93 protein-coding genes, 1 tRNA gene and 4 pseudogenes (1 of these 98 running past the window's edge) are annotated in these 115343 nt (G+C 71.3%); 45 read left to right on the top strand and 53 right to left on the bottom strand.

All coding sequences use genetic code 11. From position 1 onward, the window contains the following. Nucleotides 1-97: 97 nt before the first annotated feature. A pseudogene (locus AB0D10_RS27275) lies at nucleotides 98-472 on the top strand (transposase); the annotation flags it as partial. A gap of 52 nt (nucleotides 473-524) precedes the next feature. Here the strand turns inward: AB0D10_RS27275 and istB are convergent. Next, the gene (gene istB / locus AB0D10_RS27280) at nucleotides 525-1295 is read right to left on the bottom strand and encodes an IS21-like element helper ATPase IstB (RefSeq protein WP_360261269.1); all 771 of its coding nucleotides are present in this window, start codon (nucleotides 1293-1295) and stop codon (nucleotides 525-527) included. Continuing rightward, nucleotides 1292-2710 (bottom strand): IS21 family transposase, encoded by a 1419-nt coding sequence (gene istA, locus AB0D10_RS27285; protein ID WP_360261271.1) that lies wholly within the window; start codon nucleotides 2708-2710, stop codon nucleotides 1292-1294. Before istA ends, istB begins: the two co-directional genes overlap by 4 nt. A gap of 141 nt (nucleotides 2711-2851) precedes the next feature. Between istA and AB0D10_RS27290 the strand changes: the two are divergent. Together AB0D10_RS27290 and AB0D10_RS27295 are read left to right on the top strand one after the other, a co-directional pair. Next, nucleotides 2852-3181: pseudogene (locus AB0D10_RS27290) on the top strand (IS701 family transposase); the annotation flags it as partial. A gap of 406 nt (nucleotides 3182-3587) precedes the next feature. Further along, nucleotides 3588-3668 (top strand): annotated as a pseudogene (locus AB0D10_RS27295) (NUDIX hydrolase); the annotation flags it as partial. Between the two features lie 415 nt (nucleotides 3669-4083). Here AB0D10_RS27295 and AB0D10_RS27300 read toward each other — a convergent pair. Next, a complete protein-coding gene (locus tag AB0D10_RS27300; RefSeq protein ID WP_360261273.1) occupies nucleotides 4084-4845 on the bottom strand; it encodes a methyltransferase domain-containing protein in 762 nt (253 codons plus the stop codon). A gap of 610 nt (nucleotides 4846-5455) precedes the next feature. Between AB0D10_RS27300 and AB0D10_RS27305 the strand changes: the two genes are divergently transcribed. Continuing rightward, entirely contained in the window at nucleotides 5456-5878 is a 423-nt protein-coding gene (locus tag AB0D10_RS27305) for a DapH/DapD/GlmU-related protein (RefSeq protein WP_317620843.1), read from the top strand. Here the strand turns inward: AB0D10_RS27305 and AB0D10_RS27310 are convergent. Genes AB0D10_RS27310 through AB0D10_RS27325 form a run of 4 tightly spaced genes read right to left on the bottom strand, consistent with a single transcriptional unit; the run spans nucleotide 5875 to nucleotide 9594 of the window. Then, a complete protein-coding gene (locus tag AB0D10_RS27310; protein ID WP_360261275.1) occupies nucleotides 5875-6600 on the bottom strand; it encodes a phytanoyl-CoA dioxygenase family protein in 726 nt (241 codons plus the stop codon). The two genes, AB0D10_RS27305 and AB0D10_RS27310, sit on opposite strands and share 4 nt — an antisense overlap. Then, entirely contained in the window at nucleotides 6597-6818 is a 222-nt protein-coding gene (locus AB0D10_RS27315; protein ID WP_188302151.1) for a hypothetical protein, read from the bottom strand. Before AB0D10_RS27315 ends, AB0D10_RS27310 begins: the two co-directional genes overlap by 4 nt. Next, complete coding sequence (locus AB0D10_RS27320; protein ID WP_360261277.1) at nucleotides 6818-8488, bottom strand: hypothetical protein; 1671 nt, start codon at nucleotides 8486-8488, stop codon at nucleotides 6818-6820. The genes AB0D10_RS27315 and AB0D10_RS27320 overlap by 1 nt, the downstream gene beginning before the upstream one ends. Beyond that, nucleotides 8485-9594 carry a glycosyltransferase family 4 protein gene (locus AB0D10_RS27325; protein WP_360261279.1) on the bottom strand — a complete coding sequence of 370 codons (1110 nt, stop codon included), beginning with the start codon at nucleotides 9592-9594 and terminating at the stop codon, nucleotides 8485-8487. Before AB0D10_RS27325 ends, AB0D10_RS27320 begins: the two co-directional genes overlap by 4 nt. A 274-nt stretch (nucleotides 9595-9868) precedes the next feature. Here AB0D10_RS27325 and argS point away from each other — a divergent pair, with 274 nt between their 5' ends. Continuing rightward, nucleotides 9869-11593, top strand: a complete 1725-nt coding sequence (gene argS, locus AB0D10_RS27330) for an arginine--tRNA ligase (RefSeq protein ID WP_360261282.1) — start codon at nucleotides 9869-9871, stop codon at nucleotides 11591-11593. Between the two features lie 17 nt (nucleotides 11594-11610). Here the strand turns inward: argS and AB0D10_RS27335 are convergent, their stop codons facing one another. From AB0D10_RS27335 to AB0D10_RS27360, 6 genes are read right to left on the bottom strand one after another with little or no spacing between them, the layout of a single operon-like run. Next, nucleotides 11611-12222, bottom strand: coding sequence for a hypothetical protein (locus AB0D10_RS27335; protein WP_360261285.1), 612 nt, complete (start codon nucleotides 12220-12222; stop codon nucleotides 11611-11613). Beyond that, nucleotides 12219-12971 carry a sulfotransferase gene (locus tag AB0D10_RS27340; protein ID WP_360261288.1) on the bottom strand — a complete coding sequence of 251 codons (753 nt, stop codon included), beginning with the start codon at nucleotides 12969-12971 and terminating at the stop codon, nucleotides 12219-12221. Before AB0D10_RS27340 ends, AB0D10_RS27335 begins: the two co-directional genes overlap by 4 nt. Nucleotides 12972-13003: 32 nt before the next feature. Further along, nucleotides 13004-13867: a histidinol-phosphatase HisJ family protein gene (locus tag AB0D10_RS27345; RefSeq protein ID WP_360261290.1), complete on the bottom strand. Its 864-nt coding sequence runs from the start codon at nucleotides 13865-13867 to the stop codon at nucleotides 13004-13006. Then, nucleotides 13843-14412, bottom strand: a complete 570-nt coding sequence (locus tag AB0D10_RS27350) for a nucleotidyltransferase domain-containing protein (protein WP_360261293.1) — start codon at nucleotides 14410-14412, stop codon at nucleotides 13843-13845. The genes AB0D10_RS27345 and AB0D10_RS27350 overlap by 25 nt, the downstream gene beginning before the upstream one ends. After that, complete coding sequence (locus AB0D10_RS27355; RefSeq protein WP_360261295.1) at nucleotides 14409-17507, bottom strand: pyridoxal-dependent decarboxylase; 3099 nt, start codon at nucleotides 17505-17507, stop codon at nucleotides 14409-14411. Before AB0D10_RS27355 ends, AB0D10_RS27350 begins: the two co-directional genes overlap by 4 nt. Then, nucleotides 17507-18361, bottom strand: coding sequence for a hypothetical protein (locus AB0D10_RS27360; protein WP_360261299.1), 855 nt, complete (start codon nucleotides 18359-18361; stop codon nucleotides 17507-17509). Before AB0D10_RS27360 ends, AB0D10_RS27355 begins: the two co-directional genes overlap by 1 nt. A gap of 490 nt (nucleotides 18362-18851) precedes the next feature. On the opposite strand from AB0D10_RS27360, the gene AB0D10_RS27365 reads away from it, so the two are divergent. The 3 genes from AB0D10_RS27365 to AB0D10_RS27375 all read left to right on the top strand — a co-directional run bounded on the left by AB0D10_RS27365 (nucleotide 18852) and on the right by AB0D10_RS27375 (nucleotide 23059). Then, nucleotides 18852-20237 carry a helix-turn-helix transcriptional regulator gene (locus tag AB0D10_RS27365; RefSeq protein ID WP_360261302.1) on the top strand — a complete coding sequence of 462 codons (1386 nt, stop codon included), beginning with the start codon at nucleotides 18852-18854 and terminating at the stop codon, nucleotides 20235-20237. After that, nucleotides 20234-21118, top strand: a complete 885-nt coding sequence (locus AB0D10_RS27370) for an aminoglycoside phosphotransferase family protein (RefSeq protein WP_360261305.1) — start codon at nucleotides 20234-20236, stop codon at nucleotides 21116-21118. Before AB0D10_RS27365 ends, AB0D10_RS27370 begins: the two co-directional genes overlap by 4 nt. 141 nt (nucleotides 21119-21259) lie before the next feature. Continuing rightward, complete coding sequence (locus AB0D10_RS27375) at nucleotides 21260-23059, top strand: prolyl oligopeptidase family serine peptidase (RefSeq protein WP_360261307.1); 1800 nt, start codon at nucleotides 21260-21262, stop codon at nucleotides 23057-23059. Here the strand turns inward: AB0D10_RS27375 and AB0D10_RS27380 are convergent. Continuing rightward, entirely contained in the window at nucleotides 23034-24374 is a 1341-nt protein-coding gene (locus tag AB0D10_RS27380) for a helix-turn-helix transcriptional regulator (RefSeq protein ID WP_360261310.1), read from the bottom strand. The genes AB0D10_RS27375 and AB0D10_RS27380 overlap by 26 nt on opposite strands. 375 nt (nucleotides 24375-24749) lie before the next feature. Here AB0D10_RS27380 and AB0D10_RS27385 point away from each other — a divergent pair, with 375 nt between their 5' ends. The 24 genes from AB0D10_RS27385 (at nucleotide 24750) to AB0D10_RS27500 (ending at nucleotide 50818) form a co-directional block, all read left to right on the top strand. Beyond that, nucleotides 24750-25661, top strand: coding sequence for an SAM-dependent methyltransferase (locus tag AB0D10_RS27385; protein ID WP_360261313.1), 912 nt, complete (start codon nucleotides 24750-24752; stop codon nucleotides 25659-25661). A gap of 67 nt (nucleotides 25662-25728) precedes the next feature. Beyond that, nucleotides 25729-26040: a hypothetical protein gene (locus AB0D10_RS27390; RefSeq protein WP_360261315.1), complete on the top strand. Its 312-nt coding sequence runs from the start codon at nucleotides 25729-25731 to the stop codon at nucleotides 26038-26040. A 382-nt stretch (nucleotides 26041-26422) separates the two neighbouring features. Then, nucleotides 26423-27331 (top strand): hypothetical protein, encoded by a 909-nt coding sequence (locus tag AB0D10_RS27395; RefSeq protein WP_360261318.1) that lies wholly within the window; start codon nucleotides 26423-26425, stop codon nucleotides 27329-27331. A gap of 55 nt (nucleotides 27332-27386) precedes the next feature. Beyond that, nucleotides 27387-28886: an amino acid permease gene (locus tag AB0D10_RS27400; protein WP_360261320.1), complete on the top strand. Its 1500-nt coding sequence runs from the start codon at nucleotides 27387-27389 to the stop codon at nucleotides 28884-28886. An 83-nt stretch (nucleotides 28887-28969) separates the two neighbouring features. Beyond that, nucleotides 28970-30358: a glutamine synthetase family protein gene (locus AB0D10_RS27405; protein ID WP_360261322.1), complete on the top strand. Its 1389-nt coding sequence runs from the start codon at nucleotides 28970-28972 to the stop codon at nucleotides 30356-30358. Between the two features lie 96 nt (nucleotides 30359-30454). Next, nucleotides 30455-31975: a Mur ligase domain-containing protein gene (locus AB0D10_RS27410; RefSeq protein ID WP_360261325.1), complete on the top strand. Its 1521-nt coding sequence runs from the start codon at nucleotides 30455-30457 to the stop codon at nucleotides 31973-31975. 32 nt (nucleotides 31976-32007) lie between these two features. After that, nucleotides 32008-32526, top strand: coding sequence for a hypothetical protein (locus AB0D10_RS27415; RefSeq protein WP_360261327.1), 519 nt, complete (start codon nucleotides 32008-32010; stop codon nucleotides 32524-32526). Nucleotides 32527-32561: 35 nt separating this feature from the next. Further along, nucleotides 32562-32768 carry a hypothetical protein gene (locus tag AB0D10_RS27420; protein WP_360261329.1) on the top strand — a complete coding sequence of 69 codons (207 nt, stop codon included), beginning with the start codon at nucleotides 32562-32564 and terminating at the stop codon, nucleotides 32766-32768. A gap of 120 nt (nucleotides 32769-32888) precedes the next feature. Next, nucleotides 32889-33368 carry a hypothetical protein gene (locus AB0D10_RS27425; protein WP_360261331.1) on the top strand — a complete coding sequence of 160 codons (480 nt, stop codon included), beginning with the start codon at nucleotides 32889-32891 and terminating at the stop codon, nucleotides 33366-33368. A 32-nt stretch (nucleotides 33369-33400) separates the two neighbouring features. Further along, nucleotides 33401-35296, top strand: coding sequence for a glycoside hydrolase family 15 protein (locus AB0D10_RS27430; protein WP_360261333.1), 1896 nt, complete (start codon nucleotides 33401-33403; stop codon nucleotides 35294-35296). A gap of 426 nt (nucleotides 35297-35722) precedes the next feature. Continuing rightward, complete coding sequence (locus tag AB0D10_RS27435) at nucleotides 35723-36163, top strand: NUDIX domain-containing protein (protein WP_360261335.1); 441 nt, start codon at nucleotides 35723-35725, stop codon at nucleotides 36161-36163. Next, nucleotides 36160-36747, top strand: coding sequence for an AAA family ATPase (locus AB0D10_RS27440; RefSeq protein WP_360261337.1), 588 nt, complete (start codon nucleotides 36160-36162; stop codon nucleotides 36745-36747). The genes AB0D10_RS27435 and AB0D10_RS27440 overlap by 4 nt, the downstream gene beginning before the upstream one ends. Nucleotides 36748-36815: 68 nt before the next feature. After that, entirely contained in the window at nucleotides 36816-37304 is a 489-nt protein-coding gene (locus AB0D10_RS27445; protein ID WP_360261339.1) for an NUDIX domain-containing protein, read from the top strand. Between the two features lie 154 nt (nucleotides 37305-37458). Further along, complete coding sequence (locus tag AB0D10_RS27450) at nucleotides 37459-39444, top strand: ABC transporter ATP-binding protein (protein WP_360261341.1); 1986 nt, start codon at nucleotides 37459-37461, stop codon at nucleotides 39442-39444. 55 nt (nucleotides 39445-39499) lie between these two features. Continuing rightward, nucleotides 39500-40129: a DUF5753 domain-containing protein gene (locus AB0D10_RS27455; RefSeq protein ID WP_360261343.1), complete on the top strand. Its 630-nt coding sequence runs from the start codon at nucleotides 39500-39502 to the stop codon at nucleotides 40127-40129. Between the two features lie 109 nt (nucleotides 40130-40238). Then, complete coding sequence (locus AB0D10_RS27460; protein WP_360261345.1) at nucleotides 40239-41123, top strand: protein phosphatase 2C domain-containing protein; 885 nt, start codon at nucleotides 40239-40241, stop codon at nucleotides 41121-41123. A gap of 37 nt (nucleotides 41124-41160) precedes the next feature. Beyond that, a complete protein-coding gene (locus AB0D10_RS27465) occupies nucleotides 41161-42117 on the top strand; it encodes an NUDIX hydrolase (protein ID WP_360261347.1) in 957 nt (318 codons plus the stop codon). A 148-nt stretch (nucleotides 42118-42265) separates the two neighbouring features. Further along, complete coding sequence (locus AB0D10_RS27470; RefSeq protein WP_360261350.1) at nucleotides 42266-43267, top strand: endonuclease/exonuclease/phosphatase family protein; 1002 nt, start codon at nucleotides 42266-42268, stop codon at nucleotides 43265-43267. A gap of 2 nt (nucleotides 43268-43269) precedes the next feature. Next, the gene (locus AB0D10_RS27475) at nucleotides 43270-43995 is read left to right on the top strand and encodes a hypothetical protein (RefSeq protein WP_360261353.1); all 726 of its coding nucleotides are present in this window, start codon (nucleotides 43270-43272) and stop codon (nucleotides 43993-43995) included. 2 nt (nucleotides 43996-43997) lie between these two features. Continuing rightward, nucleotides 43998-44648: a 2'-5' RNA ligase family protein gene (locus AB0D10_RS27480; RefSeq protein WP_360261355.1), complete on the top strand. Its 651-nt coding sequence runs from the start codon at nucleotides 43998-44000 to the stop codon at nucleotides 44646-44648. 144 nt (nucleotides 44649-44792) lie between these two features. Continuing rightward, nucleotides 44793-45611 (top strand): hypothetical protein, encoded by an 819-nt coding sequence (locus AB0D10_RS27485; protein ID WP_360261357.1) that lies wholly within the window; start codon nucleotides 44793-44795, stop codon nucleotides 45609-45611. A gap of 86 nt (nucleotides 45612-45697) precedes the next feature. Then, nucleotides 45698-48358 carry a hypothetical protein gene (locus tag AB0D10_RS27490; protein WP_360261360.1) on the top strand — a complete coding sequence of 887 codons (2661 nt, stop codon included), beginning with the start codon at nucleotides 45698-45700 and terminating at the stop codon, nucleotides 48356-48358. A 119-nt stretch (nucleotides 48359-48477) separates the two neighbouring features. Continuing rightward, nucleotides 48478-49350 carry a hypothetical protein gene (locus tag AB0D10_RS27495; RefSeq protein WP_360261362.1) on the top strand — a complete coding sequence of 291 codons (873 nt, stop codon included), beginning with the start codon at nucleotides 48478-48480 and terminating at the stop codon, nucleotides 49348-49350. A gap of 157 nt (nucleotides 49351-49507) precedes the next feature. Beyond that, nucleotides 49508-50818: a UDP-glucose/GDP-mannose dehydrogenase family protein gene (locus AB0D10_RS27500; protein ID WP_360261364.1), complete on the top strand. Its 1311-nt coding sequence runs from the start codon at nucleotides 49508-49510 to the stop codon at nucleotides 50816-50818. Between the two features lie 207 nt (nucleotides 50819-51025). On the opposite strand, the gene AB0D10_RS27505 is transcribed toward AB0D10_RS27500, so the two are convergent. From AB0D10_RS27505 to AB0D10_RS27515, 3 genes are all read right to left on the bottom strand, one after another. Continuing rightward, nucleotides 51026-52537 (bottom strand): glycosyltransferase, encoded by a 1512-nt coding sequence (locus tag AB0D10_RS27505; RefSeq protein ID WP_360261366.1) that lies wholly within the window; start codon nucleotides 52535-52537, stop codon nucleotides 51026-51028. 31 nt (nucleotides 52538-52568) lie between these two features. Continuing rightward, complete coding sequence (locus AB0D10_RS27510) at nucleotides 52569-53996, bottom strand: Gfo/Idh/MocA family oxidoreductase (RefSeq protein WP_360261368.1); 1428 nt, start codon at nucleotides 53994-53996, stop codon at nucleotides 52569-52571. Between the two features lie 75 nt (nucleotides 53997-54071). Further along, a complete protein-coding gene (locus AB0D10_RS27515; protein ID WP_360261370.1) occupies nucleotides 54072-55496 on the bottom strand; it encodes a putative PEP-binding protein in 1425 nt (474 codons plus the stop codon). A 325-nt stretch (nucleotides 55497-55821) separates the two neighbouring features. Between AB0D10_RS27515 and AB0D10_RS27520 the strand changes: the two genes are divergently transcribed. Then, nucleotides 55822-57192 carry a transcriptional regulator gene (locus AB0D10_RS27520; RefSeq protein ID WP_360261373.1) on the top strand — a complete coding sequence of 457 codons (1371 nt, stop codon included), beginning with the start codon at nucleotides 55822-55824 and terminating at the stop codon, nucleotides 57190-57192. Nucleotides 57193-57384: 192 nt separating this feature from the next. Here AB0D10_RS27520 and AB0D10_RS27525 read toward each other — a convergent pair whose 3' ends face one another. After that, on the bottom strand, nucleotides 57385-58158 hold the full coding sequence (locus AB0D10_RS27525) for a TauD/TfdA family dioxygenase (protein WP_360261375.1): 774 nt from the start codon (nucleotides 58156-58158) through the stop codon (nucleotides 57385-57387). A gap of 495 nt (nucleotides 58159-58653) precedes the next feature. Here AB0D10_RS27525 and AB0D10_RS27530 point away from each other — a divergent pair, with 495 nt between their 5' ends. Further along, nucleotides 58654-59427 (top strand): phytanoyl-CoA dioxygenase family protein, encoded by a 774-nt coding sequence (locus AB0D10_RS27530; protein WP_360261377.1) that lies wholly within the window; start codon nucleotides 58654-58656, stop codon nucleotides 59425-59427. On the opposite strand, the gene AB0D10_RS27535 is transcribed toward AB0D10_RS27530, so the two are convergent. Next, entirely contained in the window at nucleotides 59408-60214 is an 807-nt protein-coding gene (locus tag AB0D10_RS27535) for a class I SAM-dependent methyltransferase (RefSeq protein ID WP_360261380.1), read from the bottom strand. The two genes, AB0D10_RS27530 and AB0D10_RS27535, sit on opposite strands and share 20 nt — an antisense overlap. Before the next feature lie 92 nt (nucleotides 60215-60306). Then, a complete protein-coding gene (locus tag AB0D10_RS27540) occupies nucleotides 60307-61185 on the bottom strand; it encodes a hypothetical protein (RefSeq protein WP_360261382.1) in 879 nt (292 codons plus the stop codon). A 446-nt stretch (nucleotides 61186-61631) separates the two neighbouring features. Here AB0D10_RS27540 and AB0D10_RS27545 point away from each other — a divergent pair, with 446 nt between their 5' ends. Together AB0D10_RS27545 and AB0D10_RS27550 are read left to right on the top strand one after the other, a co-directional pair. Then, the gene (locus AB0D10_RS27545) at nucleotides 61632-62285 is read left to right on the top strand and encodes a helix-turn-helix transcriptional regulator (protein WP_360261384.1); all 654 of its coding nucleotides are present in this window, start codon (nucleotides 61632-61634) and stop codon (nucleotides 62283-62285) included. Between the two features lie 395 nt (nucleotides 62286-62680). Further along, the gene (locus tag AB0D10_RS27550) at nucleotides 62681-63934 is read left to right on the top strand and encodes a site-specific integrase (RefSeq protein ID WP_360261386.1); all 1254 of its coding nucleotides are present in this window, start codon (nucleotides 62681-62683) and stop codon (nucleotides 63932-63934) included. 79 nt (nucleotides 63935-64013) lie between these two features. On the opposite strand, the gene AB0D10_RS27555 is transcribed toward AB0D10_RS27550, so the two are convergent. The 9 genes from AB0D10_RS27555 to AB0D10_RS27595 form a co-directional block, all read right to left on the bottom strand. Beyond that, nucleotides 64014-64685 (bottom strand): endonuclease domain-containing protein, encoded by a 672-nt coding sequence (locus tag AB0D10_RS27555; RefSeq protein WP_360261388.1) that lies wholly within the window; start codon nucleotides 64683-64685, stop codon nucleotides 64014-64016. A gap of 281 nt (nucleotides 64686-64966) precedes the next feature. Further along, nucleotides 64967-66145, bottom strand: a complete 1179-nt coding sequence (locus AB0D10_RS27560) for a hypothetical protein (RefSeq protein WP_360261390.1) — start codon at nucleotides 66143-66145, stop codon at nucleotides 64967-64969. A gap of 525 nt (nucleotides 66146-66670) precedes the next feature. Beyond that, nucleotides 66671-66744 (bottom strand) — tRNA-Pro (locus AB0D10_RS27565). Nucleotides 66745-66889: 145 nt separating this feature from the next. Continuing rightward, nucleotides 66890-68329 carry an MFS transporter gene (locus AB0D10_RS27570; RefSeq protein WP_360261393.1) on the bottom strand — a complete coding sequence of 480 codons (1440 nt, stop codon included), beginning with the start codon at nucleotides 68327-68329 and terminating at the stop codon, nucleotides 66890-66892. A gap of 133 nt (nucleotides 68330-68462) precedes the next feature. Then, on the bottom strand, nucleotides 68463-69251 hold the full coding sequence (locus AB0D10_RS27575; protein ID WP_360261396.1) for a DUF1684 domain-containing protein: 789 nt from the start codon (nucleotides 69249-69251) through the stop codon (nucleotides 68463-68465). 268 nt (nucleotides 69252-69519) lie between these two features. Next, nucleotides 69520-70389 (bottom strand): acyl-CoA thioesterase II, encoded by an 870-nt coding sequence (locus AB0D10_RS27580; protein ID WP_360261398.1) that lies wholly within the window; start codon nucleotides 70387-70389, stop codon nucleotides 69520-69522. A gap of 223 nt (nucleotides 70390-70612) precedes the next feature. Next, nucleotides 70613-71224, bottom strand: a complete 612-nt coding sequence (locus tag AB0D10_RS27585; RefSeq protein ID WP_360261478.1) for an alpha-ketoglutarate-dependent dioxygenase AlkB — start codon at nucleotides 71222-71224, stop codon at nucleotides 70613-70615. A gap of 115 nt (nucleotides 71225-71339) precedes the next feature. After that, nucleotides 71340-71816 (bottom strand): transglycosylase family protein, encoded by a 477-nt coding sequence (locus AB0D10_RS27590; RefSeq protein ID WP_360261401.1) that lies wholly within the window; start codon nucleotides 71814-71816, stop codon nucleotides 71340-71342. A gap of 293 nt (nucleotides 71817-72109) precedes the next feature. After that, nucleotides 72110-72883, bottom strand: coding sequence for a transglycosylase family protein (locus AB0D10_RS27595; RefSeq protein ID WP_360261404.1), 774 nt, complete (start codon nucleotides 72881-72883; stop codon nucleotides 72110-72112). A gap of 591 nt (nucleotides 72884-73474) precedes the next feature. Between AB0D10_RS27595 and AB0D10_RS27600 the strand changes: the two genes are divergently transcribed. Both AB0D10_RS27600 and AB0D10_RS27605 read left to right on the top strand, forming a co-directional pair. Further along, on the top strand, nucleotides 73475-74338 hold the full coding sequence (locus AB0D10_RS27600) for a hypothetical protein (RefSeq protein WP_360261407.1): 864 nt from the start codon (nucleotides 73475-73477) through the stop codon (nucleotides 74336-74338). Between the two features lie 267 nt (nucleotides 74339-74605). Then, nucleotides 74606-75490: a hypothetical protein gene (locus tag AB0D10_RS27605; RefSeq protein ID WP_360261496.1), complete on the top strand. Its 885-nt coding sequence runs from the start codon at nucleotides 74606-74608 to the stop codon at nucleotides 75488-75490. Nucleotides 75491-75731: 241 nt separating this feature from the next. Here the strand turns inward: AB0D10_RS27605 and der are convergent, their stop codons facing one another. The 3 genes from der to AB0D10_RS27620 all read right to left on the bottom strand — a co-directional run bounded on the left by der (nucleotide 75732) and on the right by AB0D10_RS27620 (nucleotide 79677). Further along, on the bottom strand, nucleotides 75732-77186 hold the full coding sequence (gene der, locus AB0D10_RS27610; RefSeq protein ID WP_360261409.1) for a ribosome biogenesis GTPase Der: 1455 nt from the start codon (nucleotides 77184-77186) through the stop codon (nucleotides 75732-75734). 337 nt (nucleotides 77187-77523) lie between these two features. Further along, a complete protein-coding gene (gene cmk, locus AB0D10_RS27615; protein ID WP_360261411.1) occupies nucleotides 77524-78237 on the bottom strand; it encodes a (d)CMP kinase in 714 nt (237 codons plus the stop codon). 354 nt (nucleotides 78238-78591) lie between these two features. Continuing rightward, entirely contained in the window at nucleotides 78592-79677 is a 1086-nt protein-coding gene (locus AB0D10_RS27620; protein WP_360261414.1) for a prephenate dehydrogenase, read from the bottom strand. Between the two features lie 374 nt (nucleotides 79678-80051). On the opposite strand from AB0D10_RS27620, the gene AB0D10_RS27625 reads away from it, so the two are divergent. The 3 genes from AB0D10_RS27625 to AB0D10_RS27635 all read left to right on the top strand — a co-directional run bounded on the left by AB0D10_RS27625 (nucleotide 80052) and on the right by AB0D10_RS27635 (nucleotide 84437). Next, nucleotides 80052-82352: a DUF4139 domain-containing protein gene (locus tag AB0D10_RS27625; RefSeq protein ID WP_360261417.1), complete on the top strand. Its 2301-nt coding sequence runs from the start codon at nucleotides 80052-80054 to the stop codon at nucleotides 82350-82352. Nucleotides 82353-82354: 2 nt separating this feature from the next. Beyond that, on the top strand, nucleotides 82355-83917 hold the full coding sequence (locus tag AB0D10_RS27630; protein ID WP_360261420.1) for a DUF4139 domain-containing protein: 1563 nt from the start codon (nucleotides 82355-82357) through the stop codon (nucleotides 83915-83917). Between the two features lie 157 nt (nucleotides 83918-84074). After that, nucleotides 84075-84437 (top strand): DUF952 domain-containing protein, encoded by a 363-nt coding sequence (locus tag AB0D10_RS27635; protein ID WP_360261423.1) that lies wholly within the window; start codon nucleotides 84075-84077, stop codon nucleotides 84435-84437. Between the two features lie 15 nt (nucleotides 84438-84452). Here the strand turns inward: AB0D10_RS27635 and AB0D10_RS27640 are convergent, their stop codons facing one another. The 10 genes from AB0D10_RS27640 to AB0D10_RS27685 form a co-directional block, all read right to left on the bottom strand. After that, nucleotides 84453-85460: a transcriptional regulator gene (locus tag AB0D10_RS27640; RefSeq protein ID WP_360261426.1), complete on the bottom strand. Its 1008-nt coding sequence runs from the start codon at nucleotides 85458-85460 to the stop codon at nucleotides 84453-84455. Nucleotides 85461-85850: 390 nt separating this feature from the next. Beyond that, nucleotides 85851-87143, bottom strand: coding sequence for a pseudouridine synthase (locus AB0D10_RS27645; RefSeq protein WP_360261429.1), 1293 nt, complete (start codon nucleotides 87141-87143; stop codon nucleotides 85851-85853). Between the two features lie 62 nt (nucleotides 87144-87205). Further along, nucleotides 87206-87844 carry an SMC-Scp complex subunit ScpB gene (scpB, locus tag AB0D10_RS27650; protein ID WP_360261481.1) on the bottom strand — a complete coding sequence of 213 codons (639 nt, stop codon included), beginning with the start codon at nucleotides 87842-87844 and terminating at the stop codon, nucleotides 87206-87208. Nucleotides 87845-88158: 314 nt separating this feature from the next. Then, entirely contained in the window at nucleotides 88159-89106 is a 948-nt protein-coding gene (locus AB0D10_RS27655; protein ID WP_360261432.1) for a segregation/condensation protein A, read from the bottom strand. A 644-nt stretch (nucleotides 89107-89750) separates the two neighbouring features. Then, a complete protein-coding gene (locus AB0D10_RS27660) occupies nucleotides 89751-90350 on the bottom strand; it encodes a hypothetical protein (protein WP_360261435.1) in 600 nt (199 codons plus the stop codon). Continuing rightward, nucleotides 90347-91414, bottom strand: a complete 1068-nt coding sequence (locus tag AB0D10_RS27665) for a ParA family protein (RefSeq protein WP_030245868.1) — start codon at nucleotides 91412-91414, stop codon at nucleotides 90347-90349. Before AB0D10_RS27665 ends, AB0D10_RS27660 begins: the two co-directional genes overlap by 4 nt. Nucleotides 91415-91839: 425 nt before the next feature. Beyond that, complete coding sequence (ald, locus tag AB0D10_RS27670) at nucleotides 91840-92955, bottom strand: alanine dehydrogenase (protein ID WP_360261438.1); 1116 nt, start codon at nucleotides 92953-92955, stop codon at nucleotides 91840-91842. A gap of 260 nt (nucleotides 92956-93215) precedes the next feature. Further along, nucleotides 93216-95390: a tetratricopeptide repeat protein gene (locus AB0D10_RS27675; RefSeq protein ID WP_360261441.1), complete on the bottom strand. Its 2175-nt coding sequence runs from the start codon at nucleotides 95388-95390 to the stop codon at nucleotides 93216-93218. 230 nt (nucleotides 95391-95620) lie between these two features. Continuing rightward, nucleotides 95621-96268 carry an NUDIX hydrolase gene (locus AB0D10_RS27680; protein WP_360261444.1) on the bottom strand — a complete coding sequence of 216 codons (648 nt, stop codon included), beginning with the start codon at nucleotides 96266-96268 and terminating at the stop codon, nucleotides 95621-95623. A 105-nt stretch (nucleotides 96269-96373) separates the two neighbouring features. Further along, entirely contained in the window at nucleotides 96374-98011 is a 1638-nt protein-coding gene (locus AB0D10_RS27685) for a CTP synthase (protein ID WP_360261447.1), read from the bottom strand. A gap of 762 nt (nucleotides 98012-98773) precedes the next feature. On the opposite strand from AB0D10_RS27685, the gene AB0D10_RS27690 reads away from it, so the two are divergent. Further along, entirely contained in the window at nucleotides 98774-100774 is a 2001-nt protein-coding gene (locus AB0D10_RS27690) for a glycoside hydrolase family 15 protein (protein ID WP_360261449.1), read from the top strand. 46 nt (nucleotides 100775-100820) lie between these two features. On the opposite strand, the gene AB0D10_RS27695 is transcribed toward AB0D10_RS27690, so the two are convergent. From AB0D10_RS27695 to AB0D10_RS27705, 3 genes are all read right to left on the bottom strand, one after another. Next, nucleotides 100821-101999, bottom strand: a complete 1179-nt coding sequence (locus AB0D10_RS27695) for a glycosyltransferase family 4 protein (protein WP_360261452.1) — start codon at nucleotides 101997-101999, stop codon at nucleotides 100821-100823. A gap of 167 nt (nucleotides 102000-102166) precedes the next feature. Beyond that, nucleotides 102167-103900 (bottom strand): DNA repair protein RecN, encoded by a 1734-nt coding sequence (gene recN / locus AB0D10_RS27700; RefSeq protein WP_360261484.1) that lies wholly within the window; start codon nucleotides 103898-103900, stop codon nucleotides 102167-102169. A gap of 88 nt (nucleotides 103901-103988) precedes the next feature. Continuing rightward, entirely contained in the window at nucleotides 103989-104534 is a 546-nt protein-coding gene (locus tag AB0D10_RS27705; protein WP_360261487.1) for a hypothetical protein, read from the bottom strand. Between the two features lie 337 nt (nucleotides 104535-104871). Between AB0D10_RS27705 and AB0D10_RS27710 the strand changes: the two genes are divergently transcribed. Then, nucleotides 104872-106398 carry a PLP-dependent aminotransferase family protein gene (locus tag AB0D10_RS27710; protein WP_360261455.1) on the top strand — a complete coding sequence of 509 codons (1527 nt, stop codon included), beginning with the start codon at nucleotides 104872-104874 and terminating at the stop codon, nucleotides 106396-106398. Nucleotides 106399-106565: 167 nt separating this feature from the next. On the opposite strand, the gene AB0D10_RS27715 is transcribed toward AB0D10_RS27710, so the two are convergent. The 4 genes from AB0D10_RS27715 to AB0D10_RS27730 all read right to left on the bottom strand — a co-directional run bounded on the left by AB0D10_RS27715 (nucleotide 106566) and on the right by AB0D10_RS27730 (nucleotide 109546). Beyond that, on the bottom strand, nucleotides 106566-107471 hold the full coding sequence (locus AB0D10_RS27715) for an NAD kinase (protein WP_360261458.1): 906 nt from the start codon (nucleotides 107469-107471) through the stop codon (nucleotides 106566-106568). Nucleotides 107472-107562: 91 nt separating this feature from the next. Continuing rightward, nucleotides 107563-108369, bottom strand: coding sequence for a TlyA family RNA methyltransferase (locus AB0D10_RS27720; protein ID WP_360261490.1), 807 nt, complete (start codon nucleotides 108367-108369; stop codon nucleotides 107563-107565). A 36-nt stretch (nucleotides 108370-108405) separates the two neighbouring features. Then, complete coding sequence (locus AB0D10_RS27725) at nucleotides 108406-108639, bottom strand: hypothetical protein (RefSeq protein WP_360261460.1); 234 nt, start codon at nucleotides 108637-108639, stop codon at nucleotides 108406-108408. Beyond that, on the bottom strand, nucleotides 108623-109546 hold the full coding sequence (locus tag AB0D10_RS27730) for a hypothetical protein (protein ID WP_360261463.1): 924 nt from the start codon (nucleotides 109544-109546) through the stop codon (nucleotides 108623-108625). The genes AB0D10_RS27725 and AB0D10_RS27730 overlap by 17 nt, the downstream gene beginning before the upstream one ends. 179 nt (nucleotides 109547-109725) lie before the next feature. Here AB0D10_RS27730 and AB0D10_RS27735 point away from each other — a divergent pair, with 179 nt between their 5' ends. After that, nucleotides 109726-110073, top strand: a complete 348-nt coding sequence (locus AB0D10_RS27735) for an SCP2 sterol-binding domain-containing protein (protein ID WP_360261466.1) — start codon at nucleotides 109726-109728, stop codon at nucleotides 110071-110073. A 154-nt stretch (nucleotides 110074-110227) separates the two neighbouring features. Here the strand turns inward: AB0D10_RS27735 and AB0D10_RS27740 are convergent, their stop codons facing one another. Further along, complete coding sequence (locus tag AB0D10_RS27740; RefSeq protein ID WP_360261469.1) at nucleotides 110228-111265, bottom strand: HAD-IIA family hydrolase; 1038 nt, start codon at nucleotides 111263-111265, stop codon at nucleotides 110228-110230. Between the two features lie 139 nt (nucleotides 111266-111404). After that, nucleotides 111405-112022, bottom strand: coding sequence for a tetratricopeptide repeat protein (locus AB0D10_RS27745; RefSeq protein ID WP_360261472.1), 618 nt, complete (start codon nucleotides 112020-112022; stop codon nucleotides 111405-111407). Between the two features lie 92 nt (nucleotides 112023-112114). On the opposite strand from AB0D10_RS27745, the gene AB0D10_RS27750 reads away from it, so the two are divergent. Next, nucleotides 112115-113485, top strand: a complete 1371-nt coding sequence (locus tag AB0D10_RS27750) for a DUF1015 domain-containing protein (RefSeq protein WP_360261475.1) — start codon at nucleotides 112115-112117, stop codon at nucleotides 113483-113485. Between the two features lie 117 nt (nucleotides 113486-113602). Here AB0D10_RS27750 and AB0D10_RS27755 read toward each other — a convergent pair whose 3' ends face one another. Together AB0D10_RS27755 and AB0D10_RS27760 are read right to left on the bottom strand one after the other, a co-directional pair. Next, nucleotides 113603-114523 (bottom strand): tetratricopeptide repeat protein, encoded by a 921-nt coding sequence (locus AB0D10_RS27755; protein WP_360261493.1) that lies wholly within the window; start codon nucleotides 114521-114523, stop codon nucleotides 113603-113605. A 627-nt stretch (nucleotides 114524-115150) separates the two neighbouring features. Continuing rightward, nucleotides 115151-115343: pseudogene (locus AB0D10_RS27760) on the bottom strand (RNA helicase) (its annotated part continues 521 nt past the right edge of the window); the annotation flags it as partial.

Genomic DNA, 115343 nt, shown 5'->3' on the forward strand with positions numbered 1-115343 from the left:
AACTTGGCCCGTAAGGCAGTGACGAGCGGACGCACAGTCATGGTCCACCATCCCACCAACTCATGCTGAACAAGCACTAATTGAGATACAAGCCCCCGGACGGATCGAGAACAGCCAGGTCGGCGTCTTCCTCGCCTACGCCTCCAGCAAGGGAAGAGCGTTGATTGACCGTCGGCTCTACCTGCCCGAAAACACCTGGTGCCAGGACGCGGAACGACGCCGCAAAGCCGGAGTGCCCGACGACATCGTCTTCACGACCAAACCCCGCCTCGCCCTGCAGATGATCGAGCAGGCGCTGGACGCCGGAATCAGCACGTCATGGGTGACCGGCGACGAGGCCTACGGCCAGGACCCCGGCCTGCGGGCCGGCCTGGAGGCCCGTGAGATCGGCTACGTGCTGGCGATCTCCTGCGCGACCAGGGTGCGGATCAACCAGGGACGCACCGCGATCCGCACGGACCAGGTCGCCGACTGTCGGCGTACTGATCTGAGTGCTCCAGTCCGTACGGAGTTGTGTGCACCACTCAGGCGACGTCGGTTTCGCGGTCGATGGCCTGGAGGCGGTTCTTGAGGCGGTAGCTGTTGCCGTTGATCGAGATCACGTCGCAGTGGTGCAGGAGCCGGTCGAGGATGGCGGTGGCGAGAACCTCGTCGCCGAAGACCTGGCCCCACTCGCTGAAGGTCTTGTTCGAGGTCAGGATGATCGAGCCCTTCTCGTAGCGCTTGGAGATCACCTGGAAGACCAGGTTCGCCTCTGCGCGCTCCAGGGGCTGGTAGCCCACCTCGTCCACCACGAGAACGCTCGGCCGCAGGTAGGTGCGAAGCTTGCTGGTCAGGCGCCCGGTGGCCTCTGCGGTCTTCAGGTGGCGGACCATGTCGTCGAGGCTGGTGAAGTAGATCGAATAGCCGGCCCGGCAGGCGGCGACCGCGAGGGCGACAGCGAGGTGGGTCTTGCCGACCCCGGGCGGCCCCAGCAGGGCGGCGTTCGCCTTTGCCTCGACGAACGACAGCGTGGCCAGGTCCTTGACCTTGCGCGGGTCGAGTTCGGGCTGGAACGCGAAGTCGTAGTCGTCCAGGGTCTTGTGGTGCGGCAGCTTCGACAGCCGCAGGCCCTGGCGGAAGCGGCGGTCGTCGCGGACGGCGAGTTCCTCGGCGAGGACGAGGTCGAGGAACTCGAGGTAGCCCATCTTCGCCTCGTCCGCGCGCTTGGCGTACTGATTCAAGCCCTCGGCGAGGTGAGGCAGGCCGAGCTTGCCGGCCATGGTGCGGATGCGGTTGCTGACCAGCTGGCTCAACGGGCGTCCTTCGTTGGGTAGTTGGTGGTGAACGGACGGGTGCCGGTCAGCTCGTCGTAGACGGACAGCGGCCTGCGGCCGACCTCGACGCGGGCGACGGCGGCCCGGTTGAGCAGGGCCCGCAGCGGGCCGTCCTCGTCGGCCAGGGCCTGTTCGCGGCGCGGCCGGACAAGGGCGTCGCCCGTCGTGACGCGCCTGTTGTCTCCCTTGGGCAGGCCGTCCCAGTGCCGCTCGTCGACGACGCGGGCGCCGCGGCCCACCGCCCTGGAGTGGACGGCCAGCAGGGTGCTGCCAGCGGAGTCGGGGACGGTGGAGTGGAGCACGATCTGGGACTTCGTGGCCCGGATCTCGACCAGCTGGCGCGGGCGGACCTTGCGGGCGGGCACCGAGTAGAGGTTCGCGTCGAAGGCGACCAGGCAGTCCTTGCCGACGTGCCGCAGGTGCCGCTGTGCGACCACGTAGGGCGTCCGCGGCAGCGGCCGCAGGACCACGTGGTCGCGGATCGCGCGCAGGCCGATGACCTCGCCGTGGGTGCCGTGGACCCGCGCGCGCCGCAGCGGCACCCAGGCCGTGAACGCGGCGTCGAGTTCCTCGATCGAGGAGAACGCCCGGCCGGCGAGGACGTGGTCGCGCACGATGGCGACCTGCCGCTCGACCCGGCCCTTGCCCTGGGGCCGGTAGGCGGCCAGCACGTCGATGTCGAAGTCGTAGTGCCCGGCGAACGCGACCGCCTCCGGGTGGAGCGGGACCGCCTCGCCCGGTGCGACGTGCCGGCGGACCACGGTCTTGGTGCGGTCGTAGACGATGCTCATCGGCACTCCGCCGAAGTGCGCGAACGCCTGGCGGTGGCAGTCGAAGAATGTCGCCAGGTCCTGGCTGGTGGTGAAGCAGCAGAACGGGTCGCGCGAGTACGACAGGACCATGTGGAACGAGTAGACCTTCGGGATGCCGACGTGGGCGAGAATCCTGCCCTCATCGCCCCAGTCCACTTGGGCCTGGGCACCGGGCACGACCTCGAACCGGCCGTGCAGGCCAGCGAGTTCGCCCGGATTGATGCCCAATTCCTCGGCGATCCTCGGCCTCGCCTCCTGCAAGTACAGCTTGATCCGCTGGTAGTTGATGGCGATCCCGTACTCCTGGACCAGCCGCTCGTGGATCACCGTTCCCTTGAGGAGAACCTCGGACCGAAGCATTGCGTCGATCAGCGGGGCGACCTCGTCGACCGTCCGCCGCCGGGGCAGAGCACCGGCCGCCCGCTGCGGAGGCGCGGCCGGGACCTGGCCCGACAGGTACTTCGCGACCGTGCGGCGGTTCAGCCCGGTCTCCTTCGCGATCTGCCGCAGGCTCATCGCTCCGGAGTCGTACAGCGCGCGATACCGCCTCAACTCCAGCCAGCGATGCGGGTCCAACACCACGGTCAACCGCCCCTCTGCCGCTCGAACCGACGACAGCAGGCTCACGGACGACAGCCGTTCACCGCATCAACTTTGGCGCACAGTCACCCGTACGAGGTGGTGCACGTTGACTCGTACGCCGACACCGACCGTCTCCCCGACTCCGCCTGGCACCGGCAGAGCGCCGGACCGGGGGCGAAGGGGCCCCGCTACTACGACTGGGCCTGGGTGCACATCGGCACCGGCGACCACCGCCACCTGCTGATTCGCCGCAACCCCACGACCGACGAGCTCGCCTTCTACCTGTGCTGGTCTCCCCGGACCGTGCCGCTGTCCGAGCTCGTCCGCGTCGCCGGCACCCGCTGGTGCATCGAAGAATGCTTCCAGGCGGCCAAAGGCCAGGTCGGCCTGGACCACTACCAAGTCCGGAACTGGACCGCCTGGCACCGGCACGTCACCCTGGCCATGTTCGCCCTCGCGTTCCTGGCCGTCGCCGTCGACGACGCACGGCCGACCAGACCTGCGGATCCGAACCGTCCCGCCCGCAGCGGAGAGCCGGTCGACCTCACCGTCCCGGAGGTTCGCCGTTTGATCAGCGCACTGTTCAGTCCTCCGGACATGTCCCTGCGCGCGCTCTTGCACTGGTCGAACTGGCGCAGAAGCCACCAGGCTTCGGCTCGTCGCAGCCACTACCGGCGGCGACTTTCCGTCCCCTCATGCACGTAGATCGCGAAGTCGCACTGGAGTACTAGCCGCCCTCATGGAGATACTCCAGGCCGTTGACCGGGGGTACTGCCCGGAACGGAACTGCCCCTCCACCTCGCTGAGGCCGCGCACAGACTCACCGGGGTCCACCCTGTGCACTGATCACGGACGCGGTGTGGGGCTTGACGGCCGCCTGGACGACTACGACATCCACCCGAGCATGCGCCAGCAGATCGGCGACTACCTCAGCGGTCAAGACCCCTACCTGGGCTGAACCCGCGCTGTGGCGGCCACGCGCTCCTCCGTATGGGCCACGGCGGCGTCGATCTCAACCTCGGCACGCTGGGTGAAGCGCCCCACTAATCTGTTGGCTCCGCACCGGCCGGTGGTTCCCCGACCCGTTCCTCCAAGCTCATCCTCTCGCCATCCGGGGTCGCGGCTCATGTCGCAGTAGATCAAGGCCTCCACTAGCGCCTGGTCCTCGTGCGAGTGCACCCATCATTGGGGGCAGGCAATCAGCGAGTTCCCTTTCTGTGATCATGCGCGCCCAGGCGGACACCTCTCACCTATATCGCTTGGCCTGCCCGATCGTGGAGTCTCGTAGACCCGCCTGCTCGATCGTCGGAGCGGTTGCACCCCGATCAGCCGTACGGGCAGCGGATGCTTGTCGCCTTTGGGCGTGCCTCACGCTACGCCAGCCGCTTGGCAGTTACGACTACTGCCGTCTCAGCGAAGAAGAACCGTGCGCCAGCAGCCGCCTCCTGCACCGCTGCGTGCCATGCCTCGACCTCATCGACGTCTACAAGGCCCTTCCTCCGAGAGGCTGTGAGGGTCAGCGCTTGCCTTATGTTCTCAATGCGCCGGGCTGCTTGGCCGACCAGCTCAGTTGAGGACGTGACCCACGTGGCGACCCGCTCCGAGATCAGCGGCGATGCCTGAACCAGCCCGGGCAGCTTCCGGCCGATTCGTCCATCCGCATGGTCCATCCACTGCTGTTGATCATCAGTGAAGGCATGGCAGATCCGTCTGTCCAGGTCGCGGTCCACCCCCGCTACCATGATCGAGTCGAAGTCAACGTGCGCTACGACGGCGCGGCCACCAGGTTTGAGTAGCCGCCAGATCTCCGCCAGGAACGCGGGCGCGTCCGGAAGGCACTCGAGCACGTTGTACGAGACGACCGCATCAGCACAGCTATCTGGCAGAGGGACTGGCTCTCGGAGGTCTGTCACCAGGACGTCGCTTCCGCCAGCGTGATCAGCAAGCAGTTCCCGGGCTGCTTCGACACTTGCTGTAGAGCGGTCGACCCCAGTCAGATGCACTATCGGGAACCGACAGGCGAAGGCCGCCAGCGTCGGTCCCCTTCCACAGCCGAGATCGACTACTCGCCCGTGGAGTGGTGGTTCCACTGAGTCAACCAGGTGATGGTGAATTAGCCCATCCTCTTCGGACATCCCGACTTCTCCATCAATGCTGCGACCTGCGGACAACTGACCACCCTGCGCACGAGAGAACGGTGACCGGCTGCGTGAAGCCGGAAGTAGGGGCTGCTCGCCTGCCAGTGACACCACCGATGTTCTGGATGAGCGGATGGTGTTACCGGCCATGACAACTCTGGCTACTCTGACCTGCGGTGATTCATAAGGAAAGCTACATGTCCCTGCCGATTAATCAATGACGCTTGCTGTGGCCTATTCGGGTGACTTCGCAGCAGCGAGCCCGACAGTCGGTTGGCAGTCGGGCTGTGCGGCAGTAGATGACGATGGCCAGGGCTGAGACTTTGCGGTCGACGTGAAATCATTGCCCGCAAAACCGGCATGATTGACGATCGGGATGAACCGTCCAGGGGCTCAGCTGAGCTGTTCGCGCGACATGCAGAGATCTAGTCGGGCAAGGGCCACGAAGGCGCCATTCCGGGTTCGCGAGGCGCTTGCCGCTGTCACGATGCGCAAAGTCTTGCCCATCTTGGGTAACCAACCGCCCTGCGCTGGGTAGGTATTGCTGGCGAAGTGACAGCTGGTGCAGGTGGGAGGGGCTTCAATCGTGACTCCGGAGCGACTGTGGATGACGGCGATCGCATTACGCAAGCGCGGATATCGTCGACTTGCCAAGCGCGTCAAGCAGTTGAACTCGTTGATCTATCACAACTCGCTGGCCGCCGGCTGCGATGTCAGCCCTGACGTCTACCTCGGGCACCACGGGATGGGAACCGTGGTCCACGACAACGTGACCGTCGGCAGTCACGTCCGGATCTGGCAGAACGTCACGCTCGCCGTTCGCGCTCCCGCAGGGTCGCCGCACCGGATCATCATCGAGGACAACGTGGTGATCGGCGCGAACGCCGTGGTCATCACCCCTCATCTCCAGAGCGTGCGGATCGGGCGGGGCGCAAAGGTCGGTGCCGGCGCCGTAGTGACCGGTGATGTCCCCGCTGGCGCGACTGTCGTCGGAGTCCCCGCCCGAGTCATCCGCGAGGGTGCCAGCTAGATTGCCACGCCGTTGATCGTCTCAGGCGGCCGTTGCATGCCCAGCAGGATCCGCAGCGTTTCGGTGCGTCCCCAGGGCCCGGGGCCCGGCGGGTCACTCATCGGCCGCACCCACCGTTCGACGAAGCTGAGGAGGATGGCTGACCGCGGGGAGCTAGAGGCGTTGAACCCGGAGCGGTGCCACGTCGCGGCGGCCATCACAAGAAGTGTCCCCGGCTCGGCCTCGAAGATGGTTGGTTCGTGGTCGCCAACTGGACCCGCGCGGTGCGGTGCTGCGTGGGATCCGCTCAGCAGCTGCGTGGCACCGTTCGCTTCGTGGAAGGGGTCCAAGGGTAAGACACATTGGAGCCCGAGAAGTGAGCCGCTCACCATGGTGGGCATCTCGTTGTACGGGTAGTCGATGTGCCAGTCGTCGACAGGCTGGCCCGGCTGCACCATGTTGAGGCTGTAGTCGGAGAGCAGGAAGTTCTCGCCGAGCAGGTCTTTCAACGTCGTGGTGAGCAGCGCGTTGTTGAGCAGGTCGATGAACGGGTCCCCGTGCTTGAAGAGGTCCCAGACTCGGGTCGACTTCGGGTAGTGGTGGGCATGCTGACCAACTGCGAGCGCCTCGCTCAGGACTCGCAGTTCGGCGCAGGCTGCCGGACCGAGGAAGGCCGGCCAGGCCGCATGCCCGTGGGCACGGACGTCGGCAGCAAGTCGACGTGAAGGAGCGGGAGTTGTCATCGGTCAACGTGTCCTGTCGTTTGGGCTCGGAGCTCGATGATGGTGCCGAACCTGTCGTGGTGCGACAGGTCGACGAGCCTGGTGCCGGCGGAGAGCAGTTCGGTGATCTGGTCGACCAAGTTGTCGACGTCGCTGTTGGCGTGACGGACGTCGAAGGTGGAGATGAGCTCCAAGCTCGGCTCGACGTCGTCCTGGTCGCGGTTGGCATCTCGGGTCATCACAGCTCCAGTGAGTGGCGGGTGTAGCGCTCGGTCAACGACTCGGGCGGAACGAGCTCCACGGGCTGGGACTCCAGCCATCCGCTGATCCGAGTGAGGTAATCCTCGATCGCGCTTGTGCTGGGCAGAGAGGCGAGGTCAAGCAGCGCGCAGGCCGGATCGGCCGTGTCGAACAGCCGTGCCAAGGCCCTGTAGAACAGCTGCTCGCCGTCAGCGACGGCCTTGATCGAGCAACTCCCGATGACTACGGGTGTAGGCACAGATGGGGCGAGCCGCTGCCAGCGCTCAATCCACCCAGGCGCGGTCCGGCTCCGCGAGATGAGTAGTTGCACTCCTTGGTCCGCGATCATCTGGGGAGGATGCCTGGGGGCGTCACCGCCGAGCAGTACTGCCCGAGACCGCGGAGGCTTACTGGCTTCAGTATCGATCTGGGCCACGGCGGTCATGTCAGCTTCCGAGGTCTCGTCGACTATCAGCGCTCCTCGAAGGGCGCGGGGGAGGGAACCGCGCAGAGCAACTGGGCTCTGGCCGGCGCCGGGTATCAAGATGAGCATCAGGCGGCGCAGCGGAATCCCGATCCGACTCGGCTGGGCCAACGCATCGATCGCACGGATGACCGTAGCCAGCCCGCCGTGGTTGGGCGCCGGGCGCGTCGTGCGGAGGGGACGGGCCAGGGATGCTCGGATATGACTGGCGAGAACTACCGGATCAGTCGACGCAGTTGCTCCGCCGTACTGTTCGGCGATCCTCGCTGCGTGCTCGTCCAGCCCCTCCATGAAGGAGACGTCCGGCACCAGGACGAGCTGGGCCTGCCCGAGCAGGGCTTCGGACAACGCATTGTTTCCTGGCTTAATGACCGCAACGTGTGCGGCCGCGAGTAGAGCCGCGAGCTGTGGCTCGAATCGTCGAACCGTGACGTTGGGAGTCTCTTGCAGTGCTCTGCCGGCGTAGTAGGGGCCGGTGACGAAGACGAAGCGGGCCGGGCTACTCTCCTCCCGCAGCTGGGCCGCGACGTGCGCACAGGCGTGGAACAGCCGGTCCCCGTAGCCATCCGGCATCTGGTCGCCGCCGGCACCGCCGTTGACCACCACGAGACGCTCGCCCGCGGGGGCGTATCGCTGCCGCATCTGCCCGATCTCCGCAGGGCTGGGGCAGTAGCAGAGGTTGCCGACGAAGGTGAAGCGACCACTTCCTTGAACAGCCGCCACGGATTGCCCGCTGTGCCCTTCCCGTCCAAAGTCCTCGGGGCTCTGGGCAATGAGGATCGCGTCGTAGGCGCCGAACCGGCCTTGGCTGCGGAGTAGGTCGAAGGAGGTCCCGTCGAGGCGACGCATGACGAGCAGCCGCGGCCGGTGGGCGAGGGCTGGAAGTGAGAGGTAGCGAGGATCAGGGTAGGTGTCCTCGATCACCACCGCAGGGTCCAGCCGGTGAAGGAGCCGGTCCAGGACCGCGGTGTAGCTGTCCTCGGCAACGGCCGAGGACACCCGATGCAGCAGAGGGAAGTTGACGACCTCGACGGCCGTGTCGCGGAACAGGCTCAGCGAGCTCGCTTGGCTGACGATGACCGGTCGAAGTCGGCCCTCCTTGCGGATCGCCTCGGCGATCAAGATGGCGCGTCGGATGTGGCCGAACCCGATGCCGTTCTTTACGAGCAGGACTACCGTCTTCACAAATCTCCTCCTGGCGTACGGGCTGGCGCGGGGAGCCTCAGCAGCGACAACAAAGTGCCTCGGGCCCGCGCCTCGGTGTAGCCGTGGATGATGGACTGCCTGGCTGCGGTCCCGAGTCGCCGTCGCCTGCGGGCGTCGTCGGCCAAGTCGACGATCGCGCGGCCCATGCCGTGCACGTCCCCTTCGCCGACTAGCAGGCCGTTGACGCCGTCGTTGATCACTTCGGGGATGCCCTCATGCCGGGTGGCAATGACGGCGGCCTCCGCGCCCATGGCTTCGAGGATGGACACCGGCAGTCCCTCCGCGTCGCCGTCGACCGATGAGGTGACCGCGTGGTGCAGCATGATGTCGGCTCCGCGGATGAGAGCCAGGGCCTGTTCGTGCGGTAGCCGTCCATGGACGGAGACGTGGTTGGTGAGCCCGTGCGCGTCGATGAAACGTTGGACGTCGGGCATCAGGGGCCCGTCCCCAACAAGATCGAGTCTGAGTCGCGAGTCCGCACGGCAGGCATCAGCGAACGACTCCAATAGGAGAAGCGGAGCCTTCTTGGGAACCAGCCTCCCGACCGCTACGCACCGAACTTGCCGGCTGCGCGGGTGGACTGGTGTCGCCGGCCGAGTCGGGGGGATCTCGACACAACAGCGGACCACCCTTAGCCGTTCCCTTGGTAACCCAAGGTCGATCAGGCGCTCGGCCGCCCTCGCGCTCGGCACGATCAGCCCGTCTGCGGCCGCGTAGCGCAGATAGACCTCCCGCCAGTAGGAGTCGCGGAGCCTAGCGGAGAGATCGACCCCGTGTCCGCGAACCCACACCCGCACGCCGACCGAGCGCAACAAGTCGAACCACCGGTCGGCGAAGTCGAAGTACTCGACCAGCACCACCTCCACGCCGTGCTTCGCCAGGAATTCGCGAACAGCCTGCTGCCGCTTCAGGGACGGGGCGGGATCGCCCGGCAACGGGTCGAAGGTGAGGCTCGGCGCGCCCGCTGTGTCCCAAGCCGCGCGGCCGACGACGGTCTCGCCACGCGGGGGCGGGTCGCTGACGACGACGGTGTCGCTGGGCGACAGTCTCTGAACGTCCCACTGGAGGAAGGTCTCGCTGGTCACGCCGATCTCCGGCAGAAGAATGCACAGTCGCCTCGACACATCGCTCCCTATGGTTGCGGCTACTGCCTTGGACTCGTAACGCGACAGCTCTGGCCACCGGAGCCAGCCGTGCTCCTCTCCGATCAGCGGCGCGATTATCCGATCTTGATCTCGAGCGCAGCTGGCACCTCCGACGCCGGGGCTGCATGATCGTTTGGGGAGGGATGGCCTGACTACTCGTCAGAGCTGCGGCCGGGATTGGACACGTCTCTTTCGGCTCGGCTAGATTTTTGAAATGGCTAACCTGGAAGAGCTGCTGAGTCAGCGGCTCAAATCGGCGTTCGAGGCAGTGGCGGGAACTTCCGTGGACCCCCTCGTCCGACGATCCCAGCACGCGCACTTCCAGTCCGACGCCGCTCTGCCCCTCGTCCGCCAGATCGGCGGTAACCCGCGCGAGATCGCCGCTCAGGTGGTCGCAAAGGCCAAGCTCGACGACCTGTGCTCGTCCGTGGAGATCTCCGGGCCGGGTTTCATCAACCTGACCATCTCCGACGACGTCCTCGGCCAGATGCTGGCCGACACGCTCAATGACGACCGGCTGGGCGTTCCGCAGGTCGAGGGCCCCGAGACGATCACTATCGACTACTCGGCCCCGAACGCCGCCAAGGAGATGCACGTCGGGCACCTCCGCTCGACGATCATCGGTGACGCCGCCGTGCGCCTGCTCGAATGGCAGGGTCACACGGTGATCCGTCAGAACCACATCGGAGAATGGGGCACGCCGTTCGGCATGCTCGTCGAACACCTCCTGGACATCGGCGAGTCCGAGGCCGCCCACGAGCTGTCCGTAGGTGACCTCAACGGCTTCTACCGGGCCGCTCGCGCGAAGTTCGACGCCGACGAGGCTTTCAAGGACCGGGCCCGCAAGCGCGTGGTTCTTCTGCAGGGTGGGGACGAGACCACGCTGCGCCTGTGGCGCACCCTGGTCGACGAGTCGAAGAAGTACTTCCTCACCGTCTACAGCACCTTGGGTGTGCGCCTGAACGAGGATGACTTCTTCGGGGAGAGCTATTACAACGACCAGCTCCAGTCGGTTCTGGACGAGCTGGACGAGCTGGGGCTGCTCCGTGACAGTGAAGGCGCCAAGTGCGTCTTCCCCGGCGACTACCTCAACCGCAACGGCGACCCGCTGCCGATCATCGTCCAGAAGGGCGACGGCGGGTTCGGCTACGGGGCCACAGACCTCGCTACCATCCGGCACCGTCTGAGGAATCTGCACGCCACCCGGCTGCTCTACGTCGTTGGCCTGCCCCAGCACCAGCACCTCGAGATGGTCTACGAGACCGCCCGCGATGCCGGCTGGCTCGCCCCGCCGGCCCGTGCCGAGCACATCGGCCACGGCTCGATCCTCGGCAGTGACGGCAAGATGCTGCGCACCCGTGCCGGCGTCTCCGTCAAGCTCGTCGACCTCCTGGAGGAGGCGATCATCCGGGCCTCTGCCGTCATCGCGGAGAAGAACCCAGAGCTGGACGAGGAGACCCGTGCCGCCGTTGCGCGGGCTGTGGGGATCGGCGCGGTCAAGTACTCCGATCTGTCGACCGACCGTCTCAAGGACTACGTCTTCGACTACGACCGGATGCTCTCGTTCGAGGGCAACACCGCTCCCTACCTGCAGTACGCCCGGGCCCGGATCTGCTCGATCTTCCGGCGCGCCGGGGTAGAGCCCACCCGTACCATCGACACGCTGGTCATCGCGGAGCCGGCCGAGCGTGCCCTGGCACTGGAGCTGCTTGGCTTCGGCACTCTGATCTCCGAGGTCGCTGAGAACCTGGAGTTCCACCGGCTCGCGCACTACCTCTACGGATTGGCCAGCGCCTTCACGTCCTTCTACGAGAAGTGCCACGTGCTCCGCGCCGAAGGAGATGTCCGGCAGAGCCGACTGGCTCTGTGCAACCTCACCGCACGGACCCTGGCGCTCGGCCTCGAACTGCTCGGGATCGACGCCCCCAACCAGATGTGACGCAGCTGCCCCACCGACTAGCGCGATGGGGCAGGCCGCCAGTTGATCAACCCCGTCGAGGAGTGCGACCGGCACCACCGGTCGTACTCCTCGATGCTCTCCACCCCGTGGTCGAGCACCGCACGGTAGACGTCGATCGACCGGTAGGCCGCGCCCCGCTCCACCAGTGCCTCCTTGAGGCGCAGGATGGCGGCCCGCGTCACATCGTCCAAGGCCGAACGCATCGGCCCGACAAGATCGGCGGATCTGGGGCCGTCGTAGTCGCCGGCCAGCAACCACATCTGTACAGCCCATGGCACCCCCTGGTGGTGATATCGGAGTTCCCAGCCGAGCCCCGCGTCCGCCTCGCCAACAGCGTTGATGAACAGTGCTCTTCGCACGGCAGGGTCCTTGGCCCAGGCGGCGAGCAGAGCAAAGCCGGATTCGACGCGAAGGTCGCCGTAGATTTCGATGTCGATGTCCGGGACGACCAGCAGCCCGTACGCAGCCGCCCCGCACAATCTCGGCTCCCCGAATCGCTGCCACCGCTCAAGGGGCTGGAGCACATCGAGCACCTGCCGAGCTGCCTCCTGCCGGGACGCCTGCCGCTGAAGAAGCCGACAGGCGTCGCCGTCCTCGGCGAGGTTCACGCGGTGGCTGGGCCGTAGCCCAAAGCCGCGCACGCCTCACGCAGGTACTCGGGGACCTCGGAATCGGCTGGCAGATCGCGGCTCGGTTGCACCGATCCAGTCTTGATGTTCTCGGTGAAATCCCCGATGCCCCACAGCATCGGCCCGTGATCCGCGGCCCCGTAGTCCAGCATTCCCGCCTCCCAGGCCACCCCCAGATGCGCGCACACCTCTCGCGTTACCCGTTCCGGCGCGGCGGTGAGGTCCTCGTAGCGAACCGTCAGGCCAGGCAGCTCCTGCCGGGCCTTGTCCAACTCCCGCAGATACGTGGTCACCAGGTACACCGAGTCGTCAAGGTCCTTGTCGGGACGCCCCGCGATCGCGGACTGGAGGATATGCAGCGGGTGACGGAGGAGGAAGATGAAGCGCGCATCGGGCCAGCAATCGGACAGCCTGCGCCACAGCAGCAAGTTGCCCGGTGTCTTATCGACGACGATCTCCTTCCCGCTCAGAGCGAGCTCCCGGTGCAGCAGCCTGTCCCACAACAGATGCTCGATCTCCTCCTGGGGCAGGCCGGATACCCCCATGGCCAACTCGACGTACTTGCTTGTGAGTTTGACCTCCAGATCGGCCAAGTGCAGCTCGTGCGGAGCCCTGATCCGGCTATGCGTGTCCAGGATGCACCGCAGCAGCGTCGAACCGGAGCGGATCGAGCTGAGGATGAAGACCGGCGACGCGACAAGACGGCTGCATGAGAGCGCGACAGACATGGCGTCATCTCCTCGTGGTTCATGCACAGGGATCACCGGCGCCAGAAGTCGATGGGGTGCTTGCCAGGACGGAACCCGACGCTCTCCACCATCGCCGCGGCGAGGGCGAAATTCTTCCCGACCGTGGACGGCTCGTGGGAGTCGCTGCCGAACGACACCGCCTCCCCGCCTTCCTCACGCCACCAGCGGAGCACGTTGTCCGCCGGCCACGGGCCCCCGGTATTGACCTCTAGCGCCCGGCCGGAGCTGGCCAAGGCACGAAGCACAGCCCGGTACTCCTCTTGGTAGTCCGCCGAGTCGAAGGGCTTCGCTGTCTTCGGCCAGGCCCGCATGGGGTAGTCGATGTGGGCCAGGATCCCGAAGATGCTGCTGCTCTCCACCATGCGCAGGGTCTCAGCGAGATACGTGCGCATGGTCTCCATCGCCGTGTCCGCAGTGAACACGGTCGGGGCGTAGTGCAGTTGCCCGTCCACCTCCAGGGAGTGCAACGAGCCGAGAACCCTTTGGAAGTCCCGCAGTTGGACCAGCGAGCTGGTCTCGGCCGCGAACAAGTGGGGCTCACCCAGTTCGACTCCGGCCAGGATCTTCAGGTCGGGGAAGCGGGCGCGGCAGTGCTCCAGGCATTCCCAGTACCCGTCGACATCCAGCAGACCGCTGCGGGCGTGAGTGTCGATCACTCGCACTACCGGTGTCTCGGCCTGCTGGCCTGGGAAGGCCCACGCGGTGAAGTCGGCGTGGTCGGTGAAGGCAATCGCAGGTAAGCCGATCGCCAGCGCCCGCTCGCACGCCTGCTCCATCACGGCTGTGGAGGCGTCCCAGGACCATTCGGTATGCACGTGATTGTCCGCCGGCAGTAGCCGACGGTCCGGGACTATCTGCTGCTCGTTACTGTCCACTTCGTGGTCCTCTCACTGGTGGGTGAATCACTGCGAACGCCGAGGGCCCGCAGCACATCGCGGTCGGGGGCCAGTACGGTATGGCCGCTTGCCTCAGCCAAGAGCTCCTGCGCCAACCGGGTCAGATCATCCAGCTGCGGGGCTGAGCGCACGGTCAGGCGGGTGCCAAGCAGCGCCCGAAGCACTTCCACCGCGTCCGTCTCGGCCAGGTCCTCGCAGAGCGCCGCCTGCGAGCATGCCTGGCCGAGTGCACGGTGCGTTGTTGCGCTCGACAGCGCTGCCAGGCACTGCTCCACGCTGAACACCTCGATCGGATAGTTCAGATCGGGGGTGTAGCCCAGCGCCGTCTGCAGCCTGCCGAAGCCGACTCGCAGCTGCTCTCGGGTACCCGGGTCCGGCAAGTTGTCCAGCATGACAAAGCAGTCGATGTCGCTCCCAGGCCCAGCGTGCCCGGTGGCCACCGAGCCATACACGAACGCGGCCACCAGACCAGGGGCATGCTGCTCGAGGAACCGGGAGACCTGGGAGACGAGTTCGCTGCTCACTCGACGTCGCTCCATCCCGCCGGCCCGCCAGCTCGCCGACGCGTCTGCTGCGGCAGGTTGCCGCGAAGCTCAGCGAGCATCGGTTCCACCAGCGCGAGCGCTTCGGAGACCAACTTCTTCATGGCAGCGTCCAAGTCTTCGCGGGTGACCAGTGGGTTGCCCGGGCAGGCCGCCATGATCGTGTAGCTGGTGCCGGCCCCCGCTCCGATCCGGTCGTCAAGGTCCCCGAGTGCGTGCTCGTCGAAGCAGACCTCACCTGACTGGTACAGCGCAGTGTTCAGCCGCGAGGTATACGAGCTGATCACCTTGGCCGCCCGCAGCCGGCCAGCAGGGTCAAGCTCCGCCATCGCCCTACGGAAGGCTGGCGGGCAGAACACGAAGGCCAGCCGGTAGAAGTCCACATCGTTGAGCCGGACGAACAGCCCGCTGTCGTCGACTCGGCGTTCCAGATAGCGGACGATCGCCTGCCGGGACTCCACCATCGCGCCGAGCGTGCGGGTGCCGACGTGGCGTAGCAGCATCCAGGTGGCCAGGCTCTGGAAGCCGCGGGAGCCGAGGAACGGAGTGATGAGCCCGAGGTCCCAGCAGTCGTCAGCCATGACGGCGGCCTCATGACGGCTGAACTGGGTGAGCACCGCCCGGTCTCGGAAGAGGACATACGAGGACGGGTAAGGGGTGAATAGGCCCTTGTGCGGGTCCAGGGACACGGAGTCCGCGAGTTCGATCCCGGCCAGGTGCTGGCTGCGGAGCCGTTCGCTGAAGATCAGGCTGCCGCCGTGGCAGGCGTCCACGTGAAACCAGACCCCGTGTCGACGGCAGACCTCCCCCAGCGCCTCGAGGTCGTCCAAGCCGGTCGTGCGGCAGTTCCCGGCCACCCCCACGACCATGAAAGGAGTACGACCTGCCGGCGGGTCCGCCAGAAGGCGGTCCACCGCAGCCGGATCGGTGGTGAAACCCCGCTCGGTGCCCACCGACAGCACGGAGTCCCAACCCAGCCCCAGGTGGAAGGCAGCATCGCTGTGCGAGTAGTGGGCGATAGGGCCGGCCATCACCACGGAAGGCTGGGTGTCGAGCGCCCGCAGTCCCAGCTTGCGAACTTGGGGATAGGCCCGGCCTAGCGCCGCCAGCATGGCAACGTGATTGGACAAGTGGCCGCCTGTCGTCCACAGCCCGCCCACGTCCTTCACCCCGCGCAGCTCGGTCAGCGGAGAGTCCTCGTAGCCGACCAATGCCCGCAGCCACTCGATGACCTGAACCTCCACGAACGTGGCGGACGGGGCGCTGCGGTCGACCGCGATCAGGTTCTGGTTGAGCAGCGGGCTGAGGATGCTGCCGGCCAGCGCTGCCAGCGCGTTCCCCGAGTCCGGGAATGCCAGGTAGCGAGGGTGCCCTTGCCGGATGGAGTGACGGGCGATCACCTCCTCGATCTCGGCTAGAACGTGGTCGAAGCAGGATCCGGCCTCGGGGAGCGGGCCGGCGATGGTCTTCTGCAACGCAGTCGGATCGGCATGGCGTAAGAAGGGAGTCTCCGACCCGGAGCCGTGCAGAAAGTCCAACCCGACGCGGACTGCGGAGGTGAGGTCTGCCTCATGGCTGGCACGGCTAGCACTTCCGCCCACCAGGTACATGTCCAGCACCGAACGATCCACCCCGCCGACCGCAGTACCAACGGCAAGAAGCAGCTCGTCCACTAGCTGCGCGGGGTCCGTCACGAGCCGGTCGTACCAACGCACGATGCGGGACCGCTCGGCAGCAAGGTCACCAACCTCGACCGCGTCCAGGGCGTCGATCACCGCCTCGGTGCGCAGAGGTGCTCCGTCGGCCTCACCGCGGCAGTTGACCGTGATGGCTCGGCAGATGTCCGCCTCCATCGCGGCTTCGAACACCTCCAGGCACGCAACGAGCATGGCCGGATCACTGACCGACGCCAGGTGCGAGAACAGACGCGCCTCTTGAGCAGCCGGAAGGAAGTCGCCCCAGAAATGGCCCAGTTCGTGCCCATGGAGCAGTCCGCGGTCTCGAACCTTTTCGGGGCGAGCGTGGCGCCCCTCCAGCCGGAGACTTTGCCACAGCAGATCCCTCCTCTGCTGCCAGGAGACTGTCTGGACGTTGAGCAGTGCACGCTCGAAGGAGTCCGCGGCCAGCGGGTGACCGTCCTCTATCAGCGGCGCGCCACCCTCGTCCCCAGCGAACAGCTCTTCTGCCTCGACAGGATCGAGGCAATCGGCGAAGAAGATCCGGTGCCACAGCAGGCACTCGGCTGCCCGCACCGGATCGGCCGCTGCATCCACGACCTCCTCGAAGTCGATGAGCACGATCACCTCGCCGCGCAGGAACATGTTGCGCGGCGCGAAGCCCTGCCAGATCACGCCGGCGGTGAGCATCGCCTTGCGCATCGCCCGCAGCGACACCACGACACGCCCTCGTACAGCAGAACCGAGGGCGTCCGAGCGCAGCAGGTCCTCCAGGGTCTGCCCGAGGTTCGGCGTGAAGGCCCACGGGTCGGACGAGGGATCGACTCGCACCAAGGCGTAGTCGCCCTGGGCCTCGAACCGGAGGCCAGAGGGCGACGTGAACTGCCTCAACAGCCCCCCAATGCGCTCCTTGTTGCGCAGCCGAGCCTCGACGGATTCGGCCGACCAGACCAACGCCACCAGCCCGCCGGAGCTCCTGTCCGCCGACTGGACCAGGCGCGCTCGGCGCGACGGATGGATCGGGACGGCAGTCTGCGCCAGTGGCGGCTGAGAGGCCATGAATGACCCGAAGTCCGAGACCGGGGCGAGTAGATCCCGTACCGTCCGTGCAGCCGGCCCGACACCTTCGACTGTCGGCTTGTCAGACGAAGCGCTCGGCTCGAGCTGTGGCTGGAGCCCGTGGACGAGGATCACTGCCGCCCCGTGAGGGTTCCTCTCCGCAACAGCTCGCGCCGCCAGAACATCGTCTGCTGCGGCCCGAGACTCAAGCTGAGCGAGCACGATGGCGTACCGGCGTCGGAATCGCTCCGACAGCGAACTGCTCTGCGCAACCAGCTCGAACCAACTCGTCACCCTCTGCTCGTGGTCGGCCGTTTCGAGGGCGCGCGGGGTCGTGGGCATCACGCGGTCACCCTCGTATCCGATGAGGGCTGAGCCCGGAACTGCTGCTCCAGCTCGGCGAGGATCTGGGCCTTCAGCCGCGGGTCCTTGGTGTGGTACATCGAGCCGGCGACCACCTTGCGGTCGCAGTGGAAGACCTTCAGCGGCCAGCCCTCAGGGAAGGCGATCCGGCGTCCGCCGGTGGTCCCGACGTGTGACACGAGATCCTCCCAGTTGTAGCTGAGGTCATCCCTGTCGATGAACACATCGAGGTCGAACCCACCGAGCCGGGCCGCCACCGCGGTGAAGCGTTGGACGTCGTAGGCGACGAAGTGGGTCGACAGCCGGTTCACTGAGCGCACACCCGGCTCAATCTCGGCGCCTTCGTCCTTCAACGCCCAGGACCATTGGTGGTAGTCGTCAACCTTGCTCAAAGCTGGTACGTCGGGACAGCTCTCGAAGAGTCGTCGGCAGGCTGCCAGCACGTCGAAGGACGGATCGGTGCGATACATCACCACGTCGTCCTCGATCACGATCAGGTAGGGCGAGCGGAGGGCGAAGAGTTGGCGGTGCCCGTTGTTTGAGCCATCACCCGAGGCGACAAATCGATGGCGCCGGCGAACCCTCAGTTCGTCAACACCCCAGCCAGCCAAGAGCGCCGGGAGTTTGGAAGCAACCTCGGGAGAAGTACCGTCGCAGTGCAGCATGACCTCGAACGACTCCTTGGTCGAGTCGGTGAGCGCTTCAAGGCAGCGCGGCAGCGTCGTCTCCAGCAGGTCCAGGTTGCTGTGGAAGAGGAACACGATCCGGAACGTCGGATCCGTAGGTGCCAAAGCGCCGGCGGACGAAGCTGGATGGGCGGAGATGTGGGCCACGAGGTCTCTCCTACTGGCTATAGGGTCTTCCTTGCGTATGGCTGAGAAAGCGGTGAGATCGTCCGTGGAGCTCTCCTCTCTCATGGTCCAGCGATGCTGGCCGCCGCCGAACGGATGGCGACCGCGTTCCGGGACGTTCCGCAGACACCTGCGGACGTTCCGTAACCATCGGCGGTCGTGCGTCTCCGCGCGGCAATCCGTCCGTCAAGGGTGGATCTACGGAGAGTCAGATACCAGACCGCGTATGCGGACACGGAGTCTGTCCGTATGGATGCGACCTAATACGGTCTCGGTCGCCGAAGTCACGGCCCGATGCTCTGCGCGATGTACGTCGAGTTCGCGCACCGAAGCAGCCACGCGACGAGCCTGATCGCGTTGTGTACTGAGCGCGCAACAGTGTGAAACGATCTGTGCCGTTGGGTGATCTCGCGGGGTCGCGCCGACAAGCGGGAGCCATGTTGTCCACATCAGCTCGCTGAGGGGGGATCTGATGCCGCAGCGACCGAAGGATCTTCAACCATCACGCTCTGCCCGTGAACGGCTGGGGGCCGAGATCAGGCACTGGCGGGTCTTGCGAGGACTGAGCCAGGATCAACTTGGCGCCCTGGTGCACATCAGCGGTGACCTGGTCAGCAAGTTAGAGAAGGGCCAACGCACCTGCAAGGCGCGATATGCCGCGGACATGGACACGGCCCTGGAAACCGGGGGCGCTATCGCTCGGCTCTTGGAGCCGGCTCAAGCTGATGTGGACAACCGCGCCCGGGATGTGGACAACTCTCCGATCTGGAACGCGAGCACTCCCCTCGGAGCCTGGTTGGGGGGCACTCTGGAGGAGCCCCGGTCTACCTCCGACTGGAACGAGTTCAGCACCATGCTCCGACGCAACTTCCTCGCCGCAGCAAGCGCTGCCACCGGCGCACTACTCCCTCTTGCGAACGCCAGCTCGGCCACCGCGGTACCAGCGACAGTTCGCTCCGCTGATATCGACCAGATCAACACCGCGGCCACCACCTTGCGCAGCTGGGACAACCTCTATGGTGGAGCTGGTGTCGTCCGAGACACCGCACGCGCCCAAGTCCAGTGGGCCGCAAGCCTCCTGAGCGCCGACTGCCCGTCTCCACTCAGGGGCGGCCTGTTCACGGCGGTTAGCGGCCTGGCCGCCGCTGTCGGCTCCTCGGCATTTGACGCGTTCGCCCATGAGGACGCGCAGCGCTACTTCGTCTTCGCCACCCTGTGTGCCGAGGAAGCAGACAACTGGCCATCGCGTGCCGTCTCCTACAACCTGCGCTCGCGGCACGCCACGTGGCGCGGTGACCCCGATACCGGACTCACCCTCGCCGAGCTCGGGCTCATTCGCGCGGACCGTCTCTCCCCTGCTGAGCGCTCGATGCTCCACAACGCCCGTGCCCGGGCACTCGCCAAGATGGGCAAGACGCAGCAGGCACTCGCTGCGGTCGGAGAGTCTGACGATTCCTTTGCCGGGATGGTGCCAGCCAACGAGGGGCCCTGGATGGCCTATTACGACAGCGCCCAGCACCACGGCGACACAGGACACGCCCTGTTTGACCTTGCCCTCCTAGGCCGTCCCCCGCGCTCGGCGCTTATGCGCCTGCAGACCGCCGTCGACACCCACACTGCCGACTACGCGCGGTCCCGGACCTTCTCCCGTACGAAGTTGGCCTCTCTCCGGATGGCCACCGGTGACCCGGCCGAGGCTGTTGCCGATGGTCGTATCGCGCTTGCCGAAGCAGCTCAGCTCCGCTCGCTGCGAGCCAAGCACGAGCTGGATGAGCTCCGAGGTCTCGCGCAACGCCATCCCGAGCTTCCGGACGCCCGGGACCTGCGAGAGCAGATCAGTTCGATGGTGACGGCATGACCACAGTGGATCTTTCCCATGCTGTGCTGCTCAAGGCGTGCGCAGAAGCCGGACTCGCTGCCGACGGGGCCGAGCCTCTGCGCATCGGCGAGAACGCCTTGTGGAGGCTTCCGCAACAGGTCGTAGCTCGCATCGCTCGCCCCGGTCAGTGGGCCGCCGCGGTCCGTGAGCTCGCGGTCGCCCGCTGGCTGCACGACTGCGAGGTCCCTGCAGTACGGCCGCTCGAGGACTTGGCGGATCCTGTCGAGGTCTACGGCCACCCGGTCACCTTCTGGCATGAGCTGCCGGGTCACCGGGCCGGCACCGCAGCTGACATGGCTCCGCTCCTTCGGCGCCTCCACCAGCTCCCTGTCCCTGCCTTCCACCTGGGACGGCTGGACCCGTTCGTCCGCCTCGCCGCCCGGATTGGTGAGGCGACGACCCTTGATGATGAACAGCGGCGATGGCTCTGGGCCCGCCTCGTCAGTCTCCAGCGCGCGTGGGCCGACCTGCCTATTGGTAGTCCCGAGAGCGTCATCCACGGCGATGCCTGGGGCGGCAATGTTGCTGTCACAGCAACCACCTCGTATCTCCTGGACTTTGAGCGTTCCTCTCTCGGCCCGCCCGAGTGGGACCTCACCTCTACGGCCGTCGGTCACGGCACATTCGGCACCGTGTCGGACGACCAGTACGCGGCGTTCTGCGATGCCTACGGCACAGACGTGACCGCCTGGGCGGGCTACCCCGTCCTCCGCGACATCCGTGAACTTCGAGTGACCTGCTTCGCTCTCCAAGCGGCGGCACGCGACCCCGAGCGTTACCGCGACCAAGCCCACTACCGACTGGCCTGCCTCCAAGGCGACCACGGCTCGCGGCCGTGGGGATGGGCAGCCGTCGAGTAGCGGCACGAGTGTCCGACCGAGCAGGTGCCGGGTGCGGTTGAGAAGGCGCTGTGGCAAGCGGTGGACCGTGCAGAGCAGGAAGGCCGGCACGCCCGGTACCGTCGGTGATCGATAACACACCTCCAGGGTCGAGAGGATCGGATGACCGGCAAGAACAACGAACCACTCGACGCCGAATGGGTGGCCCGCAAGCACACGACATACGACGAACTCACCTCTGCGGACGGCGAACTGTGGTGGATCCAGTCGGACCCTGACCTAGGGGGAACTCGCCGCCTGATGCGCGCGAGGCCGCAGGAGAAGGCCCACCCGCAGACTCCGCCGGAACTGTCCCTGGGAGGCTGGCTGCACGCGTACGGCGGCGGGGCGTACGCCGTCACCACTGACCGTCAGTGGATCATCAGCGCTGAGGACAGCAAGATCTACGAACTGGCCGATGTCGGCGCTCCCCGCCCGATCGTTCCGGCGGATGACCGCTTCCTCTACGGCGACCTGCACCTCGCGGACGGCAACCTGCTGGCCGTGCGGGGGAACGACCACGGCGACGAGATCGTCAAGGTCGACACCGACGGCCAGAGCATGCGGGTGCTGGTGAGTTCATCGGGGTTCCTCGCAGCCCCGCGCTGCGGCAGCGGCCTACTCGCCTACCTTGAGTGGGACGGCGACCGGATGCCGTGGGACTCCACCCGGCTCCAGGTGACAGACCTTCCGGAGCACGGGCCGGCGCCCTCGCCCAAGCTTGTTGCCGGCGGGGAAGAAGAATCCGTGGTCCAGCCAGCATGGGGGCCAGACGGAATGCTGTACTTCCTCTCCGATCGCACAGGATGGTGGAATCTGTACCGCTGGGACGGCCTGCGTGTCCACGCGGTAGCTCCCATGGATGCCGACTGCGCGCCAGCGCCGTGGGAAGGCGGATACCAGTCGTTCGGCTTCCTGCCGGGAGGCGAGATCGTGCTCACGGTCTCCGACGGGTTCCGCACACGCCTGATCACCGTAGGCGGGGACGGCCACTACCGCGAACAGGAAGCTGATGTGACCTCGGTGAAGCCCTACGTCGCGGTGCTCGGCCAACAGGTAGCGCTGATTGCCTCCACACCGACCAGTACCCCGTCGATTCGGGTCTTCGACCTTGCCAGCCCGATTCCCGCCTGGCGCTGGGATTTCCCAACCCCCATGCACGAGCAGCCGCAGTACTCCTGCGCGGCTCCGACCATCCGCGAAGTACGCTCCAGCAGTACCAACATCCGCTACCTGCTGCACCGTCCACCCGTGAACGGGCCTGTGCCGCTGCTCGTCCGCGCGCACCCGGGACCAACCGACGATGTGCCGATGCGCCTCGACTGGACCGTGCAGTACTTCGTTGCTCGCGGTTTCGCCGTTGCCGACGTCGCCTACCGAGGTAGCACAGGGCAGGGGCGCCAGTTCCGGCAAGCCCTCCACGGTCACTGGGGGGAGTTCGATGTCGAAGACTGCGCGGCCGTCGCACAGCAGCTCCTGGCCGACGGCACAGCCCTCCGGGGCGCGGTGTTCATCAGCGGGGCCAGTGCGGGCGGATACACCGCGCTCCAAGCCGCCTGTCTGACCGGCCCGTTCACCGGTGCCGCAGCCACATCCGCAATCACCGACCCGAAGCGCTGGACAATCACAGCACCCCGGTTCCAGCGACCGCACGCCGCAGTCCTCGCCGGGCCGGTGGGTGCGGTGCGCGCCGAGGCCATCCGTGTCCCGGTGCTGCTGGTCCACGGAACCAGCGACGACATCGCCACAGTGGCCGACGCCCGGCGTCTTGCCGCCGAGCTGCAAGCACGTGGTGCCGATCACGAGACGCTCTTCCTTGAGGGGGGTGACCACTACCTGTCGGTGCCGGAAAGCCGCCGAGCCGTACTGGAAGCAGAGCTGCGCTTCTTCCAGAGGATCACGCCGGTAGGGGTGTTGCCGTAGCACGTTTGGCCGCGGCTGGCAGAACCTGGCGAACGAACTCGTCGAGGTCCGCGACCGCCCGCTGCTCTGCATACGGCGCGAGGTCGGTAAGCAAACGGGCAACACGGTCGACACAGCGTCCAGAGGAGGTGCGCGCGGCGTACCCGACGGCTTCGAAACCTACGGTGCAGGCTTGTTCGATGTCGCCTGACCGAAGCCAGGTTGAGGCCATCAAGGTCGCGTCAATGGCACGACGACGTACGCGATCACGCCCAACTCCGAGCAGTGCGTCAGCTACCTGGGCGCGGGCCTGCGGGGCCCTGCCGAGGTCGTGGAAGCAGTGTGCCATCTCGTCCGCAAGGTAGGCCCGGGTGAAGTACGCGATCCACGGTGGCTCGTTGCCGGACGTCGAGGTGTCTAGCAGCTTCTCGGCCTGAAGGAGCATGGCTGTCGCCTCGCGCTCGTCACCCAGCCGAGCGTGAGCGCGCGCGCCGACGGCGGCGATCGCGGCCCGGGTGGCTGCGCTCGCGGAGGTCCCTGCCCTCACGCTTGCCGCCTGGGCCCAGCGGAGCGCGACCTGAGGGTGATCGCAGTGCAGCGCCAGATGCCCGAGGTTGACCGCAACAAGGTAGGCGCCGTAGGCGTCGTCGGCCACTCCGTGGGTGAGGCCCAGCGCCTGCTTGTAGTACGTCTGCGCCCACCCTGGCCGCCCCGCGTCCACCGCCTGGTAGCCGGCCAGTTCGAGGAAGCCCGCTGCGATCCGGGCCCGCGAGCGATCGACGTCAGCGCTTGCCGCGGAGCGGGAGAGCAGCGAGCTCAGCTCCGTGTCGACGTAGGCGCGGAGTTGGGTTGCGAATTGCCCTGCGCCGTGGGCGTGATCCAACTGCCGAAACATCGCGAGCATCCCGCCCGCCACTTCAAAATCGTCCTCGGTAACCCAGAGTCGGCTGCCTTCATTGGCCGCAGCCTGCCCCGGGTCCGCTGCGACCCACTCCGCGACCACCAGCTCAGATGCCTTCGGGTCGAATCTGGCAGACGGCTCGCTCTTGCGCGCAGAGCCGAGTGATGGCGTGCGACGACGCTCTTCCTCGGCTGCCGGCCAGAGGTCAACGAGCGCACCACCGGCCTCAAGGGCCTGATCGCAGGCCGCGATGAACTGACGCGATGGGAACCGCTCGCTCGCCTCGACCCGGCGGACCAAATCGGCACTGCTATGGACTGCGGCGCCCAACTTGGCCTGACTTAACCCTCTGGCGGTCCGAAGTTCGCGCAGCGTTGCCCCGAGTTTGGCCAGCGCCGAGCCAGCCGAGACAAGCTCCCGTGCCTTGGCGGCCATCACACCCCCCGCTGCTTCCCTACTCACCCACGACCCGGCTCCACGACGAGAAGTCACATTCTGTTCCACTCACTGCCATTTGTGTAGGCGATCCGGCGTCAGCTGGTCATGTGGACGGACGACGAGTTCCCGCAGCTCGGATGCGGACACCCATCATGTCCGCATCCAGCCACTCGTACTCCGGTAATCGGCCAGCCAATCTGGAATCGCTGCCCGTCCGGCGCCGGCGCACGGAGACGCCCCAGACGTGCCCCCGACCGGGCCCGCGTGCCCGGACTCCCGACCGCCCGCTCGATACGGCATCCCCCTCCGTACCGAGCGGGCACCAACTAACAATGCGCGATGCGCGCTTGAGCCTTGACCGACTGAGGAGACATGACCACGACCCAGGACCACCGCCCGGAGTCGGACAGCGCGCCGCTCGGCGTCGGCACGTTTCCGACCCAGATGATCTCTACAACCGTCGGCGGCGATCCCGAGTCCTACTCCTCTGGTGCGCCGTCCGGTGATCTGCTGGCCGACCGGCCGCGCCCGGCCCGGCTGTACGACTACTACCTCAACGGCAAGGACAATTTCGCGGCCGATCGGGCAGCGGCTGATGCGCTGCTGAAGGTGGCACCCACGCTGCCGACCACGGCCCGCGAGAACCGGCGCTTCCTGGAGCGCGCGGTCCGATATCTCGCACGACTGGGGATCAGCCAATTCCTGGACATTGGCACCGGGATCCCCACCAGCCCCAACACCCACGAGATTGCCCAGGCCGAGGACCCGGCCTCCCGTGTCGTCTACGTCGACAACGACCCGATGGTGCTGGCCCACGCACGCGCCCTGCTCACCAGCCAGCCGGAGGGGCGGACCGCGGTTCTCAAGGCCGATCTTCGCGACCCGCAGCAGATTCTCGCCGGTGCCCGCGCAGTGCTGGACTTCCAACGGCCCATCGCTCTGATGCTGATCGCGGTCCTGCACTTCATCGAGGATTCGGACGATCCGCGCGGCCTGGTCGCCGAGCTGGTGGAGGCCCTTCCGCACGGGAGCTGCGTGATGCTGTCCCACGTCACCGGCGACTTCGACCCCGGCGCCTGGGAGAACGTCGTGGCCCTCTACCGCAAGGCCCACATCCCAGCCCAGGCCCGGTCCCGATCCGAGATCGAGGCCATCACCGCCGGCCTGCAGATCATGCCGCCCGGACTGCAGGTGGTCTCCCGGTGGCGGCCGGACGGCCCGGTCGACCCAGCGCTGACTGACGCCGCGGTCTCCTGCTATGGCGTCCTCGGCCGCAAGTCCTGATCAGAGGGCTACCCAGCTGGCCGACCGGCAGTTCATCCTCCATTCCTGCCACCTCAGCGAGGATCTGATGGCATCTCATGCAGAAAGCGCAGCCGTGGGCGGCATGGTCGCCTGCTCGCTGGTCGCGCTGCTCGTGGCGGCCTACTCGCAGCGGGTCGCGACGGTGGCACGCCGCAGGGCCTCCGAGTTGGAGAAGGCATTGGCCGCGGCGACCGCGCTGCCGCCCGCGGCGGGCGCCGACCTGGCTCAGTACCTGGTGGCGTTGGCGGCCGGAGCGGAGCCGGGCTCGCTTCAGCACCTGGTGCTGCAGTCGGCTACGGCCTTGGTGCGGAGCGCCGGCGGGTGGACGAGTTGGTCACGGATCTTGTGTCAGCCGTGATGGCAGCCGCCCGCGGTGAGGTGCCGGCGTGGAGTGCCGGGTGCGGGAGTGGGCAAACCGCTGACGGTCGTGCCGTCTGCTGTGTCCAAGCCGGCCCGCAGAGGCGTCCGGCGGCTGGAGGTGTGCGAGATGCGCGCCTGTGAGGCAGCGGGTACCGCGCGGGTGGTGTTCCATCCCGCTGATCTCGACGAGGTGCTGCGGTCGGTCGTGGAGTGTTCATCCATCCCAGACAGGAGCCGATGGACGTCCCGCTTGATCGACCGTGGGGCCTGGCCCTCCATGTATGGCATGTCTATGACTGAAAGGGTGATCCGTGATCGCCGCGTCTCCGACTCGGCCGGTGTACCACCCCGCTGGGTTCGACAGTGCGCTCCGGACTGCGGTGGACGACCTGCGGGCCGGGCGCTGGCTGTCGACGCAGCGGCTGCTGGCCGCCACGGCGCAGAACGCTGGCCTACGGACTTCTCGGACGCAGGTGCTGGCGCTGGTCGCGGCCCGGTCGACGGTGCTCACCGACTGGGCCCGCGAGGACCCGGACGATCCGGGGCTCGCCATCGTGCGGACACGGGTCATGGTCGAGCACGCCCTGGCCGCAGCCGAGGCCGGCTCGCCGGAGGCCGAGCGCTTGGAGCATGAAGCCCGCGAGTCGTGCCAGGCCGCCGCTCAGGCAGTGCGCTCGGACCCTGTTCCGTGGGTGTGCCTGATCGCCCTGGCCGCGCTGGACCGCGCCAGGCATCGGCCCGAACATCAGCAGCGCTCGTCGGACCCGATGCTTCCGGCCGGACCATGGGGGCTGCTCGATGAGGTCCTCAGGCGCGATCCGGGCAACCGAGAGGCCCACCACCGCATGCTCCGCTACTGGCACCGGGTCTACCGGCCGGCGGCGGCTGACTTCGTGAACGTCGTCATGTCGATGGCTCCGGCCGGATCACCGCTCTCGGCCCTGCCGCTGTACTTGTCGGTCGACTACTACCGCAACGAGCCGAGGCGCAACGCGGTCGTGCTCCGGCAGTGGCTCCGGGAGCCCCACTTCTCCCGTGCTCAGCGCGCGTACGAGAGCTGGTCCGTGGCGGAGCCGGGAGCGTGGCCGGTCGTCGATCTCAGCTACCTCGCCCACGCGTTGTGGGCATCGGCCCAGATGGCCGCCGCCGTCGAAGTGTTCAGCGCACTCGGTCAGTTCGCGTCCAAGGCGCCGTGGACCCATGTCGCCGACTCCCCGGAGAAGGCGGAGGCTCTGCTGCTCATCGCCCGGGAACAGGCCCTCGCTGGCCGCGCGACCGCTCTGGCCTGATTCTCGGCCGCCCCCTTTCCATCATCCGTCTTCTTCCCGCACGGAGGTTGTCCCGATGTCCCCCGCCCACGCAGCACCACCGACCGACGAGGAACGGCTCCGCCAGCTCGGCTACCAGCCCAAACTACGGCGGAGAATGGGTGAGTTCGGCAACTTCGCCAGCTCCTTCTCCGTCATCAGCATCCTGTCCGGCTGTATGACGATGCTCGCGTTCGGTCTGAACACGGGCGGGCCTGCGGTGATCTTCTGGGGCTGGATCGGCGTCGGCGGCCTGGTCATGTTCGTCGGCCTGGCGCTCGCCGAGGTGACCTCGGCCTATCCGACGTCCGGTGCGCTCTACTTCATGGCCCACCAGCTGGGCGGCCCCCGGTGGGGCTGGATGACCGGCTGGCTCAACCTGCTCGGACTGGTGGGCGGCATCTGCGGCATCGACTACGGTGCGGCCAGCTTCGTCGGCGCGTTCCTCAACATGCAGTTCGGATACTCGCCGACGCCGGGCGGCCTGTTCGGGATCTTCGCCGCGATCCTGCTGCTCCACGCGGTGCTGAACCTTCGCGGCGTGCGGCTGGTGTCGGTGCTCAACGGCGTCTCGGTGTGGTGGCACATCGGTGGTGTCGTTCTGATCGTCGGGGCGCTCGCGATCGTGCCCGCCCAGCACCGGGACCTCAGCTGGGTGGTCGGACACTTCGTCAACAACACCGGCTGGAGCAACCCGGTCTACGTGAGCGCGGTCGGCTTGCTGTTGGCCCAGTACACCTTCTCGGGCTACGACGCCAGCGCGCACATGAGCGAGGAGACCACCAGGGCATCGGTGTCGGCGCCCCGCGGGATCGTCCGCTCGATCTGGGTGAGCTGGATCGCCGGCGCCGTCCTGCTGGCCGGCATGCTGTTCGCCATCCAGGACTACTCCGGCGTCCTCAACTCGCCCACTGGCGTGCCGCCGGCGCAGATCTTCATCGACGCGCTCGGGACGACCGGGGCGAAGGTGCTCTTGGTGGTGGTGATCGTGGCGCAGTTGTTCTGCGGCAACGCGGAGACGGCGGCGGCGTCAAGGATGGTCTTCGCGTTCTCCCGGGACGGCGCGCTCCCCGGATCCGGACTCTGGTGCCGGGTGTCGGAGCGCACTGGGACGCCGGTCGCCGGGGTGTGGCTGTCGCTCGGGGCGGCGCTGGTGCTCGCACTGCCGTCGCTGTACAGCGCGACCGCGTATGGCGCGGTGACCGCCGTCAATGTGGTGGGGATGACGCCGGCGTACGCGGTGCCGATCTACCTCCGGCTGCGCAAGGGCCGCCGGTTCAAGGCGGGGCCGTGGAGCCTGGGCCGCCGGGGCCCGGCGATCGGCTGGATCGCGGTGGGCTGGGTGGCCGTGGTGAGCGTGTTGGTGTGTTTGCCGCAGTCCTCGCCGGTGACGGTCGACACCTTCAACTACGCGCCCGTGGCTTTGGCGGTGGTGCTGTTGCTGGCCTGGGGGTGGTGGCTCAAGGCAGGGCGCTCGTACTCGCCGCCGGTCCAGCAGTCGACCGAGCTGGTCGCGCTGACCGAGGAGGTCGTGTGACCAGCCGCCGAACAGCCCGACCGGACGGTGGTCGAGGAGCCGCACGCGGCCAAGGCCAGAGCGCGGATGGTACGAGGGCAGTGATGCGGGCGGCGCGCTCCGACGCGGGCGGCAATTCGACGCTGACCTCGCCGGTCGGGCCACTGCACCAGCTGGTGGACAGGCTCGGGATCGACACCGTGCTGCTGGCCGTCATCGATCCGCAGGGACGGCTCAAGGGCAAGGAGTACAACGCCCGCACACTGCTGCAGCGGTTGGACTCCGGGCCGGTCACTCCGGAGATGTGCGGATACGTGCTCGGCACGGATCTGGACATGACGCCCCTACGGGGTGGCGAGTTCTCCTGGGAGGGCGGTTTCGGGGATGTCGCGGTGCAGCCCGACTTCGACCACGCCCGGGTCCTCCCGTGGGAGCCGAACAGCGCCATCGTGCTTGCCCGGCCTCTGGATGGCGGTCGGCCGCACCCACTCTCCCCTGCCACCATCCTCGACGAGCAGCTCGACCAGCTCCAAGGCCTGGGCTACGAGGTGCGGGTCGGCATCGAGACCGAGTTCGTCCTCTACACAGGCACCGGCACCGACGCAGCGGCAGCTGGCTGGCGCGGGCTACGTCCGGTGACCTGGGACAATCGCGACTACGCCCTCGACCGGCCGGGGCCAGCGGCCAACTACTCCCGGTTGCTGCGCCAGGCCCTGGCCGGAGCCGAACTGCCCGTCGAGGCGGTCAAACTGGAAGGCGCGCCCGGCCAGATCGAGGTGACCTTCCCTTACGGCCCGGCCCGGGATGCCTGCGAGCAGCACGTGCTGTTCAAGCACGCGGCCAAGGCGGTTGCGGAGCAGCAGCAGCTAGCTGCGACGTTCATGGCGGCCCCGGCGGATGGGGTGGGTTCCGGGATGCATCTGCACCTGTCGCTGTGGGACGGCGACCGGCCCCTGCTGGTCTCCGACCAAGACGCGGGCGCTCTGTCGGCGGTGGGCGAGCACGCGGTTGCCGGGCTGCTGGATGTGCTGCACCAGACCGGTCCGATGTGGGCGCCGTACGTGAACAGCTACAAGCGCCTGCGTGGGCCATTTGCGCCGTCGAAGCTCGTGTGGGGATGGGACAACCGCTCGGCCGCAGTGCGGGTGGTCGGCCACGGGCGCAGCCTTCACCTGGAGGTCCGCCTGCCCGGCGCGGACGCCAACCCCTACCTCGCCCTGGCCGCCGCCGTCGCCGCGGTCCGCCACGGCATCACCAACGGCCTCAAGCCCGACGAGGCCATCACCGGCGACGCCGACTGTGACGAGGATCTGCGGGTGGTTTCCCGTCACCCCTGCGATGCCATCGAGAAGTTCGAGGCCGGTCGCGTGTCCAGGGAGTTGCTGGGCGAGCGGGCTGTCGCCCACCTGGCCTCACTGGCATGGCTGGAGGTCGACCACCACGCCGCCCGCGTCACCGACGCGGAGCTGGCACGCGGGTTCGCCCAGTCCTGAGCCCCGGGCCGGTCGCGGCGCCACACCCCCGGGCCCGCGACCGGTCCGGTCCAACCCCTCACAGTCCGCTTCCCTGTTGGAGATCCTCATATCCTCATGGACACCACCACCTGCCCCGACAGCCGTACCGTCACCGGCCCTCGTCCGGTCCTGCCCGAGGTACTGACGGCCGCTCATCTGGTCGATGTCGCCACCGCCGGCATGGAGGGGCTGGCCCTGTGGCTGGCCGGAGCCGGAGCCGACGTCACCGGGAGCGTTCCCGAGACCGACCGGGACAGCCCGGTCGTGGCTGCGCTGAGGGCGGCCGGCATCGAAGTGGAGGTCGGCTTCGAGCCCGAGCACGTACGCACCGACCGCACGGCGGTGGTGTGGCCGGGTGTCCCTGCCGACGCGCATCCGGAACTCGACCGCGCCCAGGATCTGCAGCTGCCGATCCTCAGCCGGGCCGTCGCGCTCAGGGCCCTGTGCGCCCAGGCCGAAGGCGGATCGGTGGCGGTGGCGGGCAGCCACAGCACCACTACCGCGGCAGCCGCCCTGGCGGCCGTGCTGGATGACGGCGCGACGGGCTGGGTGCTGAACGCCCCGGCACGAGCGGGCGGCGCCGGGCACGCCGGCAACAGCCGAATCGTGGTCGACTTCTGCCCTGACACCGCCACCCACGAGGCCGCCACGCCGGGTGCCCAGCAGCACCGCCCCTCACCTCATTTCCTCGCCCACGAGCCCAAGTTCACCGCCGCGCTGATCCTCACCATCGACGCGAACGCCCCGTACTACGAGGACAACATCGAGGGCCTCAATGCCGCCCAGCTCCTCGCCCGCCGCGCCGCCACCGTCGTCCTGCCAACCTGGGACAGCAGCGTGAAGATCCTGCGCGAGCGCCTGGGCGACCGGCCCGAACCGCGCGTGGTCACCGTCGGCCTCGACCCGGCCGACACCGTGTGGATCATGGCACCCCGTTGGACCGGCGAGGACTTCCGCGTCACCTTGCGCTACGAGGAGACGGACCACGCCTTCATTCTCCCGGTTGCCGGCCGCCACCACGCCCTGGCCGTGTGCGCCGCCATCGCCACCGCCCTGGTCATCGGCGAGGACCCGCAGGCCGTCTCCCGGCGCGCCGGCGGCTTCCGCGGGGTGGATCGTTCGCTGACCGTGCTCGGCACCCAGTCCGGCGTCACCGTCGTGGACTCCCGCGCCCGGCACCCGCGCGAGATCGCCCAGGACGTCACGGCCGCCCGGATGCTCACCGAGGGCTCGCTGATCATCGTTCTGGAACCGGACGGCATCGCCCGCACCACCGCGCACGCCGCCGAACTCGGCGCCGCCCTCGGCGATGCCGATCACGCGGTGCTGCTGCCGGTCAGCACCCCGCTGACCGAGGACGCCGTGCCCGACCCGCTGGATGCCGTCGAGCAGGCCGCCGTTCAGAAACTCGGAGCGGGCGCGGTCCACCGGGTCCGCTTCGGACCGTGCGAACCCGCCCCGGAGCAGCGGATCTTCGAGATGACCGCCGAGGGCGACCTCGTCCTGGTCGTCGGCACCGGCCAGGCCGAGCGGCTCGGGCCGAGGCTGCTGTTCCATCTCGCCGCCCCCGGCATGCCGATCCCTCAGCAGCTGTGACCCGCCCGAACCACCCCGCTGGAGACTACGCCGTGGCCATCGGCCCCCTGCCCAACCTCACTGCCTCGGAACGCCGGTTGATCGTCCTGGTCGCCGCCGGCGCCAGCCACGACCAGATTGCCGCCGACCCCGACACGAAGCTGCAACCGGACGACGTCCGCAGCGCGATCGACGCGGTCCTCGTCACGACCGGCACCCGCACCGTGCTGCACCTCGCCGCCTGGGCCACCGCCCACCGGATCGTCACCCAGTCGGTGCACCCCAGCGGGGCACTGACCATCAAGCCCCAGCTGGCCCCGCGGCTGACACAGATCCTGTGCGGCTGGGCGAGCGGGCGGAGCACGCCCGAGCTGACCGCAGACTTCGGCATCGCGCCGAGCACGATGCGCGGCTACTCCAAGAGCCTGCTCAGCCAGTTGAACGTCGACTCCCAGCCGCAGGCCGTCGTCGTCGGCGTCCTCGCCCAGCTGGTACCGCTGAACAGCATCGACCGCGCCTGGCCGGCTGAACCACTCGCCCCGGCCGCCGTGCCTCAGGCCGTGGCACCGTGAGCGGTCAACGAAGTATCAGGAGCATCGGGCTCGCCGTGCTCTGCTTCCTGATTGGCGTTCTCGTCGGCGGCTGCGCCATCTACCTGCTGGAGCACCGCGCCACCCTCGGTCAGCCGCTCTACTTGGGCACCTTCGCCGTCGTCGCCCTGTGCACTCTCAGCGTGGCCGATCGCGTAGTGGGCCACCGCGCGCCGCCTTCGAAAGACCCGGACCATCCTGGCGACCGCCGCCGGTCCGGCTGAACAGCTACCCGCAGTAACCCATGGCGGCCGTTCGGGCCAGGGCCGCACCCCTTTCGATCTCAGAGAGCAGATGATCACCCTCACCGTCCTCCACGGACCTACTCCCTCCGGCGGCGCCCGGTGAACCTTCGATACGTCGAGGCACCCGAGCCGTACGAGCCGGACGGCCGCCCGGCGGTGTTCCTCGCCGGGGCAACCGTTGGCTGCCCGGACTGGCAGACCGAAGCGGTCGACCTGTTCGCGACCACGGGCTTCGACGGCACGGTGCTCAACCCCCGGCCGTCGCGCAACCCGGCCACCGACCCCTACCTCGCGTGGCAGCCGTTCGGCTGGCAGGACCGCAACATCCGGCGCACCGACGTCGTCCTGTTCTGGAACCCGATCGGGCACGTGCGCGTGCACGACTGCTACGAGGCCGGCCTGTTCACCCCGTACGGCGGGACGGTGGTCGTCGGCTGCGACCTGGCCGACCCCGTCCAGCGGGCCAACCGCGTGCTGCTCGCGAACCTCATGCCCTGGTTGCCGGTAGCCAACACGCTCGCCCACACCGTCACCGCCGCCCTCGCCTCGCTCGCGACCCCCGCCCCCGCTCGCCGCTGACCACCCACCGTCCCACCCACGTCAGGACTCCCGTGCGCACCCCCACCACCCCTTCCCGGATCGAGGACCACGCGCTCCTCGGCAACACCGCGTCCGCCGCCCTGGTCCGCCCGGACGGTTCCATCAACTGGGCCTGCCTGCCCGGCTTCGACTCGCCGGCGGTGTTCGCCTCGCTGCTCGGCACCGCCGACCATGGCCTGTGGCGCGTCGGCCCGGCCGTCTACGACGGCGCACTGCCCCCGGCGGCCGACCGCCGCCACTACGTGGGCAACTCCCTGGTCCTGCGCCAGGAGTGGGACTGCCCCGCCGGTACGGTTGCGGTCACCGACTTCATGCCGGCGCCCACGGTCAGCGACCACGCGGAGCCCCGGATCATCCGGATCATCGAAGGCATCAGCGGCGAGGTCCGCGTCGCCAGCGTCTTCCGGCCCCGTCCCGGCTACGGCACCACCAGGCCGCACATCGAGCGGCTCTCCCGCGGAGCCCAGCGGCTGTGGGTGGTCGCCCACCCGGACTCGTACTGGCTCGATGGCCCCCAGCACACCGCCAACGGGCGGGGCGTGTGCCGGGCCGACTTCACCGTCCGCGCCGGCCAGAGCGTCGTACTCACCCTCACCTGGGTGCCCTCCCACCGCCCCGCCCCCATCCCACCCGACGCCTTCGCCGAGCTCGACGCCACCATCGAGTTCTGGGAGCAGTGGGCAGCCGGCTGCACGTATCCCGGCCCGGACCGCGAGGCCGCGGTACGCTCCGCCCTCACCCTCAAGGCACTCTGCCACCCGGGCGGCGGCGTCGTCGCCGCGCCCACCACGTCCCTGCCCGAGCGGCTCGGCGGCGAACGGAATTGGGACTACCGCTACGTCTGGCTGCGCGACAGCGCGCTGACCATCGCCGCTCTGCTGCGGCTCGGCTTCCTCGACGAGGCCCGGCAGTGGCGCAGATGGCTGGTCGACACCGTCAACCCCCAACGCCTCCAGCCGATCTACCGCGTCAACGGCGACGCCGAGCTCGACGAGGAGGTCCTGGACCACCTTCCCGGCTACGACGGCTCCCAGCCGGTGCGCATCGGCAACGGCGCTGCCGACCAGCTCCAGCTCGACGTCTACGGCGAACTCGCCGACACTCTGCTGCTCGCCGAGGACGCCGGCCTCCCCCCGTCCCCGCAGTGCGACGCCCTGCTCTTGGCGCTCGCCGAGCAGCTGGAGCAGCGCTGGCGGGAGCCTGACGAGGGCATCTGGGAAATCCGTGGCCCAGCACGGCATTTCACCCACTCCAAGGTGATGTGCTGGGTCGCCGTGGACCGGACCCTGCGGCTGCTGGAACGCCGGAGCGCCACCGACCCTGCCGTCCTCGTCCGTCTCGCCCGCCTGCGCGAGGAGATCCATACCGACGTCTGCACGCGCGGCTTCAACCCCGAGACGGGCACCTTCACCCAGTCCTACGGTGGCCGGGCCCTCGATGCCTCCCTGCTGCTCCTGTCCCTGATCGGCTTCCTGCCGCCGGACGACAAGCGCGTCGTCCGCACCGTCGAAGCCGTCCAGCGCGATCTCACCGAGCACGGGCTGGTGCTGCGCTACTCCACCCGCGAGGAAGCCGGCGGCAACGTCGACGGGCTCGCCGGCCACGAGGGTGCCTTCCTGGCCTGCTCGTTCTGGCTGGCCGAGAGTCTCGCCGTCATCGGCCGCCACGCCGAAGCCCGCGCGCTGTTCGACCGGCTGCTCGCCCTGCGCAGCGATCTCGGGCTCCTCGCCGAGGAGTACGACCCCCTCGCCCGCCGCCAGCTCGGCAACTACCCGCAGGGGTTCTCCCACTGGAGCATGGCGGACGCGGCCGTCCGCCTCGCCGACTGCCCGCAGCCTCGGCTCACGGCACTGCCCGGGCCGCGTGCCGCCGCCGACCGGGCGCTTCCCGCCGCCGTGGTGGCGTAGTGGGCGGCAGCGAGGTGCGCAACACCGTCAGCCGGTCGAAGGTGCGAATCGCCGTCCAGGCCGCCAGCAGTACGGGAACCTCGGGGGCACCCGCGACACCGAGCGCCTCCAGAAGCGGATCACCGCCCTGGGAAGCGTGAACGCCCGCCTCCCGACGAGCATGGCGCGACTGTCAGTACCCCGTGGCACACTGCCCTGTTCGAACCACAACGGCCGGACTGGTATGACGAGTTGGGGCTGTTCACCGGATCGTGTGGCATCTGCCGCGACACGCCGACGCGGCCCCGCCGGGCCGCCTACGGTGGGACACCTGCCCACGCACTCACGTACGACGAACGATCATCAGTTTGATCGCAGCATCGCCATGCCCTCAACCGGCCGCGCTCCCCGCGCCGGTTCCCTCCCGCCCCTGGAAGGAGACGCCCCGTGCCGCACACGCTGGTTGTGGGAGTCCACCTGGTCCTGATCGAGAACGGCCGGGTGCTGCTCGGACAGCGAACCAACACCACGTTCGCCGATCAGCACTGGCACGCTCCAGCCGGCCACCTCGAAGCGGAGGAGTCCGTCCTGGCCGGTATGGCCCGCGAGGCCGACGAGGAACTCGGCATCACCATCCGGGAGGAGGACCTCGACCTGGTGCACACCCTCCACCACCTTGACGCCGACGACGGTGCCGGACGCCTCCAGCTGTTCTTCGCCCCGCGCGCGTACACCGGCACGATCACCAACCGCGAGCCGGACAAGTGCGCCGCCCTCCGCTTCTGGCCGCTGGACAGGCTTCCGGATCCGATCGTCGGCTACACCGCCGACGCGCTCACGCAGATCGCCGCCGGCCGCCCGCTGTCCGTCGTCGGATGGCCGGCGTGAGCACCGCGAGCCCCCCGGCGCTCCCGGCGGCGGCCGGGACGCCCGTGGGAAGCGCGGAGACCCGCCTCGTGGTCGTTCGGGGCAACTCGGCGTCGGGCAAGTCGTCGGTGGCGGCGGGCATCCGGGACCGGTTCGGGCGGGGCTTGGCCGTGGTCGCGCAGGACAACCTCCGCCGGATCGTGCTGCGCGAGCGGGACCGGCCCGGCGGCGCGAACATCGGCCTGATCGACACCGTGGCACGGTACGCGCTGGGCGCCGGCTACCACGTCGTAATCGAAGGCATCCTGTACGCCGATCACTACGGCGAGATGCTCAGGCGCCTGGTGGGCGACCACCGCGGCGTCACCCGCTGCTACTACCTCGACATCCCGATCGCCGAGACGCTGGTCCGCCACGCCGCGAAGGCCGATCGCGAGTACCTGGCTGCCGTCACCGAGCGGGAACTGCGCGACTGGTACCGCGCGCACGACGTTCTTCCCGGCGGCATCGAGACCGTCATCGGCAGCGACAGCACCCTCCACGACACGGTCGACCGCATCATGCGCGAGACCGCGCTCTCGGAGTTGCACCCGCGCGACACCTAGAAGCAGTCGCCCGACGACCGTCGCGTCCGCGCCATTGACCCCTCCCACTTCAACCAGGAGCACCCCTGATGCACGAGACAAGCAGGCTGTCGGTCTGCGTCATCGCCCACGACCTGACGACCGACCGGATCGCCACCGTCCACTACGCCCAGCGCAGTTGGACCCCGGGCCCCGCGTGGACGATTCCCGGCGGGAAGGTCGACCCCGGGGAGGAGATCTCCGTCGCTGCCGCCCGGGAGCTGCGCGAGGAAGCCGGGCTCATCGCCCGGCCGTGCGACCTGCGCCTGGTGCACACCATCCAGGCCAAGGAGGGCTGGGACGGGCGCGGCGGGTTCGTCCTGTTCGTCTTCGCCACCAGCGACTTCGCGGGCGAGCTGGTCAACGTCGAGCCGGACAAACACCTGGAGGTGCGCTGGCACCCCGCCGCCGACGTCCTGCCCAGCCCGATGTTCCCGACCTCCAAGGCCGCGGTGGAGGCGTACCTGGCCGGCAGGCCCGCGTTCTCCACCCACGGATTCGACCCCGCCTCCGGCGGGCGGCAGCTCGTCGAGACGTGACCGGCACCGGCCAGCACCGTACCGGGCGAGTGCGCCCGGCACGGTGCCGGCCGGCTCGTCCCTGCCCGGTCCGCACCGGTCGCCCCACGGCTACGCCGAACTCTGAGGCACTGGCGCCCGACCACCGCGTTCCCCCCTCTGCGAAAGGGAGTATGTGACCAGCGAACTCGAGACCTCGACGGATCCGGTGCCGGACAGCGAGCAGCTGCTGTTCGGCGGGCCGATGCGCTATGACTACGGCTGGGCCAAGCACGAGATGGCCAGTGGCAAGGTGACGTTCTGGGCAGTGGCGCGGCAGATGCCGCACTTCCTGCGCCTGGCCAGACGGATGGCGTGGCAGGCCGACCGGGCGGCGCTGGTGACCCTGGTCGGCGCCGAGGTGCTGCGCGGCCTGGCCGCGGCCTTCGCGCTGATCGCGACCAACCACGCGCTGGCCGCGCTGCTCGCCCCCGGCCAGGTGGCCGACGTGCTGCGGGCCGCTGTGCCGGCGGTCGTGGCGGTCGCGGTGATCGCGGGCCTGTCCTCGGTGCTGTCCGCAGCCTCGGGCTGGGCTGGCGGGCGGCTGGAACCGGCGGTCTTCCGCCGGGCCACGATCGAGTTCCTGGGCATCGTCGGCCGCTCCGAGCTGGAGGCGATCGAGGACCCCGAGTTCCTCGCCGAGGTGGACAGCGCCCGCTGGGGCGCGATGTCGCTGCAGAACATCATCGGCCAGGCCACCTCCGTCCTCACCGCCACGTTCGGCCTCGTCTCCGCCGCCGGCGTCCTGTCCGTCCTCCACCCCGCCCTGCTGCCGATGCTGCTGCTGATCACTGCCCCGCGTGGCTGGGGCGCCGTCCGCACCGCGCGGCGCCACTACGCCTCCACGCGGGCGTGGCTCCAGCACTCCCGGGCCAGCACGGCGCTGGCAGACATGCTGATCCGCCCGTACTCCGCGGCCGAGCTGCGGGTGCACGCCTGCGGGCCGTTCATCCTCCATCACTACGAGCAGATGGCCCGTGCAGCCGAGCAGGAGCAGGCCCGCCTCGCCGGGGCGAGGGCGCGTACCGACCTGCTCTCCGCGACGCTGGCCGGCGCCGCCACTGTCGGTGCCTTCCTCCTCCTGGGCTCGCTCGTCATGAGCGGTGCGATCCCGCTCGCCGCCGCCGGCACGGCCGTGGTGGCCATCCGCACCGGCTCGGCGAGCATCGGCGGCCTCGTCTCCCAGATCAACCGGCTCTACGAGGAGTCGCTGTTCGTCCGCGACCTCGACCAGCTGCGCCGCGAGGGCCACCGCCGGGCGATCCCCACCGGCGGCACGCCGCTGCCCGAGCGCCCCGAAGCGATCACCGTGGAGGATGTCTCCTTCACCTACGACGGCCGCGACACTCCCGCGCTGGACAAGGTCAGCCTCACGATCCCCCGGGGCAAGGTCGTCGCCCTGGTGGGTGCCAACGGTTCGGGCAAGTCCACGCTGGCCAACATCCTGTGCGGGGTCTACCAGCCGCACCAGGGGCGGGTCCGGTGGGACGGCATCGACACCGCCACTGCCGACCGCGACCAGCTCTTCAGCAGCGTCGCCCTGCTCGCGCAGAACTTCCAGCGCTGGTCCTTCACCCTGCGCGCGAACCTGCTCCTCGGCCGCCCCGAAGTCGTCTGCGACCAGCGGCAGCTGGAGACCGCTGCCGACTACGCCGACCTCCACCCGGTGATCGAAGAGCTGCCCCGCAGCTGGGACACCCTCATCGCCAAGGGCTTCGAAGGCGGCGTCGGCCTCTCTGGTGGTCAGTGGCAGAAGGTCGCCCTCGCCCGCACTCACCTGCGTTTGACCACGCCCGACGCCCACGGCCGGCTTCCCGCTCTGGTGGTGGTCGACGAGCCGACGTCCGCGATGGACCCGGAGACCGAGGTCGAGGCGTTCGAGCAGATCCGCCAGCTCACCGCCCTCGGCGTCACCGTCGTCCTCATCACCCACCGTCTCGGCGCTACCGCCAAGGCCGACCGCATCTTCGTCCTCGACCACGGCCGCCTCATCGAACAGGGGAGTCACTCCGAGCTGATGGCCCAGGAACCGGCCACGCGCTACCGCGAGTCCTACCTCCTCCAGGCCGCCCAGTACGACCTCGGCGACCGCCTGCCCCACCAGACCACTGCCAGCGCCTGACCCGTTCGCTCGGTAGTCCCCGATCCGAGCACATCCGATCAGCAGGGAGAAGCCAGTGAGCGCACCGGACCCGTCCGAGACGCCACAGCCGTCCACCGCCACCTCGTGGGACGACCTGCTCGCCCGCGGCACCGAGCACATCCAGCGCGCCTTCCACGAACTCACCGCCGCCACCAGCGACTACGCCGGGCACAGCCCCGACCTGATCTGGGGCAACCTGCAGACTCCCGAGTACGCACAAGAGGTCCTGCGCATGGTCGCGAACCTGCACCAGCTCCCCGACGACTCCAAGGCCGGCGCAGCCGAACGCACCGCCCGCGCCCGCTACCTCGGGCAGGACGGCCGGACCTACCACGTGCTGCTCGGGGAGCAGGCTCTGATGACCGGCATCGGCGGCCCCGCGGTGATGCGCGCCCAGCTGGAGCACCTGCTGGCCGCCCTCGACACGCCGGGCCTGCGCCTCGGGATCATCCCGGCACGAGCCCGCCTGCACGTCTACCCCGGGGACGGCTTCGGCATCCACGACGGCACCCGGGTGGAGGTGGAGGGCTACCGCGGCTGCGAGACCATCACCGATCCGAAGCGCGTCGGCCTCTTCCACCGGGCGTTCAGGCTGCTTCAGGAGTCCGCCGTCTACGGGCAGGACGCCCGCGCCCTGATCACCGAGGCTATGCGCGGCTGGTGATCGCCACTTGGCTTGGCCGTTGAGGGCCTCGGCCTGCCGGCCCGCAGGCCTAACCGTGCCGCAGCACTGGCATTCGCCCGAACCTGTCCAGATCAGAGCGGAGTTCTTTATGCAGACCAATCCCGGTGCCGCTTCTCGTACGGCCATGGTGGGCGGCTCCACTGTCCGTATCGGCGAACTCGCCGGGCCCGGTCGCCCCAGCGAGGACAGGGTGGTCACCACCGACCGTGCCGTGATCGTCCTGGACGGCGTCTCCACCGTCACCGACGACCATCCCCGCGGTAGCTGGTACGCCGACACCCTGGGCACGTCCATCGCCCAACTCCTTACCCGAGAACCCGACATGGACCTGCGCCAGGTACTCGCCACCGCGATCAGCACCATGGCCGACCACCACGCGCTCGTCCCCGGCTCGGCCCCGGCCTCCACCGTGGCGATCGTGCGACGGCGGGCGGAGCGGATCGAGGCGGCGGTCCTCGGCGACAGCCCCGTCATCGCCCTCGCCCGCGACGGCTCGGTGCACCCGCTCCGCGACGACCGGCTCGCCGCACTCGTGGACGCCCAACCGCAGGCCCGCGAGTACCGTGAGCTTCTGCGCGCCGGCCACGGCTTCGGCGAGCGCCACCGCCACATCCTTCAGGAGCTGCGCGGCTTCCAAGGCGGCGTGGTCAACCGCCCCGGCGGGTACTGGATCGCCGAGGCCGTGCCCGAGGCGGGCCTCAACGCGATCACCGCGTCGTGGCCGGCCGCCGACCTGGCCGAGATCGTGATCGCCACCGACGGCATCTCCGCTGGCGTCGAGGAGTACGAGCTGTACTCGTGGCAGGAACTCGCCCGCGCGTGCCGGGAGGACGGGCCGCACGCGGTCGCCGACGCCATCGACCTCGCCGAGCGCCAGGACCCCGCCGGGCAGCTCTGGCCCCGCTACAAGACCGGCGACGACAAGGCGCTCGTCTGGTGGCCGCTGCACCGCCCCACCGGCGGCGACCAGTAGCGTCCGACTGCCAGCAGCCAACCCCCGGAGAACAAGCATGAGTTGGACTACCGACCCGGTACGTGAGGCGGCCTGGGCTGCCTGTACGGAGATGCGAGACCGCCCGCCGATCACCACCACCCGCGCCGGCGGCGCCGACCAGATCGGCCGCGACGCAGCGGCGCTCGCCGAGCGCCTGGACGCCGTGCTCGTCGCCGGCCCCACGCCCCTGCTCGCCCGCACGGTGACGCAGGCGCTAGAACAGCTCGCCCCGGTGCGCGCCCTGGCCGAGCAGTTCGAGCAATGGCGCCAGCAGCTGCCCACCACGCACGCAGTCGGCCGGATCGCCGACCAGTGGCCCGCAAACGCCGAACTCGCCGCCGCCTTCCATGCCTGCACGCCCGCCCTGCTCGCGGCCTACCAGGCGCTGGACGCGGCGGCCCGCACCGCACCCGAGACCGGGTGGACCACCCTCAGCACCCAGGCCCTCCACCACGGGCCGCGCCTGACGCTGCACCGCGACCAGATCCTGCGCCCGGACGGCCAACACGACATCTACGAGCACATCGACGTGCGCGACGGCGTGCGCGTCGTCGCGCTCAACGACCGCAGCGAGGTCGCGCTCGTCGAGGACGCCTTCTATCTCCACGGCCGCCTCGTCCACCTGCCCGGCGGCGGCATCGAGCGCGGGGAGGTTGTCGAAGCCGCCGCCGGGCGCGAGCTGGAGGAGGAAACCGGCTGGCGCGCCACCGCGTGTCGGGTGATCGCCCAGATCCACCCGCTGCCCAGCTCCACCCGCGCCCGCACCCACCTCGTCCTCGCCACCGGCCTCGAACCCGGCGAATTGCGCCGCGATCCGACCGAGGCCGGGATGACCGCCCACTGGGCGCCCCTGGAGCAAGCGCTCGCCATGGTCGAGCACGGCGTGATCCGCGAAGCCGGCAGCGTCGCCGCCCTCCTACACACCGCCCGCCTCCTCGACAAAGAGCAAAACCCACAGCCGCGCACCGCCTGAGCCGCGTAGCCCGCCAACCACCCGCCAACCAGGGCGACTTTCCCCTGGCCACCACCGCTCACCCTCTACCCCGGCGGACTGGCCGCGCCCCGGCCCCGTGCCGTCGCCGGCGCTGCTGCCCGTCTTCCATCCTCAAGGAGGCTCTTCCGTGATCCGCGTTGCGAACCTCAACGCCTACAAACTGCACCCCCGCGACGTCGCCACCCAGGGGTGGGAGGCCCGGGTCACCGCGATCCGCGAAGTCGGCCCGGACGTCCTGTGTCTGCAGGAAGTCCTCGTCGACGAGGACGCACCCGAGGACGCCAGCGAGGACGGCATCGTCGACGAAGCGAAGAGGCTTCGCCGCTGGGACGCCCAAGCCGCTGCCGTCATCGCACGCCTGGCCAAGGACTGCGGCCTCACCGCCACTACGATCCGACCGGGCGGCAGCGCCGGCCCGGTCGCGATGGCCCGAAACGCCCACCGCCCCTGGTACACGGCCGTCCTGTGGAACCCCACTACGGTCACCCCGGTGCCCGGCGGATTCCGACCGTACGGGTCGCCCGACTACTGGCACGGCTGCACCACGATCCAGCTCGACATCGGCGCACAGAGCCCACTGCTCGTCGTCAGCTACCACGGCGACCCATTCCGGCCCGACTTCCGGGCCAACGAGGCGCGGCGACTCAAGGGCGCCTTCCGCCGTACCGGCGGCGCCAAGCCCGGCATCGTTCTCGGCGACTTCAACTCGATCTCCGCCGCCACCGTCACCGTCGACGGCGTGGAACGGCTCTACGACGAAGAGCCCTACCGCGACCAGGACCACGACGACCTCGAGTACCAGTGTGTCCCCGAGACGATCGGCGACACCAACCTCGCCGACCGCCGGGCTACCGCGATGCTGCTGCGCCGGGGCTTCATGGTCGACGCTGCGGCGCACGTCGGCGCGCCGTGGCAGCCGACGGTGGGTCACTGGGCAGACGGCCAGGGCGACCCGGATCCGTGGGGGCGGCGCCGGATCGATCTCGCCCTGGCGACCCGCCCCGTGGCTCCGGCGCTGGTCGGCTACCGCACCCATCGGAGCCCGGCCGCCGAGGCGGCCTCCGATCACCTGCTGGTCGTGGTCGACATAGACCCGTCCAGGATTCGCTACGAGGCCAAGGGGGCTTAACCGTGCGCAAGTTCATGACACCCGGCAGGCAGTGGGGTCGCCCGGACGGGCCGGACGAGGACTGGATCCGACCACATGTCCTGTGGCTGCCGCAGGACCAGCCGCAGGTCTGCGCCTACTTCGCCAAGTTGCGGGAGATTACCTGCCAGTACGCGGACGTGATCTCCTCGATCGCCGAGGAAGACCTCCACATGACCATCCAGAAGATCAACCCGCAGGTCGCCGCCGGCTCGCGCGTCGACGACGCGATGCTCAAGGCTGCGGCAGTCGCGGTCCAGCGTGAACTGGAGGCTCTGGAACCGTTCACCGTCGAGATCGGTCCGGCGCGGGCGTCGGGCTCCGCCGGGATCGTCGAGATCTGGCCGGAGCAGGGACCGGCGGAGCTCTACCAGCGCGTACGCGCCGGGCTGACCACGGCCGGCCTCGGCCTCCCTCCTGCGGAGGAATTGTTCTGGTGCCACATGTCCTGCGGCTACGGCGTGCAGGACACCGACACCCCGCAACTGGCCGCCCGATCCGACCGACTCGCTTCCGACCTTGGCCGCCGAATCCGGCCGGGCATCCGCACCAGCGCCACCATCTCCAGTGTGTGGCTGGCTTGGGAGCGCCAGGTCCCCGACCGAAACACCTACACGTTCGAGCGCGTCCACCAGCTGCACCTCGGCCAGTCCCGCCAGCCGCAGCCGGCCACACCGCACGGCGCCGACACCTACACGACGGAGAAGTGATCGTGGAGAAGTTCGTTCCCCAGTTCCAGGGCTCGCCATGGCCTGACGGCGCCCGCGTTCTGCACGTGTACGCGGTCCCGGACCTGCGGGTCGACCTCCCGTTGGCGCGGCTGGTCGGCGAGTGCCACAAGGCGATGCTGCCCTTCCCGATCACTCCGATCGGCGACGGCACGCTGCACTGCACGCTGGAGATGGTGGCCGACACCACCGCGGACAAGATCACGGCCGAGGAACGCGACGTTCTTCTCCGCGCCCTGCGCAAGCACCTCGATACCGCCAGCCCGTTGGAGATCACGGCCGGCTCCCCGGTGGCCAACCGCGCCGGCGCATTCCTGGACCTGTCGCCGGACGACGGGCTGGTCGACCTGCGAGAGCGCGTCCGCGCGGCCATCCGTGAGGTCCGCGGGCCGGGCGCGCTGCTTCACGACGGTGGTCGGCCGCACATCTCGCTTGGCTACGCCTGGGCCACGGCGTCCTCGGACGAGTTGCACACCGCGCTGCGGCGGATCTCGCCCAGCCACGCCCCTGTCCGTGTCACCGGAGTGCAGCTGCTCGACGTGCAGTTCCAGCGGCGCCCCCGGCCCAACGGGGAGACGGCGTGGGAGCTGTCGTGGGAGCCGGTGGCCGAACTGCCGCTCGCCAACGCAACGTGAACGTCTCCGGTGCCCCGTGTGCTGCGCGGGGCACCGGCAACGTACCGTGACCCAACCTCCGATTCGCCGTCAGCTATCCTCGCGCCACGGCGGACAGCCCCGAAACATGGTGGCCTTATCCGATCGAGCCTAAGGTAGGACGGCGTGACCTGGAGTTTCACCACGAGCCACATCGGCCACGACGGGGTCGGCAACCTGACGTTGGAGATCTGCCACCATCGCGCGGACTACGGCAACCGGTTCGGCGGGGTGTTCTGGCTCGGCACCCCTCCGCTGTCGGACGGGACGCCCGAGCTGGACGTGTGCTGCCCGCTGTGTATGGCGGACCGCGGCCTGACCGTCTCCGGGGTCTGGGGCGGCCCTGCCCGGCTGACCTGCGTGTGCGGGCACTCCTGGACGCCCCGGCTGCCCGCCCTCTCACCCGAGGACCTTCTGCACAAGCTCGTGCGCCTCGCCCTCACATCGAATCCCGGTCCCGGTATGCCGCTGTGGCGGATGCGGACCGACCACGACGCCACGCCACCCACACCGCTCCAGCAGGCCGTCCACCCGCTCGTCGCCGACGCCTCTCGCGCCCTCAACCGTCGGGAGTGGCAGTTCAGCGACCGCGAGTGCTCCGTGGCCTCCGACCTGCTCACGCAGGCCGGCTGCCGGACGTACTGGAGCCCCGAGGCGCTTGAGGCCCTGACGGAGCAGAAGCGGACCGACGAGGACCACCTCAAGTGGGTTCATGAAAACCTCCAGGCGCTGGAGGAGCACGGCAGGACGACCCGCGGCCGTCTCGGGCAGTTCCTGTCGGACTGCACCGCCGCACTGCGGCCGGCCACCCTTCTAACCGTGGACGACCTGGAGCCCGGGAAGACGTGGTCCGGCATGCCGCCCGTGCTGGAGGACGCCCAAGGGGCGCTCGGCAGCGTCCACGTCGTACTGACCGCGGGCGCCACAGGCGACGTCGATTACTGACGCCGGCAGCACGACCTACCGCAGCCGCCCCGGGCTGCATGAGGTGTTCGGTCAGTCCTGGGCGGCCCACAGCCTAGGATCGGCGTATGGTCAGCGATAGCGGGCGGCGGTGGGACGATGCCCGGGCCAGAGCCCGCGAGTTCCAGCGGTTTGATCACAGCGTTCGAGACGTCCTCGCCCTGATCTACTACCTGATCACGGCTCAGGACGACTGGGAAGCGGACCAAGTCCCGCTCCAGTCCGTGCGCTACCGCCTGGCCAATCCGCAGCGCCTGCACCGAGAGCTGTGCGACCTGCTGCCCGGCCCGGCACGCGAGGAGGACTGGGTCAGGCCGGTCGAGAAGGGCATGGCCGACCTGACCCAGGCGCGGCTGGCCGAACACGGACAGGACTACGGCCCATTCACCGGCCCGCCACCCGTAGAAGGGACAATCTGGAGGCTCTGGCACGCGCTGAACGCCCAGCACGGCGTGCCGCTGGAGGACACCCTGCCGTCCGACATGATCACCGACGCCGCGTACGGCCGGTACCACTCAAGCGGGATGACCGTCTTCGAGCACGCGGTACGCGAGCTGACCACACAAGTTGACCAGCTTCTCCTGCCGGCCAGCGGAGCGTTGAGCCTGCGGGCTCACGTCAAGGTCACTGGCGGCATCCACGCCGGACGAACTGGCCGCCTCCGCGCAGTCGCCTGGGGCACCGACGACGAGCAGCGCACCTGCACCGACACACCCGCCGTCTACCGGATCGACTTCGACGATCGCCACGAGAGTGCCGACATCGCCCCCGGCAACCTTGACAGGCTGCCCGAGTGGGACCACCGGTTCGTCGTCGTCCACGCGGGCGAGCCGCTCCCCACCGAGTGGGCCGCCTCGGTGCTGCTGGCCGCTGCCGGCCCGTCGCCGGACTGGCACGACAACGCCGTGGAGCACCTCCGGCAGTGGCAGGGCTACGGACGGATGCTCGTCCTCCTGTCCCAGCCGCGCAACGGCCAGGCGCCGAACCCCAAGGAACAGCAGTGGGTCGATGAAGCCGCCGCCTGGGCCGACGAGATCATCGCCCTCGCACCCATCGACCATTCCTCCCCGCCTCGGCTCACGCTCGGCCAGCCGGCCGACGCCCTCCACCACGCTGCGCGCCTGACCCTCGTCGCCGCGCCCGGGCACGCCCCGGCCCCCGAAGGCGCGCCTTCCTGGGCCGGAACCCACCGCGTAGCCGTCGCGCCCACGATCGCCAAGGCGGTCGAAGCCGCGCTGAACCGGATCGACCGAGGACACCGACGGACCGGCGGCAATCGGCAGGTGCCGCTGCTCGTCGCCCGCTCTGCTGCGTTTATCGGCTGGTACGAGGAGCAGCTGACGACCCGCACGGTGCTGGAGGAGGCCCGGGTGGAGTGGGTCTGCCGCGAGGAGGACGCAGGGGAGCCGATCTCCTGGTGGATCCTGCGCGCCCGCCTCCGCCAGCGGGACGGGTCTCGCAGCGAGGAGACCGTGCTCGCGCACCCGGGCCTGCTGAGCGTGGTCGTCTACCACCCGCGGGAGCCGTGGACGGACACCGAGGTCGTCCTCCTACCCAGTCCCGCCGCCGCACGAGGGAAAACGCGCGAGTTCCTGCGCCTTCCCACCGTCACCAACAACGTGCGCGCCGGCGGAGGCAACACCGACCGCGCCTGGTCGCTCCTCGTGGAAGGGCTCAACCTGTTCCTCGACTCCGATCGCCTACGCGGGAGCGCGTTCCGCAACGACAGCCAGCTCACCTCGGCCCGCCGCAGTGTCGTCCGGGTGGCGTTGACCAACCGGGAGTTCGACGATCTCCAGGACCGACTGGAGCTGAGCCCGGCCGGCGGGCCGGAGGTGTACCGGTTGGCTGACCTCATGGCGAACCCGGTCTGTGACTGGGCCACCCTGGGCGCCATCACCACCGCCGTGCAGCCCAACCCGCCGGCCGCGTCCCTTGACCCGTGGGCCGCGCGTCAGAGGATGTTGCAGTGGCGCGAGGCTGTTCGCCGGGCCGCTACCCTCGCCGCCCCTCATTACGAGAGATCGGATGATGCTGCGGACTCTGCCGCTGTCCGGGACGTCATCACCATGATCCTCTATGCCCTCCACCTGCGCGAACGACAGCCAGTTGATGATGTGTCGTGGTGGACCGTGCTGTTCCACCTCCAGGACGACCAGCACGTCATCGACCTCGTGGAGCAAACGCTCCAGGACAGCGGCCACGACGTGATCCCACGGCTCAGCTTCAGGTCACCCGACCAGAGGAAAGCCGACCCCATCGCCCGGCGGTGGGAACGGCTGAACCGCACACGGAACACCAGCCACCCGCAGGACCCGCTCGCAGCCGGACCACACGACGGCCCCGATCACAGGCCCGATTCCCGACCCGACATACAGGGCAGCCGCGGCGGCCGACCCAACACGATCATCAGGGCATGCGTTCCTCGTGCCGCCGCCGCCGTCCACACCGTCCTGGAGGGCGGTTTTATCGAGCACCAACGCATCCGCGTCACGGCCGGCCGGTACGAGGGCTGCGCCGGCTTCGTCCTGCGCCCCGCCTGGAGGCTGGACCGCGAGACCTGGCAGATCGAGGTGCCCCCCACCACATACATCGTCGACCTCGACGGTCTCGACGCCACGGTGGAGATCAACTCCGGCCAACTCACCGACCACACGGACGGGCACAGTCGGCCCGGCTCCCCACCTGCCACCACGAACGACCAGGCTGGCGACCAGACGGAGCGATAGGGTCTGCTTCGGCGTTGGCCCAAACGTGGCCCGCCGGACGCCGCTCTCCGGAGTCGCCGGCTCCCATGAGCTCGGCCGGACATCACGGCGCCGCCGAAGGGGTACGGGAGGGAAACTCGGTGAACGATCTGATGAATCAGCTGCCCCGTCCGCTGGTTGAGCGGATGGGCCGGATGAGCGGCATGGCGCTGCGCGGCATCATCGCGCTGGTCGACGAGGAGCCGGACACGTTCGCCGCCCTGGTGGACCGGATCGGCACCTGGGACGACGATCCGGGACGCTTCCCCTACCCCTCGCCCCGCTACAAGTTCGCGGTCACCGAAGCCCTGCGCGTCGTCAACAACGGCTTCACGGCTATCGAACACCACGGCCCCCTCCTCAACGAGGCAGTGGCGGAAGGCGCTCGGCCGCTGATCGAGTCGTTCGCACCTGCGGAGTTCCGCGACGCCGCCCTGCAGAAGCTGGCGACCTTCCCTCCCGGCACCGAGCCGATGGACCTCTCCGGCGGAGAGGAAGTCGGCCCCGTGGACTACGTCATCGCCGCGGGAGCGGCGGCGTGGATCGCTCGCGGCGCGGGCGGGCGCGTGGCGATGCTGCAGAACCTGCGGCTGGCCCTGTTGAAGGAGGTACGCCGCGCGGAGAGCGTAGCCACCGGTGCACCAGAGCGCGAGCAGGTCAACGACGTCAGCGACGCGGACGCGCTCGCCCTGCTCGCCGACCTGTATGACGAGGACTACGTCCGGCTGATCCCCGGCCCCCGTGACCGGGGCCCCTGGGAGTGGGACATGCTGGCCGTCCTCAAGGCGCATCTACTGGAGACGCCGGCCGACGCCACCACCCCCGAACAGGCCCACGCGCTCAAGGTCAAGCTCGTGACCATCCTGCAGGCTGCCGAGGCCACGCTCAAGAAGCCGACGACGCCCTCGGTGCGTCCGGTCGGCAAGCGGGTCCAGCCCAAGCGCCAGCCCAAGCGCCAGCGGAAGGGCAAGTAGGCGGCGGCTCCGGGTTGGCCGGATGCCGGTGGCAGGGCCTCCGCCCGACGTGGCGGGTGGCCAGCTCGTCATTCCACGGACGCAGCCTGCGGCATGCTCTAGGGTCAGATGCGGCTGACAGGCAGGGCGCTTCGAGGCCGGAAAGGTGAGCGAACCGATGCTGGGACAACGTCGAATCGCGGTTTTCGGTGCGGGCTACATCGGCCTCGTGACGGGCGCCTGCTTCGCGAAACTGGGGCATGACGTCGTCGTTCGCGACATCCAGAAGGAGCGCGTCGAGCTCCTCCAGAGCGGCGGGGTTCCTATCCATGAGGACGGGCTGGCGTCGCTGATCGCGGAGAACGCCGGCCGCCTGACGTTCACCTTGGACGCGGAAGAGGCCGTTCGCGACGCCGATGTCGTGTACGTGTGCGTGGACACCCCGTCGACGCCCTCCGGGGATGCCGACCTGTCCAGGATCTGGCAGGTGATCGAGACCCTGCGGGATGCTCGTCATCTGGCAGCGGTGGTGGTCAAGAGCACGGTGCCCGTGGGCACCGGCACCAGGGTCAGGGCCGCGATGGACCGCGCCGGTCTCCAGCATGTGGGGTACGCGTCGAACCCGGAGTTCACCGCCGAGGGCCACGCCGTACGGGACTTCATGCACCCTGACCGGGTGGTGATCGGCGCCGACGATCCCGAGACGGCCAAGCTGGTCGCCCAGCTGCACGAAGGCGTGGACGGCCCGATCACCGAGATGGACGTCCGCTCGGCGGAGATGGTGAAGCTGGCCGCCAACGCGCTGCTGGCCACGAAGATCAGCTTCACCAACGAGATCGCGACGATCTGCGAGGCCACCGGCGCCGACGTCGAACACGTGGTCCGCGCGGTCGGGCTCGACCACCGGCTCGGGCCGCACTTCATGCGGCCCGGCGTCGGATGGGGCGGCTCCTGCTTCCCCAAGGACTCCCGAGCGCTGCGGGCCCTGGCCGGCAACGCCGGCTACTCCTTCCAGCTGCTCACCTCCGTCATCGAGGTGAACGACCTGCAGCCACGGCGCGCGATCCAGCGGCTGAAGGACGAGCTGGGCGGCGCCTTCCATAACCGGACCGTCGCCCTGCTCGGCGTCGCCTTCAAGCCCGGAACGGACGACGTCCGTGAGGCCCCGAGCACGATCATCGCCTCCCGGCTCCTCTCCGAGGGCGCGACGGTCCGCTGCTGGGATCCGCTGGTCCGCCAGCTCGACTCCGCGCCCTGGCCGTCGACCACACGCTGTGCCACCCCGCTGGAAGCGATGACCGGCGCCGACGCGGCGATCATCGTGACGGAATGGCCAGAGCTCCAGGACGTCGCCTGGGACCAGGCCGCGGCGCTCATGGCGCGTCCCCTGGTCTTCGACGGACGCAACCTCCTCGACCCGCAGCGAATGGCCTCACTCGGCCTCACCTACATGAGTGTGGGCCGTACGACCGTCCGCGGCTCGGCCTGATCCGAAATGCGATGGCCGGGACAGCGAATGTCGCTGCCCCGGCCATCGCGTTCGCCCCGCGTAGGGGCTGCCAGGCGGTCGTCCTCCTCGTCGAACGGAACGGTGGAGCTGGCCGAGCAGCCATCCCAGTCACATACGCTCTTGCGCAGAACCTCCGGCCGGTCGATCCGGTCCGCCGTTCCCAGTCGGCCATGAGGTTGGTGGTCGCTATGCGCGGACGCTCGCCAGCACCCTGTCGTACATGTGGGCGTACCGGTCGGTGATGGTGTGCCAGCTGTAGTGCCGGACGACGAAGTCACGGGCGTGACGTCCGCGCCGTTCGATCTCCCCGGGACGGGTGAGAGCGTCCAGCAGGGTGGCGTGCAGGTCCTCGGCATCGCCCGGGACGGTGAGCCACCCGGTAGGCCGGGGCCCGTCCGGCCGGATAGTGGCGAGCGGGCCGCCGCTGGCGGTCGCGACGACCGGAGTGGCTGAGGCCATCGCCTCCAGGCAGACCAGCCCGAACGGCTCGCCCACGGAGGGCGTCACGAACAGGTCGCTGGCGTTGAGGCCGTCGATCAGGTCACCGTGCGGTCGCCATCCCGCGAAGTACACGTCGTTGCCGATGCCCAGACGGTCGGCCAGAGTGTGCGGGTGCTCGCCTTCCCACTCGCCCGGGAAACCGCCCAGCACCAGAAGGGCCGGGCGCACCGGCGCGCTCTCCCCGAGGGAGGCGAAGACGTGGAGTAACAGGTCCAGGCGCTTGAAGCCCAGGAAACGGCCCATCCACAGCAGCAGGGGACGCCGGTAGCCGGCATCATCGCGCAGCATGCGGTCCACATCGGAGTTGGTATAGGTGATCGTGCCGGGACTGCGGCCGGGCAGCCAGCCCTGCGGGTCCTCGACCAGCCAGCGGTGCAGGAGGCTGCGCTTGCCGGTGTCGTCGAGGGCGAGGCAGGGCCGGAACAGGTTGACGTCGACCCCGTTCGGGATGACCTCGAGCCGGCCTTCGGGGATGTGGAGCAGCTCGTGAGCGAGGGCGCGGTCCTGCTCCGAGACGGTGACGATGTGCTCGCTGCTCTGCGCGTATTCCCGCAGGCCCTGGATCCAGAACTCGGCATGGGCCCAGCTGCGCCAGCGCTCGTCCCGCGGGCTCTCGGTGCTGTCGCCGGCCGTCTCTTCGCGCTGGGCGAGTTCGGCGACGGTCAGGCCGGTGTCGGTGGGCCGGCGGACATGGTCCAGCGCGCCCTGGAGGAACTTCAGGTCGGTGCCATGGAGGGTCGTCACGACGGTGCGTTCGAGGCGGCGGGCAGCGGTGTGTTGCGGGGTGAGGTGATGCAGGTGGAGCAGACCGCCCTCACCGGCGCCGTGGTCGGCGAACTGGCGGGTCCAGTAGTCCTCGAGATGCGCGTTGGTGCGAGGGGAGACCGCGGCGAAGACCCGGTCCGGCACGCCGGGGCGGTCCTCGTAGGAGGGGTGCAGGGGAACCGGCATCTCCAGGGGGTCCAGCTCGGTGCCGTAGGTGGTCGCGGCGAGGTTGTAGTCGGAGGCGAGCAGGTGGGCCGGGTCGTAGAAGGTGGGCGCGTGGGAGTAGTCGCCGGGCTCGCCGAGGGATCCGGCGAAGACCCGGGCGGGGCGGCCTTGGGCGCGCAGGTGTTCGGTGAGGCTCTTCGCGACGAGGGCGGATCCGCCGCGGGGGTAGAAGATGAGGCCGTGATCGACAGGGACGAGGCGGTTCATGTGCGGCTCCTTGTCTGTGGTGCGCCGTGGGTCAGGGCAGGTCGACGAGGACCGACGGGCAGGGGATCGCGTCGTGGTGGCTAGTCGCGATCAACTGGTACATGGCGGCAAAGACCCGGTGGGTGAGGGCCTGGCCGTCGAGGAAGGCGATCTTGTCGGTGACGTCCGTGCTGGCGGTTCCGCCGGCGGCCATGGCGAGGAAAGCGGCGGTGATGTCGCGGGGGGTGACGGCGCTGCTGGTGTGGGCGTTCTCGTAGACGGTCTCCAGCCGGCCGCTGCCGCCGATGAGCGGATTGCGCCGGTGCTCGACGCGGATGGTGTACGTCTCGCCGACCGCGTCGTTCTTGGTCAGCCGCACGTGCTGGAGGCTGCCCTGATGCAGGTCGATGACGTACTGCGACATACGGCCCTTCTCGCGGAACGCGACGTCGTCCTGGATGTCATGGGCCAGCGTGCCGACGGTGCGGTTGGAGAGGGAGTTGGAGGTGAAGGTGTAGGTGAGGACGCCGTGGGACCGCTGCTGGGAGTCGAGGAGGTCCACGGTGAAGCCGAAGTCCATCTCGGCCAGGAGGACTCGCTCGGCGAGGTCCGCGGCGGGCAAACCGGCCTCGGAGCGGGGGCGCAGGAGAGTCGCGAGGGCATCGTTTTGCCCAGTCGCCAGGTGGTCGCCGACACGGCGGACGTACTGAAGGGTCAGGCGCAGTGCGCTGATCTGGCCGGGGGCGAGCAGGAGGTAGCGGGTCAGCTCGTCAAGGTAGTGGTAGCTGCTGAAGCTGAGCGCCCCGACGCCGTGGGTGTAGCCGTGGGCGTTGCCGAGCGCGTACTCCTCGGGGAGGCGGAAGTGGCCGCCGGCGACGTCGATGCGGCCCATGGTCAGGGACTGCTTGTGGTCGTCGTGGATTTCGCGGATCAGCTCGCCGACGTGCAGGAAGGCGTCGTTGGCGCGTCGCCGCAGGGGTACCGCGAACAGGTGGCCGGGCCGGTCGCGGTGGGCACGGAGCAGTGTGTCGAAGCGGTGGTGGATCTCGGCGGCGTGCTCGGGGTTCCAGGCGGCGTCCTCGACGCAGACGATCGGCTTGTCGCACAGGACGTGGATGCCCTGGTCGGTGGCCCACTTGAGGTAGGGGTAGTGGGCGACGGGGTCGCAGGCGACGATGACCGCGTCGAAGCGGTGTTCCTGGTAGGCCTGCTGCAGTTGTTGCTCGAGTCGGTCAGGCGTCTCACCTGGGCGGGGCTTGATCCACGCGGGCTTGTCCCGCTGCACGAGGGTGTCGAGGTCGGGCATGTGCGCCAGGAGCGCCGGGCTGTAGGGGTCGCGGGGGTCGCAGATGGCTGCCACACGAACGGGGGCGTTCTTCTCGAGGGTGAGGATGGCCGGGATGTGGTTCTCGGCCGCGGCCCAGTGGCCGCAGCCGCCGACCAGCAGGACGCTGATTGGCCGCGGTGCAGGTGAGGGCATGGTGGTGCCTTCCCGGGCCGCCACGGGTGTGGCGGCCCATAAGGAGTGAGACTGGGCGGGTTGGTGGTGGCCTGCTCAGAGGTCGAGCAGTTCGGTGACCAGGTCCCGCAGGTGCCGGCTGCCACCGGTGTCGAGGGCGTGGTCGCGGATCGTCGCCAGGGCGGTGGCGTCCGTCCGGCCGAGGGTGTCGCGCACCTCGGGCAGGTACGGCAGGGCGACGGTGAGAGCGGTGACTCCCAGGGCGGTCAGGACGACGGCGCCCGCCGGGTCGCCCGCCAGTCCTCCGCACGCGGACACGGGGATGCCGTGGTCGGCGCCCGCCTGGGCCACCGCCCGCACGGTGCGGGTGACGGCTACGTGCAGCGGGTCGATGTTGCGGGCGAGGTCCGCGCTGGTACGCGACATTGCCGTGAGGTACTGGGCGAGGTCGTTCGTGCCGATGCTCAGGAAGTCGACGTGCCCGGCGAACTGGTCGACAGCCAGGGCGCAGGCCGGGACCTCGACCATCACGCCCAGGGGCAGAACGGGGGCGTCGAGTTCGGCCTGCACCTCGCGGGCGGCCTCGGCGGCCTGGAGGAATTCCTCGACGTGGGTGACCATCGGGAACATCAGGCGCAGTTGGGCACCTTCGTCGCGGGCGACCCGGTAGGCGGCCCGCAACTGAGGTAGGAACAGGTCCGGTCGGCGCAGGCTCAGGCGAAGGCCGCGCACTCCGAGGAACGGATTGTCCTCGCGGGGCAGCCCAAGTGCGGGCATGTCCTTGTCTCCGCCGATGTCCAGCGTTCGCAGGGTCACGGGAGCGCCGCCGACGGCGCGGGCGATCTCACGGTAGGCCCGGTAGTGCTGTTCCTCGTCGGTGAGGTCCTGTTCACGGCCGAGGAACAGCAGCTCGGTGGCGAGCAGGCCGAGGCCGTCGGCGCCGGCCGCTCGGAGTTCGGCGGCCTGGGAAGGTCGCGTGATCGTGCCGGTGAGGGTGACCGGCGTGCTTCCGTCGTTGGCCCGCGCTCGCGGCCGGGTCGCGCGCCGGTCGCGGTGGGCGGTCGCGGCGGCCAGGTCGCTCTCCGTGAGCTCGCTGTAGAGGGTGCCGGTGTCGCCGTCGAGGGCGCACATCGTCCCGTCCGGGACGGTCAGGACCTGGTCGCCGGCTGCGACGATCGTCGGGATGCCGAGGCTGTAGGCGACCTGTACGGCGTGGGAGGTGGGGCCTCCGGCGGCGGTGCAGAATGCGGAGACCTGGGTGAGGTCCAGGGCGGAGGTGTCTGCGGGCGTCAGATCGTGGGCGATCAGGATGTGGGACCCGCCGCCCGAAGGCTGGGGACTGTGCAGTTGACGCACCGGGGCCACCACAAAGCCGCGGGTGCCAGCGGCTCCGTCGTGCCGGATGACAGATTCGGAGAACACCAGGAGCGGGTTGCCCTGGACGCTCCCGTGGCCCAGGCTCGCGGCTGCGCCGTCCTCGGGGACTTCGGCCGGGCCCTTGCTACGGGCCGTGGAGTTCATGTCAGTACCTCCGTTGTCGGGAACCGGGACCGCCGGGATTCCGCCGGGTGGGGCCGGGCGTGCGGCAAGGTCGGTGCTGCGGAGCGCCGTTGGGGCCGTAGGTGGCGGGGCCGCCTGGCCGCGCGTCTTCCGTTCGCTGCGGCTCGATCGGGGCCGGAACGCCGGCGGGATCGCTACTGTCCGCCCGCACGGGGCGGTGACGGAAGCCGCCGCGCGTTGCCTCGTGCTGCCTCGTGTTGCTCCGTGTTGCCTTCCGACACGACGGGCTTGATCAGTGGTGACCAGTCGTCAAAGCTGGAGCTGACACCACTGCAGGGAGGACATCGTGGCCAAGGCGGTCGAGGTCGGGCAGACCGTCCATCCGCTCACCACGTTGCTGGTCCGCGACGGCCTCAGTGCCACGCGCTACCTCACCCGGATCGACCAGGCGCACCAGGAACTGGGCTTCGGAGCGATGGCCGTGCGCCGAGAGAAGCTCACACGCTGGACACGTAAGGGCGTAACTCCCGAAAGGCCCGCGCTGCTGGCCATGGCCCGCTACCACGGCATCGACCTCGCGGACGTCGACCGGTACGGCTGGCCGGACTTCCTGTACCTGGCGCTTCACGACGATGGCATAGTCCTGGAGTCGCCCTGGACGGCAGCGGGTACGGTCCTCTCACTGACTGACCTAGGAGGTCACGTGGACCGGCGCGCCTTCCTCATCACGTCCACCGGCGCGCTCGGGGCGATCCTCGCCCAGTGGGCCACCGCCGACGTCTCGCTCGCCCTCCCCACCACGGGCCGCCGAGCTGGCGCAAGCGACGCCCAGCTCTTCGAACTTCGTCTGGACGCGCTTCGGCACCTCGACGACACCGTGGGATCCGAACAGGTCTACCAGGGCGCCGTCTTCGAACTGCAGATGATCCGGGACCGGATCAAGAACGCCACCTACACCGAGGAGACCGGTCGACAGCTGTTCGCCGCCGCGGCCGAGGCGTCCCGGCTGGCCGGATGGTGCGCCTACGACGAGGGCCGGCACGCCGCCGCCGAACGGCACTTCGTCACCGCCCTGCGCGCCGCCGCCACCGCCCAGGACCCGACTCTGGGCGCCCTCGTGCTCGGATTCTGGGCGAATCTCCGCTACAACGCCGAGAAGAGCGATCCTCGGGGCGCGCTCGACCTGATCGACGCGGCGTTGTCCGACCGGAAGAAGATCTCCTCACCCCGCGTACGGGCCATGCTCCACGCCCGCGCGGCCCGAGCCCACTCCAAGGCCGGCGAGAGCACCGCTGCCTACGCCCACATCGACGACGCGCTCGCCGCATACGAAAACGCCGAGGCGATCGAGGCCGACCTGCCCGCCCTGTACTGGCTGTCACGGGGCGAGATCCACCAAGTCGCCGCGAGCTCGGCACTCAGCCTAGGCGAGCCTCGAAAAGCCCTCGACCACTTCACCGCCGCCGCCACCCAAGAAGACCCGTACGACACCGAACGCGAGATTCGGGGCACCGTCATCTACGAGGCCCGACGCGCCGAGGCCCATCTGGCGCTCGGCGAGTTCGACGCCGCCGTCGCCATCGGGCACCACGTCATCGACGCGATGGGCGGCGTCGACTCAGCCCGCTCCACCAGCACTCTCGGCGACCTGCGCACACAGTTGGGCCAGCACCGGCACGTCCCGACCGTCGCCGAGTTCCTCAGCATCTCGGCCTGACCCCGCGCTGTCAGCCCCTTCGGACTGACGGCGCCGACCGTCCACGACGTTCGCCCCACCTGCTCGGCCAGTGTCGCGATCCGGCCGAACAAGTGGGGTCTGTGCCTGGACGGTCGGCGCGCTTCCCGCAGGATGCCTGCGCTCGGGCTCGCGCCGACCGGCCGAAACCCGCGGTGGGCACCAAACCTGGCTCTACCTGTCCAGGGCCCGATGGTACGGCGCACTGCTGTACATGGAGCGGGTGAGCCGACGCGGCCGAACGCCGTTCTGGTAGGCGCAGCCACGGTGCGAAACCCGGTCGTTTCGGAAGACCAGCATGTCACCGGGCTCGAGACGGATGCGCACACGATGTGCGTCGAGTGCCGGCCCGCGCAGGTAGTCGAGCGCCCGCTGCAAAGCCGGGTTCCCCGCGGTGTTCCACAGCTCGGTCGTCCCATCCGAGAAGCGGGTGGCCAGCTCCCCGTCGACCTTTCCGAAGGCCGGCCCTGCGGCGCGAAGTCGGGTGGGTTCCGACACGGCGATGGTCGCGAACCGCGTCAACGCCGCAGGGTGCAACAGGCTCATCGCCGCGTCCTCATCGGCAGCCGACAGCTTCAGGAAAGCCTCGCAGGAGAAGAACAGCTCCGTCTCGCCGCCGGAGTACGCCTGCTCCAGGCAGTGCAGAACGGTGGTCTTGATCCCATCGAGCGGTTCCAGCAGGCCGTCCACATGGAACTGCTGTCCCGGCATCTCGGACCACGGGAGGACCAAGGAGCTGTCCCGGGGAATCTCGTTGTAGGGCCCCACTTGGCCCACCACGTCACAGACCTCCGAATCCCTGTAGAGGACTGGCGTGTAGGCATCGGCCAAGCCCAGCGATCGGGCGACGTTCCTGTGCGCGTCGAACGGGTCGTCCGCCGTCGCGGGCGCCGAGATGACTGCGTATCCGCGGTCATTCACTTCGGAGATCAGTTCAAGATCCGTCATGTGTGCCTCCTCTTGCACGCGCTGTGGGATTCCAGCGGCGGTCTCGACCCGCACACCGTGCGCTCTTGGCCGATCCCCCTTCGGGTGCCCGCGTGGTGGGCGGACGGACTGGCGGCCTGGCCATCATGTGGTCGGTGCCGAAACCGTCGCCACCCCCAGCCTTGGCGTTGGCCTACCTCTGGGCAACGGCCGCGGAGCAGGAGGCAACACGAGACGACATGCGGGATCCGTCAACAGCCGGATCCATGCCAACCGGCGACAGGGTGAGCATGCCGCTGCCGCCAACTCTCAACGTGAAAACCGCATTTCGGTACGACAGCTACTGCATTCCGGTCGGCACGCTCACCGCGACCAGGGTCCAAATATGGCCCGCACTCCTCGCCCCCACATCGATGCCATGCCTCCAGATCCTCGCCACCGAGTACTACACCTGTCTGATCACCGGACCCGGAAATCCTGTTGCCCATCCCAGCCCGCTGGCGCTTCCATTGCGAGATGGAGACGACAACTCGCTCTCTCGTCACGGAATTTCGCCGGAACGGCTACTGCATCGTGCCCGATGTCCTCAGCGTCGGACACCTTCGCCGCTGGCGTTCGCTGATCACGGACCACCTGGCCAACCAGCCGCCCGCGCCGAACCTCACCGGCCCCTACTTCCTATGGCCGACCCTCACCGACCACCCCAGCCTGCGTGCCCTCTACAAGGAAAGTGGCATCAGCGGCGCCGTCCGCCCGTTCCTGCGGCCCGACCTCGCCCTGCCGGACCCGGAGGTCGCGCAGCTGGCACTCACCCTGCCACCGCACGCTCGCCACCCCGGCGCCCCGCACGTCGACGGCCTCACCCCCACCGAGGACGACGGCCGCCCGGGCACCTTCACCGTCCTGGCCGGCCTCCTACTCACTGACCAGCGCCAGCACGACCGCGGCAACCTGTGGGTGTGGCCGGGTACGCATCTGAGCACAGGAGCGTGGCTGCGCCGCCACGGCGCGGACGCACTACGCGACGCCGCGCCCTACCCGCCCGTGGACCTGCCCACCCCGCTCCAGGTGACTGGCGCGGCTGGAAGCCTGGTCCTCGTCCACTACCTACTCGCCCACAACATCGGCGGCCACTTCGGCACCGCAGGCGACGAGCGCCGCGAGACCGTGTACTTCCGGCTGCGCGCCGCCGGCCACCGCGAACGCTGGCGCGCGGTGGTGACGGACCCGCTGCTTGAGTTCACGCTGACGGATCCCACAATGGGCTCCGTCACGGGCGACGGGCGATGATCGCCTCCGTGCGGATCGTCTGCTCAAAGGTGCCGGATGGGTCGAAGGCCAGCAGGGCGTCGCGGACATCCTCCGCGAACGCCCTCGTGTCTGGGCCGAGTTGGCGTGGGCTGCTGTAGCTGTAGGAGAGCTGCAAGCCGGCCATCTCGTCCGCGGTTCGGGTGATCGTCCGGTCCCAGTGCGCGGTCTCGACACGGGAGAACGGGGAGCGGGCCAGCACCTCCTGGTGCTGCTCGGCCGGGTGCGTGTAGGTGCCGCGCCCGGCCCGGCGTTCCGGGCCGAGGTACCGGATCCGGACTTCCCTGATCGTGTCCGACCAGGGCGGCGGGGCGATGTCGCCTGGAGCGCCGCCGGAGGCCAGCACGATCGCGCCTCCATCGTCGATGAGGGTGTCCAGATCCTGGGCGACGGCGGCACGGTCCATCCAGTGGAAGGCGGCTCCCATGGTCGTTAGCCGTAGCGGCGGCAGGTCCATGCTGGCCAACTGTGCCGCCTCGCCAAGGCGCCACTCAATGTTGGTCACACTCGCGGCTGCGGCGAGTGCGCGGGCTTCCGCGAGCATGCCCGGCTGCGGGTCGACGGCGATCACCGAGCTCACCAGGCGGGCCAGGGGCAGGGCCACCGCTCCAGTGCCGGTGGCCAGGTCCAGTGCCCATCCGGTTCCGTCGAGGCCCATGCGCTCGGCGACGTGGGTGAACATCCGCTCGTCGTAGCCCGGCCGGTAGGCCGCGTAGTACGGCGCGGTGCCGTCGAACAGCTCGGCCGGCTCATTACTCGTATCCGCCACGCGGCCATCCTGCCACCGCAGCCCGAGCCGCTTCGGTCGGGCTCCGGCTCCCCGGGAACGGACCGGCGATCGGAGCGTCCTCGTCTCGACAGCTACGCCTTCTGGCCGCGGGCACGCTTCGGCGCGGGTACTTCCCTCCCGTTCCAGGCCGCCTGCAAGGCGGGCAGCAGATCGGCACGTGTGAGTCCGAAGTCCCGGAAGCCGGTGCCAAACCCTGAATGCGGGAGGCCGAGAGCCGGCGCCGGCTCGTAGCGGTCCTCGAGCTCCGAAGCGGCAGTACTGAGATCGGCTTCCACGTACGAGGCGAGCTCCGGTCGGCCCAGGAGCGTGACCGCGTTGCGCAGAAACAGGGCGCACGTCTCGGCGTCGAACTTGTGGGTGTGCTCCCGCTCCAGAACCAATCCGATCAGACCGCTCTCGCGCTCGCTGAGGAACAGGCCGAGCACGGCCGGAACGCGCCCCACGAGCCAGGAGACCTCGCGCGTACGCAGTCGCGCACATGGCAGCACAGTGCGGAAGAGGTCGTGCAGGTCCCAGCCGAGCTGCAGCTGGTCCTCGTGGAAGATCGCGACGATGTCGCCGGCGTTGGCCAGTACGATCCCCTGGAGCATGTGCGACCATGCGCGGCAAGCCCGTTCGAGTGCGCTCTTGAGCCTTCGCGCCAGGTCGGGCACACGGTCGCCGACGCGCTCCGCTTCCCGGCGGAGCAGGCGCTCGGTCGCCGCTGGGGGTTCGCGGCCGGCGGCAACGTCCTCCAGCCACACGGGCAGCAGTTCCTTGTTGGCGTAGGTGCGACTGTCGCAACCGACCGTAATCTCGGCTGCCGTGAACTCGTCGTCAATCACGTCGAGGAACGCTTCGTACCGTTCCTGGTGCTGGCGCGGCGTCCTGCCGCCGAGCACCCATCTGGCCGCCAGCATCACCGGCAGGCACTCCGCCGACGTCGCGATGGGCTGTTCAAGATCCGACATGCAGCTCCTCTCGTCACCTTGCCCGTGCGAGATCTGTGGGCGCGGGTGCGGACGACATCGCCTACTGGAGGGATCGTCCCACGCCAAGCCGGCATGCCCGGCAGCGCGGCCTCTACGCCGCGCTCCGGGAGGTACGCGGGCGCAGGAAGTGAAGGAGGTCTGCGGTGATCACCCGATAGCTGCCGCCGACCTCTACGACGGTGACCGGGTACCGACCCTCACGGACCATGCGGTACCCGACCGTCCTGCCGAGCGAGAGCAACTCGTTGGCCACCGACAGCGGAATCGCTGGCGGGAGGGCAGCGAGAGCTTCCGGCGAGTACTTTCCCAACCGGGCAGTCCGGACTGCGTTCACGGCAACTTCCCTCCCAAGCGATGCTCTCTGTGCGAGAAACATCTATCACATCTGCTCTGGACGAAGAATACGCCTCATGTATTCTTCTCTCGTGACAGAATCGAAGGAGCAGTGGCCGGCCGCGCTCACGGCGCGGATCGCTCAAACAGTCAAGACGCACCGAGCCCAGCGTGGCATGACGACCAGCGACCTCTCGGAAGCGTGCGCGGCACGAGGCGTACCGATCGCCGCGAACACCATCACCAAGATCGAGAAGGGTCAGCGAGACTCGCTCAAGGTGGAGGAGGCCCTCGTTCTCGCCCACGCCCTCGATCTGCCGCTCGTGGCGCTGCTCATCCCGCTGGAGGCCCAGACCGACGTCGACCTCCTGCCCGAGGTGACCCTGTCCATCTGGGAGGCGGCGGCATGGGTCACCGGCGAGGACCGCCTCGGCGAAGCGCCACCGTTGGGGTCAGCACGAGCCGTACTCGCCGTCTTTCGCGAACACGACGTCGACGTCCGCACCGCGCTGATCTCCACCCGCGAAGCCCACAGCCGCCGCCTCCAGGCACGCCAGGCACTCGGATCGGCCCGCTACGAGCAGCTGGCCCGCCAGGCGGACGAACTCGACCGCATGGCCCACGAGGACTGCACCCGACTCAAGGCCGTTCGAGACCAGATGCGGGCCGACGGACTCCAGCCGGCGCCCCTGCCCTCCGCACTCGACTTCGTCGACTCGGCGAGACCTGCATCGACTGACAGCTAACCGTTCGCATCTACTCCAGCCAGCCCCGAGGATCACCGACATGCCCCGATCTTCCGCACAACTTTCCGGTTCTCGCCCCGCGCCCGGTCCGCACCACAGGGCGTGCGGCGTGAGCGGCCTGCAGCCTGTCAATGGAAACGCCGCAGAACACGGGGACGACACCGCACGCCCTTCGACCGTCGATCTACTCCACAGCGGCTGGTACACCGCCGAGGAGCTCGCACCACTCCTGAAAGTCGATCCATCGACCCTTCGCCGCTGGCGCAACGCCAGGCCCCCGCAAGGGCCCCCCTTCGTGCGCCTCGCCAACCGAACCGTCGTCTACTCCATACCCGACACGCAGGCATGGCTCCTGTCCCAACGAATAGTCCCCGCAGAACCGGAGGCCGCGTAGCTTGGCTGACACCCCCGTGATCGTCCCGATCGCGATCGACCTGACCGACGACATCGAGTTCCGAGCGGACCGCCGCCCCGAGTTCCGCTACCGCGCACGCGTTCGTTGGTGGGATCCCAGCGGCGGCGGGCGGAAGTCGCTGTCCAACTCCGTCGCCTCCGAGGACGAGGCGAAGGAATGGATCGACCGTCTGCGCAAGGCGGCCAAACGCGGAATCGTTCCGTCGCTCTCGAATGTGACGTTGGCCGACTACGGGGACGAGAACTGGGACCTGGCCATGCGCGGCCTGGAGCCGAAGACGCTCGACCCCTACCGGGCCGGCTGGAAGCTGCGCGTCGTCCCGACGATGGGGCACGTCCCGGTGGTGTCGATGACCAACGGGATCACCGACCGGGCCCTGAACACCTGGATATCCGACGAGGTCGGCAAGTCCTCCGTCAAGAACACCCTTGCCCCCCTTGTCCGGATCATGGAGCAGGCCCGCCGCGACGGCATCATCGATCTCAACCCCTGCCGGCTTACCGGCTGGCAGTCCCTGTACAAGCAGTTCGAGGACGAGCTCGACAACCCCCGCGCCCTCGCTCTGCCCGACTGGGACGCCCTCGACGCCCTCGCCGAGGCGCTCGTCGCCCGCTCCCACGGCAACTACCGGATCTGGGGCGACGTCGTCCGCTTCGCCGCCTGCACCGGCGCCCGCATCGGCGAGGTCTCCGGCGTCCGGGTCAAGGACATCAACCGCTTCGACTGGACCTGGGACCTGCGCCGGCAGACCACACCCGGCCCCGGCGGGCTGATCGACAAGGGCACCAAGGGCAAGCGCCGCCGCACCGTCCCGATCATCGAAGAGATCCGCGACATGGTGACCTGGCGTCTCACCGTCGTTGGACACGACCCGATGGCACGGCTGTTCACCGGCCCCCGCGGTGGCCGCATCAGCACCGCCGTGCTCCGTGACGCCACCCACTGGGACGAGGTCGTCACTGCGCTCGGCTACGCCTGGCTTCGCCGCCACGGCCTGCGGCACACCGGCCTCACCTGGCTCGCCGACGCCGGCGTGCGCCTGCACGTCCTGCAGAAAATCGCCGGACACGGGCAGATCACCACGACCCAGCGCTATCTCCACCCGTCGCACGCCGACTTCATCGAGGCCGGCAACAAGCTGAGCACCCACCTCAGCGGTGGCCGTGACTCAGCTGCGACTACACCGGATCCAGAGCCGGAGGCGCCAGTCCGCCACCTCTACGTTGTCCGGTGAACTGGCCCCGGCCCGGTGGCACCAACCGACAGGTGCCACCGGACCAGCCCGTCCCCAGGTCGAGCATCTCCTGCCAGGTCTACGGACGAAGGTTCTCGAACGGATCGAAGCCGAGTGCCGCGATCCTGCGCGCGGAGTGCCGCAGTTCCTTGATTGACTTGCGTGCGCTCGGATAGGTCAGCTGGAGCGGAGCGGCCGGGGGATCGTTCAGGTACACGGCACGCGGGCACCAGTCCAGATGAAGGCAGGACTCCAAGCCCGTGTTGCACACACCGCAAAGCAGGCCCCGCACCAGGCCGTCGAAGTGGTCGTGGTCAACCACGGAACCGGGCAGGATGCCACAAAGGTGACACTGGTGGCCCAGCTCCGAAGCCAGTCGGCTCCGAAGCAGTCCGATCGCGCTGGACGACCTGACCGGCGGCCACAGATAGCCCGGAGCGGCCGGGCAGCGTTGCGCCAGGGTAACCGATCCCGGATCCACGCCGGTGCCGTCCGGCGCCGTGACATGCCATACCGCCGTCACCTCCCGAACCTTCGGATCAGCGACCGCCTGACTGGCTGTCCGGAGCGCCCGCCCCGCCTCGTCGACCCACCACAGCAGTTGCGCCTCGTGCCGCCAGGCAGCCTGGGGTTCTTGCCGGTGCCGTTCCCTGCCTTCCCGAGGTGCCACCCATTCCGGCATGCCGCGCTCAGGAGTCGAACAGAGCATCCGCGAGCCACGGAGGTGGAACCGTCCGTCGTCGCCGAGCACGGCTTCCGATGGAGCCTCAGGTGCCGTCTGCCTCTTGGTGCAGACATCGCCAGGTCGGACCCGTGCCAGGGCGCGCTCAAGCCCGGGCGGGTTGAGCGCCCACGCCCACAGGAGGGCCAGCCTGCGACGCTCGGGGAAGTCACCAACGAGGGGTTGAAGGTGCCTAGCCGCAGGCCCTGCACCTCCCCGAGGGAAGGCCGCCTCTTGCTGCTGGGCGCCGTTGGGCGACGAGTCCGGCATCGTGTTCTTCTCCTCCGCTGCGTGCAGCCCTCAGTGGCTACCTAGACTCCGACGGCTTCCTCAGCGATCTGCCCCCAGCTCGGCCGTGGTTCGCCTACCGGGTGCACGAGGGTCAGCAGGCGGCCGTCGAGGAACAGGTCGAGCCGGCTCCGCGGTTCAGCGGCCAAGCGACGGCGGTGGGCGCGGAGGTCCACGGGGACGTGCTCGCCGAGAACACCGACCAGGACTTCGTGGCGCGCCGGGCCGACGGCGTCGGCCCGGATCCAGGTGCCGCGGACGGGCACGCCGCGCAGGTCGCCCAGCGGGTTCTCCTCACGGCCGAAGGCCCGGTCCATCGCCGCCTCGACCAGAGGCCGGGCCCGGTCGATCGCGTTCGTGGCACCGCCGCTGCTCGCCTCATCCGTGCCTTCGGGATCCTCGTCCAGCACGTGGAAGCCGAGGTCGTCCTCCGGGTCCTCCCGCATCGCCCGCCGAGGGTCGGGCCGGGGAACAGGGAAGCGCCAGGGCTGCGGGTTGCCTGGCTTCTCGATCCATCCAGTCTTCAGCCCGGCCGTGGCCGGGGAGTCCTCGGGCAGGAAGATGTCGACGTAGACGCCGCCCGTGCCGAGCCAGACCCAGCTCATGAAGTAGGGGTGGTCGCCGTGGTCGACCGACCAGGTCGCGAGCTTCTGCAGTCGCTGCTTCTGGTCCGCGGTCCCCTTGACCGCCGGGAGCATCTGTTTGGCGTCGCGGCGCCGGCCTCGGGCCTCTCCGGCGAGCGGGCCGCCGGCGAGGTCGTAGAGCAGGTCCGGGCGCACTCCCGTGGTGGCGTAGGTGCCCACGAGCTTGTCGGGCAGGACGTCGAAGCTGCTGAGCCCGTCCACACCGGACTTCCAGTCGAACAGGGTCTCGCTGGCGGCCGTCATGACCCCGAGCCCGGTGCACTCGCTGACGAAACGGCGGATGTGGCCGGAGCTGGAATCCAGCGCGGCGCACTTGACCCCGAGCGGCCCTGGCCCCGTGTCCCCGGCCAGGTAGCTGAGGAGGAGGTTGATCTCGTGGTCGCGCACGCTGCGGTCCACCGTCCTGCGCAGGTCGCAGGAGAGTGCGTTGATGCTGACCAGTTCGGCCAGCGACACCGGGAGGGGCCCTTGGCCCACCTCGACTGCCTGGACCGCTTCCGCGCCGGCGGACCCCTTCTCGACCGTGAAGCGCCAGACCCTGGCGTGCACCGTACTCATGGGCGAAGCCTAGGCCCGCCCTACGACAGCGCCGCCGGCCCGCCCGGCTGTGGCAACGAGGACTCAACGGTCCGGACCGCGTTTGTGGAGGGTCAACAACGGTGCGCGGCAGCACCGATAGGACCGGATTCACGGGGGCGGCCGTCATTCCGCCCTAAGGGCCCGGTGAACTTCGAGTTCCCGGAGTGGAGTTGGACTTCGCTCGCGGCCCGGTCAGATGTCGAATCCCCGGCACGCGGGGGAATTCACCGCGTGGGTGGTGCGGGAGCAGCGTCGGAATTCCCGGAACGGGTGTTCCGGCTGCTGGTTCCGCCGCTATTGTGGCCGGGTAGGGACAGGTGGGCCTTCGGCCGGCTGGTCCCCGAGGGCGGGCCCGCAGGGTCCGCCGGGAGCACGCTGGTCCCCAGCTGGTCCCCAGCAAGATCGTTTAGGGGTGTTCGCAGGTGGCTCGTTTCACTGACGGGGCGTCATGCGAAAGGCCGCTGACCTGGGATTTCTCCCGGACAACGGCCTTTCCGACTCACGTCGGGACGACAGGATTTGAACCTGCGACCCCTTGACCCCCAGTCAAGTGCGCTACCAAGCTGCGCCACGTCCCGTGGTCTCGGTGCCTGCAGCGAGGGCCTGGGGGGCTCTGCTGTGGGCTTCTCGACCTTGTCTCCGGTTGTCCCGGCGACGTGGAAAACAATACAGCACGTCGGGGGGTGCTCGCTGCCAGGTTTGGGGGTGGGGTGGCCCGGGGGGTCAGGGGGTCGGGTGGCGGGCGTCGTAGGCGAGGAAGGCGGGGCGGCGGGCGGCGAGGAGGAGGACGGCTGCGACGCAGGCGAGGCCGCCGCTGATCACGGAGGTGGCGGGGTTGGTGAGGGCGGCGACGGTGCCGGACTCGAAGTCGCCGAGGCGGGGGCCGCCGGCAACGACGACGATGAAGATCCCTTGGAGGCGGCCGCGCATCTCGTCCGGGGCGGCGACCTGCATCATCGTGTTGCGGAAGATCATGCTGACGGTGTCGGCGCACCCGGCGACCGCGAGCAGGAGGAGGCCGAGCCAGAGGTTGTGGAGGGCGCCGAAGGCGGCGATGGCCAGGCCCCAGGCGACGACGGCGGCGAGGACGGCTGCGCCTTGGCGGTGCACGCGGCCGACCCAGCCGGAGAAGAGCGCGCCGATCAGGGCGCCCACGGCCGGGGCGGAGACCAGGAGGCCGACTGTGCCGGCGTCGCCGCCGTAGAAGGTGACCGCGATGGCGGGGAAGAGGGCGCGGGGCATGCCGAAGACCATCGCGGCCAGGTCGGCGAGGAAGCTGGTCCGCAGGTTGGGCTGGTCTCGGAGGAAGCGGAGGCCGTCGAGGACGGAGGCGCGGCCCTTGCGCTCGCCGAGGGGGCGCATGGCGGGCAGGCGCCACATCGCGTAGAGGGTGCCGGTGAAGGCGACGGTGTCGAGCAGATAGGCGGCTTGGGCCCCGTAGGCGCCGATGAGGACGCCGCCGAGCATCGGGCCGACGGTGAGGCCGAGGTTCATGCTGACGGTGTTCAGGGCGTTCGCGGCCGGGAGCTGGTGGGAGGGCACCAGCCGGGGGATCATCGCGGAGCGGGCGGGTGAGCTGAGGGCGAAGAAGCCCGCCTGGGCGGCGACGGCGGCGTACAGGACGGCGACCAGGCCGAGACCGGCGAACGCCTGGGCGGCCAGGACGGCGGAGACGACCGCCAAGCCGGCCGAGCCGACGAGGCCGAGTCGGCGCCGGTCGACGGTGTCGGCGATCGCACCACCGTAGAGGCCGAAGGCGACCAGTGGGACGAGGGAGAAGATGCCGACCAGGCCGGTCGCGAAGGCGGAGCCGGTCAGGTCGTAGACCTGGATAGAGACGGCGACGGCCGTCATCTGCTGGCCGATGGAGGAGACTGCCTGGCCGAGCCAGACCCGGCGGTAGTCGACGTTGTCGCGGAGCGGGCTGAGGTCGGCGAACGCCCGCCGGTACCACGGCGCGGCGGTGGCCACCGGGTCCGTCGGCAGGGGGCCGGCGGCCACGGCGTCGGACACCGCGGCACCGGCGGCCGCAGCGCCGCCGGTGGGGGGTGCGTCGACCGGATCAGGCCCGGGCGCGGCAGCGGGCGGCACTGCGACGGGCGGCTCGGCGGCCGGGGGCGTGTCCGCCGACACGGCGGGGGCGGAATGTTGATCGTTCGACATGGTTCCCCATACTCCGCCCCGCGCCCGGCCGTCCCGCACCGGGGCCCGTCTTCGGACCGCCCTCGGCCCGGCACCACGCCCACCGCGACCACGGACCCGGGCCCGGCGCCGCCGCCGGCCCGGGCAGCGTCGGTTACCGGCTGAGCACCTGCTTCTCCCCCGCCTCCACCGCGAAGTCCAGCCGGTTGCCCGGCGGCGGGAACGGGCAGATGAAGTGGTCCGAGAAGGCGCACGGCGGCAGGTAGGCCCGGTTGAGGTCGAGGACCGTACGGCCGTCGGCGTCCGGCGCCGGCAGCGTGATGAAGCGGAAGCGGTAGGTGTCGATGCCGCTGCCCGCGTCCGCGATCACTCCGGTGAGTCGCTTGCCCGACCGGCTGACGGTCAGCGTGCGGTGTTCCCCGGCCACGGTGAAGGCGATCTGCCCGGTGACGGCGAGCGGGCGCTCCTTGCCGTCGGCGTTGGGGACCACGACCGACCCGGTCTCGTCGTCGAACGGGGTGAACACCGCGGTAACGGCCCACTCGGGCGCGTACGGGTAGGCGCTGATGCCCGCGAAGGCGGCCCGACGCTGCGATGCCGGGTCGAAGACCCGCAGGGCGAGTTCGCCTTCGCGCTCGATCGGGACGAGCAGCAGGTCGCCCCGGGTCGCGGTGTCCGCGGCCGGGTCGCTGTCCGGGCGCAGCAACACCTCGCCGTCCACCGGTCCGTCCGCGCCCGCGACGGTGATTCCGTCGTCGGACGTCGCCCTGACGCGGACGCCCTCGCCGTCGGCCCACCAGCGCCCGGGCAGGCCGGGGATCTCGGCGGGCCCGGGCTCCAGCCAGTGCGTGCCGGTGAGTGCGAGCTGGCCGTGCGGCGCGCTCACGGACGCCGCCCGGCCGTCGCTCCAGTGCTTCCAGTCCTCCGCGGCCGTCGCCGTCATCGGTCCACCCTCCCGGTCGGTCCGCGGACGGCCCGTGGTTCGGGCCGCCCTTCTCGGTCATTCACAACGCTGCCCGCACGGACGGATCATTCCCGCCGGCCCGAAGCCGCCGAAACCGCAACGCGGCGGCAACGAGGCCGACACATCGCTCGACACGGGGCAGGCACTGCGGAACACGTCCCGCGGAATCCGCGCCGCCGAACCCGCACCAAGGATCGCGCGACGGGGGTCGCACGGCGCGGATCCCACGACGGGCATCCCGCGACGCCTACTCTGCGGGTCGCCTCAGCGGCCGGAACAGCCCCTCCTGCACGACGGACACCACCAGTTGCCCGTTCCGGTCGAAGATCTGCCCGCGCGCCAGGCCGCGCGCGCCGTGCGCGATCGGGGACTCCTGCTGGTAGAGCAGCCAGTCGTCCGTCCGGAACGGCTGGTGGAACCACATCGCGTGGTCCAGCGAGGCCATGTCGAAATGCCGCTCCCCCCACAGCGGCTCGACGGGGGCGCGGACGGCGTCCAGCAGCGTCATGTCGCTGGCGTAGGTGAGGGCACAGACGTGGATCAGCGGGTCGTCCGGCAGCGGGCCGTCGGTGCGCAGCCACACGCCGCTGCGTGCCTCGACGCCTTCCAGTTCCTCCTTGGTCCAGCGCAACCGGTCGACGTACCGGACGTCGAAGGGCTGGCGCCGGCTGATGAAGGGGGGCAGTTCGCCGAGCCGGGAGCCGACCTCTTCGAGGGCGCTGGGCAGGTGCTCGGGGGCGGCGACCTGCGGCATCGGGTGCTGGTGCTCGATGCCGCCCTCCTCGGGTCTGTGGAAGTCGGCCGTGAGCGCGAAGATCGACCGGCCGCCCTGGATGCCGAGCACCCGGCGGGTGGTGAAGGAGCGGCCGTCCCGGATCCGGTCGACCTGGTAGACGATCGGTACGCCGGGCACCCCGGGGCGCAGGAAGTAGGCGTGCAGCGAGTGGACGGGGCGCGCGTCGTCCACCGTGCGGCCCGCCGCCACCAGCGCCTGCCCGGCGACCTGGCCGCCGAAAGTCCGCTGCAGCGCTTCCTCGGGGCTGCGCCCGCGGAAGATGTTCAGTTCGATCTGCTCCAGGTCGAGCAGATCGACAAGGTCGTCGACGGGGGTACCCATGAGCACGCTTCCTCTCCGGACTCCGGCCCTGCGGACGCGGACTCCGATCGAATTCTCCAGCTCACTCGAATTCTCCGGCGACCCGGGTCATTCCCGCTCACCGTGCCCGAGCCACCAGTTCACTCGAACGAGTAAACGAGTCGACGAACGGATGACGGAAACGACCGGGCCGACGGCACGACGAGAACGACGTGCCCGGGCCGTCCCTTCCTCGCATCCCCACCTACGCCCCCAGCCCCGACTCCCGCACGGTGATGTTGAGCCGGCCCACCAGCCCCAGCTCCGGCGCCGCCGTCCCCGGGAGCGTGCGCACCACCCCGTGGTACGCGAACCGGGCCGGGCCGCCGAACACCAGCAGGTCCCCGCTGTGCAGCTCCAGGTCGGTCCACGGCCGGGTCCTGGTCTCGGTGTTCCCGAGCCTGAAGACGCAGCGGTCGCCGAGCGAGAGGGAGACGACGGGGGCGTCCGTGCGCTCGTCACGGTCCTGGTGCAGGCCCATCTTGGCGCCGTGCGGGTAGTGGTTGACGATCGCGGTGTCCGGCCCGTAGGACGTGGCGCCCGCGACCTCGGGCCGCGCGTCGCCGTACGCCTCCGCGACGGCCCGGCGGGCCAGGCTGCCCAGCTCGGGCGGGAACGGCTTGACGGGCGCGCCGTCCTCGGCGACCCGCCGGTATCCGTACGGGTACCAGTGCCACCCGAGGCTCACCATGCGGACGGACATCATCCCCCCGGTGGGCATCCGCACCATGTGCAGGCCGGCCGGCGGGCGGGCCCATTCCCTGCAGGCGGCGATCAGGCGCAGCTGCGCGTCGAGGTCCAGCCAGCCGGGGAGCAGGACGGCCCCGGGGGCGGGTTCGAAACGCCCGCGCGCCCCGGCCTCGGAGCCGGCCGGATCACCGGGGGCCCCGGGGGTCCCGGCCGCCCGCGGGGCTCCGGCCGCCCCGGGCAGGTCACCGAACAGCTCGCCCTGGATCACCCCACCATCCTCCCGCACCGGCCCTACCCGGCCCAGCCCCGGCCCCGATGCCAGTCTCAGTGCCGGTCCCAACCCCGGCCCCAGTGCCGGTCCCAGTACCACCGTCGACGTCGCGCCCCGGGTCGGTACCGACCCCGATCAGTCCCAGGTCCCGGGCGCAGGACGGCCAGGCCCCCCACCCCTGCCGCCGGACGATCTCCTCGCCGACGGTCGTCTGCTCCCGTCGGCCGGCGTGGTCGGGCCGGTCCGCGAAGCGCAGGCCGTCGGCCTCCGCCCAGGTGGAGGGCCGGATCTGCAGGCCGCCGTAGTAGCCGTTGCCGGTGTCCGCCTGCCAGTCGCCGCCGCTCTCGCAATCGGCGAGCCCGTCCCACACCGGGTCCGCGACCCGGACGGTGGCACCCGCCCGGCCGCCGCCCGCGGCGACGGCCAGCACCAGCACCAGCACCAGCACGGCACCAGCACGGCACCGGCCCGGGCCACGGCCCGGCCCGTACTTCCCTCACACGAATGCGGCATGACAGCCGACCCTAGGCACACCACGCACCACCCGCCACGACACGCCGACGGCCGCTCCTCCACCCGGCGGATGACCCGCGCGGGGGAGGAGCGGCCGTGGAAGCCGAAGCCGGTGGGAGCCCGGGCGGCCGGTGTCAGCCGCTCGGGAGGCCCGGGGAGCGAAGCTTCGAAGCCTCCGCCGTGAAGCCTCAGCGCTTCGAAGCCTCAGGACCTCGGATGCTCAGGACCTCAGATGCTCAGGGCCTGACCCGGGAAGATCAGGTCCGGGTTGCCACCGATGACCTTGGCGTTGTTCTTGTACAGGTCGTGCCAGTCCACGCCCTGCGCGGCGGCGATGGAGCTCAGGGTGTCACCGGACTTGACGGTGTAGTTGCCCTTGGCCGGCTTGGCGTCGTTCGAGCCGGTCCACGCCTTGGCGTTGTTGTCGGCCTTCGGAGCGGCCTTCGGGGCCTGCGCCGGCTTGGCGGCGGCCGTCGGCGCGGCGGCAACCTTGGGGGCGGCGTCGGCCTTCGGGGCCTGCGCCGGCTTGGCGGCCGGGGCGGCGGGCTTGGCAGCCGGGGCGGCCGGCTTGGCGGCGGCCGAGGTGTCGACGGCAGCCGGGGCGCCGCCCTTGGTCAGCCCGGCCTTGACGGAGCAGACGGGCCAGGCGCCGGGGCCCTGCGAGGCGAGGACCTTCTCGGCGACGGCGATCTGCTGCGCCTTGGTGGCCTGGTTGGCCTGCGCGGCGTACGCGGTGCCGCCGTAGGCCGCCCAGGTGCTGGAGGTGAACTGCAGACCGCCGTAGAAACCGTTGCCGGTGTTGATGGCCCAGTTGCCGCCGCTCTCGCACTGGGCGACGGCGTCCCAGGTGGAGACGGAGGCGGCGGAGGCCGAGGTGGCCGTGACGAGGCCGGCCACCGGCAGGGCCGCGACAGCGGCGCCCGCCACGACAGCCATCCGGACGCGGTTGCGCTTGGTGGCGGTGGAGGTGGTGGCAGCGGCGGTCTCGTTACGGAAGGTCATGAGGTTCCTCTCGACAGCCCCGGGCGGACATGCGGAACCAGACCCCGCCAGGGGTCGCGTTCGCTTGCCGCGTCCGTCGGACGGCCGTGCACGTGTCGGACGTGCCGCTGCCGCCCCGGCCACCCAGCCGCTCGCCGGCGACCTGTTCGAGCAGTCGCGTCGGCGGGCACCTGCCACGCCCGGCGGACCGGGGGGCTGTGCGTCGGGGGTGAGCCCGGGTGGCGCTCGTTGCGCCGACCAAGAAGCTACGAGCCGATCGGTGGGGATTTCAAAACTTGAACGGTCTCCCCAGCTCAGCCAAGGGTTACCGGCGGTAAGACCCACACATTTATGCCCGAAATGTCTGATTTGGCCGTTGATTCCCAGGCCAAACATCGCCGCCGCGTGACCCACCTCACCGTTTCATTCCGGCAGCCCCGTCACCGACATCGACAGATTGCGACCACGAGAACACGCGGCGCGGTCGGATCCGAGGCAATTCCCGTCAGCCTCGACGGGCACCCGTGACGCCTGACACAAGGGCCCGTTGGGCATGTCGACCTCCCCGTGTCCGCCCCCGAAGCCCCATCCGCATCCATCCGAGGAGACCCTGTGCCGCGCATGCTCGACGTCAGCGACGAGGTCCGGTCCGAGATCGGCGACGACGAGGCCGACCGCCTACTGGGCGGCGACCGCGCCCCCGACAGCTACGAGTGCACCTCCTGCCGAACCCCCGGCGACACCCACGTGGAACCCACCAGCACCGTGCTGTTCGTCGGCGACGAGACCGCCGTGCTCGCCTTCGCCCACGCCCGCTGCATCCCCTCCCAGGTCGTACCGGTCTCCGAGGAGCAGCTGGCCGGCGCCGTCCGCAGCATCAGCCAGGCCGGGCCCGACGCCCCGGAACTCGCCGTCCCCACGCCGAACGCCCCCTTCGCACCGACCTCCCCGGCGCCCGGCCCGGGCGTCCCCGCCGAAGCCGTGCCCCAGGCGCCCGCCCCAGGCCAGGCCGCCATCCTCGGCATCACCTGCGGGCTCGTCCTGCACGGCAAGGTCGGTCACGCCTCGCTGGTGGTCGAGCCCACCGGCCCGGTCGGCCGCCCCGGCAGCACCTCCGGCGAGGACGAGTTCCTCGACCTCCTCCAGGACGCCGGCTTCCAGCCCGTCACCGACCTGGACGAGACCCCGGAGCAACTCCCCGGCTGGTCGGTCCTGGTCGCGATGGGCAAGCTGCACGCGATCCTGCAGCCCGCCGCAGCCGGTGGCAGCACCGGCTGGTGGCAGGCGCACCAGCCGCTCCAGGTCACCGATGCCTGGCGGATGGCGGCGAGTCAGCTCTCCGAGGTGACCATGTACGCCGTCCCGGCCGGCATGGTCGGCCGCCAGCCCCGTGAGGACCTGCTGCGCCTGGCGCTGGAGCGGGCGGTGGCGCTGGGCCAGGTGGTCGCCGCCTCCCTCCCGCTCGCCGGCACCTGATCCGCCCCGCCCCGTACGCGCCGGACGGCGGCCCCTCCCTCCACTTCTCGGGCCGCCTCCGGCGCGGACTCGCACCGCACGGGTGCTCGGCATGAGTCCCGCTCATGGGCACCACGCATGAGGCCCGCTCATGGGCGCAGAGGCCCGGCCCCCATGAGCGCTGCTCTTGACCACCCCGCCATGAGTCCCGCTCATGCCCTCCTCATGAGGCCGGCTCATGAGACGTGACGCACGATCCCCCATGAGCCCCACGCATGTGCGCCACCCATGAGCCCCACGCATGCCCCGCCCCGCCCCCGCATGAGCGCCCCGCATCCCCCGCCCCCTCTCGCTCGTTGGCCCTACGTGTACAGCTACGACGTCTCCGCGTCCCCCGGCCGCTCCACCACCGCCCCCCGCTCGATCCCCGGCATGCGCCCGTCGTACGACGCCGAACACCCGCACTCCGCCACGCCGATCTACGACGAGCTGTACTCCGAGTACCGACGCCTCTTCCGCGCGCTGCCCGGCGACCGCTCGGGCGAGGAGGACCTCGTGTTCACCGGCTTCGCGGTGCGCGACGGCTATCCCCTGCTCGGTGAGCAGCGCCCGTACCCGACGTCCCAGCAGCAGGCCTTCCACGCCTTCACGGGCCAGGTCCCGGGCCTCCCCCAGTTCGTGGCCGCCCAGCCGCACGGCGTCGGCTCGACTTCCGGTCACCACGGTCACCACGGCACCCACGCCGGCCACGGTGGCAGCCACGCCACCGCCCACCAACACGGCCAGCACGGTCACCACAGCACCCACCACAGCACCCACCACAACGCCCACGGCAACGGCAACGGCACCCGCGTCGGACCCCACCCCGAACCCGCCGCCCCCGCCGACGACAGCCTGGGCCACGCCGCACCGCCCCCTCCCCCCACCACCCCGTCCGCAGCCCAACCCGCCACCGGCGCGGCCCAGTTCACCAACGGTCAGGGGTGGGTCGCCGCCGGCTACCTCGGCCAGCTCCCGCACCCGGTGTCCGTACCCGCGCCCGCACCGCCCGCGCCGCCCGCCCCTTCCCCGGTGATGGGTACGGCCACCGGGCTCGCCACCGCCCCGTCCACCGGTGGCCGCCACCGCCAGATGCTCTCCCTCCCCCCGGGCCGCAACGGCGACCGCCACTGACACCGGCCCCGCCCGCCCCTCCGCCACGCGCAACACCGAGGGCCCTCGCCACCGCCCTTCGCCGCCACCCCCCCTTCGCCGTCACCCCCCTCCACCCCCTGCTCCCCCGGCCCTTCCCCGCTTCACTTCTCCGCCCCTCCGCCCCGCGGAAACGCCGGAGGGCCCCGTCACCACCGTGACGAGGCCCTCCGGGAGGAGTCGGCCGGCCGACTCCTCCCGCCAACGACGACTGCCGTTACTACTACTTCTTCTTGCGCTTCTCGCGGACTCGCACCGAGATCGAGATCGGCGTCCCCACGAAGCCGAACTCCTCACGCAGTCGGCGCTCGACGAAGCGCCGGTAGCCGGCCTCCAGGAAGCCCGAGGCGAAGAGCACGAAGCGCGGCGGACGGGTGCCCGCCTGGGTGCCGAACAGGATGCGCGGCTGCTTTCCGCCCCGGATCGGGTGCGGGTGGGCGGCCACGAGCTCGCCGAGGAAGGCGTTCAGGCGCGCGGTCGGGATGCGGGTCTCCCAGCCCTCCAGCGCGGTCTCGATCGCCGGGACGAGCTTCTCCATGTGCCGGCCGGTCTTGGCCGAGACGTTGACCCGAGGGGCCCACTGCACCTGGACGAGGTCGCGCTCGATCTCGCGCTCCAGGTAGTAGCGGCGCTCCTCGTCCAGCTGGTCCCACTTGTTGTAGGCGATGACGACGGCGCGCCCGGCCTCGACGGCCATCGAGATGATCCGGGTGTCCTGTTCGGCGAGGGTCTCGCTGGCGTCGACCAGGACGACCGCGACCTCGGCCTTCTCCAGTGCGGAGGAGGTGCGCAGCGAGGCGTAGAAGTCGGCGCCGGCGGTCAGGTGGACGCGGCGGCGGATACCGGCGGTGTCCACGAACTTCCAGGTCTTGCCGCCGAGTTCGATCATCTCGTCGACCGGGTCGCGGGTGGTGCCGGCCAGCTCGTTGACAACCACCCGCTCCTCGCCGGCGACCTTGTTCAGCAGGCTGGACTTGCCGACGTTCGGCCGGCCGATCAGCGCGATCCGGCGCGGGCCGCCGGGGGCGGCGTCGCCGAAGGTCTGCGGCGGGGCTTCGGGCAGCGCGTCCATGACGGCGTCCAGCAGGTCGCCGGAGCCGCGGCCGTGCAGGGCGGAGACCGGGTACGGCTCGCCGAGGCCCAGCGACCACAGGTAGGCGGCCTCGGCTTCGGTGGAGGGGCCGTCGACCTTGTTCGCGCACAGGACGGTCGGCTTGCCCGCCCGGCGGATGATCTTGATCAGGGCCTCGTCGGTGTCGGTGGCACCGACCTTGGCGTCCACGACGAACAGCACCGCATCGGCCTGCTCGATACCCAGCTCGGCCTGGGCGGCCACCATGGCGTCGATGCCGAGGACGTCGATCTCCCAGCCGCCGGTGTCGACAACCTTGAAGCGGCGGCCGTTCCAGCTGGCCTCGTAGGTGACCCGGTCGCGGGTGACGCCCGGCTTGTCCTCGACGACGGCCTCGCGGCGGCCGATGATGCGGTTCACCAGGGTCGACTTGCCGACGTTCGGGCGGCCGACCACGGCCAGCACAGGCAGTCGGACGTGGTCGAGGCCGTCCTCGGCGTCGAAGCCGTCGATGTCGAGGCCCTCTTCGGCGGCGAGCGCCATGAACTCGGCGTAGTCGGCGGCGTCCAGCCCGCCGTGATCGGCGGTGGAGTGCTCTGCGGTCATGTTCGTCTGTTCCGTTTCCCGGCCCGGCCCTTCCCAGGGGCGTGCCGTGCGTACCTGCCCCGCTCGGGGCAGCGCGATTGTTGTCTCCGCGACGCCTTGACGGCCCGCGGTTCACTCAGTGGTGGTCGAACCCGGCATTGCCGGACCCGACGGTGGTCGGCCCGGCGGCAAGCCGCACGACCGGCCCTGCGACGACCGGCCGGCAGCCACCCCGCCACCGTCCGGCCGGCACCCGGCCGGACAAGGGCCAGGCCCGACAGGAGCCGGGCAGGGCAGCGTCCACGCCGGGCAGCAGAAGCCGGGCCCGACCGAAGGTCGGACCGGCAGTCGCCGCCGGTCAGACCGAGGACATCCCGGCCCGCTCCTCCACGAGCCCGGCGATCCGGTCGATCACCTGCTCCAGGGTGAGGTCGCTGGTGTCCACCAGGACCGCGTCCGCGGCCTGGGCCAGCGGGGCCGTCTCCCGGGAGGAGTCGGCGGCGTCCCGGCGGGCGAGGTCGGCGGCCATCGCGGTGATGGTCGCCTCGTCCACTCCCTTGGCCCGCAGTTCGGCGGCCCGACGGGCGGCCCGGGCCTTCTCGGAGGCGGTCAGGAAGACCTTGACGGTGGCGTCCGGGAACACCACGGTCCCCATGTCCCGGCCCTCGGCGACGATGCCGCGTTCGGCGACCTCGGCGCAGCCGCGCTGCAGCTCGACCAGGCGGGCCCGCACCGCCGGCACCGCGGCCACGGCGCTGACCTGCGCCGTCACCTCGGGGCCGCGGATCGGGCCGGAGACGTCCTGACCGTCCACCGTGATGGTGGGGCCGTCGGCGTCGGTGCCCGACACGATCACCGGCTTGCCGCACGCGACGGCGACCGCGTCCGGGTCGTCGACGTCGACCTCGTTGGCCAGCATCCACCAGGTCATCGCCCGGTACATGGCACCGGTGTCCAGGAAGCTCAGGCCCAGCCGGGCGGCGACCGCCCGCGAGACGGTCGACTTGCCGGAGCCGGAGGGTCCGTCGATGGCGACGACGACCGGGGCGTGCGCTCGGTCGGCAGTGTCCACGGGGGCGAACCTCATCTCTGAGCATGGGAGCCGAAGCCTGCGCGGGCGGACGGCCGGGGGATTGTCTCCCTCAAGGTTAATGGACCGCCGCCGTCACGGACTCCGCCGCCCACCCGGCCCCCGGCCCGGCGCCCACCGGCCGCCGGGCGGCCCGCTGCGCAGAGCCCCTGCCGCACCCGATCCGCACCTGATCGGCACCCGCCCGCACCCGGCCCGCACCTGATCGGCACCCGGCCCGCACCCGTCCCGCACCTGATCGGCGCCCGACCCGGAACCGAGCCACACAAGCCCTACGCGCCCAGGCCCCGCACGCACGCCCCGACGCGCCCGCGCCCGCGCCCGGTCGCCCGCACCTCAGTCCCGCACGCTCCACCCGCTCGCCCGCAGCGCCTTCACCAGCCGCTTGACCGCCGTCGGCGCCACCGACAGCTGGACGAACCCGACCTGCTGCCCGGTCGAGTGCTCGATGACGACGTCCTCGATGTTGACCCCGGCGTCGCCGACCTCCCCGAACAGCCGGCCCAGCTCGCCCGGCTGGTCGCCGAGGACAACCGCCACGGTCTCGTACCGGGTGGGCGGCGCGCCGTGCTTGCCGGGGATCCGGGCCTGGCCGGTGTTGCCGCGCCGCATGACGGCTTCGATCCCGGTGGCGCCGGCCCTGCGCTCGCCCTCCTCGGCGGCCTCCATGGCGCGCAGCGCGGTGACGGTCTCGCCGAGGTCGTGGGCGACCGCCTCCAGGACGTCGGCGACCGCGCCCGCGTTGGCGGAGAGGATGTCGACCCACATGCCGGGGTTGGAGGCGGCGATCCTGGTGACGTCGCGCACGCCTTGCCCGGAGAGCCTTATGGCGGTCTCGTCGGCGTTCTCCAGTCGGGCCGCGACCAGCGAGGACACCAGCTGCGGGGCGTGCGAGACGAGGGCGACGGCCCGGTCGTGCTCGACGGCGTCCATCACGATCGGCATCGCGCCGCAGAGCGCGACCAGTTCCAGCGCGGCGTTGAGCGTCTCGGTGTCGGTGTCGGGGGTCGGGGTGAGCACCCAGGGGCGGCCCTCGAAGATGTCGGCGCGGGCGGCCAGCGGGCCGGATCGCTCGCGGCCTGCCATCGGGTGGCTGCCGATGTAGTGGACGGTGTCGCAGCCGAGCGCGGCGATCTCGCTGCCGGGGCCGGCCTTCACGCTGGCGACGTCGGTGTACCAGTGCGCCAGGTTGCGCCGCTGGCAGTCGGCGAGCACCTTTCCGACCAGTGCCGGCGGGACGGCGATGACCGCCAGGTCCACCGGGCCGTCGACCGGTTCGGTGGTGCCGGCGCCGAGCGACTCGGCGGTGCGGGCGGCGTCCGGGTCGGCGTCCTCCAGATGGACGGTCAGGCCGCGGGCGGTCAGGGCGAGCGCGGCGGAGGTGCCGATCAGTCCGGTGCCGACGACGACGGCAGTGCGCATGGCGGGTCGCTCTCCTCATCACGATTCTCGACAGGTGCCGGGACCGTCCGGGAGCACCCGCGCCCCATCCTCCCTCATCCGCCGCGCCGAAGTCCCCACCTGCCGCCCGGCAACCACGGGGGCACTTCCCGGCAGTTCCCGGCACCGGCAACCACGGCGCGCCCGCCCCCGTCCCACCCAGTGCACACGCCGCACCCGGAAATCCGGCGCCGCCCGCGCCGGGGGCGGGCAGACTGGCCGCCCGGGAAGCCACGGACGAGCGGACGGACGACCGAACGGACGACCGGGCAGACGCACGGACGGACGGGCAGCGGCAACGCGCGTGGCACGACGAGCGGCACGCGGCAGGCAACACGCGAACGAAAGGGTTGCGCATGGACGACCAGCACAGCAACCGGACGGGGCAGACGAAACCGTCGGCCGTACCGGCCCACCCGTCGGTCCTGGACTCCGTGGTGGTGTACGCGGAGGGCGCGGTGTGCCGACGCCGGGCCACCGTCCCGGTGCCCCGCGACGGGCGGCTGCGGCTGACCGGCCTGCCCACGTCCCTGGACGGCCGCTCGCTGCGTGCCCGGGTGCTCGCCGGTCCGGCCGGCACGGTGGTCACCGAGGCCCGGCTGGAGCACCTCGCCGAACTCCGCGAGCCGAATGAACTGCCGCTTCTCCAGAGGGAATTGGACGAGGCGACGGAGCGTCTCAGCGTGCTCACCGAGCGCCGCCGACTGGTCCTGTCCGCGATCGCCGACACCGCCGCGCTGCGCGCCGTGCCGCCGCCTCAGCGCCCCGAGGAGCCGTTGCGCCGTACGCCTGCCGAGGCCTGGCTGGAGCTCGCCGACTTCGTCGACGAGCGGCTCGCCCGCCTCCAGGAACGCGCCGAGGAACTCAACCGGGAGGTCGAACTCGCCGACCACGAGCGCGACTTGGCGGTCGACCGGCTGGACCGGGCGTCCACCGCCGAGCGGGCCGAGCCGGTCGCGACCGCCGCCACCGTCCTGGTCACCCTCACCACCGGCAGCACCCGGGCCACTCCCCACGGCACCGTCCCCCACAGCACCGCCTCCGGCGACGACACAGCAACCCTCGATCTCGAACTGGAGTACGGCGTCCCCGCCGCCCGCTGGGTGCCCGCCTACCGCCTGTCCTACCGGAGCGGCTCCGACACCGGTCACCTCGTCCTGCGCGCCGGCATCGCCCAGCGCACCGGCGAGGACTGGACGGGCGTGCGCCTGGCCCTCTCCACCGCCGACCTCGACCGCCGCACCGACCTGCCCCGGCTCGCCTCGCTGCGGATCGGCCGCAGCCAGCCCGCCCCGCCGCCCTCCGGCTGGCGCGAGCCCCCGGCCGGCCTGTCCGACCTCTTCACCGGCTACGACGCGGCCGGTGCCGACGCGCCGTCCCCGAGCGGCCGGGCCCGCCCCGACGGCCACCGCGGGGCCCAGGTCCCGCCCCCGGTCCCGCCCCGGGCCGCCCGCCTCGCCGGCCTCGGTTCGATCGGCTCCCGGCTCGGCGGCGCCCGCCCGTCCGGCCCCCGCCCGGAGGCCTTCGCCGCGGCGGAGGACATCCCGCCCGCACCCTCCGCCCGCTTCGGCGGTGGCGGCACCCTGAGCGCCGACGAGCCGATGCCCGCGCCCCCGCCCGCCCCGGGTGGCTTCGCCGGCTACGGCGGCCCGCCGCCCGCCCTCTCGGCCCCCGTCGCCGCTCCGCTCCCACCGACTCCCCAGGCCCAGGGCGCCGTCCCGCAGGCCCCGGGCAGCATCCCGCCGGGTGAGGCCCGCCGCACCCTCCGCAAGCGCCGCAGTGCCCTCGCCGTTCCCCCCGCGACCGCCGGTTTCGCCCCGAACGCCACCCTGCTCGACTACCCCGACCTCGTCCTGGCCGGCCCCGACGAGCCTGCGGCCCGGCGCGGGGCCCTGCATCCCCGCCCCGAGCGGGTCGAGCGCGAGGAGCTGGGCCGGGTCCTGCCCGGCGGCAACCCGGGCGAGCAGATCCGCCGCCTCCCCCTCCCCCGCCACGCCGTCCCGCCCCGCGAGTCGGCGGGTTCCTTCGACCACCGCTTCGACGCCGCCGCGCCCGCCGACATCCCGTCCGACGGCACCTGGCACACCGTCACGGTGGGCGAGATCCCGCTCACCGTCCGCCCCGAGTACGTCACCGTCCCCGCCGTCGAGGAGAAGGTGTACGCGACGCTGGTGCTCGCCAACCGCACCGACCGCGCCGTCCTCGCGGGCCCGGTCGAGGTCACCGTGGACGACGAGTTCCTGCTCACCGCTGCCCTGCCCACCCTGGCACCCGGCGGCGTGCGGCGTCTGGGGACCGGCGTCACGGAGAGCGTGGAGGTGGCGCGCCGCACCGAGCTGCGCGAGTCCGCCACGGGCATGCTGAAGGGCAACAGCACGGTGCTCGACCACCGGGTGCACGTCCGGCTGGCGAACCGGCTCGGCCGCGCCGTCACGGTCGAGGTCCGCGAGCGCGTGCCGGTCACCTCCGACGCCGAGATCCGGATCGAGGAGCGGGCCGACTGGCACGCCCCGACGGTCCCCACGCCGGAGTGCCCGCCCAGCACCAGGCTCTGGCGGGTCGACCTGCCGCCGGGTGGCAGCACCGAGCTGGACGGCGGGTACCAGATCAAGATCCCGGCCGGAAAGGCCATCGTCGGCGGAAACCGGAGGAACTGACCATGACCGGAGACACGATCGGAGCGACGAGGGCGGCCCTCCCGGTCACCGCGGTCACCTGCCTGGAGGACCGCAGCCAGGTGGAACGCACGACGACGGTCGACCTCGCCGCGGGCGTCCAGCGGCTGCGCCTGGGCCCGCTCACCGCCTTGGCCGTCGACCGCACCCTGCGCGCCGAGTCCACCACCCCCGGGGTGCGGGTCCTGGACGCCCGGGTGGTCCGCACCTGGGCTCCGCGCGCGCCGCTGCCGCCGGGCCCGGACGACTCCGACCTGCGCCACCTGCTGCACCGGCTGGGCACCGAGAGCCGTCTCGCCGACCAGACCCGCGCCCGTCTGGAGGCGCGGCTGGCCCTGCTCGCCCAGCTCTCCGCCGACCTGCTCCGCGAGGTCGGCGAGGGCGCCGGCATCGGCGAGCTCGAACGCACCCGCTGGTCCCGCGAGCTGGACCGGGTGGACGCCGAACGCGAGCGCTACGGCGAGGAGCTGCGCGCGACCCACTCCCGGCTGCGCCGCCTGGAGCAGGAGCGCTCGCAGGCGCTGACCGCCCTGGACGAGGCCGAGGAGGACCCGGCCGCACTGACCGCCCACCTGGACCTCACGGTCGAGGCGGCGCGGCCCGGCCCGGCCCGGCTGACCGTCTCCCACCTGGTCCCCTGCGCGCTCTGGCGCCCGTCCTACCGGGCGACCCTGGACGACGACGGCCTGCGCGTGGAGTCGGAGGCGGTGGTCTGGCAGCGCACCGGCGAGGACTGGACGAACGCCCGGCTCACCTTCTCGACCGCCCGCTCCGCCCTCGCCACCGACCCGCCGGCCGTCGCGGTGGACGTCCTGATGCTGCGCGAGCGCACGGACGAGGAGCGCCGCACGGTCGAGGTCGAACTGCGCGAGGAGGCGATCAGCGAACTCGGGCCGGCCTCCGGGGTACCGGGGGTGGACGACGGCGGCGAGGTCCGGGTGCTGCCCGCGCCCGCCCCCGCGACCGTGCCCTCGGACGGGCGGGCGCACCGGGTGCCGCTCGGTGCCTTCACCGGCCCGGCGAGCAGCGAGTACGCCTGCGCCCCGGAGCTGTCCCCGCTGGTCACCCAGGTGGTCCGGTTCCGCAACGCGGCCGGGCACCCGCTGCTGGCCGGTCCGGTCGAGCTGGTCCGCGGCAGCGGCTTCACCGGCCGGGGCGAGCTGCGCTTCACCGCGACCGGTGCCGATGCCGAGTTCTCCTTCGGCAGCTCGGACGGCTACCGGGTGGTCCGCGAGACCGAGGAGCGCCAGGCCACCGCCGGCCTCACCGGCCGCCAGACCACCACCCGCACGGTGCGGCTGCACCTGTCCCGCTTCTCCGGCCCGGAGGAGCACGACGAGCGGATCGTCACCGTGCGCGAGCGGGTGCCGGTCTCCGAAGTGTCGGCGGTCGAGGTCCGGCTGCGCAAGGAGGAGTGCTCCCCGGCGCCGGACGCCTTCGACGCCGAGGGCATCGTCCGCTGGGACGTCCCGCTCAGCCCGGGTGCCCGCCGCACCCTCACCCTGGTGTACGAGGTCTCCGCCTCCGCCAAGGTGGCCGGGCTCTGAGCCGCGCGCCGGCGACACCGCCCTCCGAACCCCACTGCCCCCGAACCCCATCTCCTCGCGAACCCCGTCGCCCTACGATCCCCGAACCTCGCCGGCGACGGCCTGCCGATGACGGCCGCTCAGGACCAAACCGGAGACAACGGGTAGAAAAGGAAACATGATCCTCCACCTCGCCCCCCTGGACGACTGGCTGGCCGACCCCGGCCGCCCGTACGCCACCGCCTCGCTGCTCACCGACGGGTTCATCCACTGCTCGGCCGACGAGCGGACGGCGCTCGCGGTGGCCAACGCCTTCTTCGCCCACACCCCCGACCCGCTGATGGTGCTGCTGATCGAGGAGTCGATGGTGGAGCCGATGGTCAAGTGGGAGGCCCCGCACGGCGCCCCGCCGCCCGGGGCCACCCCCGACGTGCTGTTCCCGCACATCTACGGGCGGCTGAACCGCTCCGCCGTGGTCGGCCTGGAGAAGGTCGAGCGGGGCCCGGACGGCCGCTGGGCCTCCCTCACCCCCTGGAGCTGAACCCCGGGGCCGGGTTCACAGCCACCCCCGCTCCCGGGCCGCCATTCCGGCCTGGAAGCGGGTGGTGGCGCCCAGCGCGCGCATCAGGCTCTGCAGACGGCGCTGGGTGGTCCGGGCGCTCCAGCCGAGCGAGCGGGCGATCGACTCGTCGGTGAGCCCGGCCGCCAGCAGGCCCAGCAGTTTGCGGTGGTCGGCCTCCGGCTCCGGCGACTCGTCCCCGGTGCCGATCGCGGCCTGCAGCTGGACGGCCCGCTCCCACTCCGCCTCGAACAGCGTGTCCAGCGCCTGGAGCAGCGCCGAGGGGTGGATCACGTAGGCGGCGTCGAGCACGCTGTCGCCGACGCTGATCGGGATGATCGCCATCCGGTCGTCCGAGATGATCATCTTCATCGGCAGCGTGGGCCGGACCCGCGCCTCCTCGCCGTCCGCGACGCCGACCAGGATGTTCCGCTCCAGCCGCCCGGGCCAGGCCACCGCCTCCCGGTCGTAGACCGTCCGGAACTTCACGCCCTCGCGCAGCCGTCGCCGCTGCAGCGTCATCGGCGCCACCGGGTCCTGGATGTACGGCGGGCGGTCGAAGCCGCGCACCTGGTACTGGCTGGTCTCGGTGATGTGCTCCAGTCGCTGGGCGATCGCCTCGCCACCGGTCAGCACCTCCACCGAGTGCGCCGGGTCGGTGTAGCGCGAGGCCTCCCGGAAGGCGTCCATCAGCCGGTGCATCTCGGCCCGGGCCTGCCGCAGCTCGGACTCCCGGTGGCCGATCAGGGTGCCGATCGCGACGTCCGGGGCGACCGCCAGGTAGCGCTGCCGGTCCACCGGTGCCCGGGTGGCCATGCCCTGCTGCGCCAGCCGGTCCAGGGCGCGCACGCCCTGCTGGAGCGTCAGGCCGCAGCTCCCCGCCAGTTCCTCCGCGGTGGACTGAGGATTGGCCACCAGCGCCGCGTACATCTGCCCGTCCGGCGTGGCCAGTCCCAGTGTGCCGAGGGCCTTCCCGCTGGCCCGCCCCAGTGGTGCATCGGACACGACGCCGTTCCCCCTGTTCGCCTGTGATCCGCCCCACCGGCGCCCGTGCTGGCGCGGTCCCGCCACACGACGGGTGGTGGCCCGGTGGCCATCCTCTGCCACGGATCATGACGCTGACAAGGCCGTGACCAGCGGTTGCGTCCCGACTCACACGACCCGCACGACCCGTACACCCCGTACGCCGACACGCTCCGCACCCGACACATCCCTGCCCGGCGCACCCGGACCCGGCACATCCGGCTCCCGGGACACCCCGGGCCCGGCACATCCGGCGCCCCGGGACACCCCGCGCCCCGAGGCGCCCGGCACCGGCACGCCCCGCACGGCAGAGGGGCCCCCGGCCGCGCCACGGCGACCGGGGGCCCCTCAGGGACGGGCGAGGGCGACGGCCTACAGACCGACCTCGCGCATCAGCTGGCCGACCTCCGGGTTGGTCAGACGGCGCAGCCAGCCCGACTTCTGGTCACCCAGGGCGATCGGGCCGAAGTGCGTGCGCACCAGCTTCTCGACCGGGAAGCCGGCCTCGGCCAGCATCCGGCGGACGATGTGCTTGCGACCCTCGTGCAGGGTCACCTCGACCAGGTAGTTCTTGCCGACGTTGGAGACGACCTTGAAGCTGTCGGCACGCGCGTAGCCGTCCTCCAGCTCCACGCCCTGGGCCAGCTTCTTGCCCAGGTCACGGGGGATCGGGCCCTGGATCGCGGCCAGGTAGGTCTTGGTCACGCCGTACCGCGGGTGGGTGAGGCGGTGGGCCAGCTCGCCGTGGTTGGTGAGCAGGATGATGCCCTCGGTCTCGGTGTCCAGGCGGCCGACGTGGAACAGCCGGGTCTCCCGGTTGGTCACGTAGTCGCCCAGGCACTGGCGGCCGTCCGGGTCCTCCATGGTGGAGACCACGCCGGCCGGCTTGTTCAGCGCGAAGAACAGGTAGGACTGGGTGGCGACGGTCAGGCCGTCCACCTTGATCTCGTCGTTCTGCGGGTCGACCCGCTTGCCCTGCTCGGTGACGCGCTTGCCGTTGACCTCGACCCGACCCTGTTCGATCAGCTCCTCGCAGGCGCGGCGGCTGCCGACGCCGGCCCGGGCCAGCACCTTCTGCAGGCGCTCGCCCTCGGGCTCGCCGAAGGTCTTGGGGAGCTTGACGGCCGGCTTGTCGTGCCGGGCGAGGACGGCGTCCTCGATCTTGGCCTGCAGCTCGCGCGAGCGCTGCGGCTGGCGCCGCGGGTCGCCCGGGGCGCCCTGGCCCTCACGGCGCGGACGCGGGGCCGGACCGGGGCGCCGGCCGGCGTAGCCGCCGCGGGCGGGAGTGGCGTTCGGGCCGCCGCCGTACTCGGGGCGGTCGTACTTGCGCTCCTCCGGCCGCAGCGGACGGTCCGGGTACCGGCGGTCGTCACGCCGGTCGTCGCGGCGACCGTCACGGGGACCGTCCCGGCGGTCGTCACGGCGGTCGTCACGCCGGTCGTCCCGCCCGAACGAGCCGGAGCCACCGCGCGAGCCCGCACCCGAGCCACCGCGGCCGCCGCCCCCGTAGGAGCCGCCACCGTACGAACCCCCGCGCGCGCCCGAGCCGCCGCGGCTGCTGCTGCTACCGCCGCCGCCGTAGGAGCCGCCGCCCCGGCCCCCGCCCTGTCCGCCGCGACCGCTCCCGCCGCCGCTGCTGTTCCTGCCGTTGCCACTGCTACGCATCAAAGTGTCCGTACGTCGTTCCGTCTGGGATGTGCGGTCGTTTCGGCCGACCTCACCGCCCCCTACCGATCGGGCCCGGCCCGACCGGCCTCGCCACTGCCGTCCGCGGCCTGCGCGGCAGCGGCGGCGACCGCCTCCGCGATCATCGTGCCCTCCAGGGACTCCGCTTCCACGTCGTCGACCTCGGGCAGGAAGGGAGCAAGCTCCGGCAGCTCGTCCAGGCCGCGGAGCCCCATCCGTTCCAGGAAGTAGTTCGTCGTCCGATACAGGATCGCACCTGTTTCGGGCTCGGATCCGGCCTCTTCCACCAGTCCTCGCTGTACCAGGGTACGCATCACGCCGTCACAGTTCACACCGCGGACGGCGGAAACCCGAGATCTGGACACCGGCTGCCGGTAGGCGACCACCGCCAGGGTCTCCAGCGCGGCCTGGGTGAGCCGGGCCTGCTGGCCGTCCAGGAGGAAGCGGTCGACGGCTGCGGAACAGGTCTCCCGGCTGTAGAACCGCCAGCCGCCGGCCACCAGCCGCAGGTCGAAACCGCGGCCCTGCTCGGTGTACTCGGCGGACAGCCCGCGCAGCGCCGCGGCCACCTCGGTCCGCGACCGCTCCAGCGTCCCGGCCAGCCGCTCCTCCGTCACCGGTTCGTCGACCACCATCAGGACGGCCTCCAGCTCGGCCCGCAGCCCGGGAGCGGTCGGCAGCGCGGGGCCGGACTGCTCCTCGGCGCCGGAAGTCGGCGGAACCGACTTCTGCTGCACCACCGGGGCCTGCGACTCCACCGGCTCCCCCAGCCCCACCGGCTGGACCGACTGCCCCGGTTGGACCGGGTCCCCACCCTCCGCGTCATCCACCGGCGGCACCGGGTCCGGCACCGGGTCGGGCACCGGGTCCGGCACCGGGTCGGGCACCGGGTCCGGCAGCAGCTCGAAGGCCGGCTCCAGCCACTCCTCGGCCCTGGGCTGTCCCGGCAGCCCCAGCCGACGCCGCACCGGGCGCCCGCCCTCGTTCCCGCCGCTCATCGCCGCTCCTCCTCCACCTCGCCCGTGGCTCCTGCCACAACGTCCCCGACGACGTCCCCCCGGGCCCCTCCCCCGACTCCCGCTCCGACTCCCGCCCCGGCCTCTCCCGCGGGCCGGTCGAACTCGTCCGTGACCTCGACCGCGCCCCGGCCCTCCGCCGCCACCCAGCGCACCCGCAGCTCCCCGAGCGCCTCCGGCTGGTCGAAGGCGAGCACCCGTTCCCGGTAGAGCTCCAGCAGCGCCAGGAAGCGGGCGACCACGACCAGGGTGTCCGGCGCGTCCGCCACCAGCCGCTGGAACGACGCCTCGCCGAGTTCGGTGAGCAGCCCGACCACCAGCCCGGCCTGCTCCCGGACGCTGACCGGCGGGGCGTGGATGTGGTCCACGTACACGACCGGCTTCGGCTTGGGTTCCATCGCCTTGGCCGCGAGCTCGGCGAGCCGCTGCGGCCCGATGGTGATCACCACCTCCGGCAGCAGTTCCGCGTGCCGGGGCTCCAGCCCGACGGTTCGCGGGCGCCGCAGCTGTTCGGCGGCCCAACGCTCGCCGAACAGCGACGCCGCCCGCTTGTACGCCCGGTACTGCAGCAGCCGCGCGAACAGCAGGTCCCGGGCCTCCAGCAGGGCCAGGTCCTCCTCGTCCTCGACCTGCGCCACGGGCAGCAGCCGGGCGGCCTTGAGGTCGAGCAGGGTGGCGGCCACCACCAGGAACTCGGTCGCCGCGTCCAGGTCCCAGTCCGGGCCCATCGCCCGGATGTGCGCCATGAAGTCGTCCGTGACCGTGGCCAGCGCCACCTCGGTGACGTCCATCTTGTGCTTGGCGATCAGGCTGAGCAGCAGGTCGAAGGGGCCCTCGAAGTTGTCCAGCCGCACCCGGAACCCGCCCCGGGACCCGTTCTCGGTCGCGTTCGCGGTGGTTTCGGCTGGTTCGGCGGTGCTCGGCATGACGGTCCATCTTCACCCGTCCCGGCCGCCCGCCCCGCCCCGGGCCCCTCGACACGCCGCCCGGCAGCCCCGTCCACGGCCCTCAGCCCGGCGCACAGGACCCGGCCCCAGCCTGCCCGGGCCCGGGCGCGCCCACGGGCCCGGAAACGGCCCTCCGGTGCCCTCCAGGCCCGCCACGGCCCTCAACCGAGTCGGCGGGCCCCATGAACCCGGCTCATGACCCCCGGCGCCCGATCGGAGTCCCTGCCGAGGCGACCCGAAATCCCGAGGCGGCGTCTCCATGAACGCGGCTCATGACCGTCGGTCCGCGATCCGGGCCCTCGGCCCACCCGCCACCACCCCATGAGCCCGACTCATGACAGTCGGCACCGGCCGACGGCCCACCCGGGACGACGACCCCATGAACGCGACTCATGACCTTCGGCCGACCATCGACGCTCGGCCCGAGGTCGCACACCGGCGGCCTCCGGCACCGGGCCCGAGGCCCCTCGGCGCCCCCCCGGCGTCCCCACCGGGTCCGCCCTGTCGCCGCCAGGTCCGCATCACCGCCGGACCCGCCCTGCCGTGCCATAGCGCACCCTGCCGCGCCCTGCCCTGCCCTGCTGCGCCACACCACACCGCGCCCTGGCGCGATCTACCGCGCCCTACCGCCCGCGCAGGCGCCGGACCAGGATGGAGGCCTCGCCCCGCTGCTCCAGGTCCGCCAGGACGACCGCGATGGCCTCCCGGACGATCCGCCCGCGGTCCACGGCCAGGCCGTGCTCGCCGCGCAGCACCAACCGGGTGTGCTCCAGGTCCATGAGCTCCTCGGCGGACACGTACACGGTGATCTTCTCGTCGTGCCGCTCGCGCCCGCTGGGCCGGCGCGGCGCGCGACCGCGCGGCCGCGCGCGCCCGGCGGCACCGTTCTGCTCCTCGGTGGCACCCGCGTGCGCCCGGCCTGCCGGTGCGCCCGGCGCGGCCTGGACCCCGCCCGACCGCTGACCGGGCGGCTGCGCGGACGCCGGCACGGTGGCCGACGACTGCTGCTCCGGCGTCAGCTGCCGGTCGCCCTGGGAGCCCGGGGAACCCTGCGCCCCCCGGAGGCCCTGGGCGGACTCGGCGCCTTCGGCGCCGTCCTGGCCGTTGACGGTCCGCGCGGTCTCCGGTCTGGATGCCTCGGCGGCCGGACGCGGCGCGAGGGACGGCGACAGCGCCATCCCGCCGGTGGTCCGGAACAGCTCGTCGGCACCCGGGAGACTCACTCGGCGGGGCGGCACCGGTCGAGCACCTCCCTGGCGAGCTGGCGGTAGGCGGCGGCACCGACCGAGTTGGTGGCGTACGTGGTGATGGGCTCACCGGCGACGGTGGTCTCCGGGAAGCGCACGGTCCGCCCGATGACGGTGTGGAAGACGTGCTCGCCGAACGCCTCGACGACCCGCGCCAGCACCTCACGGCTGTGCACGGTGCGCGAGTCGTACATGGTCGCGAGGATGCCGTCCAGGCGCAGCTCGGGGTTGAGCCGCTCGCACACCTTCTCGATGGTCTCGGTCAGCAGCGCGACACCGCGCAGCGCGAAGAACTCGCACTCCAGCGGGACGATCACGCTGTGAGCGGCCGTCAGTGCATTGACCGTCAGCAGGCCCAGCGAGGGCTGGCAGTCGATGATGACGTAGTCGTAGTCGGGCAGCAGCGGCTTCAGGGCACGCGCCAGCGCGGACTCCCGGGCCACCTCGCTGACCAGCTGCACCTCGGCGGCGGAGAGGTCGATGTTGGACGGCAGCAGGTCCATGCCGGGCACCGCGGTCTTCAGCAGCACCTCATCGGCCGTCAGGCCCCGCTCCATGAGCAGGTTGTAGACGGTGACGTCGAGTTCCATCGGGTTGACGCCGAGGCCGACCGAGAGCGCGCCCTGCGGGTCGAAGTCGACGAGCAGCACCCGGCGGCCGTACTCGGCCAGCGCCGCACCCAGGTTGATGGTCGACGTGGTCTTGCCGACGCCGCCCTTCTGGTTGCACATGGCGATGATCTGGGCGGGGCCGTGCTCGGCGACCGGCGCGGGGATCGGGAAGTACGGCAGCGGGCGGCCGGTCGGGCCGACCCGCTCGCGGCGCTGGCGCGCGGCGTCGGGGGCCAGCGTGGCGGCGTACTCCGGGTCCGGCTCGTACTCGGCGTCGGGGTCGTCGTAGGCGCCGTAGGCGAACTCGCCGTAGGCCAGGCCGTAGGCCGCCAAGTCGGCGTCGTGATCGGTCACCGTGGTCACCTGTGCTGTGTTCTGGCGTGCTTCGAAGGTGCGGAGTGCGACCGAGCCGACCTCGGCCGAACCCACGGAGGGCTGCCGGGCCCCGGGCTCCACACTCGGCTGGCCGGCGGTGTGCTCCGCCAGTCCTGGCTGACCACCCCCGGGAGCAATTGTCGACTCATTCACAAGTCGTCTTACCTCCTTGGGTATCCAGGACTCTATGTCGATTCGTCAGCGTGGCAGCATGCCGACGGTTTGCGACTCTAGGCCGTTCAAGGCGTTCGCAGCAACACAATCCACGGTAGTGGGCAGGATGTGTCGACTATCAGGCGGGCCGCTGTCAAGGGTTGAGTGGGTCGCTGACCCCATCGTTTCTGCGAGCGGGTGACACGACCGCCGGAAATTGACGACAGAGCGACCAACCCGGTCCACCCGCTGTTCAGGGGCACGGCGAAGCCCCCGACCCGAAGTGATCGGGTCGAGGGCGAACGACCGCCGTGCGGTCAGGGGGTTCAGGCGAGCACGCTCTCCAGGGAGACCGACTCCAGGCCGAAGGCGTCGGCCACGGCCGGGAAGGTGATCTGGCCCTCGTGCACGTTCAGGCCCTTGGCGAGCGCCGGGTCACGGCGCAGCGCCTCCTTCCAACCGCGGTTCGCCAGCTCGCTGACGTACGGCAGCGTGGCGTTGGTCAGCGCGTAGGTGGAGGTGTTCGGGACGGCGCCCGGCATGTTGGCCACGCAGTAGAAGACCGAGTTGTGGACCTGGAAGGTCGGGTCGTCGTGCGTGGTCGGGTGCGAGTCCTCGAAGCAGCCGCCCTGGTCGATGGCGATGTCGACGAGCACGGAGCCCGGCTTCATGCGGGAGACCAGCTCGTTGGTGACGAGCTTCGGGGCCTTGGCGCCCGGGATCAGCACGGCGCCGATGACCAGGTCGGCGTCGAGGACGGCCTTCTCCAGCTCGAAGGAGTTGGACATGATGGCCTTGATCTTCGTGCCGAAGATGCGGTCGGCCTCGCGCAGCTTGTTGATGTCGCGGTCGAGCAGGGTCACGTCGTAGCCCATGCCGATGGCGATGGTGGCCGCGTGCCAGCCGGAGACGCCACCGCCGATGACGACGGCCTTGGCCGGGTGGGTGCCGGGCACGCCGCCGGGCAGCACGCCGCGGCCGCCGGCCGGACGCATCAGGTGGTACGAGCCGACCTGCGGGGCCAGGCGGCCCGCGACCTCGGACATCGGGGCGAGCAGCGGCAGCGCGCCGTTGGCCTGCTGCACGGTCTCGTACGCGATGGCGGTGGTGCCCGAGGCGATCAGGGCGTCGGTGCCGGCCCGGTCGGCCGCCAGGTGCAGGTACGTGAAGACGGTCTGGCCCTTGCGCAGCCGGTGGTACTCGGAGGCGATGGGCTCCTTGACCTTCAGCAGGAGGTCGGCGGTGGCCCACACCTCGTCGGCGGTGGGGAGGATGGAGGCGCCGGCGGCCACGTACTCCTCGTTGGGGATCGAGGAGCCGAGACCGGCGTTGTCCTCGATGTAGACCTCGTGTCCGTTGCGGACCAGCTCATGCACGCCGGCGGGCGTGATGGCCACGCGGTACTCGTGGTTCTTGACCTCGCGGGGGATGCCGACCTTCACGACTGAACACGTCCTCTTGCCATGGGGGTCCCGACCGGCGAAAACCGGTGGGCGACGCGCACGTGGGGAAGCCTCCGGGCAGCCCGGGGCGGGGATCGCTGCGCGACTAGGTCCGAGTGTAATGAAGCCCAGTCGGCGTGTCAGCCTTCCAAAGTGAATAAATTTCCCGCACACATTGGCAGGTTCGTAGGCTTCCCCTGCGACTTACCCGCCAAAGACGTCCTAACCGGGCATCTTCGACAATACCTCCGAAAGGCCCATCACCACCCGGCGTCGACCCGTTCCCGCAGGTCCGCGAGGGCCGCCCCGACGGCTTCCCGGGCGCGTTCGTCGCCGAGCCTGCGCAGCACCGCGAGGGCCGCCCGGTACTCCCGGTCCGCCTCGTCGAAGCGGCGCTGGGCGGTGTGCGCCTCGGCCACCCGGGTCAGCAGCCGGGCCTCGGCCGCGTGGTCCCCGAGCGACTGCCGCAGGCCGAGCGCCCGTCCGTACCAGTCGGCGGCGCGCACCGCGTCGCCGAGCGCCCGGTGGCAACCGGCCGCGCCCTCCAGGGCGCGCGCGCAGAGGGGTTCGTCGTCGGCCTTCCGGGCGTGCTCCAGGGCGGCCCGGTAGTGCATGGCGGCCTGCTCCCAGCGGCCCGCCGAGACCTGCAGGTCGCCGAGGTTGAGCAGTGCGGCCGAGGCCCGGCGGGGCCGGCCGTTGCGCTCGGCGACGGTCAGCACCAGTTCGTGGAGCCGGTAGAGGTCGGCGGGAGCGGCGACGCCGGTCAACGGCAGCGCCCGCAGCAGGGCGGTGACCAGCCGCCCGGCCGAGCCGTCCAGGTCGCCCTGGCCGATCGCGTCGGCCACCGCGCCGAGCAGCAGTTCCCGTTCGCCGAGCAGCCACCCGCGGGCGTGCTCGGCCGAGCGCAGCCGCAGCACGGCCGGCAGCGGATCGGGAGCGGGGGTATCCGACGGGTCGAGCTGCGCGCGGGCCGCCTCGGTGAGCCGGACCAGCCGCTCCAGCAGCCGGGCCCGGGCGAGTTCGGTCTCGGCGGGCCGGTCCTCCTGCTCGCGCAGCCGGACCAGCCGGGGGTAGAGCCGCCCGGGCACCCGGTAGCGCGGGGTGCCGTCGGCGGTCGGCGCCTCCTCGCCGAGCAGTTCCCACTCGGCCAGCGCGGCCAGGGTCGCGGCCGCGTCCGGCACCGGGCAGCCGACCAGGGCGGAGGCGGTGCGCGGGTCGGCGGTCTGCGCCGGGGCCAGGGTGAGGGTCCGCAGCATCCTCGCCTGGGCGGCCGGCAGACCCCGGTACAGCAGGGTGAACGCACCGAGCAGCGGGTCGTTGTCGGGGACGGGCACCGGCTCGGCCGGCTCCGGTCCGGGCTTCACCCAGGCCGCCGGATCGCCCGCCGACTCCACGCCGGGCGCGGTCCCGCGCTCCTCCCCCTTCTTCTCCGGCGCGCTCCCGGGGGCGTCAGCCGGAACGCCCCTCGACGTGTTCCTCGACACGTTCCCCGGCGCCTGCTCCCGTGTCTTCCCCGGCGCGTCCTTCGACGGCTTCGCCGACGGAGCGGCCCGCCCCACGGCCGACGCCTCCGTCCCCTTCTTCAAGCCGTCCTTCGACATGCCCTTCGACGTGCCGTTCGAGGCGTCGGTCACAGCGCCCTTGGTGCCCGAGGCGCCCCCCGCCGCGGGGGCCGTCCCCTCCCCCACCACCCGGGTGAGCTCGCGCGCCGCGTCGGTGACCGCGGTCTTCGCGTTTCCGCGCAACCACCCCGCCATCAGCCGCAGCGCGGCCGGCCGGGCGGCGCAGGCCTCGGCGAGGTCGGCGGCGCCGACCGGGTCGCAGGAGATCCGGGTGCCGCCGACCAGGTCGGCCAGCAGTTCGCCGGAGGCCGTCCGGTCCAGCCCGCCGAGGATCACCGGGTCGATGTCCTCGATGCCGGTGAGCGGCCCGGCGGTGGTGGCGAGCACCAGGCAGCCGGGTTCGTCGGCGAGCAGCGGCCACACCTGTCCGGCGTCGCGCACGTCATCCAGGACGAGCAGCACCCGCAGTCCCGCGAGCGCCTCGCGCAGCGCGACGCAGCCCGGCTCGTCCCGGCCGTCCTCGACCGCCCCGGGCAGCGGCACGGCCGAGTCCGGGTCGAGTTGCTCCAGCAGTAGGCGCGCGGCCCGCGCGGGCGGCACCCGCCCGCCGTCCGGGGCGGACAGCCGGGCGAACAGGACGCCGTCCGGGTAGTCGGCCGCGACGGTGCGGGCGAAGCGGGCGGCCAGGGTGGTCCGGCCGGAGCCGGGGCGCCCGGCCAGCACCAGGACCGGGCAGCGGCCGCTCGCCGGGCGGGCGGCGGCCGCCCGCAGCGCGGCGAGTTCGGCGCGCCGCCCGACGAACAGCGTGGGCCCGGCCGGGAGCCGGTCCAGGCCCGGGACGGCGCCGGCGGGCGCGTCGGGTCCGGGGTCCATCGTCGCCGTCTTCCTCGCCACCCGTGCCACTCCCGACGTCATGCCGCGCTCGGCATCCGGCGCTCGGCATCCGGCGCTCGGCATCCGGACCGGGCGCCCGGTGCTCAGCGGAGGCGGCCCGGGACGGGCGCCCTGTCTGCGAAGCGTAGTTCGACCGTCCGGCTCGTCCGAGGTGACATCCGGTCGTACGAACCGGCAAATCACCCGGGCGAATCAACCGGGAGGTTCGTTCACGCCTCGAAGGGCCGGGCCGGCCAGGGCGAGTCCGCCGGGCGCAGCGCGTCCGGCCCGTCCGGGCCGGTGAGCGCGGCGTGCACGGCGAGGGTGCCGGTGACGAGGGTCGGGTTGTGCAGCTTCCCGGCCTGGATCAGCCGGATCAGCTCCGGCACCGGCACCCAGGCGACCTCGATCTCCTGCTCCTCGCCCTCGGCGGCGTAGCGCTCCCCCTCGGCCGGCGACAGGTCGGTGGCGAGGAACATCCGCAGCGCCTCGTCGGTGCCGCCCGGGGAGGTGTAGTAGTCGGCGAGGATCCGCCAGGTACCGGCCTTGCAGTGCGCCTCCTCGTAGAGCTCGCGCTGGGCGGCGTGCCACGGGTTCTCGCCGGGGACGTCGAGCAGGCCGGCCGGCAGCTCCCAGAGCCGCTGGCGCACGGGGTGGCGGTACTGGCGCAGGATCAGCACGCGCTGCTCGTCGTCCAGGGCGAGCACCGAGACCGAGCCCGGGTGGGTCTGGTAGTCGCGGCGGGCCCAGCTGCCGTCGGGCATCCGGACCTCCTCGCTGCGCACGCCGGTGACCTTGCCCTGGAACGGCGTTCCGGTCGCCCGGACCTCCCATTCCTCGGCCACGTCGGTGATCACCCGGTCGCTCTGCTCGTCCATTGCTCTCCCCTTTTCGTCAGTACGACACAATCTAACGCCGGACGGCGGCCCCGCGGGAATCGCGGGGCCGCCGTCCGGTGAACGACCGAGGCCGAGAGGGGAAAACTACTCGGAGGCCGCGGTCTTGATCTCGATGGCGGCCTTGACCAGGCCCGCGAACAGCGGGTGCGGGCGGGTCGGCCGGGACTTCAGTTCCGGGTGGGCCTGGGTGGCCACCAGGTAGGGGTGCACCTCGCGCGGGTACTCGACGTACTCGACCAGGTCGCCCTTGGGGGAGAGGCCGGAGAACTGCAGGCCGGTCTTCTCCAGGTCCGCGCGGTAGGCGTTGTTGACCTCGTAGCGGTGGCGGTGGCGCTCCTCGACGTACTGCTCGCCGGCGTAGACCTCGCGGACGATCGAGCCCTCGGCGAGCTTGGCCGGGTACAGGCCCAGGCGCATGGTGCCGCCCAGGTCGCCCTTGCCGTCGACGATGGCCAGCTGCTCGGCCATCGTGGAGACGACCGGGTGCTTGGCGGCGGCGTCGAACTCGGTGGAGTTGGCCTCGGGCAGGCCGGCCAGGTTGCGGGCCGCCTCGATGACCACGCACTGCAGGCCCAGGCACAGGCCCAGCAGCGGGACCTTGTTCTCGCGGGCGAAGGTGATCGCGCCGACCTTGCCGTTGACGCCGCGGTCGCCGAATCCGCCGGGGATGCAGATCGCGTCCACGTCGCCGAGCTGCTCGCGGGCGCCCTCGGGCGTCTCGCAGTCGTCCGAGGTGACCCACTTGATCTCGACCCGGGCGTTGTTGGCGAAGCCGCCCGCGCGCAGCGCCTCGGTCACCGACAGGTAGGCGTCCGGCAGGTCGATGTACTTGCCGACCAGGGCGACCTTGACGATGTGCTGCGGCTCGTGGACGCGGCGCAGCAGGTCGTCCCAGGTGGTCCAGTCGACGTCGCGGAACGGCAGGTCCAGGCGGCGCACCACGTACGCGTCCAGGCCCTCGCCGTGCAGCACCTTGGGGATGTCGTAGATCGACTTGGCGTCGATGGCCGCGACCACGGCCTCCTCGTCCACGTCGCACATCAGCGAGATCTTGCGCTTGATCGCCTGCGGGACCTCGCGGTCGGCGCGCAGCACGATGGCGTCCGGCTGGATGCCGATGTTGCGCAGCGCGGCTACGGAGTGCTGGGTGGGCTTGGTCTTGAGCTCGCCCGAGGGGCCGATGTACGGCAGCAGGGAGACGTGCACGAAGAACACGTTGTCCCGGCCGACCTCGTGGCGGACCTGGCGGACGGCCTCCAGGAACGGCAGCGACTCGATGTCGCCGACGGTGCCGCCGACCTCGGTGATCACCACGTCGACGTCCTCGGTCGCCATCCGGCGGATCCGGGACTTGATCTCGTTGGTGATGTGCGGGATGACCTGGACGGTGTCGCCCAGGTACTCGCCGCGGCGCTCCTTGGCGATGACGGTCGAGTACACCTGGCCGGTGGTGACGTTCGCCGAGCCGTGCAGGTTGGTGTCGAGGAACCGCTCGTAGTGGCCGATGTCCAGGTCGGTCTCGGCGCCGTCGTCGGTGACGAACACCTCACCGTGCTGGAACGGGTTCATCGTGCCCGGGTCCACGTTCAGGTACGGGTCGAGCTTCTGCATCGTCACGCGCAGGCCGCGGGCCTTGAGCAGCGCTCCGAGGCTGGAGGCGGTGAGGCCCTTGCCGAGCGAAGAGGCGACACCCCCGGTGACGAAGAGGTGCTTGGTCGTCACGGCTCGGCCGTTCGCTGCCTTGCCGGAATGGGGCTGTGCCAAGAGGGGGCTCCCGTGGGTCGCGTGTCGAAGAAGACGTGGGCGGGAGTCTCGGGGGTCGCCGGGCGACGGAGGCAGGTGCGGAGCACTGCGCTCGAAGGGTCGCCGGTTCGGCTGGTCCGGGGCGTTTGATCCCGCCGGTCCACGGGATACCAGGGTAACAGTGACCCGACCGGGACGCCGTTCGGGCCGCGCGCGCAGCCTCGGGGGCGCACGCGGGGCGCACCACCGGCGCATCATCCGCCGCAGGTGTCACACCCGTCGCACCACCGGTCGGACCGGGCCAGCCCGCGGTTTCCGTCCGGGTCATACCGGCTGCTCCGTAAAGACCACCCGGAGGTGATCCTTCCGGACCATCCTGCGCCACGCCCCCGCGATGCACGGCATTTCCGCCGAATTGCGGCGCCACTCCGGGCGGCGCCCGCGTGCTTCGCCCCTTTCGTCCGTCGTAAGCTGCTCGGACGCATCGCCGACAGCACGAGCACGCGGAGGGCGTGGGAGGTCAGGACACTCCCGGTCCCCGATGCGCGACCGGACCTCCCCGTAATTCCAGCTCCTCCCCACCCACTCCAGGGGCTCGACCGAGCCCCGCGCGGACACTCCAGCAAGGCCTGCCACCACCCCCCGGCGGGCCGGACGTCCCGGGGTGGACCTCCGGCCCCGCAGACCGCTCGCTCCCCCGTCTCGCCGATGCCCTGACCACATTGCGAACTGGAGATCCACGTGGCCGGCCGTATCGAGGACTACGCACTCATCGGGGACATGCAGACCGCTGCCCTGGTCAGCAGGGACGGGGCGGTGGACTGGCTCTGCCTGCCCCGCTTCGACTCGCCGGCCGTGTTCGCCGGTCTGCTCGGCACCGATGAACACGGTTTCTGGCGGATCGGCCCGGCCGAAGCCGTCCTGACCGAGGTCCCCGCCCCCGCCACCGCCACGGCCCCCGGCAGCGCGGGCCGGGTCCGCCTCGCCGACACCGCGGACCTGCGCGTGCCCCCGCCCACCGCCGCCGCCCCCGCCGTGCCCGCCGACCGCCGCCGCTACCGGGGCGACTCGCTGATCCTGGAACAGGAGTGGGACGCCCAGGGCGGCACCGTCCGGGTCATCGACTTCATGCCGCCGCGCCCGCTGGCCGGCAAGGACGCCGTCCCCCAGGTGATCCGGATCGTCGAGGGCGTGGCCGGCCGGGTCCGGATGCGCTCGGCGCTGCGGATGCGCTTCTCCTACGGCCGCATCGTGCCCTGGGTGCACCGCGTCGAGCAGGCCGACGGCACCCACCGCACCGTCGCCATGGCCGGCCCGGACTCGGTCTGGCTGGACGGCGTCTCCGAGACGTACGGCCGCAACCTCACCACCTACGCCGACTTCACCGTCGACGCCGGCGAGCGGATCGCCTTCGCCCTCACCTGGCAGGCCTCCCACCTGGAGGCGCCCAAGGCCCCGGACGCCGAGGGGATGCTCGACGCCACCGCCGACTTCTGGCACGAGTGGGCCGACCAGTGCACCTACCAGGGTCCCTACCGGGAGGCCGTGGTCCGCTCCCTGATCACCCTCAAGGGCCTCACCTACGCCCCCACCGGCGGCATCGTCGCCGCCCCCACCACCTCGCTGCCCGAGGACATCGGCGGCGAGCGCAACTGGGACTACCGCTACACCTGGCTGCGCGACGCCGCGATCACCCTCTCCTCCCTGCTGCGCACCGGCTACCGCGAGGAGGCGCGCGCCTGGCGCGAGTGGCTGCTGCGGGCCGTCGCCGGCGACCCGGAGAACCTGCAGATCATGTACGGCATCGCGGGCGAGCGCGAACTCACCGAGTCCTCGCTGGACTGGCTGCCCGGCTACGAGGGCTCGCAGCCCGTCCGGGTCGGCAACGGCGCCGCCGGGCAGCTCCAACTCGACGTGTACGGCGAGGTGGTGGAGGCCCTGCACCTGGCCCACATGACCGGCCTGGTCCGCAACGACCACGCCCACCACCTCCAGCTGCGCCTGATCGACTACCTGGAGGAGCACTGGCAGGAGCCGGACGAGGGCATCTGGGAGGTGCGCGGCCCGCGCCGGCACTTCGTCCACTCCAAGGTGATGGCCTGGGTCGCCGTCGACCGCACCATCAAGCTGCTGGAGCAGACCCCCGAGGACGCCCCCGACGACGGCCACTTGGAGCGCTGGCGCGAGCTGCGCGACACCATCCACCGGGACGTCTGCGAGCGCGGCTACGACCCGGAGCGCAACACCTTCACCCAGTACTACGGCGGCAGGGAACTGGACGCCTCGCTGCTGCTCATCCCCCAGGTCGGCTTCCTCCCGCCGGACGACAAGCGTGTGATCGGCACGATCGAGGCGATCCAGCGCGAACTGTCCACCGAGGACGGCTTCGTACTGCGGTACCCGACCCACGACGAGAGCGGCAACAACGTCGACGGCCTGTCCGGTCACGAGGGCGCCTTCCTGGCCTGCTCGTTCTGGCTGGCCGACGACCTCGCCATGATCGGCCGGGTGCAGGAGGCCCGCGACCTGTTCGACCGGCTGCTCTCGCTGCGCAACGACCTCGGCCTGCTCGCCGAGGAATGGGACCCGCGGCTCAAGCGCCAGGTCGGCAACTTCCCCCAGGCCTTCAGCCACGTCCCGCTGATCGACACCGCGCTGCGGCTGACCGCCTGCGGCGCCGCCTACCTGTCCGCCCAGCCGGACGGCCCGGCCGCCGACCGGGTCGAGCAGGCCACCGTCTGACGGGCGCCGGTCCCGGCCGCCGGTCCCAGCGGCCGGGACGGAGACCTCAGCTGCGCTGCACCAGCTCGTCGTAGGTGCTGAGCACCTGGGCGACGGTGGCGGCCTCGTCCGGCCAGGTCTCGGCCTGCTGCCGGCCGGCCGCCGCCAGCCGCCCGCGGCGGTCCGGGTCGGCCAGCAGCGCGCGCACCGCGCCGCCGAGCGCGGCCGGGTCACCGGCGGCCACCAGCACGGCGGCGTCTCCGACCAGTTCGGGGATGCCGCCGACGGCGGTGGAGACCACCGGCACGCCGGCCCGCATCGCCTCCTGCACCACCAACGAGCGGGCCTCCCAGCGGCTGGGGACCACCACCACGTCGGCGGCGGCCAGCAGGTCGGGCACGTCGGTGCGGTAGCCGAGCAGGCGCACCGGCAGCTTCTCGGCGGCCACCCGGTCCCGCAGCGCGCCCGCCTCCGGTCCGTCCCCGGCCAGCAGCACCAGCGGCTGCGGGTCCAGCACGGACAGCTCCCGGGCGGCGTCCAGCAGCAGCCCGAAGGCCTTCTGCGGGACGAGCCGGCCGATCGCCAGCACCAGCGGACGGTCCGGTCCGCCGCCGAGCAGCGCGGCGCGTGCCTCGGCCCGGCCGAGTCGGCCCTCGGGCATCGGCGGGGCGGCCACCGGGCCCAGCCGGGCGTCGGTGGCGCCCAGCTCGCGGGCCCGGGCGACCAGGTCGGAGGAGGCGCCGAGGACCAGGTCGGCGGCGCGCGCGACCCGGCGTTCCATCAGCCGCTGCAGGCGGCGCTCCATGCCGGTGGCCAGCAGCGCGTGGTGCGAGGTGACGACCAGCGGGGTCTCCGGGCGCAGGCCCGGGAAGCGGCCGGCGGTGCGCAGCGCGAGGTCGGAGAGCAGCCCGGCGCGCAGCCCGTGGGCGTGCACCACGTCGGCGCCGGTGAAGGCCCGGCGCAGCTCGCCGATCGCGGTGGCGTCGCTGCGGGCACCCGCGGTGGGGGTGATGTCGACGGTATGGACCCTGGCGCCCGTGCGGGAGAAGCCGAACAGCGCGTCCGTGCCGGCCGGTGCGCAGACCGTGACGATCACCCCGTGCGCGACCAGGCCCTGGGCCAGGGAGTGCACGTGCGCACCGATGCCGCCGGTGCTGGCGGCCAGGACGAGTACCACGTGCAGCTGCCCCGGTTCCGGGGCGGCCGCGGTGGCCCGGGCGGCGGAATGGTCCACGTCGTCTCGCATCCGACTCGATCAGGTTCGCGCGCCGCTTCGCGAGGATTGCCCGCCCGGCGGCGCTCGGGGCTGGGAAGCCAGTGTCCAGCGGCCACCATGCCAGGTCGGCGGCCCTCTTGGACAGTCGGCGCCACCGGGGCGCGTCGCCGACGGTCCGCGGGGGCCGCCGCCGCCGGCTACCGGTGGCGCGGGGCCCGGGCGGCGGCCAGCAGCTCCTCGGCGTGGGCGCGGCCCAGCTCCGAGTCCTCCAGGCCGGCCAGCATCCGGGAGAGTTCGCGCACCCGCTCCTCGTCGTTCAGCACCTTGACACCACTGCGGGTCACGGTGCCGTCGTGGGTCTTCTCCACCACCAGGTGGCGGTCCGCGAACGCGGCGACCTGCGGGAGGTGGGTGACCACCACGACCTGGGCGGACTCGGCCAGTTTGGCGAGCCGGCGGCCGATCTCGACCGCGGCCTTGCCGCCGACGCCCGCGTCCACCTCGTCGAACAGGTACGTCGGGACGGGGTCCGCGCCCGCGAAGACCACCTCGACGGCGAGCATCACGCGGGACAGCTCACCGCCGGAGGCGCCCTTGGCGATCGGGCGGGGCTGCGCGCCCGGGTGCGGGGCGAGCAGCACCTCGACCTCGTCCACGCCGTGCGGGCCGTACGCGACGGTGCGGCCGCCGACCTCGATCCCGGCCAGGTCGTCGACCTGGCTGATCGAGAAGGTCACCCGGGCGTGCGGCATGGCCAGTTCGGCGAGTTCGGCGGAGACGGCCCCGGCGAACCGGCCGGCCGCGGCCTGCCGGGCGTCCGACACCTCGGCGGCCAGCTCGGCCAGTTCGGCGCGCAGCTCGGTCTCGCGGGCGCCGAGTTCGTCGATCCGGTCGTCGTCGCCGTCGAGTTCGGTGAGCCGTACGGCGCCGTCCTCGGCCCAGGCGATCACCTCGGCGAGGGTGTTCTCCTCGCCGCCGTACTTGCGCAGCAGCTGGGCCAGCACGGCCCGGCGGTCCTCGACGGCGGCCAGGCGCACCGGGTCGGCGTCCAGGTCGTCGGCGTAGCCGGCCAGGTCGCCGGCCACGTCGGCGAGCAGGTAGCCGACCTCGTTGAGGCGGTCGGCAAGGGCGGCCAGGCGCTCGTCGTGGTGGCGCACGGCGTCCAGGGCGCGGCGGGACTGCGCGAGCAGGGTGCCCGCGTCCAGGGCCTCCGGGTCGGCCGGGTCCCCGGCCAGCGCGGCGTGCGCGAGGGTCGCGGCGGAGGACAGCGCGTCGGCATGGCCGAGCCGCTCGGCTTCGGCGGCGAGTTCGACGTCCTCGCCGGCCACCGGCTCGGCGGCGGCGATCTCGTCCAGGCCGAAGCGCAGCAGGTCGGCCTCCTGGGCGCGCTCGCGGGCCCGGGTGGTCAGTTCCTCCAGGGTCGCGGAGACCTCGCGCAGGGTGCGGTAGGTCTCCCGGTAGCGGGCCAGCGGCTCGGCCACCGCCTCGCCCGCGTACCGGTCCAGCGCGCCGCGCTGGCGGGCCGGGCGCAGCAGCCGTTGCTGGTCGGTCTGGCCGTGCACGGCGATCAGGTCCTCGCCGAGTTCGGCGAGCAGCCCGACCGGCACGGCCCGTCCGCCGACGTACGCCCGGGAGCGGCCCTCGGCGGAGACGGTCCGGCTGATCAGCAGGGCCCCGTCGTCCAGTTCGGCCCCGGCCTCGACGGCCCGGGCCGCCACCGGGGAATCGGCGGGCAGCTCCAGCCGGCCCTCGACGACGGCGCGTCCGGTGCCGTTGCGCACCAGGCCGGGGTCGGCGCGCCCGCCGAGCAGCAGGCCGAGGCTGGTGACGACCATGGTCTTGCCTGCGCCGGTCTCACCGGTCACGGCGGTGAACCCGGGGGCGAGTTCCACCACCGCGTCGTCGATGACCCCAAGATCCCGTATCCGCATCTCGTCCAACACGGAGACGACCTTACGAGGTTCCGCCCCCGGCGCGCGACGAGCGACAACGGCGCGCGGCAACTCCGTGCCTCGAAGTTCATTCCTTTCGGGGGTTTCGCGCAGGTTCCGGCGCGGTGCACCAGGGCAGGAAGACCTGCACCAGCGGCCCGATGGCCAGCGCGTACGCGACCGTGCCGACCCCGGCGGTGCCGCCCAGCACGAGGCCGACGGCCAGGACGGTCAGTTCGATGCCGGTGCGGATCAGCCGCAACGAGCGGCCGGTGCGCCGGTGCAGGCCGGTCATCAGACCGTCGCGCGGGCCGGGGCCGAGGCGGGCACCGATGTAGAGGCCACTGGCCAAACCGTTGAGCACGATCGCGGCGGCCATCACGGCGATCCGGGCGGGCAGCGCCTCGAAACCGCCGACGATCCGCAGTGTGAGGTCCATGGCCGCGCCGATCACCAGCACGTTCGCGACCGTGCCCAGCCCCGGTCGCTGGCGCAGCGGTATCCACAGCAGCAGCACCAGGGCGCCGCAGACGGTCACCCAGGCGCCGACCGAGAGGCCGATGCTGCGTTGCAGGCCCTGGTGCAGGACGTCCCAGGGGTCGAGGCCGAGGCCGGAGCGGAGCATCAGCGCCATGCTCGTGCCGTACAGGGTCAGCCCGACGAACAGCTGCGGGATCCGGCGGCCCAGGCCGTGGGTGTCGCCGAGGAGGCGGACCGCGACGGAGGGGGCTCCGGCGGCGGGGGTTCCCGCACCGGGTGCGGAGGCGGCCGCCGCCGATACGGCCGGTGCGGACTCCGGCGGGATCCGGGTGGTCGTGGTCGTGGTCGTGGTCGTGGTGGCCATGGTGCTCCTGCGGTGGTGCTGCACCCCGGTCGGCCCGGAGGTGGCGGCCGGTACGGCCGCCCTGTCATGATGGCCAGGCCAATACGACCCGCTCCAGGGCCAATTCCGAGCAAGTGGACTGATCGCCATGGCCGACTGGCACACCACCGTCACCCCGCCCGCGCTGGCCCGACTGCTCACCACCGCCCGGCTGCCCGGGCCCGCCGGCGCCCGCCGCCCCGCGTACCGCACCCTGGCCGGGCAGATCCGGCAGCTGGTCACCGAGGGCCGGCTGCCGGTCGGGGCCCGGCTGCCCGCCGAACGCGAGCTGGCCACCGCCCTGGAGCTGAGCCGCACCACCGTCGCCACCGCGTACGAGACCCTGCGCGGGGACGGCTACCTGCGCAGTCGGCGCGGCGCGGGCAGCTGGACCGCCCTGCCCGAGGGCGCCCCTCCGCCCGGCGACGCCCTGCACCCCGTCCCGCCGGACGAGCAGGGCCACACCCTGGACCTCGGCGTCGCCGCCCTGCCCGCCCCGCAGCCCTGGCTGGGCACCACCGCCGCCCGGGCGGTCGAACAGCTGCCGTACTACGCCTCCGGCCACGGCCACTACCCCACCGGCGTCCCGGCGCTGCGCGAGGCCGTCGCCCGCCGCTACACCGAGCGCGGGCTGCCCACCACCCCCGACCAGGTCCTGATCACCACCGGCGCGATGGGCGCCCTGCACCTGGTCCAGCGGGTGCTGGTCGGCCGCGGCGACCGGGTCGCCGTCGAGGCGCCCAGCTACGCGCACACCCTGCAGGCGCTGCGCCTGTGCGGCGCGCGCCTGGTCCCGGTGCCGTACGCCCACCGCCCCGGACCGCAGGGCGCGTCCGCGCCCCCTCGGCCCGTCTGGGACCGGGACGAGTGGCAGCGGGTACTGCGCGGCGCCGCGCCCAAGGTCGCCTACGTGATCCCGGACTTCCACAACCCGACCGGCGCACTGATCGACGAGGAGCAGCGCCGCGAGCTGCTGGCCGCCGCCCGGGCCGCCGGGAGCGTCGTGCTGGTCGACGAGACCACCGCCGAACTCGGCTGGGGCGTACCGGAGTCCGAGCCGCTGCCGCGCCCGGTGGCGGCGCTGGACCGGGCCGCGCAGGTGGTCACCGTCGGCTCGGCCGGCAAACTGCTCTGGGGCGGCCTGCGGATCGGCTGGGTCCGGGCCGCACCCGCACTGGTGCGCCGACTGGCCGGCGAGCGCGTCTACAGCGACGTCGGCACCCCGGTGCTGGACCAGCTGATCGCCGCCGAACTGCTGGGCGAGCCGCTGCCCGCCGTACGGGCGCACCAGCTGGACCGGCTGCGCGCCACCGCCCGCGCCTTCGCCGCCGCACTGCCCGGGCACCTGCCCGGCTGGAGCTTCCCGATGCCGACCGGCGGGCTGGCACTCTGGGTCTCCACCGGCGGCCTGTCCGGCGCGGCCCTGGCGGCGGTCGGGGAGCGCGACGGGGTGCGGATCGCCTCGGGCAACCGCTTCGGCTCGGACGGCGCGTTCGAGCACTACATCCGGATACCGCTCACCGTGCCCGCCCCGGCCGTCCCGGCCGCCGTCGAGCGCCTCGCTGCGGTGGCCGCCCGCGCGGCGGCCGGCGGCCGGCTCGGCTCGGGCGACGAGGCCCAGCCGCTGGCGGTCTGACACCACCCCGGCGGCCGGGCCGCTCCACCCCGGACAGGTCCGGACAGGGCCCGGGAGTGTCCTGAAGATCTTGCTCCGGGTGCCCGATTCACTCCGGATTGGCAGTAAATGTCAATCGGGTCGAACTGGTGCAAGCCGGGCGCGTTTCCAAGATCTTCATCAGACTCCTAGTGGTGGTCCGCCCGTCCGCGCCAACCCGTCACCGGCAGCGCGAACTTGGCCACCAGCCGGTCGGTGAACGGCGCCCGGTGCAGTCTGGCCAGCCGCACCGGGGTCCGTCCCCGGCGGACCTCCACCCGTGCCCCGGCGGGCAGTTCGACCGAGCGCCGCCCGTCGCACCAGAGCACGCCGTGCGGGGTCTTCGGCTGCACCTCGACGGCCAGCACCGACTCGGGCGAGGTCACCAGCGGGCGGGCGAACAGCGCGTGCGCCGAGATCGGCACCATCAGCAGCGCCTCGACCTCCGGCCACACCACCGGCCCGCCGCCGGAGAACGCGTACGCGGTGGACCCGGTCGGCGTCGCGCACACCACGCCGTCGCAGCCGAAGTTGGAGACCGGGCGACCGTCCACCTCGGTCACCACCTCCAGCATCCGCTCCCGGGCCGCCTTCTCGATCGAGGCCTCGTTCAACGCCCAGTCCTCGTGCACCACGTCGCCGTTGGTGCGGACGATGACGTCGATCGTCATCCGCTCCTCGACCTCGTAGTCGGCGTCGACCACCCGCTCGACCACCACCGCCAGGTCGTCCCGCTCGGCCTCGGCGAGGAAGCCCACCCGGCCCAGGTTGATCCCGAGCATCGGCAGTCCGTGCGAACGCGCCAGCTCGGCCCCGCGCAGCAGCGTCCCGTCCCCGCCGGCCACCAGGATCAGCTCGCAGCCGTCCGCCGCCCCGGGGCCCTCGGCCACCTTCTCGACGCCGTCCGGCAGGTCCAGATCGACCGCCTCGGTCTCCAGCAGTCTGATCCGGAGCCCGGCCTTCAGCAGCCCGTGCACCAGGCCCTCGACGCTGCGCAGCGCCGCCTCCCGGCCGGTGTGCGCGATCAGGAAGACCGTACGTGCTTCGTCGCTCATGCCGCTGCCCTCTCCCTAACGCCTGCCGGGCCGCCTTCGGCCCGGGTGCGCCCGCCATACAGCATGCCGGGCCGGACGTCCGCTGAGCACCCTATCGGGGCCCCTCCGCCACGGCCCGGTCCGCGTCCGCGGGGTCCAGCTGCGGGGCGTCCCGGCGCAGCCACAGGAAGTACTCCACGTTGCCGGACGGTCCCGGCAGGGGGCTCGCCGTGACGGCGCGCACGCCCAGCCCGAGCTCCCACGCCTGCCCGGCCACCTGGCACACCATCTCGGCGCGCAGCTGCGGGCTGCGCACCACTCCACCGCTGCCCAGCCGCTCCTTGCCGATCTCGAACTGCGGCTTGACCATCAGGACCAGGTCCGCGTCCTCGGCCGCGCAAGAGGCGAGCGCGGGGAGCACCAGACCCAGCGAGATGAACGACAGGTCGCCCACCACCAGGTCCACCAGGGTGCCGCCGATCAGCTCCGGGGTCAGCTCGCGCACGTTGGTGCGGTCCATCACGGTGACCCGCTCGTCGCTCTGCAGCGACCAGGCGAGCTGCCCGTACCCGACGTCCACCGCCAGCACGCCGGCCGCACCGGCGCGCAGCAGCACGTCGGTGAACCCGCCGGTCGACGCGCCCGCGTCCAGCGCCCGGCGGCCCTCGACCACCAGGCCCTGCGGCACGAAGGCGGCGAACGCCCCGGCCAGCTTGTGACCGCCGCGCGAGACGTAGTCGGGGTCGTTCTCGTCCTTGGCCACCACGACCGCTGCCGAGGTCTCCACCTGGGTGGCCGGCTTGGTCGCGGTGGTGCCGCCGACGGTCACCCGGCCGGCCGCGATCAGCTCGGACGCGTGCTCACGCGACCGGGCCAGCTTGCGGCGGACCAGCTCCGCGTCGAGTCGGCGTCGTGCCACTGCCACTGGTGTTTCAGCTCCTACGGGTCCTACGGATCATTCCTGGTCGAGCGCGGCCAGCGTGTCGGCGAGCCGCTGGTGAACATCTTCGTACACCGCGACGTGCTCCTCGGCGGGGACCCCGTCCAGGGCCTCCAGCCGGGCCAGTCCGGCGTCCACCGCGGGGTGCCCGGTGGGCAGCAGCCCGACACCGAGCGGCCCCACCTGCGGGACCGCCCCGACCGCCCCGACCGGCCCATCGGCACCGGCCGGTTCACTCGTCCCGGACATCGGGCTTCTTCGTGCTGGTGGCCTTGCGGACGGTGGTCCGCTTGGTCGCCGTACGCTTCGCGGGCGCCTTCGGCGGCACGGCGGCCCGCTCGGCGGCGGCCCGCTCCGTGGCGGCGGTCTTCTTGACGGTCGTCGTCTTCTTGGCGGCGGCCTTCCGGGCCCCGGTCTTCCTGGCAGCGGTCTTCTCAGCGGCGGTCTTCTCAGCGGCGGGCTGCCCGGCCGCGGTCCGCTTCGCCGCTGCCCGCTCGGCCGCGCTCTTCTTCGCGGCGGGCCGCTCGGCCCCGGGCGCCTTCCCCGCCGCCGGGGTCTTGCGCGCGCCGGCCTTCCGCGGTGCGGCCTTCGGCTCGCGGTCCTGCTCCTGGCCGTCCGGCGCTGCCGGGGAGGGCCGCGACACCGGCGGAACCGGCGGGTCGACCTCGACCGGCTCGTCCACCTCCACCCGCTCGGCGACTATCGGCTCGCCCACCGGCCGCCCCTGCGACCGCTCGTCCTCGTACTCCCAGCCGCGCCCGAACAGGTCGTCCGCCCGCGGCGCCGGAGCCGGCTCCTCCGCGCCGTACCGATCTCCGCCGGGCTTCGCCGCCGGAGTCTCCTCCTCGACCTCGCGTAGCTTGCTCTCCAGGTATGCCAGCACCACGCCGACCTTGGTGACCTGGTCGCCGACCTTCTCGAAGACCTTCTCCGCCTCGTTGCGCGCCACCCCGACCGCCAGGTCGACCCCGGCCAGCCCGGCGGTGACCGCCTCCTCCGCCAGCGTCTGCAGCGTCTTCGCCGACGGCGGGAACTCCCCGCCCAGGCGGCGCTCGACCTCGGTGACGTCGACCCCCGCCCGCTCCAGGATCGAGGCCGCCGTCACGACGACCCTCTTGCCGACCTCCTCGGCCACCCCGGCCGCGGTCTCCACCACTCCCCGAACCGTCCTCGGCAGCATCCGGGTGCCTCCCAATCGCCTACGCGCGTCGCTCCGTCGCGCTCAGTACCCGGGCCGTTCCGGGCACCCCACGGACGACGCTACCGCCAAAACCCCGCTGAGGTACCGTGGCCCGCAGTCAGCACCGTAGCGACCGGGGGAGGGAGCCGCCGCCGATGGCGAACGCCGAGGAGTGCCGGGAGGCCCTGGAACAGCTCAGCCGGAACATGTCGAAGTCCACCGGCGACGTCCGCAAGGCCGCGGCCCTCGACCGCTCGCTCAGCTGCCGGATCACCGACCTCGACCTGACCTTCACCGGACGGCTGCGCGACGGCCGGATCCAGGACGTGGTCACCACGCCCGGCCCGCCCTCCGCGAAGTCCGAGATCCGGCTCACCATGAGCAGCGACGACCTGGTCGCACTGGTCGGCGGCCGGCTCAACTTCGCCTCCGCCTGGGCGAGCGGCCGGGTCCGGCTGGAGGCCGGCTTCCGCGACCTGCTGCGGCTGCGCACCCTGTTCTGAACCGGGCGGCCCGAACCCGACGGGCCGAACCGTGCACCGATCCGGGACCGCCGAACCCGACCGGCCGAACCGGACGGCCCGAACCGGACGGCCGGACCGCACGGCCGGACCGCACGGCCGGACAAGGCCGCCGCCGGTCGGCGGCCCCCGGAACTCAGAAGCCCAGCTCGGCCAGCGCCTTCCGCCCGTCCACCGGTTCGCCGCCCGCGTCCAGGGCCGTCCACGCCGCCGCGCACAGCGCGCGCAGCCCGTCCCAGCGGTCACCGGCCCCGGTCAGCCGCAGCGTGCCGCCCTCGACGGCCGCGACCCGGCCGCCACAGGCGAAGCCGCCGTCCTCGGCCGTCACCGCCGCGTGCGGGACCAGCAGTCCGCGCAGGTCCGCCGCCAGGTAGGTCGGCCGGTGCTCGACCGGGGCAGCCAGCAGCAGCTCGGGGGTGGTCACCCCGGTGAAGACCAGCAGACTGTCCACCCCGCCGTTGAACGCGCCCTCGATGTCGGTGTCCAGCCGGTCGCCGACCACCAGCGGGCGCTTCGCGCCGGTGCGCAGCACGGTCTCCCGGTGCATCGGCGGCAGCGGCTTGCCCGCCACCTCCGGCTCCACCCCGGTCGCCGCCCGCACCGCCGCCACCAGGGTGCCGTTGCCCGGCGCGATGCCGCGCGCCCGGGGCACGGTGAGGTCGAGGTTGGACGCCACCCACGGCAGCCCGCTCTGCACGGCGTACGAGGCCTCCGCCAGGTCCTTCCAGCCCACCGAGGGGTCGAAGCCCTGGACCACCGCGAGCGGCCCGTCGGCCAGCGAACGGACCGGGACCAGCCCCATTTCGGCAAGCGCCTCCTCCAGCCCGAGACCGCCCACGACCAGGACCTTCGCGCCGGCCGGGACCTTCTCGGCGACCACCCGGGCGGCCGCCTGGGCGGAGTTGATCACGTCCGCCGGCTCGGCCGGCACGCCCAGCTCGGTCAGGTGCTCGGCCACCACCCGCGGCGGGCGGGAGGCGTTGTTGGTGACGTAGGCGAGCCGCATCCCGGCGGTCCGGGCGGCCTCCAGCGCGCCCGCGGCGTGCTCGATCGCGTGCGCGCCCGCGTAGACCACCCCGTCCAGGTCCAGCAGCGCCGTGTCGTAGGCCTCGGTGAGCGGACGCTCGCTGCCGCCGGGGGCGGTCCGTCGCACGGGGGTGGCCGTCTCGGTCATGGCTGCGCTACCTCATTCACTGCGTCGTCGGTCACGTCGTTCGTCGTCCCACCTGGCCGCCGCACCGCGCCGTGCGGCGACGCGCCCGCCGGGCGGACACCGTCCGTGGGCCGCCCGTCCTGGTGGGCACCGGCGCCGGTCAGACGTCGCCGTCGACGCCGTCCGGTCCTGCCCCGGCCGGGCCCTCGGCGCCGGGCGGCGGCGCCAGGTACCCGGGTGCCCCGGGCAGCAGCGGGCCGTACGCGCCGGCACGGGCCGCCAGCGTCGCCCGGGTCTGCCGAAGCGCCGCCCGGTAGTGGTCGGTCTCCGGCCGCATCGCCACGGCGAGCGCCAGGTGTTCGGCGGAGGTCTCGAAGTCGCCCAGCCGGGCCGCCGCGACCCCCCACCCGAACTGAGCGTAGTCGTCCGCCGGGTCGGCCAGCGCCACCGCCCGGAAGTTCTCCAGCGCCGCCGCGTACGAACCCGCGTCGAACTGGGCCCGGGCCAGCGTCTCCCGGATGCTGCGCGAGTGCGGCTCCGCTTCCACCGCCCGGCTCAGCAGCTGCTCGGCCGCCGCCGGATGCCCCTGCGCGAGCAGCCGCGCACCCCGGCGGAACCAGTCGTAGACGTCCCCGGCCGGCTCGCCTGACCTGCTCTGCGACGGCACCCCGCCGCCCGGGCCGCCGCCGTCGGACGGGGCGCCCCCGCCGATGGCACCGGCCGGCCCGCCCGACCCGGCCGGGCCACCGCCGTCCACCCGTTCCTGCCCGTCGTCCATGCCGTACCTCGCCCTCGGTCGCGCACCCGCCCCACAGGTCGACGCGGGTATTCCGATCTCTCAACAACGCGTACCCGGTTACGATGCCCAGAATGAGCACACCCAGTGCAGAAGACGGAGTCGAGACTCCCGAGGGCGGCCCCGGTGACCCCGGGCACGTCGCCACCGCCGGCCTGTCCCTGTCCCCCTTCCGCGGCCTGCGCTACGTCCCCGACCGGGTCGGCGCCCTGGCCGCGGTGATGTCCCCGCCGTACGACGTCGTCGACCCGGGCCGCCGGCTCGACCTGGAGACCGCCGACCCGCACAACGTGGTCCGGCTGATCCTGCCCAGGCCCGAGCCCGAGGACGCCGGCGACCGCCCCGACCGCGACACCCGCTACCGGCACGCCGCGCGGCTGCTCGCCGCCTGGCAGCGCGAAGGCACCCTCGCCGCCGACCCGGACCCCGCGATCTACGTCTACGAGCAGCGGGTGCCCGCCACCGCCGACTCCCCCGAACTGCTCCAGCGCGGCCTGATCGGCGCCCTCGCGGTGAGCGGTCGCGAGGCCGGCGTCGTCCTCCCCCACGAGGACGTGATGCCCCGGCCGGTCGCCGACCGGGTCGGCCTGATGCGCACCACCCGGGCCAACCTCGAACCGCTGCTGCTCACCTACCGCGGCGACGGCGGCGCCTCCGGCGTGATCGAGCGGACCGTCGAGGGCGAACCGCTGCTCTCCACCGCCACCAGCGACGGCACCCACCACCGCCTGTGGGCCGTCACCGATCCGGCCGACCTCGCCGAGATCAGCCGCGACCTCGCCACCTGCCGGGCGCTGATCGCCGACGGCCACCACCGCTGGGAGATGTACCTGCGCCTCCAGCGCGAGCACCGCCACCTGCCGCGCAGCCCCTGGGACCGCGGTCTGGTGCTCCTCGTGGACACCGCCCGCTACCCCCTGCGGGTCCGCGCCATCCACCGCGTGCTCTACCGGCTGCCGGTCGCCGAGGCGCTGGAGAAGCTCGGCGACCAGTGGAAGGTCAAGGAGGTCCCCGGTCCGCTGCCCGCCGCGCTCCAGGCACTCGCCGAGCAGAAGCGGCAAGGCGGCAACGGCTTCGTGCTGACCGGCGGCGACGGCGTCTACTGGCTGGTCGGCGAACCCGACGAGGCCCTGCTGGACGCCACCGTGCCGCACGACCGGCCCGAGGAGTGGCGCCACCTGGACGCCACCGTCCTGCACGCCACCCTGCTCGACCGCACCTGGCACGTCCCCGACGGCCCGGACGACATCGGCTACCTGCACACCGCCGTGGCCGCCGAACGGGAAGCCGCCCGCTCCGACGGCACGGCCGTCCTCCTCCACCCGGTCCGGGAGAGCGTGGTGCGACGGCTGGCCGAACAGGGCGTCACCATGCCCCGCAAGTCGACCTCCTTCGGGCCCAAGCCGGCCACCGGGCTGGTGCTGCGCAACCTCGCGCTGGGTTGACCCGCGGCGGGCCGGCGCCGCGCACCGTCGGCCCCCGGCCCGGGCCCGGAACGGCGTGAGGCCCTGCCGTTCCCGGATCTCCCGGGGAACGGCAGGGCCTCACGGCGTTGCGTTCGCTCAGCTCTTGGCGTCGGCGTCGTCGGCCTTCACGCTCTCGGCCTTCACGCTCTCGGACTCGGCGTCCTGGGCGCGCTCGCGCACCACACCGTCGAAGTCCTCGTCGATCTCGAGGTCGTCGTCGTCGTAGAACTCCTCGACGTCCTCTTCGTCCTCGAAGATCACGCTGTCCTCGGAGACGTCGCCGCCGCGCTTCTTCGCCGGGGCCTCGGCCTGCTCGGACTCGTCCTCGGCCAGCTCCGGGTCGAGCGCGTCGGTGAACTCCACGCCGTCGATCTCGGCGAGCCGCTCCGAGGCGTTGGTGGTGCCGTCGGTGTCGGCATCGGCCGCCTTGGCGAACCACTCACGGGCCTCGTCGCCACGGCCGGCCGCGATCAGCGCCTCGGCGTAGGCGTACCGCAGACGCGCGGTCCACGGGTGCACGGCGCTGGAGGCCAGCTCCGGGCTCTGCAGGGTCACCACGGCGGCGTCGAACTGCTCCATGTCGGCGCGGGCACCGGCCGCGACCAGGCGCATCTCCACCTGGCCGGCCTTGTCCAGCTGCTTCACCTCGGGTTCACCGGCCATCGCCAGCGCCCGCTCCGGACGGCCCAGACCGCGCTCGCAGTCGGCCATCACCGGCCACAGGTCCGCCCGGCCCGTCATCCGACGGGCGGCACGGAACTCGGTCAGCGCCTCGGAGTAGCGCTGCGTCATGTACGAGGCGAACCCGGCCGCCTCACGGACGGCAGCCACGCGGGACGCCAACCGGAGCGCGACGCGCGAGAACTGGTAGGCCTCCTCCGGCTCGCCGTCGAGCAGGCGGGCCACCATCACCAGGTTGCGGGCGACGTCGTCCGCGAGGGTCTTGGGCAGGCTCTTGAGCTCCTGGCGCACGTCCGCGTCCAGCTCGAAGCCCGTGACGTCCTCCGGGATCGGCAGGCGCTTGACGGGCTCGTAGTTGCCCCGGCGGTCGTCGTAGTCCCGACCGCCCCGGTCGTCACGGCGGTCGTCGCGGCGGTCATCGCCACCGCGACGGAAGCCGCCGCCCTGCCGGTCGCCACCGCGGTAGCCGCCACGGTCGCCACCGCGGTCATCACGACGGAAACCACCGCGGTCGCCGCCACGGTCGTCACGGTTGAAGCCACCGGAGGGACGGTCGCCACCGCGGTAGCCGCCGCGGTCGCCACCGCGGTCGTCGCGGTTGAACCCACCCGACGGGCGGTCGTCACGACGCGGACGGTCGTCACGGTCACGGTTGAAGCCACCCGGACGGTCATCCCGACGGAAGCCACCACCGGAGGGACGGTCGTCACGACGGAAACCACCACGGTCGCCACCGCGGTCGTCACGGTTGAACCCACCCGACGGGCGGTCGTCACGACGCGGACGGTCGTCACGGTCACGGTTGAAGCCACCCGGACGGTCATCCCGACGGAAGCCACCACCGGAGGGACGGTCGTCACGACGGAAACCACCACGGTCGCCGCCACGGTCGTCACGGTTGAACCCACCCGACGGGCGGTCGTCACGACGCGGACGGTCGTCACGGTCACGGTTGAAGCCACCCGGACGGTCATCCCGACGGAAACCGCCACCGGAGGGACGGTCGTCACGACGGAAGCCACCACCGGACGGGCGGTCGCCGCCGCGGTAGCCGCCACGGTCGCCGCCGCGGTCATCGCGGTTGAAGCCACCGGACGGACGGTCGCCACCGCGGAAACCGCCGCGGTCGCCGCCGCGGTCGTCGCGGTTGAACCCA

Source organism: Kitasatospora sp. NPDC048545, assembly GCF_040651155.1.
In the GTDB taxonomy this organism is placed as follows: Bacteria; Actinomycetota; Actinomycetes; order Streptomycetales; family Streptomycetaceae; genus Kitasatospora.

What these genes read in the sequence shown, in the direction of transcription:
- AB0D10_RS27625 (WP_360261417.1), top strand. Translation starts at nt 80,052, where the DNA reads ATGGACGACCAGCACAGCAACCGGACGGGGCAGACGAAACCGTCGGCC.
- AB0D10_RS27500 (WP_360261364.1), top strand. Translation starts at nt 49,508, where the DNA reads ATGCTGGGACAACGTCGAATCGCGGTTTTCGGTGCGGGCTACATCGGC.
- AB0D10_RS27310 (WP_360261275.1), bottom strand. Translation starts at nt 6,600, where the DNA reads ATGACAACTCCCGCTCCTTCACGTCGACTTGCTGCCGACGTCCGTGCC.
- AB0D10_RS27750 (WP_360261475.1), top strand. Translation starts at nt 112,115, where the DNA reads ATGAGCACACCCAGTGCAGAAGACGGAGTCGAGACTCCCGAGGGCGGC.
- AB0D10_RS27735 (WP_360261466.1), top strand. Translation starts at nt 109,726, where the DNA reads ATGGCGAACGCCGAGGAGTGCCGGGAGGCCCTGGAACAGCTCAGCCGG.
- AB0D10_RS27370 (WP_360261305.1), top strand. Translation starts at nt 20,234, where the DNA reads ATGACCACAGTGGATCTTTCCCATGCTGTGCTGCTCAAGGCGTGCGCA.
- AB0D10_RS27460 (WP_360261345.1), top strand. Translation starts at nt 40,239, where the DNA reads ATGCAGACCAATCCCGGTGCCGCTTCTCGTACGGCCATGGTGGGCGGC.
- AB0D10_RS27655 (WP_360261432.1), bottom strand. Translation starts at nt 89,106, where the DNA reads ATGCCGAGCACCGCCGAACCAGCCGAAACCACCGCGAACGCGACCGAG.
- AB0D10_RS27710 (WP_360261455.1), top strand. Translation starts at nt 104,872, where the DNA reads ATGGCCGACTGGCACACCACCGTCACCCCGCCCGCGCTGGCCCGACTG.
- AB0D10_RS27400 (WP_360261320.1), top strand. Translation starts at nt 27,387, where the DNA reads ATGTCCCCCGCCCACGCAGCACCACCGACCGACGAGGAACGGCTCCGC.
- AB0D10_RS27570 (WP_360261393.1), bottom strand. Translation starts at nt 68,329, where the DNA reads ATGTCGAACGATCAACATTCCGCCCCCGCCGTGTCGGCGGACACGCCC.
- AB0D10_RS27725 (WP_360261460.1), bottom strand. Translation starts at nt 108,639, where the DNA reads ATGTCCGGGACGAGTGAACCGGCCGGTGCCGATGGGCCGGTCGGGGCG.
- AB0D10_RS27540 (WP_360261382.1), bottom strand. Translation starts at nt 61,185, where the DNA reads ATGTCGGATCTTGAACAGCCCATCGCGACGTCGGCGGAGTGCCTGCCG.
- AB0D10_RS27445 (WP_360261339.1), top strand. Translation starts at nt 36,816, where the DNA reads ATGCACGAGACAAGCAGGCTGTCGGTCTGCGTCATCGCCCACGACCTG.
- AB0D10_RS27745 (WP_360261472.1), bottom strand. Translation starts at nt 112,022, where the DNA reads ATGGACGACGGGCAGGAACGGGTGGACGGCGGTGGCCCGGCCGGGTCG.
- AB0D10_RS27305 (WP_317620843.1), top strand. Translation starts at nt 5,456, where the DNA reads ATGACGGCGATCGCATTACGCAAGCGCGGATATCGTCGACTTGCCAAG.
- AB0D10_RS27490 (WP_360261360.1), top strand. Translation starts at nt 45,698, where the DNA reads ATGGTCAGCGATAGCGGGCGGCGGTGGGACGATGCCCGGGCCAGAGCC.
- AB0D10_RS27355 (WP_360261295.1), bottom strand. Translation starts at nt 17,507, where the DNA reads ATGCCCACGACCCCGCGCGCCCTCGAAACGGCCGACCACGAGCAGAGG.
- der (WP_360261409.1), bottom strand. Translation starts at nt 77,186, where the DNA reads ATGACCGCAGAGCACTCCACCGCCGATCACGGCGGGCTGGACGCCGCC.
- argS (WP_360261282.1), top strand. Translation starts at nt 9,869, where the DNA reads ATGGCTAACCTGGAAGAGCTGCTGAGTCAGCGGCTCAAATCGGCGTTC.
- AB0D10_RS27605 (WP_360261496.1), top strand. Translation starts at nt 74,606, where the DNA reads ATGAGCCCCACGCATGCCCCGCCCCGCCCCCGCATGAGCGCCCCGCAT.
- AB0D10_RS27365 (WP_360261302.1), top strand. Translation starts at nt 18,852, where the DNA reads ATGCCGCAGCGACCGAAGGATCTTCAACCATCACGCTCTGCCCGTGAA.
- AB0D10_RS27635 (WP_360261423.1), top strand. Translation starts at nt 84,075, where the DNA reads ATGATCCTCCACCTCGCCCCCCTGGACGACTGGCTGGCCGACCCCGGC.
- AB0D10_RS27380 (WP_360261310.1), bottom strand. Translation starts at nt 24,374, where the DNA reads ATGGCCGCCAAGGCACGGGAGCTTGTCTCGGCTGGCTCGGCGCTGGCC.
- AB0D10_RS27715 (WP_360261458.1), bottom strand. Translation starts at nt 107,471, where the DNA reads ATGAGCGACGAAGCACGTACGGTCTTCCTGATCGCGCACACCGGCCGG.
- AB0D10_RS27385 (WP_360261313.1), top strand. Translation starts at nt 24,750, where the DNA reads ATGACCACGACCCAGGACCACCGCCCGGAGTCGGACAGCGCGCCGCTC.
- AB0D10_RS27465 (WP_360261347.1), top strand. Translation starts at nt 41,161, where the DNA reads ATGAGTTGGACTACCGACCCGGTACGTGAGGCGGCCTGGGCTGCCTGT.
- AB0D10_RS27740 (WP_360261469.1), bottom strand. Translation starts at nt 111,265, where the DNA reads ATGACCGAGACGGCCACCCCCGTGCGACGGACCGCCCCCGGCGGCAGC.
- AB0D10_RS27505 (WP_360261366.1), bottom strand. Translation starts at nt 52,537, where the DNA reads ATGAACCGCCTCGTCCCTGTCGATCACGGCCTCATCTTCTACCCCCGC.
- AB0D10_RS27695 (WP_360261452.1), bottom strand. Translation starts at nt 101,999, where the DNA reads ATGCGAGACGACGTGGACCATTCCGCCGCCCGGGCCACCGCGGCCGCC.
- AB0D10_RS27620 (WP_360261414.1), bottom strand. Translation starts at nt 79,677, where the DNA reads ATGCGCACTGCCGTCGTCGTCGGCACCGGACTGATCGGCACCTCCGCC.
- AB0D10_RS27515 (WP_360261370.1), bottom strand. Translation starts at nt 55,496, where the DNA reads ATGAACTCCACGGCCCGTAGCAAGGGCCCGGCCGAAGTCCCCGAGGAC.
- AB0D10_RS27675 (WP_360261441.1), bottom strand. Translation starts at nt 95,390, where the DNA reads ATGGACCCCGGACCCGACGCGCCCGCCGGCGCCGTCCCGGGCCTGGAC.
- AB0D10_RS27595 (WP_360261404.1), bottom strand. Translation starts at nt 72,883, where the DNA reads ATGACCTTCCGTAACGAGACCGCCGCTGCCACCACCTCCACCGCCACC.
- AB0D10_RS27315 (WP_188302151.1), bottom strand. Translation starts at nt 6,818, where the DNA reads ATGACCCGAGATGCCAACCGCGACCAGGACGACGTCGAGCCGAGCTTG.
- AB0D10_RS27390 (WP_360261315.1), top strand. Translation starts at nt 25,729, where the DNA reads ATGGCATCTCATGCAGAAAGCGCAGCCGTGGGCGGCATGGTCGCCTGC.
- recN (WP_360261484.1), bottom strand. Translation starts at nt 103,900, where the DNA reads ATGCGGATACGGGATCTTGGGGTCATCGACGACGCGGTGGTGGAACTC.
- AB0D10_RS27575 (WP_360261396.1), bottom strand. Translation starts at nt 69,251, where the DNA reads ATGACGGCGACGGCCGCGGAGGACTGGAAGCACTGGAGCGACGGCCGG.
- AB0D10_RS27410 (WP_360261325.1), top strand. Translation starts at nt 30,455, where the DNA reads ATGGACACCACCACCTGCCCCGACAGCCGTACCGTCACCGGCCCTCGT.
- AB0D10_RS27680 (WP_360261444.1), bottom strand. Translation starts at nt 96,268, where the DNA reads ATGGACGAGCAGAGCGACCGGGTGATCACCGACGTGGCCGAGGAATGG.
- AB0D10_RS27405 (WP_360261322.1), top strand. Translation starts at nt 28,970, where the DNA reads ATGCGGGCGGCGCGCTCCGACGCGGGCGGCAATTCGACGCTGACCTCG.
- AB0D10_RS27525 (WP_360261375.1), bottom strand. Translation starts at nt 58,158, where the DNA reads ATGACGGATCTTGAACTGATCTCCGAAGTGAATGACCGCGGATACGCA.
- AB0D10_RS27645 (WP_360261429.1), bottom strand. Translation starts at nt 87,143, where the DNA reads ATGCGTAGCAGTGGCAACGGCAGGAACAGCAGCGGCGGCGGGAGCGGT.
- AB0D10_RS27560 (WP_360261390.1), bottom strand. Translation starts at nt 66,145, where the DNA reads ATGAGTACGGTGCACGCCAGGGTCTGGCGCTTCACGGTCGAGAAGGGG.
- AB0D10_RS27375 (WP_360261307.1), top strand. Translation starts at nt 21,260, where the DNA reads ATGACCGGCAAGAACAACGAACCACTCGACGCCGAATGGGTGGCCCGC.
- AB0D10_RS27340 (WP_360261288.1), bottom strand. Translation starts at nt 12,971, where the DNA reads ATGTCTGTCGCGCTCTCATGCAGCCGTCTTGTCGCGTCGCCGGTCTTC.
- AB0D10_RS27705 (WP_360261487.1), bottom strand. Translation starts at nt 104,534, where the DNA reads ATGGCGCTGATGCTCCGCTCCGGCCTCGGCCTCGACCCCTGGGACGTC.
- AB0D10_RS27510 (WP_360261368.1), bottom strand. Translation starts at nt 53,996, where the DNA reads ATGCCCTCACCTGCACCGCGGCCAATCAGCGTCCTGCTGGTCGGCGGC.
- AB0D10_RS27300 (WP_360261273.1), bottom strand. Translation starts at nt 4,845, where the DNA reads ATGTCCGAAGAGGATGGGCTAATTCACCATCACCTGGTTGACTCAGTG.
- AB0D10_RS27530 (WP_360261377.1), top strand. Translation starts at nt 58,654, where the DNA reads ATGGAGACGACAACTCGCTCTCTCGTCACGGAATTTCGCCGGAACGGC.
- AB0D10_RS27580 (WP_360261398.1), bottom strand. Translation starts at nt 70,389, where the DNA reads ATGGGTACCCCCGTCGACGACCTTGTCGATCTGCTCGACCTGGAGCAG.
- AB0D10_RS27630 (WP_360261420.1), top strand. Translation starts at nt 82,355, where the DNA reads ATGACCGGAGACACGATCGGAGCGACGAGGGCGGCCCTCCCGGTCACC.